This is a genomic window from Streptomyces sp. NPDC014907 (assembly GCF_055562975.1).
In genome coordinates this window covers 696,626-780,772 of sequence record NZ_JBVHEG010000002.1, presented here as the reverse complement: position 1 = coordinate 780,772, position 84,147 = coordinate 696,626, and the positions used below count along the sequence as shown (strand labels likewise).

Annotated in this window: 84 protein-coding genes, 4 tRNA genes and 2 riboswitches (1 of these 90 running past the window's edge); of the genes, 57 read left to right on the top strand and 31 right to left on the bottom strand. The window is 72.7% G+C overall.

Going from position 1 to position 84,147, the window contains the following annotated elements:
• Positions 1–131 precede the first annotated feature (131 nt).
• Both ACZ3IL_RS08940 and ACZ3IL_RS08935 read right to left on the bottom strand, forming a co-directional pair.
• Complete coding sequence (locus tag ACZ3IL_RS08940; protein WP_467388077.1) at positions 132–449, bottom strand: hypothetical protein; 318 nt, start codon at positions 447–449, stop codon at positions 132–134.
• A 137-nt stretch (positions 450–586) separates the two neighbouring features.
• Positions 587–658: transfer RNA gene (locus tag ACZ3IL_RS08935), tRNA-Cys, on the bottom strand.
• Positions 659–849: 191 nt separating this feature from the next.
• Between ACZ3IL_RS08935 and ACZ3IL_RS08930 the strand changes: the two genes are divergently transcribed.
• The 6 genes from ACZ3IL_RS08930 to ACZ3IL_RS08905 all read left to right on the top strand — a co-directional run bounded on the left by ACZ3IL_RS08930 (position 850) and on the right by ACZ3IL_RS08905 (position 7,064).
• The gene (locus ACZ3IL_RS08930; protein WP_467388075.1) at positions 850–2,358 is read left to right on the top strand and encodes an MFS transporter; all 1,509 of its coding nucleotides are present in this window, start codon (positions 850–852) and stop codon (positions 2,356–2,358) included.
• A 32-nt stretch (positions 2,359–2,390) separates the two neighbouring features.
• Positions 2,391–2,588, top strand: coding sequence for an Arc family DNA-binding protein (locus tag ACZ3IL_RS08925; RefSeq protein ID WP_467388073.1), 198 nt, complete (start codon positions 2,391–2,393; stop codon positions 2,586–2,588).
• Positions 2,585–2,974 carry a type II toxin-antitoxin system death-on-curing family toxin gene (locus tag ACZ3IL_RS08920; RefSeq protein ID WP_467388071.1) on the top strand — a complete coding sequence of 130 codons (390 nt, stop codon included), beginning with the start codon at positions 2,585–2,587 and terminating at the stop codon, positions 2,972–2,974. The genes ACZ3IL_RS08925 and ACZ3IL_RS08920 overlap by 4 nt, the downstream gene beginning before the upstream one ends.
• Before the next feature lie 112 nt (positions 2,975–3,086).
• Positions 3,087–4,883, top strand: a complete 1,797-nt coding sequence (locus tag ACZ3IL_RS08915; RefSeq protein WP_467388228.1) for a DEAD/DEAH box helicase — start codon at positions 3,087–3,089, stop codon at positions 4,881–4,883.
• Positions 4,884–5,455: 572 nt separating this feature from the next.
• Positions 5,456–6,097 (top strand): IclR family transcriptional regulator, encoded by a 642-nt coding sequence (locus ACZ3IL_RS08910; protein ID WP_053648453.1) that lies wholly within the window; start codon positions 5,456–5,458, stop codon positions 6,095–6,097.
• A gap of 172 nt (positions 6,098–6,269) precedes the next feature.
• Positions 6,270–7,064, top strand: a complete 795-nt coding sequence (locus tag ACZ3IL_RS08905; RefSeq protein WP_467388068.1) for a S16 family serine protease — start codon at positions 6,270–6,272, stop codon at positions 7,062–7,064.
• Between the two features lie 82 nt (positions 7,065–7,146).
• On the opposite strand, the gene ACZ3IL_RS08900 is transcribed toward ACZ3IL_RS08905, so the two are convergent.
• Complete coding sequence (locus ACZ3IL_RS08900) at positions 7,147–7,626, bottom strand: Lrp/AsnC family transcriptional regulator (protein WP_467388066.1); 480 nt, start codon at positions 7,624–7,626, stop codon at positions 7,147–7,149.
• 121 nt (positions 7,627–7,747) lie between these two features.
• On the opposite strand from ACZ3IL_RS08900, the gene hppD reads away from it, so the two are divergent.
• Positions 7,748–8,893: a 4-hydroxyphenylpyruvate dioxygenase gene (gene hppD / locus ACZ3IL_RS08895; protein ID WP_467388064.1), complete on the top strand. Its 1,146-nt coding sequence runs from the start codon at positions 7,748–7,750 to the stop codon at positions 8,891–8,893.
• Between the two features lie 221 nt (positions 8,894–9,114).
• Here the strand turns inward: hppD and ACZ3IL_RS08890 are convergent, their stop codons facing one another.
• The gene (locus ACZ3IL_RS08890; protein WP_467388062.1) at positions 9,115–10,485 is read right to left on the bottom strand and encodes a tetratricopeptide repeat protein; all 1,371 of its coding nucleotides are present in this window, start codon (positions 10,483–10,485) and stop codon (positions 9,115–9,117) included.
• Positions 10,486–10,598: 113 nt separating this feature from the next.
• On the opposite strand from ACZ3IL_RS08890, the gene ACZ3IL_RS08885 reads away from it, so the two are divergent.
• A complete protein-coding gene (locus tag ACZ3IL_RS08885; RefSeq protein WP_467388060.1) occupies positions 10,599–12,002 on the top strand; it encodes an FAD-binding oxidoreductase in 1,404 nt (467 codons plus the stop codon).
• 71 nt (positions 12,003–12,073) lie between these two features.
• On the opposite strand, the gene ACZ3IL_RS08880 is transcribed toward ACZ3IL_RS08885, so the two are convergent.
• Complete coding sequence (locus ACZ3IL_RS08880; RefSeq protein WP_467388058.1) at positions 12,074–12,565, bottom strand: SsgA family sporulation/cell division regulator; 492 nt, start codon at positions 12,563–12,565, stop codon at positions 12,074–12,076.
• A gap of 343 nt (positions 12,566–12,908) precedes the next feature.
• On the opposite strand from ACZ3IL_RS08880, the gene ACZ3IL_RS08875 reads away from it, so the two are divergent.
• A complete protein-coding gene (locus ACZ3IL_RS08875; RefSeq protein WP_467388056.1) occupies positions 12,909–14,270 on the top strand; it encodes an RDD family protein in 1,362 nt (453 codons plus the stop codon).
• A 116-nt stretch (positions 14,271–14,386) separates the two neighbouring features.
• Positions 14,387–15,148: an RDD family protein gene (locus tag ACZ3IL_RS08870; protein ID WP_467388054.1), complete on the top strand. Its 762-nt coding sequence runs from the start codon at positions 14,387–14,389 to the stop codon at positions 15,146–15,148.
• Positions 15,149–15,184: 36 nt separating this feature from the next.
• Here the strand turns inward: ACZ3IL_RS08870 and ACZ3IL_RS08865 are convergent, their stop codons facing one another.
• Positions 15,185–15,463: a hypothetical protein gene (locus ACZ3IL_RS08865; RefSeq protein ID WP_467388052.1), complete on the bottom strand. Its 279-nt coding sequence runs from the start codon at positions 15,461–15,463 to the stop codon at positions 15,185–15,187.
• Positions 15,464–15,795: 332 nt separating this feature from the next.
• On the opposite strand from ACZ3IL_RS08865, the gene ACZ3IL_RS08860 reads away from it, so the two are divergent.
• Complete coding sequence (locus ACZ3IL_RS08860) at positions 15,796–18,225, top strand: immune inhibitor A domain-containing protein (protein WP_467388050.1); 2,430 nt, start codon at positions 15,796–15,798, stop codon at positions 18,223–18,225.
• Between the two features lie 121 nt (positions 18,226–18,346).
• The gene (locus ACZ3IL_RS08855; protein ID WP_467388048.1) at positions 18,347–18,658 is read left to right on the top strand and encodes a hypothetical protein; all 312 of its coding nucleotides are present in this window, start codon (positions 18,347–18,349) and stop codon (positions 18,656–18,658) included.
• 150 nt (positions 18,659–18,808) lie between these two features.
• Here the strand turns inward: ACZ3IL_RS08855 and ACZ3IL_RS08850 are convergent, their stop codons facing one another.
• Positions 18,809–19,405: an isochorismatase family protein gene (locus ACZ3IL_RS08850; RefSeq protein WP_467388046.1), complete on the bottom strand. Its 597-nt coding sequence runs from the start codon at positions 19,403–19,405 to the stop codon at positions 18,809–18,811.
• A 283-nt stretch (positions 19,406–19,688) separates the two neighbouring features.
• Positions 19,689–21,017: a nicotinate phosphoribosyltransferase gene (locus ACZ3IL_RS08845; protein WP_467388044.1), complete on the bottom strand. Its 1,329-nt coding sequence runs from the start codon at positions 21,015–21,017 to the stop codon at positions 19,689–19,691.
• A 101-nt stretch (positions 21,018–21,118) separates the two neighbouring features.
• Between ACZ3IL_RS08845 and clpS the strand changes: the two genes are divergently transcribed.
• The 10 genes from clpS (at position 21,119) to ACZ3IL_RS08795 (ending at position 28,810) form a co-directional block, all read left to right on the top strand.
• A complete protein-coding gene (clpS, locus tag ACZ3IL_RS08840; RefSeq protein ID WP_388690395.1) occupies positions 21,119–21,424 on the top strand; it encodes an ATP-dependent Clp protease adapter ClpS in 306 nt (101 codons plus the stop codon).
• Complete coding sequence (locus tag ACZ3IL_RS08835; RefSeq protein WP_467388041.1) at positions 21,424–22,011, top strand: DUF2017 domain-containing protein; 588 nt, start codon at positions 21,424–21,426, stop codon at positions 22,009–22,011. Before clpS ends, ACZ3IL_RS08835 begins: the two co-directional genes overlap by 1 nt.
• Positions 22,012–22,339: 328 nt before the next feature.
• On the top strand, positions 22,340–23,767 hold the full coding sequence (locus ACZ3IL_RS08830; protein ID WP_467388039.1) for an amino acid permease: 1,428 nt from the start codon (positions 22,340–22,342) through the stop codon (positions 23,765–23,767).
• Positions 23,768–23,843: 76 nt separating this feature from the next.
• Positions 23,844–24,275: a M67 family metallopeptidase gene (locus ACZ3IL_RS08825; RefSeq protein ID WP_467388037.1), complete on the top strand. Its 432-nt coding sequence runs from the start codon at positions 23,844–23,846 to the stop codon at positions 24,273–24,275.
• A 22-nt stretch (positions 24,276–24,297) separates the two neighbouring features.
• A riboswitch (cobalamin riboswitch) is annotated at positions 24,298–24,412 on the top strand.
• A 40-nt stretch (positions 24,413–24,452) separates the two neighbouring features.
• Positions 24,453–25,427 (top strand): ABC transporter substrate-binding protein, encoded by a 975-nt coding sequence (locus ACZ3IL_RS08820; RefSeq protein WP_467388035.1) that lies wholly within the window; start codon positions 24,453–24,455, stop codon positions 25,425–25,427.
• Between the two features lie 86 nt (positions 25,428–25,513).
• Positions 25,514–26,521, top strand: coding sequence for a FecCD family ABC transporter permease (locus tag ACZ3IL_RS08815; RefSeq protein WP_467388226.1), 1,008 nt, complete (start codon positions 25,514–25,516; stop codon positions 26,519–26,521).
• Positions 26,518–27,303 (top strand): ABC transporter ATP-binding protein, encoded by a 786-nt coding sequence (locus ACZ3IL_RS08810; RefSeq protein WP_467388033.1) that lies wholly within the window; start codon positions 26,518–26,520, stop codon positions 27,301–27,303. The genes ACZ3IL_RS08815 and ACZ3IL_RS08810 overlap by 4 nt, the downstream gene beginning before the upstream one ends.
• A gap of 44 nt (positions 27,304–27,347) precedes the next feature.
• Positions 27,348–27,485, top strand: a complete 138-nt coding sequence (locus tag ACZ3IL_RS08805; protein ID WP_467388031.1) for a putative leader peptide — start codon at positions 27,348–27,350, stop codon at positions 27,483–27,485.
• A 90-nt stretch (positions 27,486–27,575) separates the two neighbouring features.
• On the top strand, positions 27,576–27,854 hold the full coding sequence (locus ACZ3IL_RS08800) for a MoaD/ThiS family protein (protein ID WP_467388029.1): 279 nt from the start codon (positions 27,576–27,578) through the stop codon (positions 27,852–27,854).
• 5 nt (positions 27,855–27,859) lie between these two features.
• Positions 27,860–28,810, top strand: a complete 951-nt coding sequence (locus tag ACZ3IL_RS08795; RefSeq protein ID WP_467388027.1) for a PLP-dependent cysteine synthase family protein — start codon at positions 27,860–27,862, stop codon at positions 28,808–28,810.
• 25 nt (positions 28,811–28,835) lie between these two features.
• On the opposite strand, the gene ACZ3IL_RS08790 is transcribed toward ACZ3IL_RS08795, so the two are convergent.
• Positions 28,836–29,324 (bottom strand): type II toxin-antitoxin system PemK/MazF family toxin, encoded by a 489-nt coding sequence (locus ACZ3IL_RS08790; protein ID WP_467388025.1) that lies wholly within the window; start codon positions 29,322–29,324, stop codon positions 28,836–28,838.
• Positions 29,325–29,527: 203 nt separating this feature from the next.
• On the opposite strand from ACZ3IL_RS08790, the gene ACZ3IL_RS08785 reads away from it, so the two are divergent.
• Complete coding sequence (locus tag ACZ3IL_RS08785; RefSeq protein ID WP_467388023.1) at positions 29,528–30,280, top strand: MBL fold metallo-hydrolase; 753 nt, start codon at positions 29,528–29,530, stop codon at positions 30,278–30,280.
• Positions 30,281–30,358: 78 nt separating this feature from the next.
• On the opposite strand, the gene ACZ3IL_RS08780 is transcribed toward ACZ3IL_RS08785, so the two are convergent.
• Positions 30,359–31,612 (bottom strand): PTS transporter subunit EIIC, encoded by a 1,254-nt coding sequence (locus ACZ3IL_RS08780; protein WP_467388021.1) that lies wholly within the window; start codon positions 31,610–31,612, stop codon positions 30,359–30,361.
• 278 nt (positions 31,613–31,890) lie between these two features.
• Entirely contained in the window at positions 31,891–33,189 is a 1,299-nt protein-coding gene (locus ACZ3IL_RS08775) for a PTS transporter subunit EIIC (protein ID WP_467388019.1), read from the bottom strand.
• Between the two features lie 235 nt (positions 33,190–33,424).
• Here ACZ3IL_RS08775 and ACZ3IL_RS08770 point away from each other — a divergent pair, with 235 nt between their 5' ends.
• From ACZ3IL_RS08770 to rdgB, 4 genes are all read left to right on the top strand, one after another.
• Positions 33,425–33,658, top strand: coding sequence for a PTS sugar transporter subunit IIB (locus ACZ3IL_RS08770; RefSeq protein WP_467388017.1), 234 nt, complete (start codon positions 33,425–33,427; stop codon positions 33,656–33,658).
• 87 nt (positions 33,659–33,745) lie between these two features.
• Positions 33,746–34,477, top strand: coding sequence for a ribonuclease PH (gene rph, locus ACZ3IL_RS08765; RefSeq protein WP_467388015.1), 732 nt, complete (start codon positions 33,746–33,748; stop codon positions 34,475–34,477).
• A 99-nt stretch (positions 34,478–34,576) separates the two neighbouring features.
• The gene (locus ACZ3IL_RS08760; protein WP_467388013.1) at positions 34,577–34,957 is read left to right on the top strand and encodes a hypothetical protein; all 381 of its coding nucleotides are present in this window, start codon (positions 34,577–34,579) and stop codon (positions 34,955–34,957) included.
• A 171-nt stretch (positions 34,958–35,128) separates the two neighbouring features.
• Complete coding sequence (gene rdgB / locus ACZ3IL_RS08755; RefSeq protein WP_467388011.1) at positions 35,129–35,731, top strand: RdgB/HAM1 family non-canonical purine NTP pyrophosphatase; 603 nt, start codon at positions 35,129–35,131, stop codon at positions 35,729–35,731.
• Between the two features lie 46 nt (positions 35,732–35,777).
• On the opposite strand, the gene ACZ3IL_RS08750 is transcribed toward rdgB, so the two are convergent.
• From ACZ3IL_RS08750 to bcp, 5 genes are all read right to left on the bottom strand, one after another.
• A tRNA-Leu gene (locus tag ACZ3IL_RS08750) sits at positions 35,778–35,853 on the bottom strand.
• A gap of 9 nt (positions 35,854–35,862) precedes the next feature.
• Complete coding sequence (locus tag ACZ3IL_RS08745; RefSeq protein ID WP_467388009.1) at positions 35,863–36,531, bottom strand: HNH endonuclease signature motif containing protein; 669 nt, start codon at positions 36,529–36,531, stop codon at positions 35,863–35,865.
• Entirely contained in the window at positions 36,528–37,178 is a 651-nt protein-coding gene (locus ACZ3IL_RS08740) for an HNH endonuclease signature motif containing protein (RefSeq protein WP_467388007.1), read from the bottom strand. The genes ACZ3IL_RS08745 and ACZ3IL_RS08740 overlap by 4 nt, the downstream gene beginning before the upstream one ends.
• A gap of 165 nt (positions 37,179–37,343) precedes the next feature.
• The gene (gene proP, locus ACZ3IL_RS08735; protein WP_467388005.1) at positions 37,344–38,840 is read right to left on the bottom strand and encodes a glycine betaine/L-proline transporter ProP; all 1,497 of its coding nucleotides are present in this window, start codon (positions 38,838–38,840) and stop codon (positions 37,344–37,346) included.
• A gap of 114 nt (positions 38,841–38,954) precedes the next feature.
• Positions 38,955–39,428: a thioredoxin-dependent thiol peroxidase gene (gene bcp / locus ACZ3IL_RS08730; protein ID WP_467388003.1), complete on the bottom strand. Its 474-nt coding sequence runs from the start codon at positions 39,426–39,428 to the stop codon at positions 38,955–38,957.
• A 123-nt stretch (positions 39,429–39,551) separates the two neighbouring features.
• Here bcp and ACZ3IL_RS08725 point away from each other — a divergent pair, with 123 nt between their 5' ends.
• From ACZ3IL_RS08725 to ACZ3IL_RS08715, 3 genes are all read left to right on the top strand, one after another.
• Positions 39,552–39,869, top strand: coding sequence for a DUF3618 domain-containing protein (locus ACZ3IL_RS08725; RefSeq protein WP_467388001.1), 318 nt, complete (start codon positions 39,552–39,554; stop codon positions 39,867–39,869).
• A 46-nt stretch (positions 39,870–39,915) separates the two neighbouring features.
• On the top strand, positions 39,916–40,254 hold the full coding sequence (locus ACZ3IL_RS08720) for a GroES family chaperonin (RefSeq protein WP_030222196.1): 339 nt from the start codon (positions 39,916–39,918) through the stop codon (positions 40,252–40,254).
• A 52-nt stretch (positions 40,255–40,306) separates the two neighbouring features.
• Positions 40,307–40,372, top strand: a riboswitch (guanidine-III (ykkC-III) riboswitch).
• A 33-nt stretch (positions 40,373–40,405) separates the two neighbouring features.
• On the top strand, positions 40,406–40,726 hold the full coding sequence (locus ACZ3IL_RS08715; RefSeq protein WP_467387999.1) for a DMT family transporter: 321 nt from the start codon (positions 40,406–40,408) through the stop codon (positions 40,724–40,726).
• On the opposite strand, the gene ACZ3IL_RS08710 is transcribed toward ACZ3IL_RS08715, so the two are convergent.
• Complete coding sequence (locus tag ACZ3IL_RS08710) at positions 40,720–43,125, bottom strand: transglycosylase domain-containing protein (RefSeq protein WP_467387997.1); 2,406 nt, start codon at positions 43,123–43,125, stop codon at positions 40,720–40,722. The two genes, ACZ3IL_RS08715 and ACZ3IL_RS08710, sit on opposite strands and share 7 nt — an antisense overlap.
• A gap of 157 nt (positions 43,126–43,282) precedes the next feature.
• Here ACZ3IL_RS08710 and ACZ3IL_RS08705 point away from each other — a divergent pair, with 157 nt between their 5' ends.
• The 4 genes from ACZ3IL_RS08705 to ACZ3IL_RS08690 are packed head-to-tail and all read left to right on the top strand — an operon-like array spanning position 43,283 to position 47,236.
• Positions 43,283–44,083, top strand: coding sequence for an ABC transporter permease (locus ACZ3IL_RS08705; RefSeq protein WP_467388224.1), 801 nt, complete (start codon positions 43,283–43,285; stop codon positions 44,081–44,083).
• Positions 44,076–44,963: an ABC transporter permease gene (locus tag ACZ3IL_RS08700; protein WP_467387995.1), complete on the top strand. Its 888-nt coding sequence runs from the start codon at positions 44,076–44,078 to the stop codon at positions 44,961–44,963. Before ACZ3IL_RS08705 ends, ACZ3IL_RS08700 begins: the two co-directional genes overlap by 8 nt.
• 4 nt (positions 44,964–44,967) lie before the next feature.
• Positions 44,968–45,957 (top strand): ABC transporter ATP-binding protein, encoded by a 990-nt coding sequence (locus ACZ3IL_RS08695; RefSeq protein ID WP_467387993.1) that lies wholly within the window; start codon positions 44,968–44,970, stop codon positions 45,955–45,957.
• Between the two features lie 10 nt (positions 45,958–45,967).
• Positions 45,968–47,236, top strand: a complete 1,269-nt coding sequence (locus ACZ3IL_RS08690) for a DUF445 domain-containing protein (RefSeq protein WP_467387991.1) — start codon at positions 45,968–45,970, stop codon at positions 47,234–47,236.
• A 69-nt stretch (positions 47,237–47,305) separates the two neighbouring features.
• Here ACZ3IL_RS08690 and ACZ3IL_RS08685 read toward each other — a convergent pair whose 3' ends face one another.
• From ACZ3IL_RS08685 to ACZ3IL_RS08655, 7 genes are all read right to left on the bottom strand, one after another.
• Positions 47,306–47,608 carry a hypothetical protein gene (locus ACZ3IL_RS08685; RefSeq protein ID WP_467387989.1) on the bottom strand — a complete coding sequence of 101 codons (303 nt, stop codon included), beginning with the start codon at positions 47,606–47,608 and terminating at the stop codon, positions 47,306–47,308.
• A gap of 85 nt (positions 47,609–47,693) precedes the next feature.
• Entirely contained in the window at positions 47,694–48,920 is a 1,227-nt protein-coding gene (locus ACZ3IL_RS08680; RefSeq protein WP_467387987.1) for a hypothetical protein, read from the bottom strand.
• 213 nt (positions 48,921–49,133) lie between these two features.
• Positions 49,134–49,598 carry a TrmO family methyltransferase domain-containing protein gene (locus tag ACZ3IL_RS08675; RefSeq protein ID WP_467387985.1) on the bottom strand — a complete coding sequence of 155 codons (465 nt, stop codon included), beginning with the start codon at positions 49,596–49,598 and terminating at the stop codon, positions 49,134–49,136.
• A complete protein-coding gene (locus ACZ3IL_RS08670) occupies positions 49,595–50,152 on the bottom strand; it encodes a class IV adenylate cyclase (protein WP_467387983.1) in 558 nt (185 codons plus the stop codon). The genes ACZ3IL_RS08675 and ACZ3IL_RS08670 overlap by 4 nt, the downstream gene beginning before the upstream one ends.
• A 24-nt stretch (positions 50,153–50,176) precedes the next feature.
• A complete protein-coding gene (locus ACZ3IL_RS08665; RefSeq protein ID WP_467387982.1) occupies positions 50,177–50,824 on the bottom strand; it encodes a class I SAM-dependent methyltransferase in 648 nt (215 codons plus the stop codon).
• Positions 50,742–51,380 carry a P-loop nucleotide/nucleoside kinase family protein gene (locus tag ACZ3IL_RS08660; protein WP_467387980.1) on the bottom strand — a complete coding sequence of 213 codons (639 nt, stop codon included), beginning with the start codon at positions 51,378–51,380 and terminating at the stop codon, positions 50,742–50,744. Before ACZ3IL_RS08660 ends, ACZ3IL_RS08665 begins: the two co-directional genes overlap by 83 nt.
• A complete protein-coding gene (locus tag ACZ3IL_RS08655) occupies positions 51,373–52,275 on the bottom strand; it encodes a radical SAM protein (RefSeq protein WP_467387978.1) in 903 nt (300 codons plus the stop codon). Before ACZ3IL_RS08655 ends, ACZ3IL_RS08660 begins: the two co-directional genes overlap by 8 nt.
• A gap of 479 nt (positions 52,276–52,754) precedes the next feature.
• Here ACZ3IL_RS08655 and ACZ3IL_RS08650 point away from each other — a divergent pair, with 479 nt between their 5' ends.
• Entirely contained in the window at positions 52,755–53,531 is a 777-nt protein-coding gene (locus tag ACZ3IL_RS08650; protein ID WP_467387976.1) for an XRE family transcriptional regulator, read from the top strand.
• Positions 53,518–53,985 carry an NUDIX hydrolase gene (locus ACZ3IL_RS08645; protein WP_467387974.1) on the top strand — a complete coding sequence of 156 codons (468 nt, stop codon included), beginning with the start codon at positions 53,518–53,520 and terminating at the stop codon, positions 53,983–53,985. The genes ACZ3IL_RS08650 and ACZ3IL_RS08645 overlap by 14 nt, the downstream gene beginning before the upstream one ends.
• Here the strand turns inward: ACZ3IL_RS08645 and ACZ3IL_RS08640 are convergent.
• The 3 genes from ACZ3IL_RS08640 to ACZ3IL_RS08630 all read right to left on the bottom strand — a co-directional run bounded on the left by ACZ3IL_RS08640 (position 53,973) and on the right by ACZ3IL_RS08630 (position 58,789).
• A complete protein-coding gene (locus ACZ3IL_RS08640) occupies positions 53,973–54,524 on the bottom strand; it encodes an HD domain-containing protein (protein ID WP_467388222.1) in 552 nt (183 codons plus the stop codon). The two genes, ACZ3IL_RS08645 and ACZ3IL_RS08640, sit on opposite strands and share 13 nt — an antisense overlap.
• Positions 54,525–54,575: 51 nt before the next feature.
• On the bottom strand, positions 54,576–57,713 hold the full coding sequence (locus ACZ3IL_RS08635) for a DEAD/DEAH box helicase (protein WP_467387972.1): 3,138 nt from the start codon (positions 57,711–57,713) through the stop codon (positions 54,576–54,578).
• 77 nt (positions 57,714–57,790) lie between these two features.
• Complete coding sequence (locus ACZ3IL_RS08630; protein WP_467387970.1) at positions 57,791–58,789, bottom strand: SEC-C domain-containing protein; 999 nt, start codon at positions 58,787–58,789, stop codon at positions 57,791–57,793.
• A gap of 228 nt (positions 58,790–59,017) precedes the next feature.
• On the opposite strand from ACZ3IL_RS08630, the gene ACZ3IL_RS08625 reads away from it, so the two are divergent.
• The 3 genes from ACZ3IL_RS08625 (at position 59,018) to ACZ3IL_RS08615 (ending at position 61,197) form a co-directional block, all read left to right on the top strand.
• A complete protein-coding gene (locus ACZ3IL_RS08625; protein ID WP_467387968.1) occupies positions 59,018–59,332 on the top strand; it encodes a DUF6412 domain-containing protein in 315 nt (104 codons plus the stop codon).
• A 138-nt stretch (positions 59,333–59,470) separates the two neighbouring features.
• Complete coding sequence (locus ACZ3IL_RS08620; protein ID WP_467387966.1) at positions 59,471–60,202, top strand: YidC/Oxa1 family membrane protein insertase; 732 nt, start codon at positions 59,471–59,473, stop codon at positions 60,200–60,202.
• A gap of 137 nt (positions 60,203–60,339) precedes the next feature.
• The gene (locus ACZ3IL_RS08615; protein ID WP_467387964.1) at positions 60,340–61,197 is read left to right on the top strand and encodes a fumarylacetoacetate hydrolase family protein; all 858 of its coding nucleotides are present in this window, start codon (positions 60,340–60,342) and stop codon (positions 61,195–61,197) included.
• Positions 61,198–61,224: 27 nt separating this feature from the next.
• Here the strand turns inward: ACZ3IL_RS08615 and ACZ3IL_RS08610 are convergent, their stop codons facing one another.
• Complete coding sequence (locus ACZ3IL_RS08610) at positions 61,225–62,349, bottom strand: Gfo/Idh/MocA family protein (protein WP_467387962.1); 1,125 nt, start codon at positions 62,347–62,349, stop codon at positions 61,225–61,227.
• 56 nt (positions 62,350–62,405) lie between these two features.
• On the opposite strand from ACZ3IL_RS08610, the gene ACZ3IL_RS08605 reads away from it, so the two are divergent.
• From ACZ3IL_RS08605 to ACZ3IL_RS08545, 13 genes are all read left to right on the top strand, one after another.
• Positions 62,406–63,641: an ROK family transcriptional regulator gene (locus tag ACZ3IL_RS08605; RefSeq protein WP_467387960.1), complete on the top strand. Its 1,236-nt coding sequence runs from the start codon at positions 62,406–62,408 to the stop codon at positions 63,639–63,641.
• 440 nt (positions 63,642–64,081) lie between these two features.
• Complete coding sequence (locus tag ACZ3IL_RS08600; protein ID WP_467387958.1) at positions 64,082–65,260, top strand: hypothetical protein; 1,179 nt, start codon at positions 64,082–64,084, stop codon at positions 65,258–65,260.
• Between the two features lie 333 nt (positions 65,261–65,593).
• The gene (locus tag ACZ3IL_RS08595; protein ID WP_467387956.1) at positions 65,594–66,352 is read left to right on the top strand and encodes a GntR family transcriptional regulator; all 759 of its coding nucleotides are present in this window, start codon (positions 65,594–65,596) and stop codon (positions 66,350–66,352) included.
• Between the two features lie 131 nt (positions 66,353–66,483).
• Positions 66,484–67,605, top strand: a complete 1,122-nt coding sequence (locus ACZ3IL_RS08590) for a TIGR03364 family FAD-dependent oxidoreductase (RefSeq protein WP_467387954.1) — start codon at positions 66,484–66,486, stop codon at positions 67,603–67,605.
• A 5-nt stretch (positions 67,606–67,610) separates the two neighbouring features.
• Entirely contained in the window at positions 67,611–68,357 is a 747-nt protein-coding gene (locus ACZ3IL_RS08585) for a phosphonatase-like hydrolase (RefSeq protein WP_467388220.1), read from the top strand.
• Entirely contained in the window at positions 68,354–69,460 is a 1,107-nt protein-coding gene (locus ACZ3IL_RS08580) for an ABC transporter ATP-binding protein (protein ID WP_467387952.1), read from the top strand. Before ACZ3IL_RS08585 ends, ACZ3IL_RS08580 begins: the two co-directional genes overlap by 4 nt.
• Positions 69,453–70,310, top strand: a complete 858-nt coding sequence (locus ACZ3IL_RS08575; protein ID WP_467387950.1) for a 2-aminoethylphosphonate ABC transporter permease subunit — start codon at positions 69,453–69,455, stop codon at positions 70,308–70,310. Before ACZ3IL_RS08580 ends, ACZ3IL_RS08575 begins: the two co-directional genes overlap by 8 nt.
• Positions 70,297–71,094, top strand: coding sequence for an ABC transporter permease (locus ACZ3IL_RS08570; RefSeq protein WP_467387948.1), 798 nt, complete (start codon positions 70,297–70,299; stop codon positions 71,092–71,094). Before ACZ3IL_RS08575 ends, ACZ3IL_RS08570 begins: the two co-directional genes overlap by 14 nt.
• A 29-nt stretch (positions 71,095–71,123) precedes the next feature.
• Positions 71,124–72,191: a 2-aminoethylphosphonate ABC transporter substrate-binding protein gene (locus ACZ3IL_RS08565; protein WP_467387946.1), complete on the top strand. Its 1,068-nt coding sequence runs from the start codon at positions 71,124–71,126 to the stop codon at positions 72,189–72,191.
• Between the two features lie 133 nt (positions 72,192–72,324).
• Entirely contained in the window at positions 72,325–73,866 is a 1,542-nt protein-coding gene (locus tag ACZ3IL_RS08560; protein WP_467387944.1) for an alkaline phosphatase family protein, read from the top strand.
• A 136-nt stretch (positions 73,867–74,002) separates the two neighbouring features.
• Positions 74,003–74,380, top strand: a complete 378-nt coding sequence (locus ACZ3IL_RS08555; protein WP_467387942.1) for a nuclear transport factor 2 family protein — start codon at positions 74,003–74,005, stop codon at positions 74,378–74,380.
• A gap of 154 nt (positions 74,381–74,534) precedes the next feature.
• Positions 74,535–75,314 carry an HAD-IIA family hydrolase gene (locus ACZ3IL_RS08550; protein ID WP_467387940.1) on the top strand — a complete coding sequence of 260 codons (780 nt, stop codon included), beginning with the start codon at positions 74,535–74,537 and terminating at the stop codon, positions 75,312–75,314.
• Between the two features lie 141 nt (positions 75,315–75,455).
• Positions 75,456–76,013 (top strand): hypothetical protein, encoded by a 558-nt coding sequence (locus tag ACZ3IL_RS08545; RefSeq protein WP_467387939.1) that lies wholly within the window; start codon positions 75,456–75,458, stop codon positions 76,011–76,013.
• 59 nt (positions 76,014–76,072) lie between these two features.
• Here the strand turns inward: ACZ3IL_RS08545 and ACZ3IL_RS08540 are convergent.
• A tRNA-Lys gene (locus ACZ3IL_RS08540) sits at positions 76,073–76,146 on the bottom strand.
• Between the two features lie 181 nt (positions 76,147–76,327).
• Between ACZ3IL_RS08540 and ACZ3IL_RS08535 the strand changes: the two genes are divergently transcribed.
• The 5 genes from ACZ3IL_RS08535 to ACZ3IL_RS08515 all read left to right on the top strand — a co-directional run bounded on the left by ACZ3IL_RS08535 (position 76,328) and on the right by ACZ3IL_RS08515 (position 83,635).
• Positions 76,328–77,755 carry a peptidoglycan-binding protein gene (locus ACZ3IL_RS08535; protein WP_467387937.1) on the top strand — a complete coding sequence of 476 codons (1,428 nt, stop codon included), beginning with the start codon at positions 76,328–76,330 and terminating at the stop codon, positions 77,753–77,755.
• A gap of 1,265 nt (positions 77,756–79,020) precedes the next feature.
• Positions 79,021–80,520, top strand: coding sequence for an SPFH domain-containing protein (locus ACZ3IL_RS08530; RefSeq protein ID WP_467387935.1), 1,500 nt, complete (start codon positions 79,021–79,023; stop codon positions 80,518–80,520).
• Positions 80,521–80,693: 173 nt separating this feature from the next.
• Positions 80,694–81,287 (top strand): lytic polysaccharide monooxygenase auxiliary activity family 9 protein, encoded by a 594-nt coding sequence (locus tag ACZ3IL_RS08525; RefSeq protein ID WP_467387932.1) that lies wholly within the window; start codon positions 80,694–80,696, stop codon positions 81,285–81,287.
• 306 nt (positions 81,288–81,593) lie between these two features.
• Entirely contained in the window at positions 81,594–83,042 is a 1,449-nt protein-coding gene (locus tag ACZ3IL_RS08520; RefSeq protein WP_467387930.1) for a sensor histidine kinase, read from the top strand.
• A complete protein-coding gene (locus ACZ3IL_RS08515) occupies positions 83,039–83,635 on the top strand; it encodes a LuxR C-terminal-related transcriptional regulator (protein WP_467388218.1) in 597 nt (198 codons plus the stop codon). The genes ACZ3IL_RS08520 and ACZ3IL_RS08515 overlap by 4 nt, the downstream gene beginning before the upstream one ends.
• A 75-nt stretch (positions 83,636–83,710) precedes the next feature.
• On the opposite strand, the gene ACZ3IL_RS08510 is transcribed toward ACZ3IL_RS08515, so the two are convergent.
• Positions 83,711–83,784: transfer RNA gene (locus tag ACZ3IL_RS08510), tRNA-Lys, on the bottom strand.
• Positions 83,785–83,848: 64 nt separating this feature from the next.
• Positions 83,849–84,147: the 3' end of an IclR family transcriptional regulator gene (locus ACZ3IL_RS08505; protein ID WP_467387929.1), read on the bottom strand. Its footprint extends 460 nt past the window's final position; 299 of the gene's 759 nt are visible here — the last part of the coding sequence; the start codon falls outside the window, past its right edge — the gene reads right to left on this strand; the stop codon is at positions 83,849–83,851.

Below are 84,147 nucleotides of genomic sequence, written 5' to 3'. Positions count from 1 at the left end.
CGCCCGCCTTCTCTCTATTTTTTGTTGTTCTCGTGGTGGGTTCTGTTGTCCGTGGCCGGGGCGGGGGGGGGGGGGCCCCCCCCCGCGCGCCGGCGCCCCCCCCCCCCCCCCACCGCGTCCCGGGAACGGCGTCACTCCACGGTGCGGGTGTGCGCCGGTCCCGAGTCGTAGCGGTCGAGGAACTCGTCCGGCGGGACGTCGAGCGCGTGCAGTCGGGAGAACACCTCCGTGCCCGCGCCCACCTCCTCGTCGCCGTCGGAGATCCGGTAGACCTGCACCATGTCCAGGACGTCGAAGCCGCCCTCCCCGGCGTACCCGGCCGACTCCCGCTCGGCCAGTCCGACGGCCTCGTCGAGGGACCGCGCCCGGAACAGCACGACGCGTTCCTCGTAGGGCCGGCCCTCCGGGCCCGGCCACCGGTAGAAGGTCCTGGCGCCGTACCACGCCATCGGTTCTCCCCTCGTCGCCGGCCCGCCGCGTCCCCTCGGGCGAACCGCGATCATCGTCCGGAGGGGCCGCTTTCGCAAGGGGCCGGACACGACGACGGCCCCGGGCCGGGAGGGCCGGGGCCGTCGAGGGGACGTCGAGACCGTGGCGGGGATCGAACCCGCGTAACCCGCTTTGCAGGCGAGTCCCTGAGCCACTCGGGCACACGGTCGTGAGGTGATGCGGTGGTGCGCTGGTACGACCGTAGGCGGGCGGTCCGCGGGGGCTCAAGGGTTCGCCGGACCGTGCCACGCGACCGCCACACGCCCGCAACACCCCGTTCGCGGTCGTACGTCGGAGGACCGAGCGCGCACCGGTCCTCCGACAGGGGTCATTCCGGTCTACACCTCTTACCCTGGGGTGATGAGCGCCCTCGAACCCCGCGACGCCGACACCGGCGCCGCCCCCGCCGGAAGCCCCCGAACCGGCCCCCGTGCCGACCGCCCCGACGCCCAGGGGTCCGTCCTCGACCCGGCCCACCGGGCGCTCAGCATCGGCGTCGTCTCCGTCGTCCTGCTCATCGCCTTCGAGGCGACCGCCGTCGGCACGGCCATGCCCGTCGCCGCCCGCGAGCTGAACGGCGTGTCCGTCTACGCCTTCGCCTTCTCCGCGTACTTCACCACCAGCCTCTTCGCCATGGTCCTGGCCGGCCAGTGGTCCGACCGGAGCGGGCCGCTGGCGCCCCTCACCGCCGGCATCTCCGCCTTCGCCGCCGGACTGCTCCTCTCCGGGACCGCCGGCTCCATGTGGCTGTTCATCCTCGGGCGGGCCGTGCAGGGCCTCGGCGGCGGCCTGGTCATCGTCGCCCTGTACGTGGTCGTCAGCCGCGCCTACGCCGAACACCTCAGGCCCGCGATCATGGCCGCCTTCGCCGCGAGCTGGGTCGTCCCCTCCGTCGTCGGCCCGCTCGCCTCCGGCACGATCACCGAGCACCTGGGCTGGCGCTGGGTCTTCACCGGCATCCCCGTCCTCGTCGTCCTGCCGCTCGCCCTCGCGCTCCCCGCGATACGCCGGACCGCCTCGGGGCCCGCCGACCCGTCCGCGCCGCCCGTCCCCTGGGACCGGCGCCGCGTCCGGCTCGCGCTCGGCATCTCCGCGGGCGCCGGGCTCCTCCAGTACGCCGGGCAGGAACTGCGCTGGCTCTCCCTGCTCCCCGCCGCCGCGGGCGTCGCGCTCCTCGTGCCCGCCGTGCGCGGTCTGCTCCCGCACGGCACCTACCGGGCCGCCCGGGGACTGCCCTCGGTCGTCCTGCTGCGCGGGGTCGCCGCCGGGTCCTTCATCGCCGCCGAGTCCTTCGTGCCCCTGATGCTGGTCACCCAGCGGGGCCTGAGCCCCACCCTCGCCGGCTTCTCCCTGGCCGTCGGCGGCCTCACCTGGGCGCTGGGCTCCTGGATCCAGTCCCGGCCGTGGACGGAGCCGTACCGGGAGCGCCTCGTCGTCCTCGGCATGGTCCTGGTCGCGCTCGCGATCCTGGCGGCGCCGAGCGTCCTGATCACCGCCGTCCCGGTGTGGACCGTCGCGGTCGCCTGGGCCTTCGGCTGCCTCGGCATGGGCGCCGTGATCTCCTCCACGAGCGTGCTCCTCCTGAAGCTCTCCGCGCCCGAGGAGGCGGGCACGAACTCCGCCGCCCTCCAGATCTCCGACGGCCTCTCCAACGTCCTGCTGCTCGCGATCGGCGGCGCGGCCTTCGCGGCCCTCGGCGGCGGCGCGGTGGGCCACGCCGTGACCTCCTCCACGGCGGCCACCGGCTCCCACCCGGGCGCCTTCGCGGCGGTCTTCCTGCCGATGGCCGCGGTGGCGGCGGCGGGCGCGTGGGTGGCGACGCGGCTGCACGGGGACCCGGGACGGCCCGGGGACCCGAAAGCTCCCTGACACCATGTGGTACCGCGCGGTACCATGGCGTCATGGCTGGTCTCAACGTCAGATTCACCGAGGAAGAGCTGGACGCCCTGCGCGAGCGGGCCGAGGCGGAGGGGCGCAGTATGCAGTCCTTCGCGCACGATGCCGTGATCCGGGCCATAAACGAGCATGCGCGCCTCTTCAACGAGGCGGCCGAACACGTGCTGAAGGTCAGTGAGGAGCTGAACCGGAGGCTCGCGTGACGTACTACCTCACGCTTCCCGAGCTCCTGAACCTCGCGCGGCGGCTCGGTGCGGACGACGTGCGGGACTACGGTCTCCTCGACTCCGCCCTGGCGCGTCCGCAGTCGAGCGTGTTCGGCCAGGACGCCTACCCGGACGTCTGGCAGAAGGCGGCGGCGCTCATGGAATCGCTCGCCCGAAACCACGGGCTGGTGGACGGGAACAAGCGCATCGCCTGGTACGCGACCTGGGTCTTCCTCCACGTGAACGGACATCCCCTGGACTCGGCCTTCGACGTCGACGAGGCGGAGACGTTCGTCCTGGACGTCTGCCAAGGCGCCCTCGACGTCTCCAGGATCGCCGCACAACTGCCCCGGTTCGCGCGCCGAACCGGGACCGCGACGTGAAATGTGACGCTTGCCGCACCCGGGTGGGAGACCTCCCGCCGGGTACGAGGACCGGGGCCGGCCGCCGGTAAGGTGGCCCGGTTGTCATATCTGGACGAGCGCCGAACCGGAGATCGTGACTACCACCGCCACCTCCTCACACCACCTCTCTCCCGCCTTCCCCGGGCGCGCCCCCTGGGGCACCGCCGGCAAGCTGCGAGCCTGGCAGCAGGGAGCGATGGAGAAGTACATCCAGGAGCAGCCGCGCGACTTCCTCGCGGTCGCCACCCCCGGGGCCGGCAAGACCACCTTCGCGCTGACCCTCGCCTCGTGGCTGCTGCACCACCACGTCGTGCAGCAGATCACCGTGATCGCGCCCACCGAGCACCTCAAGAAGCAGTGGGCCGCGGCCGCCGCGCGCATAGGGATCAAGCTGGACCCGGAGTACAGCGCCGGGCCGCTCAGCAAGGAGTACGACGGCGTCGCCCTCACCTACGCGGGCGTCGGCGTCCGGCCCATGCTCCACCGCAACCGCTGCGAGCAGCGCAAGACCCTCGTCATCCTCGACGAGATCCACCACGCCGGGGACTCCAAGTCCTGGGGCGAGGCCTGCCTGGAGGCCTTCGAGCCCGCCACGCGCCGCCTCGCGCTCACCGGCACCCCCTTCCGCTCCGACACCAACCCCATCCCCTTCGTCACGTACGAGGAGGGGAACGACGGCATCCGCCGGTCGTCCGCGGACTACACCTACGGCTACGGCAACGCCCTCGGCGACGGGGTCGTGCGGCCGGTCATCTTCCTCTCCTACAGCGGCAACATGCGCTGGCGGACCAAGGCGGGCGACGAGATCGCCGCCCGCCTCGGCGAGCCGATGACCAAGGACGCCGTCTCGCAGGCCTGGCGCACCGCCCTGGACCCGCGCGGCGACTGGATGCCGAACGTGCTGCGCGCCGCCGACCGGCGCCTCGCCGAGGTCCGCAAGTCCATCCCCGACGCGGGCGGCCTCGTGATCGCCTCCGACCAGGAGTCGGCCCGCGCGTACGCCAAGCTGATCCGCGAGATCACCGGCCACCGCGCCACCCTGGTCCTCTCCGACGACGCGGGCGCCTCCGGCCGCATCGACGAGTTCAGCGAGAGCGACGACCGCTGGATGGTCGCCGTCCGCATGGTCTCCGAGGGCGTCGACGTCCCCCGCCTCGCGGTCGGCGTGTACGCGACGACGATCTCGACCCCGCTCTTCTTCGCCCAGGCCGTGGGCCGCTTCGTGCGTTCCCGCAGGCGCGGCGAGACCGCCTCGGTGTTCCTCCCCACGATCCCCAGCCTCCTCGGCTTCGCCAACGAGATGGAGGTCGAGCGCGACCACGTGCTCGACCGGCCGAAGAAGGCGGGCGAGGACGAGGACCCGTACGCCGAGTCCGAGAAGGAGATGGCGGAGGCCGAGAAGCAGCAGGACGAGGACACCGGCGAACAGGACATGCTGCCGTTCGAGGCACTGGAGTCCGACGCCGTCTTCGACCGGGTCCTCTACAACAGCGCCGAGTTCGGCATGCAGGCCCACCCCGGGAGCGAGGAGGAGCAGGACTACCTCGGCATCCCCGGCCTCCTCGAACCCGACCAGGTCCAGCTCCTCCTCCAGAAGCGGCAGGCCCGGCAGATCGCGCACAGCCGCAAGAAGCCGGACACCGAGGCGGACCTCCTGGAACTGCCCGCCGAGCGGCGGCCCGTCGTCTCCCACAAGGAACTGCTCGAACTGCGCAAGCAGCTCAACACGATGGTCGGCGCCTACGTCCACCAGAGCGGCAAGCCGCACGGCGTCATCCACACCGAGCTGCGCCGGGTGTGCGGCGGCCCGCCGAGCGCGGAGGCCACCGCCGGACAGATCCGTGAGCGGATCAAGAAGGTGCAGGAGTGGGCCACCCGCATGCGGTGACCCTTCTGTGGCCGGCCGGGGCCCGTGCGCGGAGACGTGTACGGGCCCCGGCCGCGTTCCGGCCCATCAGGACCGGAGCGGGCCCATCAGGACCGGAGCCGGTCGGCGGTCCTCGCGCGGGCCCGGAGCGGGCCCGGAGCGGAGAGCCGGCCCGGCGCCCCCGCGCGGGGCCCTGAGCGGAGCCGGCCGCAGGCCCCTGAAACGGCCCTCGTGAGGCTTTCGCGAAGCATTGGCGAGGCCTTCGCGAACACCCCCGCGCACGCCCTCCGGGCCGTCCCCCGGCCCCGCGCGACAAAGCCGATCTTGTCCGCCGAAGTCCCTCGTCGGACCGGTAAAAGTCCCGAACCGCCTTCATCCGGTCGCCCGTGACCGGATTCTGGACGAGGTCTTCCGCTGAGCGGAGCGGGTCGCTACTGTCCCGGCTCAAAAGCAATCGCCCCGTGGCAGCGCCGCCGCGGAGCGCAGCCGGTGTACCCCTTCCTGCCGGCGGCCTCTGACGTGCGTCGCCGCGGGACCGGCGAGGCAACCCCCGTGAGAGTCCCGCCTCCACTCACTCCGAAGGAGAGGGCGTCGTGACCGCGGAGACCTCCCAGACGCTCGACCGGGGACTCAGAGTCCTCAAGCTGCTCGCCGACACCGACCACGGCCTGACCGTCACCGAGTTGTCCAACAAACTCGGCGTCAACCGGACCGTCGTCTACCGCCTCCTCGCCACACTCGAACAGCACGCCCTCGTCCGGCGCGACCTCGGCGGGCGCGCCCGCGTCGGCCTCGGAGTGCTGCGGCTCGGGCGCCAGGTCCACCCCCTGGTGCGCGAGGCGGCGCTGCCCGCGCTGCGCTCGCTCGCCGAGGACATAGGGGCGACGGCCCACCTCACCCTGGTCGACGGGGCCGAGGCGCTGGCGGTCGCGGTCGTCGAACCGACCTGGACGGACTACCACGTCGCCTACCGGGCCGGCTTCCGCCACCCCCTCGACCGGGGCGCGGCCGGCCGCGCGATCCTGGCCGCCCGCCAGGGCGGACTGACCGAGCCCGGCTACACCCTCACCCACGGCGAACTGGAGGCCGGCGCGAGCGGCGCCGCCGCCCCGCTGGTCGGCGTCACCGGCGTCGAGGGCAGCGTCGGCGTCGTCATGCTCGCGGACGCGGTGCCGGAACGGGTGGGCCCCCGCGTGGTGGACGCGGCCCGGGAGGTCGCTGACGCGCTGCGCTGACGCGCGGAACGGTGCCGTCAGCCCGACGTCCTCTTCCGCCGGCGGGAGTAGGGCCGGGCGACGGCGCGTACGGGCCCGGAACGCGGTGGTGGCGAGGACCGGTCCGCGCCCGGCCCCGCCCCGGCGTCCGCCCCCGCCCCCGCCCCGGTGCGCGCCCCAGTAGATTGGGGGCGTGTTCTCCAGCCTCTCCCGTCCCCGCGCCCTCGCGCTCTGCGCGCTGCCCGTCGTCGCGCTCTTCGCCGCCGTCGGGCTCGCGCCGCTGCCGTACGCGATCGCGCAGCCCGGCTCGACCGCCGACGTGCTCGGCGCGGACAAGGGGCAGGAGGTCATCACGATCACCGGCGCCCCGGTCCGGAAGACCGTCGGGCAGCTGAGGATGACGACGATCCTCGCGACCGGGCCGTCCGCGGACATCCGCTTCGCGGACGTGGCCGACGCCTGGTTCCGCACCGACCGGGCCGTCCTGCCGAAGGGCTCCGTCTACCCCTCGGGGAAGTCGGACGCGGAGGTCGAGGAGCACAACCTCGGCCAGATGAGGGAGTCGCAGGACGCCGCCGCGCTCGCCGCCCTCGGCCACCTGAGGAAGGACCCCGCGAAGGTGAGGGTCACCCTGCACCTGGCCGACATCGGCGGCCCCAGCGCCGGTCTCCTCTTCTCCCTCGGCATCGTCGACAAGCTCGACGGGAACGGCGCCGGCGGCGACCTCACCGGCGGCCGGACCGTCGCGGGTACGGGCACGATCGCCCCGGACGGGAAGGTCGGCGCCGTCGGCGGGGTCTCCCTCAAGACGCAGGCCGCCGCCCGGGACGGCGCCACCGTCTTCCTGGTGCCGAAGGCGGAGTGCTCGGACGCGGAGGCCGAACTGCCGAAGGGGATGCGGCTCGTCCCCGTCACGGCGCTCGACGACGCGGTGGCGTCCCTCAGGGCCCTGGGGCAGGGGCAGGAGTCGAAGGTCCCGTCCTGCTGAACCCGGCGGGAGCGGGCGGGGCCGGGGGCGCCGGCCCGGCGCTGGCGGCGCTCCCCGGCCGTTCCGCGGAGCGGTGTCCCGGTTACGGCGGCGGCTCCCCGCCCGCCGCCTGCTCCACCAGCGGGATGATCCGCAGCGGCACCGGGTTCTCCATCACGATCGCCGTGGACGCCCGCACGATCCCCCCGAAGGCCACCACCTTGTCGATCACCCGCTGGAGGTCGGCGTTGGAGCGGGCCACCAGGCGGCAGAGCATGTCGCCGCGGCCCGTGGTCGTGTGCAGCTCCAGGACCTCCGGCACCGTCGCCAGGTGCCCCCGCACGTCCGCGCCCTGCCCCTGCTTGATCTCCAGGGTCGCGAAGGCCGTCACCGGATAGCCCAGCGCCGCCGGGTCCACCTGCGGGCCGAACCCCCTGATCACCCCGGTCGACCGGAGCCGGTCCAGCCGCGCCTGCACCGTCCCGCGCGCCACCCCCAGCCGCCGGGAGGCCTCCAGGACGCCGATGCGCGGCTCGCGCGCGAGGAGCGCGATCAGCCGGCCGTCCAGATGATCGATCGCCACGGTGACCTCCCCATGGTCAGGATGTACAAGTCGCACGGCCACCCTGACGCATCGCTGTACACATTGACCAGAGGATCAGCAAACTATTGCGCACCTTGCGAACCGGCGGGACGCTTCTCCCATGACTGAGACCATCGATCACACCCCCTCCACGGCGCGGCAGGCCGATCCCTTCCCCGTGAAGGGAATGGACGCGGTCGTCTTCGCCGTCGGCAACGCCAAGCAGGCCGCCCACTACTACTCCACCGCCTTCGGCATGAAGCTGGTCGCCTACTCCGGACCGGAGAACGGCAGCCGCGAGACCGCGAGCTACGTCCTCACCAACGGCGCCGCGCGCTTCGTGTTCACCTCCGTCATCAAGGCCTCCACGGACTGGGGCCGCTTCCTCGCCGAGCACGTCGCCGAGCACGGCGACGGCGTCGTGGACCTGGCGATCGAGGTCCCGGACGCCCGCGCCGCCTACGCGTACGCCGTCGAGCACGGCGCCACCGGCATCACCGAGCCGCACGAGGTGAAGGACGAGCACGGCACCGTCGTCCTCGCCGCCATCGCCACCTACGGCAAGACCCGCCACACCCTGGTCGAGCGCTCCGGCTACGACGGCCCCTACCTGCCGGGCTTCGTCTCCGCGAACCCGATCGTGGAGCCCCCGGCCAAGCGCACCTTCCAGGCGATCGACCACTGCGTCGGCAACGTCGAGCTCGGCCGGATGAACGAGTGGGTCGGCTTCTACAACGAGGTCATGGGCTTCACGAACATGAAGGAGTTCGTGGGCGACGACATCGCGACCGAGTACTCGGCGCTGATGTCCAAGGTCGTCGCGGACGGCACCCTCAAGGTGAAGTTCCCCATCAACGAGCCCGCGATCGCGAAGAAGAAGTCGCAGATCGACGAGTACCTGGAGTTCTACGGCGGCGCGGGCGTCCAGCACATCGCGCTCGCCACGAACGACATCGTCGCCACCGTCCGCACCATGCGGGCCGCCGGCGTCCAGTTCCTCGACACCCCCGACTCGTACTACGACACCCTCGGCGAGTGGGCCGGCGAGACCCGCGTCCCGGTCGAGACCCTGCGCGAGCTGAAGATCCTGGTGGACCGCGACGAGGACGGCTACCTGCTCCAGATCTTCACCAAGCCGGTCCAGGACCGCCCGACCGTCTTCTTCGAGATGATCGAGCGCCACGGCTCCATGGGCTTCGGCAAGGGCAACTTCAAGGCCCTGTTCGAGGCGATCGAGCGCGAGCAGGAGAAGCGCGGCAACCTCTGAGGCCCGCCCACCGCGCGGCGCGGGGGCCCGGGGCAGCACCCCGGACCCCCGCGCTCCCTCACGCGCGCGTGCCCGTCGCCGGCCGGGGTCGCGGAAGACGACGGGGCTTCCGCGCCTCCTCGCGCGTCGGGCCCCCGCGCGCGTGCCCGCCGGCCGGGGTCACGGGAGGCGAGGGGCCCCGCGCCTCCTCGCCCGCCCCGCGCGCGTGCCCGCCCCTCCGGTCACACCCCTTCCGGCGACCCGTCCGGCGACCTCTCCGGCGGCGGCCCGTCCGGCGGTTCGCCCAGCGCCGCCAGCGCCTCCGCCGCCCTCGGCGCGTGCAGGGGCGAGAAGACCGGGCTGATCCGCAGGGCCTCCGCCAGCCGGCGGCGGGCCGGGCCGCGCATCCCCAGGGCCCGCTCGATCTCGCCCCGGTGGTACGAGAAGAGCGCGCTGCGCCGCCCCTCGTCCGTGGCCCGCTTCGCGTACCCCAGGGCCTCCTCCGCCCGCCCCGACCGGAACAGCGCCCATCCGAGCGCGTCCGCCACGTCCACCGAGCGGTGCCCGCGCGCCCACTCCGCCCTCAGCCGGGCCACCGCGCCCGCCGGGTCGCCGTGGTCCGCGCCGAGCAGCCCCAGGACCACCTCCGCCCGCGCCCACGTCCCCGTCCGCAGCCGCTCGTACAGGGCCCGCGCCTCCTCCTCCCGGCCCAGCGACTCGTACAGCTCGCCCGCCTCCAGGAGGTACTCCGGCAGCGGCAGCCGGGCCAGGGCCGCCCGCCAGTCCCGCACCGCCTGGTCCGCGCGTCCCAGGGCGGCGAGGGCCCGCGCCCGGCCCGCGAGCGAGGGCCCGTGGTCCCGGACGAGCCGCAGCGCCGCCCCGTACCGGCCGAGGGCCTCCTCCGGCTCCCCCCGCTCCCACGCCAGGTCCCCGAGCCGCGCCGCGGCGGCCGCCCCCTCGGCGTCCGTCTCCGCGAGGGCCGCCGCGTCGAGGGCCGCCGCGTCGGCGTCCTCGCGCCAGCCCCGGTCGCGGTAGGTCCGGGCGGCCCGCGCGCGCACCACCGCGCCCGCGTGCAGCTCCTCCAGCCTCTCCATCGCCTTCCGGGCGTCCCCGTACCGCCCGAGGCCGTTGTACGCGTCGATCAGGAGCGGGTACACCGGCCAGTGCCCCGGCTCCGCCTTCCGCACCCGCTCGCCCCACTCCCCGGCCGTCCGCCAGTCGCCCCGCGCCCCGGCGAGCACCCCGAGGCCCAGCCGCGCCGCCGTGCCGGCGCGCTCGGCGGGCCGCCCGCCGAGGGAACGGCGCAGCGCCTCCTCGGCGCGCGCGTAGTCCCGTACGTCCCCCAGGCGCGTCCCGCGCTCCGTGTACGCCGTGCCCAGCTCCGCCCAGGACGCCGCGTCGTCCGGACGGGAGCGCAGCCGCTCCTCCCGGTCCGCGATCAGCGCGGCCAGGTCCGGGAGCGCCGCCTGCGCGCCCGCGCGGGCCGCGGTCTCCGCCCGCTCCACCGGCCCCGGCGGGGGCGGCGGGTCCTGGCCGGTGAACTCCGTGACGCACAGCAGCGTCCCCGCCGCGAGCGCCGCGCCCGCTCCGGCCACCAGCACCGTCCTCGTCACGCCGCGGTTCCTCATGGCGCCCACTGTGCGCCCGCGCCCGCCTCCGCGAGGAGCGCGCGAAGCGCTCCCTCCGGCGGGTTCACACCGATGGCCCCGGGTGCCACGCTGGACGCATGGACGATCTCCGGGCACGGCAGAAGGACGACCTCCGGTCACGGCTCCACGAGCGCCTGCGCGCCGGGCTGCCCCCCGGGGCACTGCTCACCGATCCGGACGTGACGGCCTCCTACGCCCACGACATGGCGGGCTTCTGCACGGCCGGCACCCCCGCGGCCGTCGTGCTCCCGCGCACCGTGGAACAGGTCCGGCACGTCATGCGCACCGCGACCGAACTCCGCGTCCCCGTCGTCCCGCAGGGCGCCCGCACCGGCCTGTCCGGCGGCGCCAACGCCTCCGACGGCTGCGTCGTGCTCTCCCTGATCAAGATGGACCGCATCCTGGAGATCGACCCGGTCGACCGGATCGCCGTCGTCGAACCGGGCGTGGTCAACGCCGTCCTGTCCCGCGCCGTCGCCGAGCGGGGCCTGTACTACCCGCCGGACCCGTCCAGCTGGGAGACGTGCACCATCGGCGGGAACATCGGCACCGCCTCCGGCGGCCTGTGCTGCGTGAAGTACGGGGTCACCGCCGAGTACGTCCTCGGCCTCGACGTCGTCCTCGCCGACGGCCGGCTCCTGCGCACCGGCCGGCGCACCGCCAAGGGCGTCGCCGGATACGACCTGACCCGGCTCTTCGTCGGCTCGGAGGGCAGCCTCGGCATCGTCGTGAAGGCCGTCCTCGCGCTGAAGCCGCGGCCCCCGGCCCAGCTCGCGCTCGCCGCCGAGTTCCCCTCGGCCGCCGCCGCCTGCGCAGCCGTCTGCGCGGTCATGGAACGCGGCCACACCCCCTCGCTCCTCGAACTGATGGACCGTACGACCGTCCGGGCCGTCAACAGGATGGCGCGCATGGGTCTGCCCGACACCACGGAGGCGCTGCTCCTGTGCGCCTTCGACACCCCGGACCCGGCCGTCGACCTGGCCGCCGTGGGGGAGCTGTGCGCGGCGGCGGGCGCCACCGAGGTCGTCCCGGCCGCCGACGCCGCCGAGTCCGAACTCCTCCTCCAGGCCCGCCGGCTCTCCCTCACCGCCCTGGAGACGATCAAGCCCGCGACGATGATCGACGACGTGTGCGTGCCCCGGACCCGGCTCGCCGAGATGCTCGACGGCACGGCGGCCGTCGCCGAGCGGTACGGCCTGACCATCGGCGTCTGCGCCCACGCGGGCGACGGCAACACCCATCCCGTGGTCTGCTTCGACCCCGCCGACGAGGACGAGTCGCGGCGGGCCCGCGAGTCCTTCGACGAGATCATGGCGCTCGGGCTCGCCCTCGGCGGCACGATCACCGGCGAACACGGCGTGGGCGTCCTCAAGAAGGAGTGGCTGGCCCGGGAGCTGGGCCCGGTCGGCCTGGAGCTCCAGCGCGGGATCAAGGCGGCCTTCGACCCGCTCGGCCTCCTCAATCCCGGCAAGCTCTTCTAGGGCGCGTGCCGGAGGTCCCGCCCGTCCGGCGGCGCCCGGCACGCGTCCCGGGGCGCGTCCGCGCGCGGGCGTCACAGCTCGCCGTCCTGCGACTCGTCCGACGGCCACGGGTCGCGCAGCCACAGGTCGTCGGCGGCCACGGTGGCCGCCAGGAGTTCGGCGAGCCCGTCGTCGATGCCGAGCCGCTCGGACTCGGTGCCCGGCGGGACGGCGCGCAGGGTCCGCTCCAGCCAGGCGGACACCTGCGCGGACGGGGCTTCGAGCAGGGCGTCGCCGTCGGGGGAGGAGAGCGCCATCAGGACGACGCCGCGGCCGTCCACCTTGGTGGGCCAGACGCGGACGTCCCCGTGGCCGCACGCCCGGAAGACGCCCTCCACGAGCAGTTCGCGCGCGAAGGTCCAGTGGACCGGGTGGTCCGTGCCGATGTGGAAGGTGATGTGGACGGCGTACGGGTCGCCGGTGCGGTAGGCGAGCCGGGCGGGCACGGGGACGGCACGCTCGGGGGAGATCACCAACTTCAGTTCCAGCTCCCGCTCGACGGTGGTGTTGTCGGTGTTCTGCATGGTCGTACTCCTTCTCGCGGACGGGCCCGGGCGGGCCTTCACCAGGAGAGAGCGGGGTGCCCGTGACTCATTACGCGACTTCGGGAAGTTTTTTCGGGAAGTTTTTCCGCCCCCGTGTGCCCGGCCGGGTTCCGGGCATGCTCCCCGGGCCGGACGGACCGAAGGCATCGGCCCGAGCGTGACCGTGAGTGACCGATTCCGGGGCCCGTCGCCCGAAGGCGGCCTTTCTCGCGGGCTCTTTCTCCCCTCGGCGGCGTTCTTCGTTACTGTCATCCCTGGGCGCGGCACGCCCGGCGCGCTGCCGTGCGGATCAAAGGCGTTGTGACTGAACGGAGTCGGGGCAGTGGCTACTCCTCCTGGAGGCGGCGGAGAGGTACCGCAGGCGGGGTACTACCCGGACCCGTCCATTCCCGGATACATCCGGTACTGGAACGGGAACGCGTGGGTTCCCGGCACGAGCCGGCCGGCCCCGCAGGAGGACGGAGCCCCGGCCCGCCCGTCCGCCCCGGAGGCCCCGGCCGCCGGAGCCGCCGCCGTCGTTCCCGCGCAGGCCTCCGCCCCGGCGGAACCGTCCGCCCCGGCACCGGCGCGGGAACCGGCGCAGGCACCGGCCCGGACCCCCGCGCACGTACCCGACCAGGGGCGGGCGCCTTCCCCGGCGCCGGTCCCGGTCCCCGGCCCCGCCGCCGTCCCCCCGGTCGAGGAGACCGGGCCCGTCTTCCTCGACGAGGAGCCGGCCGCACCGGAGCCCGCGCCGGCGTGGCAGGCGGACGCCTCCCGGCAGACCGGGTTCGGCGGCGACCTGGACCGGAAGGTCTCCTGGGGCGGGCCCCCCGCCGCCGATCCGCGCACTCCGGCGGAGTGGCCGGTCGCGGGCGCGGGCGAACCCGCCGGGACGCCGGCCGACGCCCCGGCGCGCCCGGCGGACGCCCGCGCGCCCGGCGGAGCGGCACGCCTCGGCGGCATGCCCGTCACCCCGGCGCCGGCGCCGCAGCCCGCCCCCGCGCCCGCTCCGGCCCCCGTCCGGGCGTCCGCTCCCGCGCCCGCCCCCACCGCGCCCGCCTGGACGCAGCAGCCACAGCCGCAGCCGCAGCAACAACAGCAGCAACAGCCGCAGCAGGCACGGTTCCAGCCCCGGTCCTCCGCCCAGGAGCAGCAGCCGGTCGTGCCCTGGAAGCCGCCGGTCGAGGACCCCTTCCTCCGGGCGGCCCGCGCGCAGGCCGCCGCGCGTCCGGCCGGGCTCGGCAGGCGCCTGCTCGCGCGGCTGATCGACTCCGTCGTCCTGGGCGGGCTCGTCGGCGCGGCCGCCTTCCCGCTCGTGACCGCTGCCCTCGACCACATCGAGGGCAAGATCGAGGCGGCCAGGCGGTCCGGCACCACCGTCCAGGTGTGGCTGGTGGACTCGACGACCTCGGTCCAGTTCGGTCTGGCGCTGGCCGCGCTGTTCGTCATCGGCGCCCTGTACGAGGCGCTGCCCACCGCCAAGTGGGGCCGCACCCTGGGCAAGAAGCTCTGCGGGATCGCGGTGCGGGACATCGAGGCGCACGAGCCGCCGACGTTCGGCGCGGCTCTGCGGCGCTGGCTCGTCTACAGCGTCCTGGGCCTCCTGGCCGTCGGTTTCCTCAACGTCCTGTGGTGCCTCTTCGACCGCCCGTGGCGCCAGTGCTGGCACGACAAGGCCGCCCACACCTTCGTGGCCCGCTGAGGGAGGGGCCGGGAGCGGACGGGACCGGGAGCGGACGGGCCGGCCGACGGAAGGCCGGTCCCCCGAACGGCCGGTGATTCCTTGCGGGGCCGTTCCGCCCGGGATGCACTGCCCCCATGAGCACCGACCAGCCGCCGTCCGGCCAGCCGCCCGAGGAGGACCCGTTCCTCAAGAGGCCGCAGGAGCCTCCGCCGCCCTCCGGGGGCCAGCCCCCTCCCGGGGGTCAGCCCCCTCCCGGGGGTCAGCCCCCTCCCGGCGGCCCCCCGCCGGGGGACCCCTACGGGAGCCCGTACGGGACCCCGCCCGGTGGCTCCTACGGCTCCCCGTACGACAACGCGCCCCCGCCCCCGCCTCCGTACGGAGGCGGTTACGGCGGTGGTTACGGCGGGACCGACCCGCTCTCCGGGATGCCGCCGCTCGCCGACTCCGGCCGGCGCGTCCTCGCCCGTCTGATCGACTGGCTGATCGTCGCGGTGCCGCTCGCGCTCATCGGCATCCCGTTCAAGATCTACGACCGGGTGACGTCCGACGACGGCTTCGGGGACGCGGTCAGCGGCTTCGACGGCGGCGGCCAGCTCGTCTTCCAGCTCATCACGATCGTCGCGTACGTCGCCTACGACACGGTCCTGACGGCCAGGAACGGGCAGACCGTCGGCAAGAAGCTGATGAAGCTGCGCGTCGCGATGCTCAACGACGGTGCGACGCCCCCGATGAACCAGTCGCTGCTGCGCGCCGTCGTGCTGTGGCTGCCCGCGCTGATCTGCTGCGCCTGTCTGTGGCCGCTGCTCCTGCTGATCCTGATCCTGGTCGACAAGCCCTACAAGCAGGGCCTGCACGACAAGGCGGCGAAGACCGTGGTGGTCACCGTCCCGGGGTGAGCGAACCCCGCCGGAACGGGCGGAACGGACGGAACGTCACGAACCGGTCCGGGTCTCGGCCCCCGCGCCCACGCGCGGGGCCGGGGCCCGGATCTCGTCGTTCCCGGAGGCCGGCGGAACGGCTCCGGGGGTCTTGACGCGTTCCGCGCGCACCGGCATCGTCACCGCCACGAGAACGCCGAGCAGCAGGCCCGCGACGCAGGCCGCCGCGATGCCGGGGGTGTCCGCCGTGCCGGAGAGCAGCAGCAGGGCGGCGGTCGCGAGGACGACGGTGACCGCGCCCCGGGTGAGTCGCGCGGTGTCCGGACGCTGCATGACGAGTACCGCCCCTCAAGCCCTCAAGACGTCGGTCCGACCCTACGACGGTGGATGCCCGGGCGGGGCACTGGCCATGCGCGGTCCCGCCCGGTGCCGGTGCACGGGGGGCGCACGGGGTCACGCGATCGTCAAGTTTTCTTCACGGTGCGCCCGCTTGGTGTTCGATTATCGGAAAATCGCTCCTGCATAGTGCAGTTGGTATGTCCAAGTCAAGATCTGTCTTTTCTCTCCTCACTCCGGTCGAATGTCGTCACTTGTGACGCGTGACCCGCCGACGGACACCCCACCTTCGGTCCGTCGGCGCGGTCGCCGGGGAGGACATACTTCAAGTGACCAACAGACGACGGGCGATCAGAGCGTCCGCAGTTGTCGTGGCGCTCGCGGCCACCGCCGCCACCGCCTCGACGTTCACCACCGCCTGGGCCGACAACCACGGAAACGTGACGTCCGCCGACGTGCGTCACGACCCGGCGCCCGGCGCCGGCGTGGACAAGACGACGGTCGACCACGACCTCGCGGGCCCCTACAGCGAGCAGCAGGAGCAGCAGCGCAAGGCCGCCCTGGAGCGGGTGCTGAGCGGTGACGCCAAGGTCGAGAGCCGTGCCGGCTCCAAGGTGGTCAAGCTCGACAGCAAGAAGTACGTCGAGCTCGGCCGCGAGAAGACCGACAAGATCTTCACGATCCTCGTCGAGTTCGGCGACCAGGTGGACAACACCACCCTGGTCGACCGCAAGGACGACGACACCCCGGACCTGAAGCCGAAGTACGGCGGCACGCCCGGCCCGCTGCACAACTCCATAGCCAAGCCCGACCGTGCGAACGACAACTCCACGGCCTGGCAGGCGGACTACAACCAGCAGCACTTCCAGGACCTGTACTTCGGCACCGGCAAGGACGCCAAGGGACAGCCCAAGCAGTCGCTGAAGACCTACTACGAGAAGACCTCCTCCGGCCGGTACTCGGTCGACGGCGAGGTCTCCGACTGGGTCAAGGTCCCGTACAACGAGGCCCGTTACGGCTCGAACTACTGCGGCCAGACCAACTGCTCCAACGTCTGGGACACCGTCCGCGACGGCCTCACCGCGTGGGTCGCCGACCAGAAGGCCAAGGGCAAGACCGACGCCCAGATCAAGGCCGACCTGGCGCAGTACGACCAGTGGGACCGCTACGACTTCGACGGCGACGGCAACTTCAACGAGGCCGACGGCTACATCGACCACTTCCAGATCGTCCACGCGGGCGAGGACGAGTCGGCCGGCGGCGGCGCCGAGGGCACCAACGCGCTGTGGGCCCACCGCTGGTACGCGTACGGCACCAACGCGGGCAAGACCGGCCCCGCGAACAACAAGGCCGGCGGCACCCCGATCGGTGACACCGGCATCTGGGTCGGCGACTACACGATGCAGCCGGAGAACGGCGGCCTCGGCGTCTTCGCCCACGAGTACGGCCACGACCTCGGTCTGCCGGACCACTACGACACCGCGGGCGGCGAGAACTCCACCGGGTTCTGGACCCTCATGTCGTCCGGTTCCTGGCTCGGCCAGGGCAAGGACGCCATCGGCGACCTGCCCGGCGACATGACCGCCTGGGACAAGCTCTACCTCGGCTGGCTGAACTACGCCAAGGTCAGCGACTGGCAGCGCTCCACCAAGACCACCCACAAGCTGGGCGTCTCGGAGTACAACACCAAGAACCCGCAGGCGCTCCTCGTCGAGCTGCCGAAGAAGCAGGTCACCACCGACATCGTGGCTCCCGCCGAGGGCACCACGCAGTGGTGGAGCGGCATGGGCGACGACCTCAAGAACACCCTGACCCGCCCGGTCGACCTCACCGGCAAGACGTCCGCCTCCCTGGAGCTCCAGGGCTGGTACGACATCGAGCTCGACTACGACTACCTGTACGCCGAGGTCTCGACCGACGGCGGTTCCAACTGGACCGCCCTGGACGGCACCGCCGACGGCAAGCAGATCCCGCGCGACGCCAGCGGCGCCCCGGCGCTGACCGACGTCTCCGGCACCCACAAGAAGCTCGTCTACGACCTGGGCGCCTACGCGGGGAAGAAGTTCGACCTCCGCTTCCGCTACCAGACGGACGGCGGCGCGGGCGGCAAGGGCTTCACGGCCGACGCCATCACCCTGACCGCCGACGGTGCCCCCGTCTTCTCCGACAACGTCGAGAACGGCGACAACGGCTGGGCCGCCAAGGGCTTCTCCCGCGTCGGCAAGGGCTTCACGAAGGAGTACGAGCAGTACTACATCGCGGAGAACCGCCAGTACGTCTCGTACGACAAGACCCTCAAGGTCGGCCCGTACAACTTCGGGTTCACCGGTGACAAGTCGAGCTGGGTCGAGCACTACCCGTACCAGAACGGCCTGCTCATCTGGAAGTGGGACCTGTCCCAGAAGGACAACAACACCTCCCAGCACCCGGGCGCCGGTCTGGTCCTCCCGATCGACGCGCACCCGAGCCCGCTGAAGTGGTCCGACGGCACCCTGATGCGCAACCGCGTCCAGGCGTACGACTCGCCGTTCAGCATCTCCCGCACGGACGGCTTCCAGCTGCACAACAAGGGCGTCGCCACCTGGGTCCCGTCGCAGGCCGGCAACCCGACCTTCGACGACCGCAAGGGCGTCTACTGGTTCCCCGAGACCCCGCGCGCCGGCGTCAAGGTAACTGACACCAACACCAAGATCCAGGTCGTCAAGGAGCCGAAGGATGGCCAGACGATCACGGTTCAGGTCGGCCCCTCGACCAAGTAATCGGTAAAATCGCAGGTCAAACCATGATCGGCCGTCGCCCTCTAGCGGGCGGCGGCCGATCGTGTTTAGGTGCGTCTGGCACATCTCTTATTGACACAGACCCACGGGGGAGTGGTTCCGCATGCCCAGTGGAGGGTTCTGCAAGCTGCCGGGAGGCAGCGTGGTCGTCGCCATAGGGCTGCCCAGCCCGGCCGGCGACGGCGCCATGGTCCGCTTCCTGGTCCACGCGGCGAACCGGGCCCGCGCCCTGACCCGGCTGCGGAACCTGGGGCTGCGCGCGGTCTACCTCCGGGGGAACACCGAACCGCCCACGCCGGACGAGGTCACCGCCGTCCTGCACCATCCGGACGGCCTGCTGTGGAAGTCCGCGCCGGGCGCCGCCCAGGAGCTCTGGCACCCGGCGCGGTCGCTGCCGAGGGCGCCGGCGGCATAGGCCCGGCGCGCGAGCGCGCCCCGGGGCGCCCGGAGACGGCCCGGAGGGGCCCCCGTGGTCACCTGGCCACCGGCCCGCCGGGGCCCGCACCACCGCCCCGCCGTGGCCCGGACCGCCGCCCGCCGGGCCCGGACCGCAGTCCGCCGGGGTTCAGACCACCGGCCTGCCGGTCAGCTCCACGCCCGCCGCCCGCAGCTCCTCCAGGGCCCGCTCCGTGGTCGCCTCCGCCACGCCCGCCGTCAGGGCGAGCAGCACATGGGTCCGGAAACCCTCCCGGGCCGCGTCCAGGGCGGTCGCCCGGACGCAGTGGTCGGTGGCGATCCCCACCACGTCCACCTCGGTGACGTCCCGCGCGCGCAGCCACTCCGCGAGCGTCGCCCCGTTCTCGTCCCGCCCCTCGAAGCCGCTGTACGCGGCGTCGTACGCGCCCTTGTCGAAGACGGCGTCGATCGCCCCGCTGGCGACGGCGGGCGCGAAGTTCGGGTGGAAGCCGACGCCCTCCGTCCCGGCCACGCAGTGCACCGGCCAGGAGGTGACGTAGTCCGGCTCCTCGCCGGGCGCGGCGAAGTGCGCGCCCGGGTCCACGTGGTGGTCACGGGTGGCGACGACGTGCCGGTAGGAGGTGCCCGCCGTCTGGCCGATCAGGTCGGTGATGGCGGCGGCGACGTCCGCGCCGCCCGCCACCGCGAGGCTGCCGCCCTCGCAGAAGTCGTTCTGAACGTCCACAACGATCAATGCGCGGTGCATGGGGGGTGTCCTTAGCGCGTCGGATGGGGGAGGGGAAAAGGGGACGGGGCCGAGCCTAGAGACTTCCCCACCCCTTCGGGAGGGGGGCGGACCCGGCGAGCCGGGGCGGTCACCGGGGTGCCGGGACGCGCGGGCCGTCACGCGGGACCGCCGCGCGCGTCCTCACGCGCACGCGGCCGGTCCCCCGCGTACCCGCCCGTCCCGTACGTACGCGGCCCGTCTCACGGCCGGGCGACCGGTCTCCCGCGCACGCGGTCGGCCGGGCACGCGCACGCGGCCGGTCTCACACGTACTCGGTCGGCAGGACGGCCTCGCCCCGCGACAGCTGCATCGCCGACATGGGCAGCCCGGCGCGGGACGCGATGTGCCGGGCCCTGGCGGCCTCCAGCGGCTCGCGGCCCACCACCTCGCCGCCCCTGACCAGCTCGACCAGGAGCTGGTGGCCGGCCAGCGCCGGGGGGACGGGTCCGGTGCCCACGACCTCGGCCTCGGCGACCCCGTCCGCGTCGGGCCGGCGGGCCGCCCACTTGCGCCCGCCGACCGAGGCCTTGCCGCCCAGGGACTTCTTGGCCACCGGCACGAGGGGCGCCTTCGGGTCCGCCGACGCGGCCCGCGCCACCAGCTTGTAGACCATGGAGCAGGTCGGGTGGCCGCTGCCGGTGACCAGCTGCGTGCCCACCCCGTACGCGTCGACCGGGGCCGCCGCGAGCGAGGCGATGGCGTACTCGTCGAGGTCCGAGGTGACGACGATCCGGGTGTCCCGGGCGCCCAGCTCGTCCAGCTGCGCCCGCACCCGGTGGGCGACGAGCAGCAGGTCGCCGGAGTCGATCCGGACCGCGCCCAGCTCGGGCCCGGCCACCTCGACGGCGATCCGCACGGCCTCGGTCACGTCGTAGGTGTCCACGAGCAGGGTCGTGCCGCGCCCCAGGGTCTCGACCTGCGCCCGGAAGGCGTCCCGCTCGCTGTCGTGGAGCAGGGTGAAGGCGTGGGCGGAGGTGCCGACGGTCGGGATGCCGTAGCGGAAGCCCGCCGCCAGGTCCGAGGTGGAGTCGAAGCCTCCGACGTACGCGGCACGGGAGGCGGCGACGGCCGCCAGCTCGTGGGTGCGCCGGGCGCCCATCTCGATCAGGCTCCGTCCGCCGGCCGCGGCCGACATGCGGGAGGCGGCGGCCGCGATGGCCGAGTCGTGGTTGAGGATCGAGAGGATCACGGTCTCCAGGAGCACGCACTCCGCGAAGGAGCCCTCGACGCGCAGGACGGGGGAGCCCGGGAAGTACGTCTCGCCCTCGGGGTAGCCCCAGATGTCGCCGGAGAAGCGGTAGCGGGCGAGCCATTCCAGGGTCGGCTCGTCCACGACGGCGTGCTCGCGCAGGAAGTCCAGGACGGCGGGGTCGAAGCGGAAGTTCTCGACGGCGTCCAGGACCCGTCCGACGCCCGCGAGGACTCCGTAGCGCCGCCCCTCGGGCAGCCGCCGGGTGAAGACCTCGAAGACGGAGTGCCGGTCGGCGGTGCCGCCCCTCAGGGCCGCCTGGAGCATGGTCAGCTCGTACTGATCGGTGAAGAGCGCGGTGGAGGGAACGTCCACCGGCAGCCCAAGGTCCGCAGCGTTCATGCCGGCGATGCTAACCCAGAAATCGTCAGAGTGACGATTTCTGTGCCGGAGGCCGTGGCCCGTTTGTGCGAGGGACCCCCGGGAGTGGCAGCATGGGGTGAGTGAGCGTCGCGCCTATTGAGATCGAACGTACGGAACCGGCCGAAGGGGTCACCGCGGTCGTCGAACCGGACGTGCCCTGGGTGACCCTCGTGCACAACGATCCGGTCAACCTGATGAGCTATGTGTCCTACGTCTTCCAGTCGTACTTCGGATACTCCAAGGACAAGGCGCACAAGCTGATGCTCGACGTGCACAACAAGGGCCGCGCGGTGGTCTCCAGCGGCACCCGCGAGGAGATGGAACGGGACGTGCAGGCGATGCACGGCTACGGCCTCTGGGCGACCCTCACCCAGGACCGCGGCTGATGGCCGGCCGCTTCGAGGCGCTGCCCGGCGGCGGCGCGGCCGTCGCCCTCGACGACGTCGAGATCTCCATCCTCCGCTCCCTCGCCGTCCAGCTCATGGAGCTGATCGGCCCCGGCGACGAGCCCGCGGCCGACGCGGACCCGCTGGCCGCGCTCTTCTCCGAGGGGCCCGGCGAACCGCCGTCCGACCCCGCCCTGCGGCGCCTCTTCCCCGACGCGTACGGGGACGACACCGAGGAGCTGCGGGAGGCCGCCTCGGACTTCCGCCGCTACACCGAGAACGACCTGCGGGCCCGCAAGCGCGAGGACGCCCTCGCGACGGTGCGCGCCCTGGACTCCCTCGCCGCCGGCGCGGACGAGGAGGGCGGCGGGGTCCTGAAGCTCACCCCGGACGGGTCGCGGGCCTGGCTCGGCACCCTCAACGACCTCCGGCTGGCCATCGCGACCCGCCTGGAGATCGCGGACGACGAGGAGAGCGAGCGGCTGTACCGGCTGCCGGACTCCGACCCGCGCAAGCCGATGGTGATGGCCTACCTCTGGCTGGGGGCGCTCCAGGAGTCCCTGGTGGAGACCCTGATGCCCTCCTGAGGCACCTTCCGGAAGGGAGTGCCGGGGTTGTTCGCTCAGCGGACGCTCAAATCCGGATAACGAATGCGTTATCGGAGCGTCCGCTTTGTCGTCTTGTATGCGCCGGATTCCCGTTTTCGTGTGGCACGCGCCACGTGCCTCTCCGCCGACCGCCCCGGGACGCGTGATACACCTTCACGACCGCTCGGGGACGCCACCCCTGTTCCCGAGGGCGCTTCGGCCGGCTGACCGCCGGCGGCACTCCATCCACATCCGGGGGGATCAGGATCTGATCCGTGACCGACACACGCGTGGTCGCACGGATCAGCATGGAGAAAGGCGCACCACCATGACCTCTGTGCAGGTCGACAAGCAGCACGACGGCACCGACGGGGCCGTGGGCGGCGGCGAGGGCTACCAGCGCGGCCTCGGCGCCCGGCAGATCCAGATGATCGCGATCGGCGGCGCCATCGGCACCGGCCTCTTCCTCGGCGCGGGCAAGGCCATCCACAAGGCCGGCCCCAGCCTCATCCTCGCGTACGCCGTCGCGGGCCTGGTGATCTTCTTCATCATGCGGGCCCTGGGCGAGCTCCTCATGTACCGCCCGGTGTCCGGCTCCTTCTCGGAGTACGCCCGGGAGTTCGTCGGCCCCTTCGCGGGCTTCGTGACCGGCTGGACGTACTGGCTCTTCTGGGTCGTCACCGGCATCACCGAGGTCACCGCCGCCGCCACCTACATGACGTACTGGTGGGACATCCCCCAGTGGGTCTCCGCGCTCGTGTTCACCGTGGTCCTCTACGGCGCCAACCTGATCTCCGTGAAGCTCTTCGGCGAGCTGGAGTTCTGGTTCTCGATGGTCAAGGTCACCGCCATCATCGGCATGATCCTGATCTGCGCCGGCATCCTCACCGTCGGCTTCTCCGACGCCGGGGACACCGCCACCGTGGCCCACCTGTGGAACCAGGGCGGCTTCTTCCCGAACGGCGTCGGCAGCACCCTGATGACGCTCCAGATCGTGATGTTCGCCTTCCTCGCCGTCGAGCTGGTCGGCGTCACCGCCGGCGAGTCCAAGGACCCGAAGACCGTCCTGCCCAAGGCCATCAACACCGTGCCGTGGCGCATCGCCGTCTTCTACGTCGGCGCCCTGATCATGATCCTGTCGGTCGTCCCGTGGACCGAGTTCCAGCCGGGCGTCTCCCCGTTCGTCGCCGCCTTCGAGAAGATGGGGCTCGGCGTCGGCGCCGCCGTCGTCAACTTCGTCGTGCTCACCGCGGCCCTGTCCTCCTGCAACTCGGGCATGTACTCCACCGGCCGCATGCTGCGCGACCTCGCGCTCAACGGCCAGGGCCCCAAGGTCTTCACCCGGCTCACGAAGAGCGGCATCCCGCTGCTCGGCACCACCTTCTCCGCCGCGCTCATGCTGGTCGGCGTCTGGATCAACTACGTCGCCCCCGGCAAGGCCTTCGAGTACGTGGTCTCCTTCGCCACCATCTCCGGCATGTGGGCCTGGATCATGATCCTGGTCTGCCAGATCCGCTACCGCCGCAAGGCGGACCGCGGCGAGCTGCCCCCGTCCTCCTTCAAGGCCCCGGGAGCCCCGTACACGAGCTGGTTCGCGCTCCTCTTCATCGGCATGGTCGTCGTGATGATGGGCATCGACGAGGGCGCCCGCGTCTCCCTCTACTGCGCGCCGGTCTGGGCCCTGCTCCTGGGCGTCTCCTACCTGGTCCTGAAGTCCCGCGACCCCGGGGGCGCCGCCTTCGCCAAGCGTTCCTGACCGGACCCGTCCCACCCCTCGGACCGTCCCGTACCATCCCTCGGTACGGGACGGTCCTTCTGTCTATCCTGTCGCCATGCTGACCATCACCCGGGCCCTGTACGACCAGATCGTGGAACACGCCCGCGCGGACCACCCGGACGAGGCCTGCGGCGTGGTCGCGGGTCCGGCCGGCAGCGGCCGCCCCGAGCGGTTCGTCCCCATGCTGAACGCGGCCCGCTCGCCCACCTTCTACGAGTTCGACTCCGCGGACCTGCTCAAGCTCTACCGCGAGATGGACGACCGGGACGAGGAGCCCGTGATCGTCTACCACTCGCACACCGCCACCGAGGCCTACCCGTCCCGCACGGACATCACGTACGCCAACGAGCCGCACGCCCACTACGTCCTCGTCTCCACCGCCGACACCGACGGCGCCGGCCCCTTCCAGTTCCGCTCCTTCACCATCGTGGACGGCGTGGTGACCGAGGAGGACGTGAAGATCGTCGAGAGCCACGACCACGCGTGACGCGGCCGATGAGACACTGACGGAAACCCAACGGGCGGCAGGACCCAGGAAGCCGGTGCGAATCCGGCACGGTCCCGCCACTGTGACCGCCTCCCCGGGGGCGGAAGCCAGGAACTGACCTGCCGCCCGCACCACCGGACGGGGACGTGGAAATCCCCGGAGGAGGAACGTTCCGTCATGTCCTGGCGCCGCCCGCTCGCCCTCGCCGCCGCCCTGCTCCCGCTCCTCGCCGCCTGCTCGGCCGCCCCCGCACCTGCGGGTCCGCCCGCGAAGGCCGCGCCGGGATTCCCGTACACCGTCACCAACTGCGGCGTGACGCACACCTTCCCGGCCCCGCCGAAGCGCGCGGTCACCATGAACCAGCACGCCACCGAGACCATGCTCGCCCTCGGCCTGGAGAAGTCCCTCGTCGGCACCGCCTACCTGGACGACGCCGTCCTGCCCGCCTACGAGAAGGCCTACGCGTCCGTCCCCGTCCTCGCGAAGGAGTACCCCTCCAAGGAGGCCCTGCTCGCCGCGAACCCCGACTTCGTCTACGGCGGCTACGGCTCCGCCTTCGACGCCAAGGACGGCCGCGGCCGCGACGACCTCGCGCGCTCCGGCATCGCCACCCGCCTCAACACCGAGTACTGCCCCTCCGGCAGGACCTCCGTGGACGACCTCTACCGCGAGGTCCGCGAGGTCGGCAGGACCTTCGGCGTCCCCGACCGCGCCGAGAAGTGGATCGCCGGGGCCCGCGCCGCCCTCGCCGCCGACGAGAAGCGCCTCCGGGGCGTCGAGCCCGTCCCCGTCTTCGTCTACGACAGCGGCGACAAGACCGCCTTCACCGCCGGCGGCAAGGGCATCGGCAACGAGATGATCACCCGCGCCGGCGGCCGCAACGTCTTCGCCGACCTCGACAAGGCCTTCGGCGACGCCACCTGGGAACAGGTCGTCGCCCGCCGGCCCGAGGTCGTCGTCCTCTACGACTACGGCTCCGTCACCGTCGAACAGAAGAAGAAGCGGCTCCTCGACGACCCCGCCCTCAAGGACGTCCCCGCGATCAGGAACCGCCGGTTCGCCGTCCTGCCCCTCTCCGACACGGTCCTCGGCGTCCGCGTCCCCGCCGCCGTCGGCAAGCTGGCCGGCCAGCTCCACCCGGCCGCCCGGTGAGCGCCGGAACCCGCGCCGCGGACACGGCGGAGAAACCGGCCGCCCCGGAACGGGCCCCCCGCCCCGGCCCCCCGGCCCCCGGACGGCTGCGCCTCCCGGCCGTCGTCACCGGCCTCCTGCTCGCCCTGGCCGCCGCCTGCCTCGCCTCCCTGGCCCTCGGCTCCGTCAGCGTCCCGCCCGGACGGGTCCTCGACGCCCTGACCGGGCGCTCCGGCCCCTCCCCGTACCGGACGATCGTCCTCGACGTACGGCTGCCCCGGGTCCTGCTCGGCGTGGTCGTCGGCGCCGGCCTCGCCGTCGCCGGCGCCGTCCTCCAGGCCCTCGTCCGCAACCGGCTCGCCGACCCCTTCCTCCTCGGCATCTCCTCCGGCGCCTCCGCCGGAGCCGTCCTGGTCCTCGTCGTCGGCGTCGGGGGAGGGATCACCACCACCCTCGCCCTGCCCGCCGGCGCCTTCGCCGGCGCCCTGGCCGCCCTCGTCCTCGTCTACGGACTCGCCCGGCGCGGCGGCACCATGACCGGCCCCCGGCTCGTCCTCGCCGGAGTCGCCGTCTCCTACGTCCTGTCCGCCCTCACCACCCTGATCCTGGCCGCCGCGGGCCGCCCCGAACACTTCCGCGAGGCGCTGTACTGGTCCCTCGGCGGCCTCGGCGGCGCCCGCTGGGACACCCTCCTCCTGCCCGCCGCCGTCCTGGTCCTCGGCACCGGCGCCCTGCTCGCCCTCGCCCGCCCGCTCGACCTGCTCCTCGTCGGCGAGGAGGACGCCACCGTCCTCGGCCTCGACACCGCCCGCTTCCGCGCCGCCGTCTTCGTGCTCGTCTCCCTGCTCACCGCCGTCATGGTCGCCGCCAGCGGAGCCGTCGGCTTCATCGGCCTCATGGCCCCGCACGCCGCCCGGCTCGCCGTCGGCGCCCCGCACCGCCGCCTCCTGCCCGTCGCCGCGCTCGGCGGCGCCCTCGCCCTGGTCGTCGCCGACCTCGGCGCCCGGACCGTCACCGCGCCCCAGGACCTCCCCGTCGGCGTCCTCACCGCGCTCACCGGCGGCCCGTTCTTCCTCTGGCTGATGCGCCGCCGCCCGGAAGGAGCGCTCCTGTGACCGGACTGCGCCTGGAGGGCCTCTCCTACGGGGACCGCCTCCGCTCCGCCGACCTCACCGTCCGCCCCGGCGAGACCGTCGGTCTCATCGGCCCCAACGGCAGCGGCAAGACCACCCTCCTGCGCTGCGTCTACGGCACCCTCGTCCCCACCGCCGGACGCGCCCTCCTCGACGGCGACGACCTGCGCGCCCTCGGGGCCGGGGCCCGTGCCCGCCGCGTCGCCGCCGTCCCCCAGGACAGCGCCGCCGAGTTCGAGCTGACCGTCCGCGAACTGGTCGCCCTGGGCCGCTCCCCGCACAAGCGCTTCTGGGAGGGCGACACGGCCGCCGACCACGGGCGCACCGCCGCCGCCCTCGCCCGCGTCGGCCTCGCGGACCTCGCCGACCGCCCGTACCCCACCCTCTCCGGCGGCGAGCGCCAGCGCGCCCTCGTCGCCCGCGCCCTCGTCCAGGACCCGGCCCTGCTCGTCCTCGACGAACCCACCAACCACCTGGACATCCGCCACCAGCTCGACGTCCTCGCCCTCGTCCGCGGCCTGGGCACCACCAACCTGCTCGCCCTCCACGACCTCAACCTGGCGGGGGCGTACTGCGACCGGATCTACGTCCTGGAGCGGGGGAGGGTCGTCACCGGCGGCACCCCCGCCGAAGTCCTCACCCCCGCCCTCCTGGACGCCGTCTACGGGGTCCGGGCGGACGTGATCCCGCACCCCGGGACCGGCAGCCCGACCGTCGTCTACCTGCACGGTCCGGCAGGCGGTCAGCAACCTTCCATCATGTGAGATCACATTCCGGAACCCGGACCGGGAATCGATACGATGAGCCCATGGTTTCCCACGACGTGAGCGAAGAGACTCCGGGCACCCCCCTGCTCGTGGCCCGCCTGCACGTCGACCTGGGCCGCCTCGCCAGCGCGATCTGTCCGGGCGGAACAGCGTCCCGCCCGGACCGCGCCGCGTCCTGACCGGCCGGCCGAGCGCCCCACCGCACCACCCCCTCCGCGCGGGGCCCCAGCAGCGCGCCCACCACGCCACTTCCGACAGGAGCCCACGCCATGGCCATCGAGGTCCGCATCCCGACCATCCTCCGCACCTACACCGACGGCGCCAAGGCGGTCGAGGGCGACGGCGGCACCCTCGCCGAACTCTTCGCCGACCTGGAGACCCGCCACACCGGGATCGAGGCCCGCATCGTGGACGGCGGCAAGCTCCGCCGCTTCGTCAACGTCTACCTGAACGACGAGGACGTGCGCTTCCTCGACGGCATCGACACCAAGCTCTCCGACGGCGACAGCGTCACGATCCTGCCGGCCGTCGCCGGCGGCGCGGTCTGATCCACATGCGTTACGACTCCCCGCTCGCGGCGGTCGGCAACACGCCCCTGGTCCGCCTCCCCCGGCTCTCGCCCTCGGACTCCGTCCGCGTCTGGGCGAAGCTGGAGGACCGCAACCCCACCGGCTCGGTCAAGGACCGCCCCGCGCTCCACATGATCGAACGGGCGGAGAAGGACGGCCGGCTCACCCCCGGCTGCACCATCCTGGAACCGACCAGCGGCAACACCGGCATCTCCCTCGCCATGGCCGCCAGGCTCAAGGGCTACCGCATCGTCTGCGTCATGCCCGAGAACACCAGCGAGGAACGGCGCCGGCTGCTCACCATGTGGGGCGCGGAGATCGTCTCCTCCCCGGCCGCGGGCGGCTCCAACACCGCGGTCCGCATCGCCAAGGAACTCGCCGCCGAGAACCCCTCCTGGGTGATGCTGTACCAGTACGGCAACCCCGACAACGCCGGTGCGCACTACGCCGGCACGGGCCCCGAGATCCTCGCCGACCTGCCCTCGATCACCCACTTCGTGGCCGGACTCGGCACCACCGGAACCCTGATGGGCGTCGGCCGCTACCTGCGCGAGCACAAGCCGGACGTGAAGATCGTGGCCGCCGAGCCGCGCTACGACGACCTCGTCTACGGCCTGCGCAACCTCGACGAGGGCTTCGTGCCGGAGCTGTACGACGCCTCCGTCCTCACCACCCGCTTCTCCGTCGGCTCCGCCGACGCGGTCACCCGCACCCGCGAACTCCTCCAGGAGGAGGGCATCTTCGCGGGCGTGTCCACCGGCGCGGCCCTGCACGCCGCCATCGGCGTCGGCAACAAGGCCGTCAGGGCGGGGGAGAGCGCCGACATCGTCTTCGTCGTCGCCGACGGCGGCTGGAAGTACCTGTCCACCGGCCTCTACACGGCCGCGACGACCGAAGAGGCCATCAAGACGGTCCAGGGACAGCTCTGGGCGTGAGCCGCCGCCCCGGAGGGCGTCGGCCTCAGCGCGCCAGATGGCGGACCCGGTCCCACAGGGCCGGGTCCGCCTTTCCGATCCTCCGCCGGAAGTCCGCCACCGGCACCTCCCGCAGCTCGTCCGTCTCCAGGAAGCTCGGCCGCCCCCGCGCGTCGCCCACCGTCCCCGGCGGCAGCGCGATCACCCCCGGCCGCTCCTCGTGGTGCCTGCTGGTGATCTTCGCGACGAGCGCGCTCTCCCCCCGCACCGAGAGCACCAGACAGGGCCGGTCCTTCGAGCCGGGCCCGTCCTCGAAGGGCACGTCGGCCCACCAGATCTCGGCCGGCTCCGGCCCGCGCCCCTCCCGGGGCCGGGGCTCCGCCGCCCGCCCGGGCGGCCGGGTCCGCCCCGGAGGGCGGCGGGAGGCGGGCCGGGAGGGAGGACGGCGCGGAGAACGCTTCCGTCCGTCGACGACCGCCACCACCAGGGCGAGCACCACCACCGCGGCCAGCGCGGGCCACCACGACGTGTCCATACCGCACGACGTTACCGGTGCGCGGTTCCCCCCGCCGTGACGCCCCGCCATCCATCCGAACCGGTGACAGAGCCCGTGAGTTCGCCCACAACGGGCCGTCGCGGAGGAGCGACGGGCCCGGACGCGCCTTACGCTCGACGGACCGCACAGCCTCCCTTCCCCCAGCGCGCTTCCCCGCACCCGTCCACGGAGGTTCACGCTCCATGAAGCTCACCGTCGTCGGCTGCTCCGGGTCGTTCCCGTCCGCGGAATCGGCCTGTTCGAGCTACCTCGTCGAGGCCGACGGCTTCCGGCTGCTCCTCGACATGGGCAACGGCGCCCTGGGCGAGCTGCAGCGTCACATCGGTCTGTACGACCTCGACGCGATCTTCCTCAGCCATCTGCACGCGGACCACTGCATCGACATGTGCGGGTACTTCGTGGCCCGTTACTACCGGCACGAGGGCGGGCGCTGCGACGCGATCCCCGTCTACGCGCCGGAGGGCGCCGAGCAGCGGCTGACCACGGCGTACGCGGACACGCCCTCGCCCACCTCGATGAGCGAGGTCTTCGACTTCCGCACGCTGAAGCCGGGCGCCTTCGAGCTCGGCCCGTTCTCCGTCCGCACGGAGAAGGTGTGCCACCCGGTCGAGGCGTACGGCATCCGGGTCGAGCACGGCGGCCGTTCGCTCGCCTACTCCGGGGACACCGGGGCCTGCGAGGCGCTGCACGAGCTGGCCGCCGGCACCGACCTCTTCCTCTGCGAGGCCTCCTTCACCCACGGCAAGGAGGACGTCCCGGACCTCCACCTCAACGGCCGCGAGGCCGGCCTCCAGGCGGCCCGGGCCGGGGTGGGCCGCCTCGTCCTCACGCACATCCCGCCGTGGACGGACGCCGGGCGGAACCTGGCGGACGCGCGCGCGGTGTACGCGGGACCGGCGGAGCTGGCGAGACCGGGCGCGGTGTACGAGGTCTGAGGACGGGCAGCTCCCGCGTACGGGGAAGGGCCCCGGAACCGTGACGGTTCCGGGGCCCTTCGGCATGCGGGGCGGGGCTCACGCCTTGGTGAGGTCCTCGACCTCCTCCTCGGGCTCGCGGCCCGGGGTGGAGAGGTTGAACCGGACGATCGCGAAGCGGAAGACCGCGTAGTAGACCGCCGCGAAGACGAGGCCGATCGGGATGATCATCCAGGGCTTGGTCGCCAGGTTCCAGTTGAGCAGGTAGTCGATCAGGCCGGCCGAGAAGTTGAAGCCGGCGTGCACGCCGAGCGCCCAGGTGACGGCCAGGGAGACGGCCGTCAGGACCGCGTGGAGCACGTACAGCAGCGGCGCGATGAACATGAAGGAGAACTCGATCGGCTCGGTCACGCCGGTGACGAACGAGGTCAGCGCCAGGGAGACCATCATGCCGGTCACGGCCGCGCGGCGCTCCGGACGGGCGGTGTGCGCGATGGCCAGGGCGGCGGCCGGCAGACCGAACATCATGATCGGGAAGAAGCCGGACTGGAACATGCCGGCGGACGGGTCACCGGCCAGGTAGCGGCTGATGTCGCCGTGCACGACCTCGCCGGCGGCGTTGGTGAAGTCACCGATCTGGAACCAGGCGACGGTGTTGACGAACTGGTGCATGCCGACGGGGATCAGCGCGCGGTTGATGCCGCCGAAGATGCCCGCGCCGGCGGCGCCCAGGCCGGTCATCCACTCGCCGAAGTCGGTGATGACCTCACCGATCGGCTCCCACACCAGGCCGAAGAAGACGCCCATGGCCAGGCCGACGAAGGCCATGATGATCGGGACGAGGCGGCGGCCGTTGAAGAAGCCGAGCCAGTCCACCAGCTTGGTGCGGTAGAACCGCTGCCACAGCACGGCGGCGAGCAGGCCCATGATGATGCCGCCGAGCACGCCGGGGTTGTTGTACTTCGCCGGGTCGTCCTTGCCGGCCTTGACGACCGCCTCGGCGACCGGGAAGGCCTCCAGGACCTTGGAGTAGACCAGGAAGCCGACCAGTGCGGCGAGCGCCGTCGAGCCGTCGGCCTTCTTCGCGAAGCCGATGGCCACGCCTATGCAGAACAGCAGGGGGAGCTGGCCCAGGATGGCGTCACCGGCGTGCGCGAAGACCGAGGCGACCTTGTCCCAGCCGAGCCCGTCCTTGCCGAAGACGTCGTCGGCGCCGAGGCGGACCATGATGCCGGCGGCGGGCAGGACGGCGACGGGGAGCTGCAGGCTGCGACCGACCTTCTGCAGGCCCTGGAACAGGCCGGACCCGCGCTTCTTGGCGGGAGCGGCGGCCGGGGCGGTGGCCGTACTCATCAACTTCCTCCAGTAAGGCAAGGCGCCGCCAGAGGACAGGGAAAGGAGTGACGGCGGCGTCTCGTGGAACGCGGTGGTCTGGACCGCGTGGTCTACACCAATGAGTGGTGTAGACCAGTTGTAGCACGTGTGACTTAGATAAGGAACCTGCGAATTCTCACGCGCCCGGACACGCTCCGTAGCGGACGCGGAAAGGCCCCCGGACACGGGGGTCCGGGGGCCTCGGAAGAGGGGACGCGCGGGGCTTCAGCCGGGGAGGACGGCCGGCCGGCGCGCGATCACTTGATGTTGTCCCGCTCCATCTCCGCCTCCACCTCCTCCGGCTCGCGGCCGGGGGTCGGCAGGTCGAACTTCGTGATCGCGAACCGGAAGACCGCGTAGTACACGACCGCGAAGACCAGACCGATCGGGATGATCAGCCACGGCTTCGTCGCCAGGTTCCAGTTGATCACGTAGTCGATCAGGCCGGCCGAGAAGCTGAAACCGTCCTTCACCCCGAACGCCCAGGTCACCGCCATGGAGACACCGGTGAGCACCGCGTGGATCGCGTACAGGACCGGGGCGATGAAGAGGAACGAGTACTCCAGCGGCTCCGTGATGCCGGTGACGAACGAGGTCAGCGCCACCGACAGCATCAGACCGCCGACCTCCTTGCGCCGGTGCGGCCGGGCGCAGTGGGTGATCGCCAGCGCGGCGGCCGGCAGCGCGAACATCATGATCGGGAAGAAGCCCGTGGTGAACTGCCCGGCCTCCGGGTCGCCCGCCAGGAACATGCTGATGTCACCGTGGACCACCGTGCCGTCCGGCTTGGTGTACGAACCGAACTGGAACCAGACGGGCACGTTCAGGAACTGGTGCAGACCGATCACCAGCAGGGCGCGGTTCGCGACCCCGAAGATACCCGAACCCCAGGCCCCGAGCCCGACCAGCCAGTCGCTGAAGCTCTCCAGGGCGTCACCGATCGGCGGCCAGACCCACAGACAGAGCGCGGCGAAGAGGATGCCGACGAACGCCATGATGATCGGCACGAGCCGGCGCCCGTTGAAGAACCCCAGCCAGTCCACCAGCTTCGTCCGGTGGAACCGCTGCCACAGATAGGCGGCGAACAGGCCCATCAGGATGCCGCCGAAGACGCCGGGATTCTGGTACGTGTACCCCGCGAAGGAGTCGTCCGCGCCCAGGCAGCCCCCGCCGATGTCCCTCGTGCCCGTCGGACAGTCCTTCGGGAACTGCCGCAGCACCGTGTAGTACACGAGGAAGCCGACCACCGCCGCGAGCGCGGTCGACCCGTCGGACTTCTTCGCCATGCCGATGGCGACGCCGATGCAGAACAGCAGCGGCAGACCCAGACTGCCGTCGAGCAGGGCGCCGCCCGCGCCCGCCATCACCTTGGCGACGTCGTCCCAGCCCAGCCCCTCGGAACCGAAGACGTCCGGCTGCCCGAGCCGGTTGATGATGCCCGCCGCCGGAAGGACCGCGATCGGGAGCTGGAGGCTGCGCCCCATCTTCTGGAGGCCCTGGAAGAGGCCGCTTCCCCAGGACCTCTTCGGCGCGGCCGCGGCTCTGTCGGTACTCATCGGCGTCCTCCCTGCCCGGAACGACCCGGGTCCGCGTCTCGGCGCATACTGGTGTAGACCAGTTGCGGTAGGCTCCGAAAGCCCGCTGAGGACAGGCCGCCGGTGATCGTCATCATTCGGCAGAACGGGGCCACTCGCTCGCGAAGGTGGGCCAACCGTGGGTTACCGTGACCAAACGGACCGCAAGTGCGCCGAGAATCGCGTTCCCGCGAACGGAACGGACAGGGAGAAACACATGGCCACCAAGGCTGAGAAGATCGTCGCCGGGCTCGGCGGCATCGAGAACATCGAAGAGGTCGAGGGCTGCATCACCCGCCTGCGCACCGAGGTCCGCGACCCGGCCCTGGTCGACGAGGCCGCCCTCAAGGCCGCCGGCGCCCACGGCGTCGTGAAGATGGGCACCGCCATCCAGGTCGTCATCGGCACCGACGCGGACCCGATCGCCGCCGACATCGAAGACATGATGTGAGCGACTGACGCGCCGGCCCCGCGCCGGCCGCAGGGCCCGTTCCGGCAGGGGAACGGGCCCTTCGCCGTCTCCCGCTAGGCTCGACCCATGTCTCGCATCGACGGCCGTACCCCCGAACAGCTCCGCCCCGTCACCATCGAACGCGGATGGAGCAAGCACGCCGAGGGCTCCGTCCTCATCTCCTTCGGCGACACCAAGGTCTTCTGCACCGCCTCCGTCACCGAAGGCGTCCCGCGCTGGCGCAAGGGCAGCGGCGAGGGCTGGGTCACCGGGGAGTACTCCATGCTGCCCCGCGCCACCAACACCCGCGGCGACCGCGAATCCGTCCGCGGCAAGATCGGCGGCCGCACCCACGAGATCTCCCGCCTCATCGGACGCTCCCTGCGCGCCGTCATCGACTACAAGGCGCTCGGCGAGAACACCGTCGTCCTCGACTGCGACGTCCTCCAGGCCGACGGCGGCACCCGCACCGCCGCCATCACCGGCGCCTACGTCGCCCTCGCCGACGCCGTGGCCTGGGCCCAGGGCAAGAAGCTCGTCAAGGCCGGCCGCAAGCCCCTGACCGGCACCGTCGCCGCCGTCTCCGTCGGCATCGTCGACGGCGTCCCCCTCCTCGACCTCTGCTACGAGGAGGACGTCCGCGCCGACACCGACATGAACGTCGTCTGCACCGGCGACGGACGCTTCGTGGAGGTCCAGGGCACCGCCGAGGCCGAGCCCTTCGACCGCAAGGAACTGAACGCCCTGCTCGACCTGGCCTCCGGCGGCTGCGCCGACCTCGCCGAGATCCAGCGCGAGGCCCTCGAAGGAACCCTCTGACCGCAACCCCCGGACGCCGCACGGCGTCCTGACGGACAACGGGCGCACGGACCGTGTCCGCGCGCCCGCGCCACCGTCGTGTACAGGGGAGGACCCGTCTTGAAGCGCCGTCTCGCACTCGCCGTCGCCGCGGCCGCCACGCTCACCACCGTCCTGAGCGGCTGCGGAGCCCTCGACACGGCCATGGACTGCGTCAAGACCGCCGACGCGATCGCCACGTCCGTACAGAAGCTCCAGCAGGCCGTCTCCAACGCCTCCAACGACGTCACGCAGATCGAGGAATCGCTGAACTCGATCTCCACCGAACTCGGCAACCTCAAGAACACGACGGACAACGCCGACCTCTCGAAGGCGGTCGACGACCTCACCAAGGGCGTGGACTCGGTCCGCACCGCTGTGAAGAACGGCGACACGACCCCCGACATCACGCCCATCACGAACGCGGCGGGCGAGGTGGCGAAGGTCTGCACCCCGGGGTGACCGGCTCCGGGACGACCGCTCCGGAGCGAACGGCTCCGAGGTGACCGGCTCCGGGGCGAACGGCTCCGGGGTGACCACTCCGGGGCGAACGGCTCCGGGACGGCCGCTCCTCGGGGCGACCGTCCCCGGGCGGTCGCCCCGAGGGACGACCGCCCCGGGATAATCACCGGCATGACCCGTCTGATCCTCGCCACCCGCAACGCGGGCAAGATCACCGAACTCCGCGCGATCCTCGCCGACGCGGGCCTCGACCACGAACTCGTCGGCGCGGACGCCTACCCGGAGGTGCCCGACGTCAAGGAGACCGGCGTCACCTTCGCGGAGAACGCCCTCCTCAAGGCCCACGCCCTCGCCCGCGCCACCGGCCTGCCCGCCGTCGCCGACGACTCCGGCCTCTGCGTCGACGTCCTCAACGGAGCCCCCGGCATCTTCTCCGCCCGCTGGTCCGGCACCCACGGCGACGACCGCGCCAACCTGGACCTGCTCCTGGCGCAGCTCTCCGACATCGCGGACGAACACCGCGGCGCCTCCTTCGCCTGCGCCGCGGCCCTGGCCCTCCCGGACGGCACGGAACGCGTCGTGGAGGGCTGGATGCCGGGCGTCCTGCGCCACGCCCCCGTCGGCACGAACGGCTTCGGCTACGACCCGATCCTCCAGCCGGAGGGCTACGACGTCACCTGCGCGGAACTGACCCCGGCGCAGAAGAACGCGATCAGCCACCGGGGCAAGGCGTTCCGGGCGCTGGTGCCGGTGGTGAGGGAGCTGCTGGGCTGAGGACGGCGCGAGGGCGCGGCACCCTGTGGGTGACGCGCCCTCGCGGTGGGCCCGGTGGGACTCGAACCCACGACACACCGGACCTAAACCGGCGCCCTCTTGGCCAGCTGGGGTACGGGCCCAGACGTCGACTACTTTACTGCCCCGCCGGAGGAGGGCCGGCTCCTCCCTCCTCGACACCACGTGTCGGTAACCGCACGGCAGTTGGGGCACAGGAGCCGCAGGTTCTCACGCCTGTCATCGCTCCAGTCACCGTTGACGTGATCGACCTCCAGGGTCATGGGCCTGCCGAGCCACTCGGGCCCGACGCCGCAGCGAGCGCACAGTTCGGGAACGCCGATCCCGGCCAGTGCGCGGCGCAGTCTTGCCGTCGTCGTCCGGTACCCCTTGTCGTGCTTCACCAGTACGTCCTCCGGCGCCGCGGCGGTGGGGCTCGGTTTGCCCCGCCGATGGGCCTGGCCCAGAAAATGCGTGGTCGAGAGGCAGTCGTCGGCGATCCATTTCCGGAGGTTCGCCCGCTGTGCGCCGTTGTCGGCCCGCCCGAGCCGGCGGAGTGCTTCCCTGACGGAGGAGGACAGGGCGACAACGGCTTTCAGTTCATCGGCGCCGGGCCGATGACGCCTGCCCGTGGGCGGAAAATGCGTCACGTCGATGCCGAAGTGAGCGAAGCGTTTCATCAAGTAGCGGGAGAGGTTGCGGTGGGGGTCGCTCCCCAGAAAAGCGATGACTTCCTCGATGCTGGAGCACTGCGCCGCTGCCTCGGCCAGCCGTTCGCGCGTGTACCGCATGCCGCTTGTCATCGGGCACGTCCTTTGCCGCGCCCCCGATAGCCGTCCGTCGTCGAGTGGCAGTTGGGGCAGAGCAGCCGCAGGTTCGTGATCCGGTTGTTCCGCCAGTTGCCGTCGATGTGGTCGACCTCCAGAGAGAGGGGCAGCCCCAGCCACGCGCCCTCGTTCCCGCATTCCGCGCACCGGTTCTCGACGCCGACCTCCAGCATCGCGCTTTTGAGGCGGTCGCTCCGTTTGCGCCGGGCGTACGGCGACTCGTCTTCGACCAGCACTTCCGCTGGTGTTCGGCGTCGCTGGTTGAACCGCATGTTCTCCGTGCGAACCGAAGGCGTGAAGTGTGACGTATCGATGCCGTGAGCCTTGATGCGCCGGCTGATGTGGGTGTGCTGCCCGCCCACGAGTTCCACTCCGAGATGACGCAGGACGTCGTACAGGTTCGTGGAGGCCTTCACGGCTTCCGTCAGGATCTCCCGTGTCCACCGCGCTCCCTCCTGCTCGAAGTGGGACGTGTCCACGCCCAGCTTCTTCATCCGGTCGTGGATGTACCGACGGGACCCGCTCCGGGGGTCCGCCCCCAGCTTCCCCAACGCCTCCGACAGCGTCCGCGACGATCGCGCCGCTTCGGCGAGACGCTCTCGCGTGTATGGACTCTTCGGCATCTCGTGCCCCCTCCCCTTCGGCCGTCCGTTCGTGGCCTCGCACGGATCAACGAGCCGAATATCGGACGGTTACGTCATATCGCGTACGCATGTCGCGACCGCCGGGAAAGGCGAACGGCCCGTGCCGGAAGCAACCGGTGCGGGCCGTTCGTGGAAGGGGGAGGGTCAGAACTTCGGTTCCGGGGCCTGGGCCATCACCATCTCCGCCGCCTCCTCCGGGGTCTCCACCGACGGGGGCGAGCCCTCCAGGGGCCGGCGGGCCGTCTCCTTCATGCAGGCCACGGCGATCACGCCGACGAGCGCCGCGCCCATCGCGTAGTACGCCGGCATCAGGTCGTTGCCGGTCGCGCCGATCAGGGCGGTGATGACCAGCGGGGTCGTCCCGCCGAAGAGGGACGCGGAGAGGTTGTAGCCGACGGACAGCGAGCCGTAGCGGACGTCCGTGGGGAAGAGGGCGGGGAGCGCCGCCGACATGGTGCCGAGCATGCACACCAGCGACAGGCCGAGCATCAGCATGCCCGCCGTGATCGCGGGGACGCCGCCCCGGCCGATGAGGAGGAACGCGGGGAGCGAGAGGAGGAGGAAGCCCAGCATGCCCGTCATGAGGACGGGTTTGCGGCCGAAGCGGTCGCTTAGGCGGCCGACTCCGGTGAGGAGGGTCATCAGCAGGACCATCACCAGGAGCAGGATCAGCAGGCCGTGCGTCTCGCTGTAGCCGAGTTCGTCCGAGAGGTACGTCGGCATGTACGACAGCAGCATGTAGTCGGTGATGTTGTACGCGCCGACCAGGGCGACGCACAGGATCAGTGCCGGCCACTGGCGGCGGAAGATCTTGGCGAGGTCGGCCTTGGTGGTGGTCTCGGGCGCGTCCGCCGTGTCGGGCGCGTGGGCCGTGCCGGACTCCAGGCGCTGGAAGGCCGGTGTCTCGTCGAGGCGCAGCCGCAGGTAGAGGCCGACGAGTCCGAGGGGGCCGGCCACCAGGAACGGTACGCGCCAGCCCCAGTCCTGCATGGTGTCGTGGCCGAGCCAGGCGGTGAGCGCGGTGACGAGGCCCGCCGCGCCGACGTATCCGGCCAGGGTGCCGAATTCGAGGAAGCTGCCGAAGTAGCCCCGGCGCCGGTCGGGCGCGTATTCCGCGATGAAGGTGGAGGCCCCGCCGTATTCGCCGCCGGTGGAGAAGCCCTGGAGCATCCGGAAGGAGATGAGCAGCACCGGCGCCCAGAAGCCGATGGAGGCGTACGAGGGGATGAGGCCGATGGCGAAGGTGCCGGCGGCCATCAGGACCATGGTGAGGGCGAGGACCTTCTTGCGGCCCAGGCGGTCGCCCATGGGGCCGAAGAACATGCCGCCGAGGGGGCGGACGAGGAAGGCGACGGCGAAGGTCGCGAACGAGGAGAGGAGCTGGACGGTGTCGTTGCCGGACGGGAAGAAGACGTGGCCGAGGGTGGCGGCGAGGTAGGCGTAGACGCCGAAGTCGAACCATTCCATGGCGTTGCCGAGGGAGGCCGCCTTCACGGCCCGCCTGACGGCGGCCTCGTCCGTCACCGTGATGTCGGTCCGCCGCAGCCGGGGGTGCTTGCGCCGGCTGACGGCCCTGAAGAGGCGGGGGTGGCGTCTCAGGGCTCCGGGGTCGGGCGCGGGGGCGCGGTCTGTGGCCGGCATGACCGTACGTCCTCTCTGGGGAAGGCGAACACAAGAGGCTCTTCTTGCACGGTCATGCCGTTCGCAAACGAAAATCACACGAAAGTGCGATCTCCGTCACGCGCCCGCGGGGGGTCAGGCCTCGACGCCCAGGTCCCGGATGATCTTGGCGACGTGGCCGGTGGCCTTCACGTTGTAGAGGGCCCGTTCCACCTTGCCCTCCTCGTCCACGACCACGGTGGAGCGGATCACGCCGGTCACCGTCTTGCCGTACAGCTTCTTCTCGCCGAAGGCGCCGTACGCCTCCAGGACCTTCTTCTCCGGGTCTCCGAGGAGGGTGACCTTCAGGTCCTCCTTCTCGCGGAACTTCGCCAGTTTCTCCGGCTTGTCCGGGGACACGCCGATGACGTCGTAGCCCGCGCCCGCGAGCAGTTCGAGGTTGTCGGTGAAGTCGCAGGCCTGCTTGGTGCAGCCGGGGGTGAGGGCGGCGGGGTAGAAGTAGACGATGACCTTGCGGCCCTTGTGGTCCGCGAGGGAGACCTCGTTGCCGTCCGCGTCGGGCAGGGTGAAGGCGGGGGCGGTGTCGCCGGGCTGCAGTCGCTCGCTCATGGGTCTCCTCGGGAAACGTTCGCTTACGCGTGCAGAGCCTAATGGGGGTCTGGGGCGCCCCTCCGGCGGCGGAACTGACAGACTGTCCATCAACGACCGGATCACGACTACGGAGGCAGCGCGGTGTCGGAGGCCAGGACCCCTGCGCAGATCGAGGCGGACATCGTCCGCCGGCGCGAGCAGCTCGCCGTCACTCTCGACGAGATCGGCATTCGAGTGCACCCGAAGACGATCATCGGAGACGCGAAGGCCAAGGTGGCGTCGACGGTCGACCAGACCGCCGGGCGTGCCTTCGTCGCCGTCAACCGGGTGGTCTCGGATGTGAAGGCACGTTTCACCCACGCGGACGGCACGCCCCGTCTGGAGCGCGTGGTGCCGGCGGCGCTCGCGGTGGTGGCGGTGATCGGGCTGGTCGCCGCCACCACCCGCAAGGACAAGTGACGGCTCCCGTTCACGGGGGCCGCGCCCGGGCGGGTAGGTTCACCCCGTGAGCGAGAACACGCACGACAAGCTGCCCATCCGGATGCTTCACGACCGGGTCCTGGTCCGTACCGACTCCCCGGAGGGGGAGCGGCGTTCCGGTGGCGGCATCCTGATTCCGGCGACCGCCGCGGTCGGCCGTCGCCTCGCCTGGGCCGAGGTGGTGGCGGTCGGCCAGAACGTCCGTACGGTCGAGACCGGTGACCGGGTCCTGTACGACCCCGAGGACCGTGCCGAGGTCGAGGTGCGGGGGGTCGCGTACGTCCTGATGCGGGAGCGCGACCTGCACGCGGTGGCCGCGGACCGGTTCCAGGGGACGTCCGACTCGACCGGGCTGTATCTGTGACGACGGGTGCGCGAAGGCCCCGGTGACCGCGGTCACCGGGGCCTTCGGCCGTTCTTTGCTAGCCTGGTCGTCCCCCGACGAGACGCGCCGTACCGGGTACACGACAAGACGACGCACCCCTGTCGTTCCGTCTCACGGAGGTGTCGTCGTCATGGCGTGGGTCCTGCTCGTCGTCGCGGGTCTGCTGGAAGTCGCCTGGTCGGTCGGGATGAAGTACACCGACGGGTTCACCCGTCTCTGGCCCAGTGTGTTCACCGGTGCGGGGATCGTGGCCTCGATGCTGCTGCTCTCGCAGGCCGCCAGGACGCTGCCGATCGGTACGGCGTACGGGGTGTGGGTCGGCATCGGCGCGGCCGGGGCGGCGGTGTTCGGCATGGTGGTGCTGGGGGAGCCGGCGACCGCCGCCCGCATTTTCTTCGTCTGTCTGCTGCTCGTCGCGGTGGTGGGACTGAAGGCGACGTCGGGTCACTGACCCCGTTCGGCGGTACGGGAGGGGCCGGGCTCCGGGGCGGCGGTGCGGGGCCGTCCGGTCGCCGGGGCGGTGTCCGGGGGGCCGTCCGCCGCCGGTGCCCGTTCCGCCGGGGCCGGTGTGGCCGCCGTTCCCCGTTCCGCCGCCGGGGCCGGTGTGGCCGCCGCCGGTCCGGCCTCTCCGGTCGCCTCCGGCACGTACTCCCCGGCCACGTCCCCCTCCGACGGGGGCGACGGGTCCGGCGGGTTCGGCGGGCCGGAAGGGTTCGCGGAGTTCGCGGGGTTCGGGGAGGGGGACGGCGGGGCCGGCGGGGTGGACGCGTCCGCCGTCACCGGCACGGCCGCCGGTCCCTCGGCCCCCGGCATCGGCCGGAGGTCGAACTCCTTCGGGGCCGTTCCCGCGAGGGCTTCGCGGGCGAAGGCGCCCCAGATCTCGGCGGGTGGCCCGCCCCCGCCGACCCGGGGTTGTCCGAGGGCCCCGTACAGCGGCTTCTGGTGTCCCGTCTCCGGGTCCTGGCCCATCAGCGCGACGACCGCCGCCAGGTCCGGGGTGTAGCCCGCGAACCAGGCGGCCTTGTCGTCCTCCGCCGTTCCCGTCTTGCCCGCCGCCGGGCGTCCGACGGTCCGCGCGGCCGTCCCCGTGCCCGTGGCGATGACGCCCCGCAGGACCGAGGTGGTCGTGTCGGCGGCCTCCCGGGAGACCGCCTGCCGGAACCGGGGGGCCGGGAGCGGGAGCGCCGTGCCGTCCTTGGAGACGCCCTCGACCAGGGAGTACCCGCCGTGCCTGCCGTGGGCGGCGAGCGCCGCGTACGCGGTGGCCATGTCCAGGACGCTGGCCGTGGCCGGGCCGAGCGCGATGGAGGGGGAGGCGGTGAGGTCGGGGGTGGAGCCGGGCACGCCGAGGGCGACGGCGGTCCGGCGCACGCGGGCGGGGCCGACGTCGACCGCCATCTGGGCGTACACGGCGTTCACCGACAGGTCGGTGGCGGTGTCGACGGGGATCTCGCCGTAGTTCGCGTCGTCCTCGTTGGCCGGGTCGTAGGGGGCGCCGTTCCAGCCCTCCACCGGGCGCCGGTTGGTCCCGTCGTACAGGGTGTGCGGGGTGATCGGCAGGCCCTGCTGGGTCTGCGCGCCGCTCTGCACGGCCGCCGTGAGGACGAAGGGCTTGAAGGTGGAGCCCACCTGGTAGTCGCGGCGGGTGGCGTTGTTGACGTACTGGCGGGTGTAGTCGATCCCGCCGTACATCGCGAGGACCTTGCCGGTCGCCGGGTCGACGGCCGCCGCCCCGACGCGCACGTACCGGTCGGCGGGGCGGCGCGCCGGGTCGAGCCGGGACACGACCCGGTCCTCCACGGCGCGGACGAGGGCGTCCTGCCTGGCGGGTTCCAGGGTGGTCGTGATCCGGAAGCCGCCGGCGGCGAGGGTCTTCTCGTCGATGATCCCGCGTCCGGTCAGGTGGTCCTCGACGGCCCGGACGAGGTAGCCGCGCTGCCCGGACAGGGTGGCGGCGCGCCGGGCGGGCTGCGGGGCGGGGAAGCGGAGGGCGGCGCGTTCCGCGCGGCCCAGCCAGCCTTCGCCGACCATGCCGTCGAGGACGTAGTGCCATCGGGCGACGGCCTTGGCGCGGTTCTCGGGGTGGGTGGTGACGTCGTAGGCGCTGGGGGCCTTGAGGAGGGAGGCGAGGTACGCGCCCTCGGCGGTGTCCAGGTGTGCGACGTCCTTGCCGTAGTAGGCGCGGGCGGCGGCCTGCGCGCCGTAGGCGTTGCGGCCGAAGTAGCTGGTGTTCAGGTAGCCCTGGAGGATCTCGTCCTTGCTCTTCTCGCGGCCGAGCCTGATCGCGATGAAGAACTCCTTCACCTTGCGGGTGAGGGTCTGTTCCTGGCCGAGGTAGTAGTTCTTGACGTACTGCTGGGTGAGGGTGGAGCCGGACTGGCGGCCCTTGCCGGTGACGGTGTTCCAGGCGGCGCGGACCATCGCCTTGGGGTCGACGGCGCGCGAGGTGGTGAAGTCGCGTTCCTCGGCGGCGAGGACGGCCCGCCGGAAGGAGAGCGGGACCCGGTCGAGCCGGACGTTCTCGCGGTTGACCTCGCCGTCGCGGGCGAGGGGGGTGCCGTCCCGGTAGAGGTAGACGTTCGTCTGGGCGACGGCGGCGGCGTTGGCCGGGGGGACGTCCACCAGGAGGTAGCCGGCGACGAGGGCGCCGGCGAGGAGCAGCGTGCCGAGCAGGAGGAGCCCGAGGAGGCGCCGCAGGAGGCGGCGGAGGGGGCCGCGGCGGGGCGGGCGGGGTTTTCCGTCCGTCCGGGCGGTCTTCGGCGCGGGAAGGGTGGGGTCCCTCGGCTCCCAGCCCGGGCGGGACGCCCGGGGGGTGCCGATCGGGCCGCTCGTACCGGATGAAGAGGACATGAAGAGCATATTGCCCTTAAAGCGACACAACATCTGAACGCGACCCGGACCTGACGCGAAAACGGGTCGCGACGGCGGCCGTGCTCCCGCTAGGGTCGTGCGCTTCGCCGTTCTCCGGAGGGGCCCCCGCTCTCCGCCCAGGGAAGGAATCCCCATGCTGCGGCTGTACGCGACGGTGGCCGCGGGCGGGTTCCGGCGCCACGCCACCTACCGGGTGGCGACGGCGGCGGGCGTCTTCACCAACAGCGTCTTCGGTCTCGTCCTCTCCTGCACGTACCTCGCCCTGTGGGACGAACGGCCGCACCTGGGCGGCTACTCCGCGGACGACGCCCTCGCCTACGTGTGGATCGGGCAGGCCCTGATCACCGTCTGCGGCCTCATGGGCGGCGGCTTCGAGGACGAGCTGATCGAGCGGATCAGGACCGGCGACATCGCCGTCGACCTCTACCGCCCCGCCGACCTCCAGGCCTGGTGGTTCTCGGCCAACGCGGGCCGGGCCGCCTTCCAGCTCCTGGGCCGGGGCGTCGCCCCGATGACGCTCGGCGCCCTCGTCTTCGGCTTCACCCTGCCGTCGGGGCCGGGCGGCTGGGCGGCGTTCCTGCTGGCCGTGGCGCTGGGCTCGGTGGTCGGCTTCGCCCTCTGGTACCTGGTGGCGATGAGCGCGTTCTGGCTGCTCGACGGCCAGGGGGTGGTCCAGGTGGCCTGGCTGGGCGGCCTCTTCTTCTCGGGGATGCTGCTCCCGCTGAACGTCTTCCCGGGGGCCCTGGGCGAGGTGGCCCGGCTGCTGCCCTGGGCCTCGCTCCTCCAGGTCCCGGCCGACGTGTACCTGGGCAGGTACGAGGGCTGGGACCTGGCGGGGGCGTACGGCTTCCAGGGCTGCTGGGCCCTGGTCCTGCTCGGCGCGGGCCGGGCGGCGCAGGCGGCGGCGACGCGGAAGGTGGTGGTGCAGGGTGGCTGAGACGACCGGCCTCCCGGACGGGGCCCGCTCCCGTACGCACGGCGGGGCGGACGGCCCGCACCGCACCCGCGACGGCCTCGGCGACTCCCTCCGCACCTACCGGATGGTGGCGGCCATGTGGATCCGGTCCACGATGACGTACCGCGCCTCCTTCGCCCTCACCCTCTTCACCAGCTTCTGCGTGACCTTCTTCGACTTCGTCGTCATCCTCCTGATGTTCGGCCGGGTGGAGGGGCTCGGCGGCTTCTCCTTCGCGGAGGTCGCCCTCCTGTACGGGACGGCCGGCACGTCCTTCGGGATCGCGGACCTGACGACGGGTTCGCTCCAGCGGATGGGCGGCCGGGTCAGGGACGGTTCGCTCGACGTCTTCCTGACGCGCCCGGCGCCGCTGCTCGCCCAGGTCGCGGCGGACAAGTTCGCGCTGCGCCGCTTCGGCCGGGTCGCGCAGGCGCTGTTCGTCCTGGTCTGGAGCCTGCTCCTGCTCGACGTGGACTGGACGCCGGCGAAGGCGGTGCTGCTGCCGGTGACGGTGGTCTGCGGGGCGGTGATCTTCGCCGCCGTGATGGTGATCGGCGCGTCCGCCCTCTTCTGGGTCCAGGACGCGGCGGAGGTCACGAACTCCTTCACGTACGGCGGGAACACCCTCCTGCAGTACCCGCCGACGATCTTCGCGCAGGAGCTGGTGCGGGGGGTCGTGTACGTCGTGCCGCTGGCGTTCGTGAGCTGGCTGCCCGCCCTGTACGTACTCGGCCGGCCGGCCCCGGCCGGGGTGCCGGAGTGGGCGGCGTTCGCGTCGCCCGCGGTGGCGCTCCTGTGTTGCGGGGCGGCCGGCCTCGCCTGGCGGGCGGGAATCCGTTCGTACCGATCGACGGGAAGCTGAGGCCATGACTCCGACCGAACCCTTCATCCATCTGGACGGGGTCGAGAAGACCTTCACGGTCCGCCGCCGGGCGGCCCTGTTCCGCCGGGAGAAGCGCGAGGTCCGGGCGGTCGACGGGATCTCGTTCGGCGTGGAGCGCGGCGAGATGGTCGGGTACATCGGGCCCAACGGCGCCGGGAAGTCCACCACCGTCAAGATGCTGACCGGCATCCTCACCCCCAGCGGCGGCCGGCTGAGGGTCGCCGGCATCGACCCGGCGCGGGAACGCACCCGCCTGGCCCGGCGGATGGGAGTGGTGTTCGGGCAGCGGACCACGCTCTGGTGGGACCTGCCGCTGAAGGACTCGTACCGGCTGGTCCACCGCATGTACCGCGTCCCGGACGCCCGCTACCGGGAGAACCTGGCCCGGTGCGTGGAACTCCTGGACCTCGGGGACCTGCTCGACGTGCCCGTGCGGCAGCTCTCGCTCGGCCAGCGGATGCGCGGCGACATCGCGGCGGCCCTGCTGCACGACCCCGAGGTGCTGTACCTGGACGAGCCGACGATCGGCCTGGACGTGGTCTCCAGGGCGAGGGTGCGGGAGTTCCTGAGGGACCTGAACCGCGAGCGCGGCACCACGGTCCTCCTGACCACGCACGACCTGACCGACATCGAACAGCTCTGCTCCCGGGTGATGGTCATCGACCACGGGCGCCTGGTGTACGACGGCGGTCTGGCCGGCCTGCACGCGGCGGGCGGGAGCGAACGGCTCCTCGTGGTGGACCTGGAGCGCGAACGGCCCCCGATCGAGGTGCCCGGCGCCCGCTTCGTACGGGCGGAGGGCCCCCGCCAGTGGCTCGCGTTCCCGGCGACGGCGTCGGCGGCCCCGCTGGTCGCCGCGGTGGCGGCGGCACATCCCCTGGTGGACCTCTCGGTGCGGGAACCGGACATCGAGGCGGTGATCGCGAAGATGTACGGGGGAACTCGGGACGAGCGCCGGGAGTCCCTGAGGTAGGAGGTCGACCATGGTGGGTTTCTCGTACACGGCGGCGGACGAGGAGAAGAGCAGGGGCGTCCGGCGGATGAAGACGCTGGCGACGTCCCTGCTGCTCCTCGTCGCCGTGATCTACGCCCTGGCGACGTGGGCGCGGAACGCGGGGGCGGGGGCCTGGGCCGGATACGTCGCCGCGGCGGCGGAGGCGGGCATGGTCGGCGCGCTCGCGGACTGGTTCGCGGTGACCGCCCTCTTCCGGCACCCGCTGGGCCTGCCGATCCCGCACACCGCGATCATCCCGAAGAAGAAGGACCAGCTGGGCGCGTCCCTGGGCACCTTCGTGGGCGAGAACTTCCTGTCGGCGGACGTCGTGCGCGGCAGGCTCACCGCCCTGGGCATCGGGGGCCGGCTGGGCGCCTGGCTGGCGGACCCGGCCCACGCGGACCGGGTGGTGGCGGAGCTCTCCACGGCCCTGCGGGGCGCGCTGACGGTGCTGCGCGACTCGGACGTGCAGGCGGTCGTGGGGGAGGCGGTCACCCGGAGGGCGGAGGCGATGGAGATCGCGCCGCCCCTGGGCAAGACGCTGGAGAAGGTGGTCGACGACGGGGCGCACCGCCGGGGGGTGGACCTGATCTGCTCCCGGGCCCACGACTGGCTCGTCACCCACGGGGACTCGGTGATGGACGCCGTCCAGGGCGGCGCGCCGGGCTGGACCCCGCGCTTCGTGGACAAGCGCATCGGGGAGCGCGTCTACAAGGAGCTGCTGCGCTTCGTCACCGAGATGCGGGACATGCCGGGGCATCCGGCGCGGGGCGCGATCGACCGCTTCCTCGCGGACTTCGCGGCCGAACTCCAGGCGGACACGGACACCCGGGCCCGCGTCGAGCGCCTGAAGTCGGACCTGCTGGCCCGGCCCGAGGTCCAGGACGTCATCGCCTCGGCCTGGGCGTCGGTCCGGGCCCTGATCATCGCGGCGGCCGAGGACGACCACAGCCAGCTCCGCCTGCGCGCCCGCGCCTCCCTGATCTCCCTGGGCCGGCGCCTCTCGTCGGACGCCCGCCTCCAGGCGAAGGTCGACGGCTGGGCGGAGGACGCGGCGGCCTACCTCGTCACCACGTACCGCACCGAGATCACGTCCCTGATCACGGACACGGTCGCGGGCTGGGACGCCACCCAGACGTCGAGGAAGATCGAGGCGAACATCGGCCGCGACCTCCAGTTCATCCGCATCAACGGCACGGTGGTGGGCGCGCTCGCGGGGCTGCTGATCTACACGGTGAGCCACGGGCTGGGAGGCTGAGCCCCCTCGGTCCGTGGTGCCGGTTCGGCCCTTGTCGCGGGCGACGGCCAGGTGCGGGTGCGGGTGCTTTCAGCCCTTGTCGCGGGTGACGGCCCAGGAGGCGGCGGCGACGGCCCCGGCCACGGAGAACACGGCGGGCCAGGCCCCGATCCTCTTCGCGAGCGGGTGCGACCCGGCGAACGCGGCGACGTAGGCGGTGGTCAGCCCGACGGAGGCCCTGGTCCCGCCGGTCCGCTGCCACTCCCGTGCGGCCACCCCGCCCGCCACGGCGAGCACGGCACCGCCGAGCGGCCGCTTCTTGGTCCAGCGGGCGACGGCGTACCCGCCGACGAGTCCGGCGGCGGCTACGGCGGGGGAGGGGATGCGGGGCATGGCGGGGCCTCTCGGGTCGACGGGTCGTCCTCCGAGCGTACGAGGTGCGTACGGGGCCGTTGCGCGGGGCCTCTACGGGGTGCCCTCATACGGAGCCCTCATGCGGAGCTCTCATGCGGAGTGCTCGCGCGGGGCCGGGGGCGACGGGGGCACGGGTGCCGCCGTGGGCTTCCGGGGCGGGCGACGGCGGGGGCCCGTCCGGGGCGGGGGAGGCGCACCGGGCGCACAGCGTCTCGTCCCCGACGGGCCGGAACAGCATCGGCTGGACGTGGTCGCCGGAGCACTCGCGGGTGCCTTCGAGCCGGGGGGACAGCCGGGGCGCGGACGGCGACGGCATCGACGGCGACGGCACGGACGGCGGCAGGGTGCGGGGCGGTACCTCCCGCAGCAGGTACCGGACCAGCCCTCCGGGCCGGTGGACGGGCGTCCCGGCACCGGGCAGGCCGCGCAGGACGTGCTCGTGGACGTCGGCGGAGGTGTGCCCGGCGTCGAGCCAGCGGGCGGCGAGGCGGGCGAGTTCGTCGCGCATGCCGGGCGGGATGCTCCGGAGGACGGGGGAGAGGAGCGGCAGCGCGCCGACGAGGGCACGGGCCTCTTCCCACCGGGAGCCGGAAGGAGCTTCGCCGGAAGGAGCCTCGTCGGAGGGCGCCTCGCTGGAGGAGCCGGTGGCGGCGCGTGCGGTCTCGTGGCCGGGCTGGCCGGTGTGGTCGGGCTGATCGGTGTGGTCGGGCTGGTCGGTGTGGTGGCCGGACCGGGCGGTCTCGTCGGGACCGCTGGGGCCGCCGACCGTCCCGGTGACCGGCTCGGTGACCGGGACGGCGGGGGCCGGGGGAAGGTCGGAGGTGTCTTCTCCCAGGTGTTTCTTTGGATGACCGCCGGTCGACGGAGCCTCCGGAGCACCGGCGGCCGGAACACCGGCGACTCGCTTCCGGGGACTCGGTACGACCTGCGGGGACACCTCGTCCCGGCAGCCGGGGAGGGGCGTCCGCGCGAGGATCTTGGCGGCCTCACCGGCGGTCAGGGGGGAGCTGGAGACGAGCTGTTGGGTGATCCAGAGCCCACCGGCGCTCTGGACCCGCCGCTCGTGCACGAACCCCTCCTCCTTGAGCTGCCGCTTGGCGCGGGTGAACGCGCATGCCCCGATCCGGGCACGTTCGGCACTTCGGGAGAGCGATTCGCGGGCGCCCTGGGGGAGGGAGAGCTGCCAGGTCAGGAGGCGCACGGCGTCGGAGTTGAGACGCGGGTGCCGGATGATCTCGTGCGAGAACTGCGTGAAGGCACGCGAGGGCGCGTTAAAGTGCCGGTAGATCACGGTGGACCCTTATTCCACTAGTGGTTCAGGCCCTCGCCGATGGTTGCACCCATCGGCGAGGGCCGTTTTGCGCGACCGTATCGCACGCAGCGTGTCAAGAGGGCCACGGTGGGTGAACAGCACTCGTGCGGGTGATCTTCAAGGCCTTGTCTCGGCCTCCGGCAGCGCGGTGGCGTCCCTGCGCCCCTCGGCTCAGCGCTCGGAGGCGTCCCGTCAGTAGTCCGCCAGCATCTCGCCCGGCCATGCCGGCTGGGTGACGGGCCCACGGGGAAGCATCTCCCGGAACACGGCCACGAGATCGACGACTTGGGTCCCCTCGTCGGCATCGAGGTCCGTGACGTGCAGGTCGAGCCCGTCGACCTTGAGGAGCCTGGGGAAAGAGGTCGCGAGCCGGGCCGGACGCCGGTGGTTGTGGTGCACGAAGGTCCCGGTCGCCGGCCAGGCGGGGTTGTCGCGGGGACTGCGCGCGTGAAGGGCGACGTCGTCCGGGGAACCGAGGTTGAAGAACCACGTGACCTGGAGGTGGGAGAACTCCTCGATGCCCCGCAGCGTTTCGGCGGGGAACTCCGGCCGCAGACGGATGACCGACTCCACCCCGCCCTTGAAGTCGTCGCGCTTCCCGGTATGCCCCCCGACGACGTCGGCGATGACCGGCACCCGAACGAACTCTGCGGTCACGACCGGCCCTTCTCGGAGAACAGCAGAGTGGGCTCGGCGAGGATGTCGCGGCCGGTCTCGCTCTTGTAGATCTCGTCGACGCTGCCGAATCGGGCTTCGGTGTAGTCGAGATCGAGAAGATCGGCGGCCTGACGGACGGACGCCTCGTCCGGGGCTTCGATCTCGACGAACGTGGGGAGGTCCGGCCAGGTGTCGAAGTCGAAGGCGACCTCGCCCAGGCGCCACTCCTCGCGGTAGTTCTCCTGGTAGCGGACCTCGGTGAGGCCCAGGCGGCGGAGGATGTCGGCCATGGCGTGGAGATCGGTGACCTCGGTCTCGATCTCGGTAGTACCGTCGATGGTCGTCGCGTCGGTGACCTGCTTGAGGGTGAGGGTGGAGCGGTTCCCCTCGTCCCGCAGGCGGAGCCACGCGCCGCCGTCGAGGGCGTCGTTCTCGAAGATCTTGCGGGTGAGGAGGGTGCGGGGGAACGCCCGCGTGGCGCCCAGAGCGGTGAGCTTGCTCTGGAGGGCGGTGACGTCGATGTTCAGGAACTTGGCCTCGTACTCGTGCTTCATGGTCGTCTTCCTTGCCGTGTGCGATCAGCTGGAGGTGCGGGCTGCGATGAGCAGGCCCATGCGGTGCGTGTGGTCGTGGGGTTGGCCGAGGTGCGGGCGCTCGATGAACTGGTTGGTGCGCACCGTGAGCAGTACATCCCAACCAGGGGTGAAGTGGCGGGAGAGCCTCTCGGGCGAGATGTAGTGCTCGATGTGCTGGTGGCGCTCTTCGATGGGCATCATGAACTCCGCGCCGAACAAGCCTCCTTCGCGAACAAGGGACTGCATGCGCTGGACGAAGTCGGCAAGAGGGCTGTGGTGGTTGGCACTGTAGTGCCACGAACAGCTCGTCCAGACGGCGTCGCAGCGGTTCTCGGGAAGCTCGGCCGTGAGGAAGTCCTCGCCGATGACCTGGACCCGGTCGTGGAGTTCTTCGGCCTTGAGGCGGTCGATGAGGCCGGGGGCCTGAGCCTGGGTGTCACCCGGAAGGCTGACCTCCCCTCCGTGGAGAGCGAAGGGGTCACGCTCGATGGCGATGACACGGTGACCGGCGGCGGCGAGCGGCAGCACGAACTTGCCGTCACTCGCGCCGACGACCGCGACCGTGGCGTCAGGAGACGTGCGCTCCTTCAGAGCGGCGAGGAACTGGGGGAAGAACGTGAGGGTGTGCTCCCACAGGCTCCGTGTCTGCACGAGGATGTCCTTCCTGAGTGATGGTGAGGATCGTCTGGACGACCTGCTCCGGGGCCCTGTCGGTGGTGTCGATTCGATGCATCGGGAACTGGGCGTAGGCGGTTGAGATCCGGTCCGAGGTTTCTTCGCTCAGGGCGTCCCACCAGGAGACGGGCTTGATCCTTCGGGCGAGGCGCCGTTGCCGTTCTTCTTCCGCACACAGCAGGTGGTACGTGGTGGGCTGGGGCAGGTCGGGCGGGAGGGTGACGCCGAGGCGGGCCCCGAAGGCGTGGTGGTTCGCGAGGCACCGGGCGAAGTAGCTCTCGACGACAACGGGGGTGCCAGCGGCGAGGTGCCCTCGGATCTCCTCGACAGCCGTGAACAGAGCCGAGAGGTAGAAGCACAAGCGGGCGTCGACGCTCTCTTGTAGATCCACCTGACGCCGCAGCGGCTGGTAGAAGAGCGGCACGGTGGGGACCAGGACCGCGCCCCTGGCTGCCGCGAGCAATGGCGCCACGGTGGACTTCCCGCTGCCCCGTAAGCCTTCGAGCGCCTCGAAGAACGGCCGGTCAGGCACGGGTGTACACCACGTCCGGGACGGCGAGGGTGAGCTCGTCGGTGGCGGAGGGCCGGTGGACGATGTGGTGGGCGGCCTTCTCGTACCAGAAGGCGTGCGAGTCCTTGCCCACAGCCTTGCAGGACATGGTGAGCGCGCCGCGCGGGTCGGCCTCGATCCGTTCGATTTCGCGAGGGCCGCCGACCGGCGTGCAGATCTCCGGAGCCCCGCCCTCGGCGAGGTCTTCGTCGAGGATCACCTCGATGGAGAGCCCAGCCGTCCGGAGGTCTTCACGGAGACGGGTGTACGCAGTCGGGTCACCGACCAGGAGCTCGGGATGGTGGGCGGCGTTGCCGACCGGGCGGAGGCAGTGCAGCTTGAGCTGACGGGCACCGAACCGTTGCATGACCCGTGCCAGAGGCAGCACCTCGTTGATGTTCTGCGAGGTCACAGTCATGGTCGCGGCCGTCGTGACGCCGAGCTCCCGAGCGAGGTTCAGCGTGCTGAGCGCGGCGTGGTAGCTGCCCTGCCTGCGGATGTCGTCGTTGGTGCCGGCGACACCCTCCAACGAGACCCGGAGCAGGTCCACGTAGGGGGCGATCTCGGTGAGACGACGCTCGATCCGGTAGCCGTTGGTGCAGATCTCCACCCGCATCCCCAGCTCCTGCCGGGTGTAGCGGACGACCTGCGCGAGCTCCTTGTAGAGGAAGGGCTCACCGCCGAGCAGGGTCACCGCCTCGGTGCCGTAGTCCTCGCGCATGAGCCGGATGAGCCCGACCGCCTCCTCGGCAGTGAAGGCATCGGCCTGCTTCAGACGCTCACCGTGGAAGCAGTGCAGACAGGAGAAGTTGCAGCGGTACAGCAGCTGCAAGTACAGCATCCGGATTCTGTAGATACCGATGACATCACGGATCACGTGGGCCTCCTGGGCCGGTTGGCTGGCGGGGAGGAATCGATCGTGACCGAGTGGGTGTGGACGGCGTCACCGCGTAGACGGACACTCCGAGGACGTCCTGGGACGTTTTCAGCGCGTAGTGATGTCCTCGAAGTGGCTCATCAGCCCCGCTGTGTTCGAAAGCATGGCAGGACGGCCGTCGCGAGAGGAGGACTCCGTCGGTCCCGCAGGCGCTGACGGAGGAATCGGGCAGAGAGTCGAGGTCGAAGGCGGCGAGCTGGACCTCAGCATGTGCCGCGATGTTCTCCGTGAGCACGGAGAACGCCTCGCCCCTTCCTGGAAACGCACTTGGGTACGCTCCTTGTGCCCGACAGAGCCGTACCGCGCACCCGCAGCTCCGCGAACCGCCAGCGTACGCAGGGGCTCGATGCCGTCCGGTGTCGCGGAACGGCGTAAGACGTCCTTGCTCTTCCTCCCACGACTCGGCTTGTATTACGTCCGTGAACGAGCGACTTCACTCCGTACTCGCCCAGCGCGGTGTATCTCCCGAATCGCTCGCCGAAGCCTGCGAAGTGGACCCCAAGACCGTCGGCCGCTGGCTCGGCGGACGCGTGCCCCATCCACGGCACCGCTTCAGCGTTGCGCAGCACCTGCGTGTCGAGGAGACCTTTCTCTGGCCCGCACCGCTGTCGCGCAGCGGCCGGCCTGGCACCGGTTTAGGCAGTGGCGAGATCATCGGCACCTACCAGAACCGGGCCAGCGTCCCCCGTGACACATGGCTGGCCCTCCTCCAGGGCGCCCAGCGGCAGATCGATGTCCTGATCTTCTCCGGCACCTTCTTCGCCCAGACCAACCCGCACGTCGCCAAGATGCTCGCCGAACGCGCGGCCACTGGGGCACGCGTGCGCCTCTGCTTCGGCGACCCGAGCGGCGACGCAGCCATCACCCGTGGTCGCGAAGAGGGCATCGGCGACACCCTCGCCGCGAAGATCCGCGCCTCCCTCACCTACTACCGTCCGCTGTTGTCCGAAGCAGGATGCGAGGTGCGGCTCCATGACACCACGCTCTACAACTCCCTCTTCCGGTACGACGACGACCTGCTGGTCAACCCGCACGTCTGGGGTCAGCCGGCGAGTGCCAACCCTCTGTTCCACCTGCGAAGAGTGAATGCCATGGGCTGGTTCGACAACTACGCTCAGAGCTTCGAAGCCGTCTGGGCAGGCGCACGGCCGTGGACACCCGACCAGGAGGGGACCGCCGCACATGGGCAGGACTGAGTACTACAACGACCCCGACGCCCCCAAGGCCAACACCCTCATCCCCGCCAGCAACCTCCTGGTCGTCGACGACAGCGGCGCCATCCTGCTTCAGCGCCGCCGTGACACCGGCCAATGGGCCCTGCCCGGCGGCGCCCAGGACATCGGCGAGACCGCCGCCGAGTGCGCGGTGCGCGAGTGCCTGGAGGAGACGGGAATCGTCGCCGAGATCACCGGCTTCCTCGGTGTCTACACCAACCCGAACCACATCGTGGCGTACACCGACGGCGAGATCCGCCAGCAGTACGAGAACACCTACATCGGCCGTCCCATCAGTGGTGAGCCGACGGTCAACGACGAGGCCGACGGCGTTCGCTTCGTCCAGCCGGCCGACCTCGACCAGTACGACATCCACCCCAGCATGCGCCAGCAGATCGGCGACTATCTCGCCGGCACCTACCCCTACCTCGGCTGAGCCGCCAGCGCGGCCTCCACCCGCCCCACGGCGCCAAAGATCTCCGGCGCCGCCCGACGGATGAACCGCCCGACCACGCTGTCGTCCCCGTAGCGGCCAAGGATCTCCGCGACCCGCTCCTCGGCGGTGGTCCGGCCGCCGTCGGGCGTGGTCGTCATGTCGCAGTACACGAGCGCGTCCACCAACAGCGGCTCCTCCAGCAAGGGAAACTCGCTCGCGAGCTCCTCCCGCAGCCCCCGCTCCTCGGCTTCCAGGAGCGCGAACGAGTGATTCGCGACCAGTCGCGTCAGCCGCTCGTCGGCCCCGTGCTCGTCGCGAAGGAACCGGGCCCCGTCCAGCGGATGGAACCCCGTCGTGGCCAGGCGTGGCGCGTAGCCGATGTCGTGCAGCGTGGCAGCCGCAGTCAATAAGTCGGCCCTCGCGCCGAGAAGCTGAGCGAGCCCGGATGCCCGCTGAGCAACTCCCTGACTATGGGCCCACCGCCGAGGAAGAACACCGTCGAGCTCAACCCTTGCGATCTCCCAAGCCCAGCTCGGCATTACATTCTTTATGGCTTCCATCCTTTGGGTAGAGGAAACGATGAACGAGGGTTACCTCGTGACGGTCGTGGAATACGCCCAGACATCAGCGGGAATTTTATGCTGAAGTTCCCACCTGATCTCCATCGGCTTACTTCCCTTATGCTCGACATAGTTGGCTGGGCCCAAAAGTATCCAGGGCTGCGGGCCGCCGATATCGGTCTTCTTGTAGCGGCGCACGAAGAGGAGAACGCGGGAGCCTTCTGCCTTGTGATTCTGGTATCGACGGCCCGTTGGTGAGGTGTCCGAAATTCGGTTCTGGGATTCCCAGTGGAAGAGGAGCTCGCTCACGGCGTAGTCGTGGTAACGAGTTTGGGGCGAGAAGTCCTTCTCATCCTTTTCAAGGGTGATGAATAGGGCGTCCGTCTTGATGCTGTCGCACCACTTCACCCCTTCGCGGAAGTGGCCAGGGGCGTCGCGGTTCACGAAGGCCTGCCCCAGCGCAGGGAGGATTTCCTCGCGGCTGTAGGAGGCGTGGACGGTCAACGGAATGGTGGCTAGGGAGCCGCTCAGGCTGACAGGGACGTGTTCGAGTCGGTCCAGGGCGTAAGCCAACACCTGGCGGATCTCACTTCGCACGGCTTGATGGGGACGGAGAGACTCCAGTCCCTCCTCGTAGCTCGTGAACCCGCTGAGCGGCCAGAGCGAGAAGTAGAGCATGCGGGCGAAAGCCTGGTCCCGGTCGCTCAACTCGCTGTAGCGCGGAGAGTCGTCCTCAAGGATCTTCGAGTAGGCGGCGATCCGTTCAGGGTCATCGGTATGGTGGAAGGCTGAAACACGCTTGAGGAGCCCCTCTTCTCCTTGTGGGGATTCCTTCGGCAGCAACCCGGACCGACGGAGCAACCCCGTCCACGAGTTGCCGTTGCCGCGGTAGAGCTCTTTCAGTTCGCGGCCGCTTTCGTGGAGGTATGCCGCGAGTTTTGGTGTGCCGTACCGTTTGACCTCCTGGGCGAGCTGCGTGATGTTGACGCTGATCTGGCTTCGGATGTTGTCGATGATCAGCTGCTTGGCCTTCGACTCAAGGATGATTTGGCAGCCGGACGGCAACTGGGGAAAGTCGTGCTCGATGTTGGTGAGGAGGCGGTTGCGCGTCAGATTGGTCAGGGCGCGGAACTGCTCCTCGAAGCGGAACTCCTTGCGGTGCTGACCGATGAAGTCGAGCACGGTGAGGACTGCCTTGTCCTGTGTACGACGCAGGCCGCGCCCCAACTGCTGGAGGAAGACCGTGGCGCTGGAGGTCGGACGCAGCAGGAGCAGGGTGTCGACATCCGGGATGTCCAGCCCCTCGTTGAAGAGGTCCACTGAGAAGATGACTTGGATCTCGCCGGCGCGCAGGTCGTTCAACGCTGCCTTGCGTTCTTGCTGGGGAGTTTCACCCGACAGTGCGACCGCCTTGAGACCGGCCTGCCGGAAGAAGTCGGCCATGAAGACGGCATGGGCGACAGAGACGCAGAAGCCGAGGGCTCGCATGGTCCCGGGGTCCGCGACCTTCTCCTGGACGGCCTGCACGATGAGACGCGCCCTGGCTTCGTTCCCGGTGAACAGGTTGCTGAGTGCTGAGGAGTCGTAGGCTCCTCGCTTCCAGGTGACAGCGCTCATGTCCGTGCTGTCGGTGATCCCGAAGTAGTGGAACGGGCTCAGGAGATCGTTCTCCAACGCTTCCCACAGCCGCATCTCCGCCGCGATGCGACCGTCGAAGAACTCGTCTTGGACATTCAGGCCGTCCATGCGCTCTGGAGTGGCTGTGAGCCCCAGGAACTCCAGGGGCTGGAAGTGCTCGATGATTTTCCGGTAGGTGGATGAGACGCCGTGATGGAACTCATCGATGACGATGACGTCGAAGTGATCGGGAGACAGCTGCTCCAGCCGCTGCCCCTTCAGGGACTGCACACTGGCAAAAACGTGCTTCCAGCCCTCGGGTACGAAGCCGCTGTGGAGCTCTTCTCCGAAGTTGGCGTCCACCAGGACGTCCTGGTAGGTGCGCAACGACTGGCGCAGGATTTCCTGCCGATGGGCGATGAACAACAAGCGCAGGTCGCGGCCGTGCTGCTGTCGAAGGTGCTTGTAGTCCAAGGCGGCCATGACGGTCTTGCCCGTGCCGGTCGCTGCCACGAGGAGGTTACGGTGCCGGTCGTGGACCTCACGCTCCACCTGGAGGCGTTCCAGCATGTCCCGCTGGTGAGGGTACGGGCGTACTTCCAGTCCGGACAGGGTGATCCGTTGGTCCGAAGAATTGCCTTTTCCGTGCCCTGCTATCTGGAGTGCTTCGCTGAGTCGTTCGGCGTCACGTTCCGGGTCGTACGACTCGAAAGCGGGGTCGTTCCAGTAAGAGTCAAAGGTGGCCTCGAACTTGCGGATGACATCAGGTGTCGCAATGGACGAGAGGCGAACGTTCCACTCCAGCCCGTCAAGGAGTGCGGCCTTCGACAGGTTCGAGCTCCCGACGTACGCGGTGTCATAGCCGCTGTGCCGCCGGAAGAGCCACGCCTTGGCGTGCAGACGGGTCGAACGGATCTCGTAGTTGACCTTGACTTCCGCATTGAACTGACGAACGAGACGATCAAGTGCCTGCCGTTCGGTGGCTCCGATGTACGTCGTCGTGATGACCCGGATGGGGACGCCTCGTGCGTGAGCCGATTCAAGCGACTGCTCGATGACACGCAGACCGTGCCATTTCACAAAAGCGCACAAAAGGTCTACCCGGTCAGCTGTGGCGAGCTCGGCCCGCAGCTCGAAACCCAGGCTGGGATCTTCTGGGGCGTTGGTGAGGAGGGCCGTTTCCGCGAGGGGAGTCACAGGGCGGATGCGGTACGCGCCCTGAGCCTCCTGCTCCGCTATTGCGAGGAGCTGCCGCGGGCCATCGGCAACGAGCTCGACCCATTCACGTGCGCCCTCGATGGTGTTCATCGATTCGAGGATTTGGTTGGCCGCATGCACGTGCTCTGCCGCAGGCAGCCCCTCCAAGATGCGGCGCACCGTGACGGCCACGTGCTGTGCCAGAACCCGCGGAGACGACGCAGGACCGACCACTTCATCGATCGCATGCCAACCACGATCCGAGAGAGCCTTGAGCTGCGCTTCGAGCCGCAGGGTCACCAACTGCTCATAGAGTCCCGAAACCGGCCCGCTGGAGCTCGACAGCTCGCTCATCGTGTTCCCCTCCCTGATTCAGCCCCTATTGGTATCAGGCGTCGGAGAGGGGGGCGCGATGAGGCGTCGGTCGGGCGTCAATCCGCCCCGTGGCACTTCCCGTACGTCTCCCCCGACCCGCACCAGCACGCCTCTCCCCGGGCCGGCGGCCAGGCCGTCGCGCGGCCGCGGGCCGCGAGGGTGGTGGCGTACTGGGGGAGGAGGTCCGCGTTCGACGGGTGGGTGGACTCCGAGGCGGCGAAGGCCTCGTAGGAGGGGACCGTGGCGCGGACGACGCCCAGGTTGGGGGTGCCGGCCTGGGCGAGTTCGCGGAGGGAGGCCTCCAGGTCGGTGAGGTGCGCCGCGTACGTGGGGTACTCGGCCTCCAGTTCCGGGTACGCGGCGAGCAGCTCGTCCAGTTCCGGCTCCGGCCAGTGGAGGACCGCGACCGGGAAGGGGCGGGAGAGGGCCGTGCGGTAGGTGCCCAGTTCGGAGCGGAGGCGGGCGATCTCCGCCCGGAGCTCCGCCGGGTCCTCCGAGCCGAGGGACCAGAGGCGCTTCGGGTCGTGGAGTTCGTCCAGGGGGACCGCCGCCGTGTGGAGCCGGTCCGCCCGGTCGTCCCAGTCGTCGTGCGGCAGCGCCAGCATCCTGCGCACCCGGTGCCGGGTCGTGATCAGGGACCGGGTCGCGTGGGGAAGCTCCTCCGCGGAGGCGGCCAGGAGCCTCGCCGCCTCCGTCAGGGTCGCCTCCGCCGCCTCCAGCTCGTCGTGGGCCTCCAGCGTCTCCGCCGCGATCTCCCACGGTGCCGCGTCCGCGGGCCGGACCTCGCGGAGTCCGTCGATGATGGCGCGGGCCTCGGCCTCGTGCCCGTACTCCCAGAGGTTCGCCGCCTTCAGCGCCCTGATCAGGTGCGGGTTCGCGGGCTCGGACGACAGGAGGGCGTCGTAGAGGGCCGTCGCCCCGGGGCGGTCGCCCGCCAGTTCCAGGTGGGCCGCGGCCCGGAGGGACAAGGGCTCCCGGTCACCCGGGTACTGCGCGGCGGTGCGCAGCAGACGCTCGGCTTCGGTGGTGTGTGCGGCAGGCGTGTCGGGGCGCATGTGTCCCACCGTACTGCTGTGCGGGCCCGGAGAGTTGGCGTGTCGGCGCTTGTCGTCCCCCGGGGGGTGGAGGGGAGCGGCCGGGGCGGGAACTTCCGTCCCCGGCCGTGCGTCTTCCCGGTGGACGCCCCGGACACCGGACACGGGACACGGGGCACGGGGCACGGATGCATGGAGACACTGCGGTGCGCCGCTGCGGCGGCGCCGGGACGGGGAGGGAGTGACGCGATGACGGCCGGGAGTCCGTTCCCGCGGTTCGCCGCGCCCCTGCTCTTCCTGTTCGCCCTCGCCGGGCTGCTCCTCTCCGACGGTGTCGGCGCCGCCGCCGGAGCCGGTGTCTCCGCCGCCGTCGCCCTCGCCGCGGCCAGCGTCGTCCGCGCCCTCTCCGGCGCCCGCACGGCCCCGGCCGTGCCGCCCACCGCCGTCCGCACCGCCATCCGCGACCGCGAGCGGCGCACCGCCTTCCTGCCGCAGCGCGACCCCGACGCGGCCGGCCGCCGCAGACCCCGGGCTCCCGGCCGTCCCCTCCCGACGGCCGCGTAGGGAGCCCCGCGCACCGGCCCGGACGCCAGTCCGGGCGCACGACCCGGACACCGTTCCGTGAACCCCCTCCCGCACGCGAGTCCGTCCTGCCGAGAACCCCGTCTCCCCGGCACGACGAGACCCCACGGAGGGCTCCCCATGTCCGCGTTCACGTCCCTTTTCGCCACCCTGGTCGAACGGCTCGCCGAGCTGCTCCAGCCGCTCTTCGCCGGCACCGCCACCGCCGCCGCGATCGTCCTCTTCACCGCGCTCGTACGGCTCGCGGTCCACCCCCTCTCCCGGGCCGCCGCGCGCGGCCAGAAGGCCCGCGCCCGGCTCGCCCCGCGGCTCGCCGCGCTCCGCCGGGAGCACGCCGAGGACCCCGAGCGGCTCAGGAAGGCGATCCTGGACCTGCACGCGGAGGAGAAGGTCTCGCCCTTCGCCGGCATCCTGCCCGCCCTGTTCCAGGCGCCCGCCTTCCTCCTCATGTACCACCTGTTCTCCGGCGACCGGATGGCCGGGCACGACCTCTTCGCCGCCCCGCTCGGCGACCGCTGGGCCGACGCCCTCTCCCACGGCGGGGCGTTCGGGCCGGCCGGGCAGGTCTACCTGGCCCTGTTCGCGTGCGTCGCCGTCGTCGCCGCCTTCGGCTACCGCCACACCAGGCGGCAGCTCGCCGCCCAGCCCCTCGCCTCCGGGGAGCCCGTTCCCGGCGCGGGCGCGATCACCGGGCTGATGCCGCTGCTCTCCTTCGCCACCCTGATCACGGCCGCCGTCGTGCCGCTCGCCGCCGCCCTCTACGTCGTCACCAGCGCGGCCTGGACCGTCGCCGAACGCGCCCTCCTCTTCCGTACGGAGGAGTCGCCCGACGCCCTTGCTACTCGCGCGTAAGGGTCCACACCGTGAACGGGGTCTTGCAGCGGACCCCGTTCTCTTGGAGGATCGACCAATCCTCCGATGGCCGCACTCCATCGGCCGGGGCACCGCGGGGCCCTTCCCGGCCCCACCTCGACCACAGGGAGAAGACCATGAGACTGCTGCGTGTCGGACCGCCCGGAGCCGAGCGTCCCGCCCTCCTCGACCAGGGCGGAACGCTCCGCGACCTGTCCGCCCTCGTCGACGACGTCGACGGCGGCCTGCTCTCCGACGCCCCGGCCCTCGACCGCATCCGCGCCGCCGCCGGCGCCGGGGTGCTGCCCGCGCTCGACGCCACCGGGCTGCGCGTCGGCCCGCCCGTCGGCCGGATCGGCAAGGTCGTGTGCGTCGGGCTCAACTACCACGCCCACGCCGCCGAGACCGGCGCGGCCGCCCCCGCCGAACCCGTCGTCTTCCTCAAGGCCGCCGACACCGTCGTCGGGCCCGACGACACCGTGCTCGTACCGCGCGGCTCGGTGAAGACCGACTGGGAGGTGGAGCTGGCCGTCGTCATCGGCCGCACCGCCCGCTACCTGGAGACCGACGAGCAGGCGCTCGCGCACGTCGCCGGGTACGCCGTCGCCCACGACGTCTCCGAGCGCGAGTTCCAGATCGAGCGCGGCGGCACCTGGGACAAGGGCAAGAACTGCGAGACCTTCAACCCGCTCGGCCCCTGGCTGGTCACCGCCGACGAGGTGCCCGACCCGCAGGCGCTCTCCCTCCGGCTCTGGGTCAACGGCGAACTGCGGCAGGACGGCCACACCTCGGACCAGATCTTCCCGGTCGCGGAGGTCGTGCGGTACGTCAGCCGGTTCATGACCCTGTACCCGGGCGACGTCATCAACACCGGTACGCCCGCCGGCGTCGCCCTGGGGCAGCCGGAGCCCAAGCCGTACCTGCGCCCCGGCGACGTGGTCGAGCTGGAGATCGAGGGGCTCGGGCGGCAGCGCCAGGAACTCAAGGGCGCCTGACCGGGCGGCGGCCCGGCGGGCGGCGCCTCACAGGGACACGGTGATCCCCTCGCGGGCCGACCGCCGGGCCGCCTCCAGGACGTCGAGGGCGGCGGCCGCCTCGTGCGCGGTGACCGGGTTCCGGCCGGCACCGCGCAGGGCGGCGGCGACGGCCGCGTAGTACGCCGGGTAGTCGCCGGGCAGCGACTCGACCGGGGTGCCGCCGCCGGTCACCGGGGACTCCCCGGCGCCGACCCGGCCCCACAGCTCCTCCGGCTCCACGCCCCAGGGCGTGCCGGGGGAGGGCCGCTTCCCCTCGCGCAGGGCGGCCTCCTGGGGGTCGAGCCCGTACTTCACGAAGCCCGCGCGCTGCCCGAGGACCCGGAAGCGGGGCCCGAGCTGGGCGGCGGTGGCGCTCATGTACAGGTGGGAGCGGACGCCGTTCGCGTGCGTGAGCGCGAGGAAGGTGTCGTCGTCGGCCCCGGCCCCCGGCCGGCGCACGTCCGACTCGGCGTACACCGAGACCACCGGCCCGAAGAGGACGAGGGCCTGGTCGACCACGTGACTGCCCAGGTCGTACAGGAGCCCGCCGATCTCCTCCGGCGCGCCGGACTCGCGCCAGCCGCCCTTGGGCTTCGGGCGCCACCGCTCGAAACGGGACTCGAAGCGCTGGACCCCGCCGAGGGCGTCCTCGTCGAGGAGCCGGCGGAGGGTGAGGAAGTCGTTGTCCCAGCGGCGGTTCTGGAAGACCGAGAGGAGCAGCCCCCGCTCCTCGGCGAGGGCGGCGAGCCCGCGCGCCTCGGCCGCGGTCCCGGCGAGCGGCTTGTCCACGACGACGGGGAGACCCGCCTCCAGGGCGGCCGTGACGACCTCGACGTGCGTCTTGTTGGGGGAGGCGACGACCACCAGGTCCAGCTCCTCCGCCCCGGGCGCCCACAGCTCCCCGGGCGTGGCGGCCACCCGCACGCCCGGGTGGGCGGCGCGGGCCTCGGCGGCCCGCTCCGGGTTCCCGGTGGTCACGGCGGAGAGGACGAGGTCCCCGGAGGCGGCGATCAGCGGCGCGTGGAAGACGGAGCCCGCGAGGCCGTAGCCGACGAGCCCGACGCGGAGGGGGGTGCGGGGGGCGGTGTCCGTGCCGCCCCCGGCGGCGGTCGTCGAGTCGGTGCCAGTCATGCTCCTCACTTAAGCAACGCTGTTGCCGAAGTGCAAGCGACGGCGACAATGGGGGCGTGAAGAACGACCTGGGCGGAGTGAACGTACCGGCGCTGCGCAGCCACAACGCCGCGCTCGTGCTCGACCTGCTGCGCACGGCCGGGGAAGCGGGGATCAGCCGTCTGGAACTGGCCGGGCGGACCGGGCTCACCCCGCAGGCCGTCAGCAAGATCACCGCACGCCTCCGGGCCGGGGGCCTGGCGGCGGAGGCGGGCCGGCGCGCCTCGACCGGCGGCAAGCCCCCCACGGTCCTGCGCCTGGTGCCCTCCGCCGCGTACGCCGTCGGCGTCCACCTCGACCGCGACGAGCTGACGACCCTCCTGACCGACCTCACGGGCACGGTCGTGACCCTGCGCCGCCGCCCGCTGGACCTCGGGGCGGGCACGGGGCCGGTCCTGGACGCGGTGACGGAAGAGGTGCGGGCCCTCCTGGAGGACGGCCCGGCGGGCGGGCCGGGGGCCGCTCCCGGGGGCGGGGACGGGGACGGGACCGGGGGCGGGGACGTGAGCGGGAGTGGGGCCGGGAGCGAGGGTGGGGGCGGAAACGGAAGCGGGAGCGGGAGCGGTACGGGGCCGGGTCCGGCCGTCGGGAGCGGTACGGCGGCCGGGGCCGGGGCGGGGGCCGTTCTGGGGATCGGGGTCGCGATGCCCGGACCGCTGGACCACCGGGCCGGGGTGCCCGGCCGGGTGACGGGCTTTCCCCAGTGGGCCGGCCACCCGGTACGCGAGGAGCTGGCCCGGCGCCTCGGACTGCCCGTCGTCCTCGACAAGGACACCAACGCCGCCGCCCTCGGCCTCGCCCTGCGGCCCGGCGCCCCCGGCTCGTTCGCCTACGTCCACCTCGGTACGGGGCTCGGCGCCGGCCTCGTCCTCGGCGGCGCGCCGCTGCGCGGGGACAGGACGGGGGCGGGCGAACTGGGCCACCAGACCGTCCAGCTCGACGGGCCGCCCTGCGCCTGCGGCGGGCGCGGCTGCCTGGAGGTCCTGTGCCTGGCGGCGGTCGCGCGCGGCGAACCGGTCGGGGCCGCGCGGATTCTGGGCGCGGGCGCCGCCAACCTCGTACGGCTCCTCGACATCGACCAGGTCCTCCTGGGCGGCCGGGTGGTGCTCGCCGCGCCGGAGACGTTCGCGGACGGGGTCCGGCGGGTCCTCTCCGGACTCGGCCTGACGACCCGGGTGGGGGTCGCGCCGGGACGGGACGTGGTGGCGGAGGGGGCGGCGTGGCTGACCCTGGCGCCGGTCTTCGGGAAGTAGGTCGCTCCCCGGGCCCGGGCCCGGGGCCGGCGTCGATTCCGGTGCCGGGCCCGGCACCGGCCCCGGTTTCGGCGCGAGTCCCGGTCCCGGTGTCGGCCCCGGTCCTGGCCCCGGTTCCGGTCCCGTGCCGGTTCCGGTTCCGGTCCCGGTTCCGGTTCCGGTCCCGGTTCCGGTTCCGGTCCCGGTTCCGGCGCGGGACCGGAATCGGCGGACGGAGGGCGGGCGGGGCGGCGGACGGAGGGGCAGGCGGCGGGAGGGCGGTCCCACCCGGTGACGGGCTCGTCGGCCGCGTACGCCCGGCGATCCGGAGGTGGGCTGATCGGGCGCATCTTGCGGTCCTTCCGGAGGGGCCCCCGGTCCCCCCGCTCGCCCCGCCCGCCCCCGGGTGGCAGTGTCACGACCGACGACCCCTGCCCGCGAGCAGCAAAGGCACCGGCCCCATGGCATCCGCCCCCCTGCGACTGCGCAGCGTCCGTGCCGTGACCGTGGCGACCGCCGTGGCGACGGTCCCCCTGGTCCTCACGGCCCCCGCCCCGGCGGCGGCCCCCGCCCCGGTCACGGCGACGGCTCCGGGCTTCGGCGGCGCGGCCCCGGAGCGGGGCGATACGGCCCCGGGCCCGGGAGCGACGGCCCCCGCGCTCGCCCCGGAAGCCCCGGCCGCCCCGGAAGCCCCGGCCGCCCCGGAAGGGCCGGCGGTTCCGGCCGCCCCCGCTATCCCCGCCCCCGATCCGTCCACCCCCGCCTGCGGCACTCCGGGCGATGCCGGCTTCCCGCTCGACACCCGGATTCAGGACGGCCCGGCCACCTACCCGGCGGGCGGCCCCTTCCGGGAGTGGAAGCTCGTGCTGACGAACACCACCGGGGCCCCCTGCTCGGGCGTCCACCCGGTGCTCGTCCTCGCCGACCGGGACCGGGTCCTCCGGCCGGAGCGGATTCGCTTCGAGTTCTACGACGCCGGGGCCGCGCGCTGGCATCCCGTGGCCTTCGAGGCGACCGACGAGGCGGAGAACGTGGGCGTGTTCACCGACTTCGGCGGTTTCGCCGTGCCCGCCGGCCGAACCGTCACCGTCCCCGTGCGGCTGGCCTTCGCGGCGGGGACGGCCCCCGGCGAGATCGTGGTCAACGCGGCGATCGTCCAGCGCCAGGGCGCGGACGGGGACTGGATCGGCGAGTCCGGCGACTACCGCCTGACCGTCGGCCCTCCCGCCCCGGCCGAGCCCCCGGACGCCCCGGCCGAACCGTCCGGGCCCGCCGAACCCCCGGGGGCGGCCGAACCGTCCGGGGCTGCCCATCCCCCGGGACCCGCCGAGCCCCCGGCCCCCACGAGGCCGTCGGGGTCCGTGGGCCCGGTGGGACCCACCGCCTCGGCCGGACCGGCGGCCCCCGCCGAGCCGTCCGGGCCCGTCCCGCCTTCCGCGTCCGCCACCCCCGCCCGGCCGTCCCCGCCGGCGGAGACGCCCACCGCGCCACCTTCCGAAGTCCCCGCCCCCGTCCCCGAACTCGCCCGCACCGGAAGCGCGCCGGACGACCGGGCCCGCGCCCTCGCGGTCCTCGCCGCCGCCCTGCTCCTGCTCGGAGCCGCCCTCGTCCGCGCGGGCCGCCGCCACCGGCGCCCCTGAACCCCGCCCGAACCGCGACCTTCCGGCCGGCCGCCGCCACCGGCGCTCCCGCACCGCGCCCCGAACCGCCCCCCGGCCGGCTGCCACCACCGGCACCCTGACGCGCCTCCCCGGCCCGCAACCGTCACCGGCGCCCCGAACCGCGCCTCCCCGGCCCGCAACCGTCACCGGCGCCCCCGAACCCGCGCCTCGAACCACGGCCCCCCGGCCGGCCACCACCAGCGCCCCCGAGCCACCGCCACCCCCGCCCCACCCCCCAACGGCAGGCGCCCCGCATCCCCGGGACACCCGCCGTACACCTCCCCGTTCACCCCCGTCTGCGACCATCCCCCGGTGAACTACCAGAGCACTCCCGGCGCCCCCGTCCGCTCCGGCGTCCCCGAGCACGGCCGCGTCCCCAAGTACTACGCCGTCAAGGCGAAGCTCACCGAGACGGTCGACGCGCTGGGGGAGGGCGGGCCGCTGCCCACCGAGCGCGACCTCGCCGTCCGGTACGGGGTGTCCCGGGAGACCGTCCGGCAGGCGATCCGCGAACTCCTCCTGGAGGGGCGGCTGCGTCGCCGGGGCCGGAGCACGGTCGTCGCGGGCCCCAAGCTCGAACAGCCCCTCTCGCTCGCCAGCTACACGGAGGGCGTGCGCCGCCAGGGCCGCCGCCCCGGCCGCGGCCTGATCTCGCTCGACCGCTTCCCCTGCCCGGAGGCGCTCGCCCCCGAGGTCGGCGCCGCACGCGGCGAACCCGTCTGGCACATGGAGCGGGTGCTGCTCGCGGACGACGAGCGGGTCGGCCTGGAGAGCACCTACGTCTCCGAGGCCCGCGTCCCGCGCCTGGACACCGACTTCGACCCGGACTCGTCCTTCTACGCCTACCTCCACGACCGGCTCGGCATCTCGTTCGGCGACGCCGACGAGCGCATCGAGACCGTGCTCGCGACGCCGCGCGAGGCCCTGCTCATCGGCACGCCGCCCGCCCTCCCGATGCTGCTCCTCCACCGCGTCTCCCGGGACACCGCCGGACGGCCCCTGGAACGGGTCCGCACCCTCTACCGGGGCGACCGCTTCAGCTTCACCGCGCACCTGGGGCGCCAGGACTGACGGCGGGAGCCCGTCGCGGGACCCGTTCATCACGGAACGGTAACGGGTCTGGTCCAAGTTTGGCGGCCCGTTCACCGCCCCGTCGACCACCGGCCCCGTCCGGGCCATCCGTCCCCGCGACCGTCGTCGGCATGAAGGTGATCGTCGTAGGAGCCGGCGTGGTGGGAACCATGCACGCCTGGCACGCAGTGGAACGCGGCCACGAGGTCGTACACATCGAGCGCGAGGCGGAGGCGCGCGGCGCCTCCCTCCGCAACTTCGGCCAGATCTGGGTGAGCGGCCGCGCCGGCGGGGAGGAGCTGGACACCGCCCTGCGCGCCCGCGAACTCTGGGAGGGCATCGGCGCCCGCGTCCCCGGCCTCGGCTTCCGGGCCATCGGCTCCCTCACCCCCGTGCGGAACGAGCTCGAACGCGCCGTCGCCGAGGCCGCCGCGGCCCGCCCCGACGCCGCCGCGCGCGGCTACGAGCTGCTCACGGCCGACGAGGCCCGCGCGGTCAACCCGGCCCTGCGCGGGGAGTTCGAGGCGGCGCTCTGGTGCGAGCGGGACGCCGCCGTCGAGCCCCGCACCGCGCAGCTCGCCCTCCGCGAGGCGCTGCTCGCCACCGGCAGGTACACCTTCCTGCCGCACCGCGAGGTCCGCGAGGTCGTCGGGGAGCACGCCGTCCGCGACGACCGGGGCGAGGTCCACGGCGGCGACGCCGTCGTCCTCTGCACCGGCGCCTGGCTCTCCGGTCTGGTCCGCGAGGTCGCCGGCGAGATCCCGGTCCGCCGGGTCCGCCTCCAGATGATGCAGACCGACCCGCTGGGCGAACCGCTCACCACCTCCGTCGCGGACGCCGACTCCTTCCGCTACTACCCGGCCTACGCCTCCGGCGCCCTCGACGCGCTGAACGCGGGCCAGGCGCAGGACCCCGTCGCCGCCGCCCACCGGATGCAGCTCCTCATGGTCCAGCGGCTCGACGGCGGACTGACCATCGGCGACACCCACGAGTACGAGCACCCCTTCGCCTTCGACACCCTCGAAGACCCCTACGAACACCTCACCCGCGTCGTCGAGTCCTTCCTCGGCCGCCCGCTGCCGAAGATCCGGCGCCGCTGGGCCGGGGTGTACGCGCAGTGCACCGACACCACCCGGGTCGTCCACCGCCAGCGGGTCCGCGACGGCGTGTGGCTGGTGACCGGGCCCGGCGGCCGGGGCATGACCTGCTCGCCCGCCATCGCCGAGACGACCGCGAACGAACTGGGCTGGTGAACACCATGAACTCCGTGAACCCCACGAACACGGCCACGACCGCGACCACGGCGGCGACCGCCGCCACGGCCGCGAAGAACACGTACGGCCTCGTCGTCCTCGACATGGCCGGCACCACCGTCGCCGACGACGGCCTCGTCGAACGGGCCTTCACCGTCGCCGCCGAACGCCTCGGCGAGGACCCGGCCGCGATGATCGGCCACGTCCGCGCCACCATGGGCGAGTCGAAGATCTCCGTCTTCCGCCACCTCCTCGGCGGCGACGAGCAGCGCGCGCAGCGGGCCAACCTCGCCTTCGAGGAGGCGTACGGGGAACTCGTCGCCGACGGCATGATCGCCCCGGTCCCCGGCGCCGCCGAGACGATCGCCGCCCTCCGGGAGCAGGGCAGGACCGTCGTCCTCACCACCGGCTTCGCCCGGGTCACCCAGGACGCCATCCTCGACGCCCTCGGCTGGCGCGACCTCGTCGGCCTCACCCTCTGCCCGGCCGACACCGGCGGCCGGGGCCGCCCGTACCCCGACATGGTCCTCGGCGCGCTCCTCCGCACCGGCGCCGTCGACGACGTGCGCCGGATCGCGGTCGCCGGCGACACCGCGTACGACATGCTCTCCGGCGTCCGCGCCGGGGCCGGGATCGTGGCGGGCGTCCTGACCGGGGCCCACGGCGAGGCCGCGCTGAAGGAGCACGGCGCCACCCGCGTCCTCGCCTCCGTCGCCGAACTGCCCGGGCTGATACGGGAGTACGAGGCATGACCAGCGGCATCCGCTTCGACGCCGTCTCCGTCGCCTACGGCTCCACCACCGTCCTGGACTCCCTGGACCTGACGGTGGAGCCCGGCGAGGTCATGGCCCTCCTCGGACCCTCCGGCTCCGGCAAGACGACCGCCCTGCGGGCCGTCGCCGGATTCGTCCGGCCGTCCTCCGGGCGGGTGTTCATCGGGGACCGGGACGTCACCGGCCTGCCGCCGTACCGGCGCGGGATCGGCATGGTCGTCCAGCAGTACGCCCTCTTCCCCCACCTCCGGGTGGACGCCAACGTCGCCTTCGGCCTCAAGGCCCGCAAGGTCCCCAGGGCCGAGATCCCCGGCCGGGTCGCGGAGGCCCTGGAGATGACCGGCATGGCGGACTACGCCCGCCGCCACCCCCGGGAGCTCTCCGGCGGCCAGCAGCAGCGCGTCGCCATCGCCCGCGCCCTCGCCGTACGGCCCGACGTGCTCCTCCTGGACGAGCCGCTGTCGGCGCTCGACGCGCAGCTGCGCTCCGGGATGCTGGCCGAACTGGCCCGGCTCCACCGCGAACTGCCCGACGTGTCGATCCTGTACGTCACCCACGACCAGGTCGAGGCGCTGACCCTGGCCGACCGGATCGCCGTCATGGACCGGGCCAGGCTCCGGGACTGCGGCACCCCGCAGGACCTGTACCGCAGGCCCCGCACCGAGTTCACGGCCTCCTTCGTCGGCAACGCCAACCTGCTGCCGGTGACGGTGGGCACGGACGGGGTGGCCCTCGGGAGGACGGAGCTGAAGGTGGAGACCGGGGGAGCGGCACCGGGCGCCGGGGCCACCCTCTGCGTCCGCCCCCACCTCGTCGGCCTCGGGGACGGCCCGAACGCCCTCCGGGGCCGGATCGCCGAGGTCCAGTGGCGCGGCTCCACCCACCGGCTGTACGTGGAGGTGGACGGCCATCGGGTGAAGGCGGACGTCCGCGAGCTGCGGGAGACGCCCCCGCTGGGAACCGAGGTCACCCTGCACTTCGCCCCCGACGACGCGGTGCTCCTGACGGCGGGGGTGACCGGCGGCCCCGTGGCGACCGGCGGCCCCCGGACGACCGGTGGTCAGGGGGTGTCCGGTGGCTAGCGCCGTCACCACGGCCGTCCCGGCCCCGGCGGACACCGCGAAGGCCCCCCGCACGACCCCCGCCTGGGTCTGGGCCCTGCCGCCCGTCGCCGTCCTCGGCCTCGTCTTCCTCTACCCGCTCGCCCTCGTCGTCCGGGAGTCCCTGGCCCCCGGCGCGTACGCCCAGGTCCTCGGCTCCGCGTCCTTCCGCGAGGCCCTGGTCACCACCGTGTGGATCGCCGTCGCGGCCACCGCCGGCTGCCTCGTCCTGGGCTTCGCCCTCGCGCTCGTGATCGCGTTCGTGCCCTTCCCCGGCGCGAAGGCGGTGGCGCGGTTCATCGACGTCTTCCTCTCCTTCCCGTCCTTCCTGATCACGCTCGCCCTGCTGTTCCTCTACGGCACGGTCGGCATGGCCAACGGGATCTGGACCGACGTCACCGGCGCCGCCACCGGGCCCTTCCGGTTCCTGACCACGCCGTGGGGCGTGCTCCTCGCCGAGATCACGTACTTCACCCCGTTCGTGATGCGCCCGCTGCTCGCCGCCTTCTCGCAGATGGAGACGGCCCAGCTGGAGGCGGCGTCCTCGCTCGGCGCCCGGGCCCCGCGGATCGTCCGGCAGGTGATCCTGCCCGAGGCGCTGCCCGCGCTCGCCGCCGGCGGCAGCCTCGTCCTCGTCCTGTGCCTCAACGAGTTCGGGATCGTCCTCTTCACCGGCGCCAAGGGCGTCACGACCCTCCCGACGCTCGTCTACGGCAAGGCGATCCTCGAGTCCGACTACGCCGCCGCCTGCGTCGTCGCCGTCGTCAACGTCGCGCTCTCCACCGGCCTCTACGCCCTCTACCGGGGGGTGAGCCGCCGTGCTGGTGCATAGCCGTACCGGCCGCTGGACGGTCTGGGTCCTGTTCGCCGTCCTCTTCGTGCCGCTCTTCGCCCTGCCCCTCCTCGTCGTCCTCGCCGCCTCCTTCTCCACCCACTGGTCCGGCGCCCTCCCCTCCGGGCCGACCACCGCCCACTACGCGGCGGCCGTGCGCGGCGAGTCCCTGCGGGCCCTGACCACCAGCCTGGTCACGGCCGTCACCGCCAGCCTGGTCGCGCTGACCGCCGGCACCTGGGCCGCGCTCGCCTCGGCGGCCCTGGGGAAGCGGGGCCGGCGGATCGTGGACGCGCTCTTCATGCTGCCGGTCGCCGTGCCGTCCGTGGTGGTCGGCCTCGCCGTCCTCGTCGCCTTCTCGCGGCCTCCGGTGCTCCTCAACGGCACCCGCTGGATCGTGGTCCTCGCCCACACCGTGCTCGTCACCGCCTTCGCCCACCAGTCGGTCTCGGCCGCGATCCGGCGCCTGGACCCGGTGTACGAGCAGGCGGCGGCCGGTCTCGGCGCCCGACCCTCGTACGTCCTCTTCCGGGTGAAGCTCCCGCTCCTGCTGCCGTCCCTGAACGCCGCCGCCGGACTCTGCTTCGCCCTTTCCATGGGCGAACTGAGCGCCACGATGATGCTCTACCCGCCGGACTGGACGCCGCTGCCGGTGCTCGTCTTCACCGCCACCGACCGCGGCTCCCTCTTCACCGGCTCGGCGCTCGCCGTGGTCCTCATGGCCACGACCCTGCTCGTCCTCCTCGCCGTCTCCCGCGTCCGCACCCGAGCCTCGTACCGCTGAGGCTCCGTCCCACCAGGAGAGAACCCGACATGCGCACCGCGTCCACGTTCGCCCGGCCGGCCGCCGCCGTCACCGGCGCCCTCGTCCTCGCCGCCACCCTCACCGCCTGCGGCGGCTCCTCCGCCGCCTCCGACGAGAAGGTCGTCACCGTCTACAGCGCCGACGGCCTCAAGGGCGAGGCGGGCGACGGCTGGTACGACAAGGTCTTCGCGGACTTCGAGAAGAAGACCGGCATCAAGGTCGAGTACGTCGAGGGCGGCTCCGGCGAGATGGTGCAGCGCGCCCTCCGCGAGAAGAGCAACACCCAGGCCGACGTCCTCGTCACCCTGCCGCCCTTCATCCAGCAGGCCGGCTCCAGGGGGCTGCTCCAGCCGTACGCGCCGCAGGGCTCCGACCGGGTCGACGGCGCCGACAAGGCGGCCGACGGCACCTGGACCTCCGTCGTCAACAACTACTTCGGCTTCGTCCACAACAAGAAGGAGCTGCCGGCCGCCCCGAAGACCTGGGAGGAACTGCTCGACAAGAAGTACGAGAACCGGGTCCAGTACTCCACCCCCGGCGTCGCGGGCGACGGCACCGCCGTCCTCATCAAGGCCGTGCACGACTTCGGGGGCCGCGAACCGGCCATGGAGTACCTGAAGAAGCTCCAGGCCAACAACGTCGGCCCGTCCTCCTCCACCTCCAAGCTCGCCCCCAAGGTGGACAAGGGCGAACTCCTCGTCGCCAACGGCGACGTCCAGATGAACTTCGCCCAGGCGAAGTCCATGCCGAACCTCGGGATCTGGTTCCCGGCCAAGGGCGGCGGGAAGCCCACCACCTTCGCGCTGCCGTACGCCGCCGGCCTGGTGAACAAGGCCCCGCACGCCGGGAACGGCAGGAAGCTCCTCGACTTCCTCCTGAGCGAGGCCGCCCAGCGCCAGGTCAGCGCCGTCGGCGGCGGCTTCCCGGCCCGCAAGGACGTCAAGCCCACCGACGCCAACGCCGTCGCCCTCACCAAGCTCCTGGAGGGCGTCGAGGTCTTCGAACCCGACTGGACCGACATCGGCGAGAACCTGACGGCGTACGTCGACGCGTGGAAGTCCGCCACCGGAAGCTGAGAGTTCACCGCACGGCTCTGGAACACTCCCGCAGATCGCGGAAGGATAACGGGTACGGACCCAACGCCCCTGAGCCCTCAGGGGTGTTGGGCTGCGCCCGGACACCTTCCCCCCTTCCACGGAGGACTCCGACATGCCGCTCACCGGCATCTCCCGCCGCACCGTGCTCGCCGCCGCGGGCGCCACCGCGGCCGCCGCCGCCACCGGGCTCGCCGCCCCCGCCGCCCTCGCGGCCGGCACCGCCGCCCCGACGCTCCCCGACGGCACCAGCAAGGACAAGGTGCTCGTCGTCGGCATGGACGGCCTGCGGTACGACCGGATCGACGCCGCCAAGGCCCCCGTGCTCAAGTCCCTGATGGCCAACGGCACCTACGGCCGCTCCCTCCTCTACGCCAACCCGATGGCCGCCACCTCCTCCGGCCCCGGCTGGTCCACGATCTCCACCGGCGTCTGGCCCGACAAGCACGGCGTCAGGGACAACACCTTCACCGGCAAGAACTACGGCCGCTACCCCGGCTTCCTCGCCCGCCTGAACCAGGTCCGCCCCGGCCTCTCCCTCTTCGCCGCCGTCGACTGGCCCGAACTCGACACCCACGGCACCGTCACCCCCGGCGCCGACGCCAAGCTGGTCTACGACAACGACTACGTCGTCAACGACAAGGTGATCACCGACATCACCGAGTCCGTCCTGCGCGACCAGAACCCCGACGTCCTCTTCGTCTACTTCGGCGAGACCGACGAGATCGGCCACACCTACGGCGCCGCGCACGCCAAGTACCTCGAAGCCATCGACGTCCAGGACGCCCACCTCGGCCGGCTCCTGGCCGCGATCGAGGCCCGCCCGTCCCGCGCCTCGGAGCGCTGGACCGTCATCGTCACCACCGACCACGGCCACACCGACGCCGGCGGCCACGGCGGTTCCGGCATCGAGGAGCGGCGCACCTTCGTCCTCGCCCAGGGCCCCGGCATCGCCGCCGGCGCCCGCCCGATCGACACCCGCCTGGTCGACGTCGCCGCCACCGTCTTCCACCAGCTCGGCATCGTCCCCGACCCGTCCTGGGGCCTGGACGGCAAGCCGGTCCAGGAGCGCTCCACCGACCCCTTCGACACCCTGTACGGGTCGCTGTCCGGCCGCGTCGACGAGACCGCCGTCCCCGCCGGGGTCCTGGGCTTCACCCGCACCCCGCCCAGCGGCTGGTCCGTCGTCAACAACGCGATGGGCACCGGCGGCGTGACCGAGTGGCGCGGCTGGTCCTTCGCCACCGACGAGTTCTGGACCCGCGCCCAGCGCGACCAGTCCCGCGAGCTGAACGTGCGTGCCCGGGGCGTCTTCGCCGTCGCCGACTCCGACGAGTGGGCCGACAAGAGCTTCTCGGGCACGTTCGACTCCACCCTGGTCACGCCCGCGCACCCCGTCTCCGGCGCGTCCTCGGTCACCCTCGGCTTCACCACCCTCTACCGGCAGGAGGGCGCCCAGACCGCCCAGGTCCTGGTGAGCTTCAACGGCGGCACCCCGACCGTGGTCAAGAGCTACACCGCCGACGTCCTCTCCCAGCCCCAGTCCCTCACGGTCCCCGTCCCGGCCGGCGCCTCCACCGTCAACTTCCGCTTCCGCTACACCGGCGACAACAACTGGTACTGGACGGTCGACGGGGTCGGCATCACCACCTCCTGACCCCCGGGGCGCCGCCCCGGCGCGGGCGCGGCGCCCCCGGCACCCCGCGCGGTCACGGGACCGGCGCCCGCGCCGTGGCCGGGGGAGGTCCACGGGACGCGTGTGCGCCCCCCGGAGCGGCTGGTATGACTGACGCATGCAGGAAGAGACAGCCCGGTCCGCGATCGACACGTTCCTCTCCGCCTTCAACGCATCGGACGACAGATACGTACCCGGGCTGCTCTCCCAGGCCCTGACCACGGACGTGGTCTTCTGGGGGCCGCTGGGCCGCAGCGAGGGCATCGGGGCGGTCGAGCAGTTCGTGCTGGACATCCGGCACCACCCGGCGGGGACCGGGACGATGGTGCGCTGCTCGGCGGTGGACATGCCCGACGAGTGGGCCCGGTACCGGTGGGCCTTCACCACGCCGGACGGAGGCCCCCGCCTGGCGGGAACGGACGTCGTCCACCTGCGGCGGAGCCTCATCGACCAGGTGATCGTCTTCGCCGGGGAGATCGAGCCGTCCGGTTCCTGAACGGTCCCTCCCGGGCCGTGCGGCCGCGCGCGCCGGAACCCCGCTCCGGCCCGGCCCGGTGCGGGCGGCCAGGCCCTACCCTGGGGGCGTCGCCACAGCGCAGTCGCGGCGCCCCCAGCACCCCGCACACATGTACGGCAGGAGTCCCGCACCCATGGCAGAGCGCAAGCCGATCGAATCCTGGCTCACCGACATGGACGGCGTCCTCATCCACGAGGGCGTGCCGATCCCCGGCGCCGACGCGTTCATCAAGAAGCTGCGGGAGACCGGGAAGCCCTTCCTGGTCCTCACCAACAACTCGATCTACACCGCCCGCGACCTGCACGCCCGGCTCGCCCGGATGGGCCTCGACGTCCCCGTCGAGAACATCTGGACCTCCGCCCTCGCCACCGCCAAGTTCCTCGACGACCAGCGCCCCGGCGGCACCGCGTACGTCATCGGCGAGGCCGGACTCACCACCGCCCTGCACGACATCGGCTACGTCCTCACCGACCACGACCCGGACTACGTGGTCCTCGGCGAGACCCGCACGTACTCCTTCGAGGCGATGACCAAGGCCGTCCGGCTGATCAACGCCGGCGCCCGCTTCATCTGCACCAACCCCGACGAGACCGGACCCTCCCTGGAGGGCCCGCTCCCCGCCACGGGCTCGGTCGCCGCGCTGATCACCAAGGCCACCGGCAAGGAGCCGTACTTCGCGGGCAAGCCCAACCCGCTCATGATGCGCACCGGCCTCAACGCGATCGGCGCCCACTCCGAGACCAGCGCCATGATCGGCGACCGGATGGACACCGACATCCTGGCCGGTCTGGAGGCGGGGATGCAGACCTTCCTGGTCCTGACGGGGCTGACGAGCCGGGCCGAGGTGGACCGCTACCCGTTCCGCCCGTCCAAGACCGTCGACTCGATCGCGGACATCGTCGACCGCGTCTGACCCCGGCGGGAGGGGCCCGGCCCGGACACCCGGCCGGGTCCCCCGGGATGCGGAAAGAGCCGGAACGGGTGACCCTGCCAGTACCAGGAGGTCACGATGCGTTCAGGCTCCATTGCTCTCCGCGCCGCTGGGGCGGCCTTGGTGCTCGTACTGGCACCCTCGGCCGGCGGCGCGCACGCCCACGACGGGGTGGGGGTCACCGTCACCCCCTCGACCGCCTCGCCCGGCGACGACCTGGACGTGCGCGTCCGGGGGTGCGAGGGCACGACCGGCGTCGCCACGTCCCGGGCGTTCACCACCGGGGTGGAACTCACCGGCCGGGACGGCGGGCACTCCCCGCTGTACGGCGACACCGGGGTGAGGGCCGGACTGGAGAGCGGTGCCTACCCGGTCGACGTGGTCTGCGACGGCCACCGGCACCGGGACGCCGGCGTCGTACGGATCGGGCCCCGCGAGCCGGTCCGGCCCGCCCACCACCCGAGCGCGGCCGCCCCGGCCGAGCCGGTCGGCGCGGGTGGCGGCGCCGTCGCCTTCGCGGCCCCGGCCGCCCCCGGCGTCGCGCAGGCCGCGGGCGAGAACGGCCTCGGCACCCCGTACACCGTGCTCGGCCTCGGCATGGCCGCCGTCGCCGCCGTGGCGGTCGCCTTCCGCAGCTCGCGCCGCCGCGACGACGGCTCCGGCGCGGAAACGGCGGACTGAGACCGGGGACGGAACGGCCAAGGCCCCCTCACCGATGGTGAGGGGGCCTTGGTTTCGCGTGCGCCGCCAGGGACTCGAACCCCGGACCCGCTGATTAAGAGTCAGCTGCTCTAACCAACTGAGCTAGCGGCGCCTGCTGACAGAGAGAACTCTACCCGACGTGGAGACGTGCTCCTGACCAATAACGGCCCCTCCGGCCTGTCGGATGGTCGTATCAGTCCTCCGATCGGTCAAAATGCGACTTGTCCGGACAGTTAAGACAGGTCCGCCCCCGGGCGGCCGAAGAGATCTTGACGAGTGTGGAGGGGAATCGCATGAGCGTGCTGGTCTTCGAGGAGTTCGAACCGGCGGCCGACTGCGGCTGTCCCGGCTGTGCCCGGCAGCGGCGCGACCTCGCCCTCGGCCTGCCGGTCCGGTCGGGCGGCCACCCGGCCGCCCGGGGCGCCCGCCGCGCCCTGGTCCTGATGACGGCGGCGGGCGTGGTCCTGGGCGGCGGCGGTGCCGCGACCGCGACCGCCTTCTCCCGCGCGCCGGGCCCGTTCGCCCCGGCGGACCCGGCACCGGGCGGCCTGCCCGACGACCCGGTGGACCCGGGACCGGACGACGGGCCTGCCGGGACGGTGTCCGGCACGCCGCAGGGCGGACCGGAACCGCTGTACGGCGGGGCGGGTTCCGGCCCCCGGCCCGCCCCCGGCGCCACCCCGACGACCGGACAGACCCCGGCGACCGGGCAGACCCCGGCCGCCCCGACCCCGGCGGGAACGCCGCGCCCGACGACCCGCACCGAGATCATCAACCGCGCCCAGCGGTGGGTCGCCGCGCAGGTCCCCTACTCCATGACCGCGTACGCGGCGGACGGATACCGCCAGGACTGCTCCGGCTACGTCTCCATGGCCTGGAACCTGGGCGGCAACGAGTGGACGGGCAGCCTCGGCGGCTTCGGCGAACGGATCGACCGGTCCGAACTCCAGCCCGGCGACATCCTGCTCTTCCACAACCCGGCCGACCCGTCCCGGGGCTCCCACGTCACGATCTTCGGCGGCTGGACCGACTACACGCACACCTCCTACCTCGCCTACGAGCAGACCAGGCCGCACACGCGGAAACAGGCCACGCCGATGGCGTACTGGGAGAACAGCGACCGGTACGTGGCCTACCGGTACAAGGGCCTGGAGAGCGCCGGAGGCACCGGGAGCGGGGCGGAACCCGAGGCGACGCCGTTCCCCGGCGCGGCGAAGTTCGGACCCGGCGCGGACAACGCGTACGTCACCCGGCTCGGGAACCTGCTCGTCGCACGCGGCGGCAAGAGGTTCTACAGCCGGGGACCCGGCCCGAAGTGGGGGGAGGCGGACCGGCGGGCGACCGAGGCGTTCCAGCTGGCGCAGGGCTGGCGGGGCAAGGAGGCGGACGGCCTGCCCGGCCCCGACACGTGGCGGCTCCTCGTGACCGGCGGCGGCAGGGACATCGGCGGTTCGAGTGGTTCGGGCGCCCCGGGCGCGCACGCGCCGGCGTTCCCCGGGCGTGGCTCCTTCCGTCCGGGACAGTCCAACGCGTATGTGAAGAAACTGGGCGAACAACTGGTGAAGCGGGGCTTCGGCAAGCACTACCTGTCGGGACCCGGTCCGCGCTGGACGGAGGCGGACCGCCGCAACGTCGAGGCGTTCCAGCGGGCACAGGGCTGGCGCGGCGGAGCGGCCGACGGCTACCCGGGCCCGGAGACCTGGCGGCGCTTGTTCCGATGAACCGAGAGCATGAGGTGGACCACCGAATGACGGCACCGACCCCGAACCCCGCGGACTCCGGAGCGGCGGCCTCGCGCGACGCGGCCCGCACGGCCAGACGCCTGACGGACGGCACCCTCCCGCGCACGTCCCCACCCCCGGCCGCCCGGCCGGAGACGACTCGGCCCGAGGCGGTCCGGCCGGAGACGGCCCGACCCGAGCCGATCGGGCCGGAGCCGGTCCGACCGGAGCCGGTTCGGCCGGAGCCGGTTCGGCCGGGGGCGGCCCGGTCCGAGGCGGCCGAAGTTGTGACGGCCGCGTCCGCGACGGCTCGTCCCGAGCCCGCCGGGACCGAGCCGACCGGGACCATGACGGTCCAGCCCGTGACGGTCCGGTCCGAGTCGGCCGGGTCCGCGACGGCCGGGCCGGTGACGACCTTCACCGAGGCGCCCCGGGCCGAGACATCCCGCGCTGAGGCGGCCCGGCCCGAGACGCCCCGCGCTGAGGCGGCTCGGCCTGAGGTGGCCCGCACTGAGACGATCCACACCGGGACAGCCGGGTCCGGGGTGTCCCGTGCCGAGGCGTCCCGCACCGAGATGTCCCGGGCTGAGACGACCCGCACCGAAGCGGCCGGGGCCGCGACGGTCCGGCCCGTGACGGCCGGGTCGGTGACGACCCTCACCGAGGCGCCCCGGGCCGAGACATCCCGCGCCGAGACGGCCCGATCCGAGATGACCCGGGCGGAGACGGCCAGGTCTGGGGAGGTCGGGTCCGAGGCGGTCGGGTCCGAGGCGGTCGGGTCCGAGGCGGTCGGGTCCGAGGCGGCCCGGTCCGAGGCGGCCCGGTCCGAAACGGCCGGGGCCGTGGAGGCCGGGCCCGGGAAGGCGGCCGGGGCTCCGGCATCCCGGCCCCTGTCGGACCGAGCCCCGGCGGCTCCCCTCCGTGCGCCGTCCGGCGACCGTCCGGCGGTGGCCCCCGGCGGGGATGAGCAGACCGCCGCCGTCGGAGACCCGGCACCGGCACCGGTTCCTGATTCCGGTGCGCGACCCGCCCCGGCTTCCGGTGCGGCACCGGCTCCGGTCTCCCGTACGGCACCGGTTCCGGTCTCCGGTGCCGCGCCCGCTCCGGGACCGGGTGCGGCGTCGACGGCCGTCCTGTCGGAGACTCCCCGTACCGAAGCCGCCCCCGCCCCCTCACCGGAGGCGACCGGCACCCCGCGCCCCGGCGGCGCGCCGGAAGCGGAGCAGGCGGAGACGAAGGCGGTTGCGGAGACGAAGGCGAAGGCGGTGGCGGAGGCGGCGGCGTCCCCGGCCGTGGCGGGAGTCCCGGCGGCTCCGGACTCCGGGAAGGCTCCGTCCCCGGCGGCGTCCCCGGCTCCCGCGTCCGCCGCCGAGGAGCGCCCCGCTCCGGCCGGGAAGCCCGGTGTTCCGGCGGCCCCGGAGGGCGAGCGCGTCCCCGGGTCCCCCGCCCCCGGTGGGGGCGCCCCGGCTCCCCGGCCTCCCGGGGCCCCGGACTTCGGCCGGATCAAGGGGGCGAAGGTCGCCTCCGTCGCCGTGCCCGTGGCCGGTGTGGTGCGGGTGGCACGGCGGAAGAACGTGATCGGGACCGACACCACCGGCTCCATCCCGGTGCACCTGCTCTTCCGGGACGAGCCGGGGGCCGCCGCCCGTACCGCGACGGACGACGGGGGTCCCGACACCGTCGCCATGGCCGCGCCCGCCCCGGCGCGGAAGGACCGCGAGCCCGCCTCCCCGGGCCCGTCGGGGCCCCGGGCCCCGGGGCGGGCCGAGCAGGCGTCCGACCCCCGGCCCCGTACGAAGGCCAGGTCCAGGGCCCGGCACGCGGCGCCCCTCGTCTCCACCCGTCCGGCGCCCACCGCCGACCCCGCGCTCGTCGAGCGCCCCGGGGCGGTGCTGCCCGGCTGGGTCGGGGTGACCGCCGGGGCCCTGGCGCTGTTCTGGTGCGCGGCGGTCGTGTGGTGGACGGGCGCGGTGCCCACCGGGGCGGCGCGGGCGCTGGGGCTGCCGGACCGTCCGTACCACGGGGTCCGTCTCGGCCACTGGGTCTTCCTCGCCCTGGGGCTGGCGGCCGCCCTCTTCGCGTTCGGCGGCCTCGGCCGGGGCCGGGTCGGGCACGCCTGGGTGCTGACCCTGTTCGGCGACTACCGGGGCACGGTCCGCCGCACCGGTCTGGTCTGGGTCAGCCCGCTCCTGCTGCGCCGCCGGGTGGACGTACGGCTCCGGCACTGGCGCAGTGAGCCGTTGCCGGCGGTGGACGCCAAGGGCACCGCGCTCGACGTGGTGGTCCTGGTGGTCTGGCGGGTGCGGGACACGGCCCGGGCGGCCCTCGGGGTGGACGGGCACGAGCAGTACCTGCGGGAGCAGGTGGAGGCGGCGATGGCCCGGGTGCTCTCACAGCTCCCGGCGGACGCGTTCCACGAGGACGCGCCGACGCTCCGCGACGCGGAGGCGGTCGGCGAGGCCCTGACGCGGATGCTGTCGGCGGAGTGCGCCCCGGTCGGGCTCGACGTCTTCTCGGCGCAGCCGACGCGGATCGAGTACGCCCCCGAACTCGCGGCGGCGATGCGGCGGCGGCGGATCGCGGTGCTCGACGCGAAGCACCGGGACAGCATCCTCACGTCGGTCGTGGACGCGGTGGACGACGTGGTCCACCGGCTGACCAGTCGTGGTCTGGTGGAGCTGGACGACTACGAGCGCAAGGTGCTGGTCAAGGACCTGACGGTGGCGTTCTACACGGGCAGGACCGCTCCCGTCGAGGGGGCGTGAAGGGATGGACAGGTTCAACTTCTCTCCCTACCTTGGTACTTGGTCCAGACCAAAGTGAGCCATCCGTGGTGCGTCACCGTCCGCGACAGCGGCGGTGGCGCACCACGGCCGGCCGTACCCGCACGCGTGCGCAAGGCCCGACGGAACTCCCCCACGTTCTCTGGAGCGACAGCATGCGCAAAAAGTCAGTCGGAGCGACGGTGGTGGCGCTCGGCGTCGCCGGCGTCACCCTCCTCGGCACCGGCACCGCCGGCAGCCACGGCTACACCGACTCGCCGATCAGCCGCCAGAAGCTCTGTGCCAACGGCACCGTGTCCAACTGCGGCAGCATCCAGTGGGAGCCTCAGTCGGTCGAGGGGCTCAAGGGCTTCCCGGCCGCCGGACCCGCCGACGGGAAGATCTGCTCGGGCGGGAACGCCCCGTTCGCCGAGCTCGACGACCCGCGCGGCGGCACCTGGCCGGCGACGAGCGTCACGGCGGGGCAGAGCTACACCTTCCGCTGGCAGTTCACGGCCCGCCACCGCACCACCGACTTCAAGTACTTCATCACCAGGAACGGCTGGGACCCGACCCAGAAGCTCACCCGGGCCGCGCTCGACCCCCAGCCGTTCCTGACCGTCCCCTACAACAACCAGCAGCCGCCGTCGACCCTCTCGCACTCCGGGACCCTCCCGGCGGGCAAGACGGGCCGTCACCTCATCCTGGCGGTGTGGACGGTCGCGGACACCGCGAACGCCTTCTACGCCTGTTCGGACGTCAAGTTCTGACGGTCCGCCACCACCCCGGCCGGGGCGCGAGCCGCGCCCCGGCCCCCGGGCCACGGGCGTCCGTGGCAGGGGTCTCCGGACCGCGGGCCTCCGTAACGGGGGCCCCGGGCCACGGGCGTCCGGGCCACGGACGTCCGGAAGGAACGCGCCTCCGGTGAACGGGCCGCCCGGCCCCGGGGCAGTCCCGGCCCCGGGGCAGTCCCGACCCCGGGGTACTCCCGGCCCCGGGGTAGTCCCAGCCCCACCCCCGCCCGGCCCCCCAGACCCATGGCCCCGCCCCCGGCGCCGGGCCTACCGTGGGCGTCCATGGAACCCCGTAGGCCCGCAGAGGCCGTGGAACCGCGCACCCCGGTGGAATCCCGTCTCCCCGCCGGGCCGCGCGCGCCCGTGGCACCCCGTCCCCCGGAGGAGCCGCGCACGCCCTGGCAGGCGCTCGCCCGGCCCCGCTTCCTCCTCGGCCCGTGGCCGTGGCGGGCCGTCGCGTACCTCGCCACCGGAGCCCTCACCGGGGCCGCGGCCTGTCTGGTGCTCCTGCTCCTCGGCGTGTTCTCGCTGTTCCTCGTGGGGCTGCCGCCGCTCCTGCTCTCCGGGCCCGCCGTCGGTGCGCTGGAACGGCTCCGCCTCCGGCTCGTGGACCGGGACCCGGCCCCGGACCCGCACCGCGTCCCCACCGAGCCCGGTCTCGCCGCCTGGCTCCGGCTGCGGGCGGGCGAGCAGGCGACCTGGCGGGAACTGGCGTACGCCCTGCTGCTCGCCGCCGTCCTGTGGCCGCTGGACCTGATCGTCCTCGCCGTCGGCGCCGGCCTGCCCCTCGCCCTCCTCAGCGCCCCCGTCCAGCTGGCCGCCGACGGCCGGGAGGCCAAGGTCGTCAAGGCGTACCTGGTCACCACCTGGCCGGAGGCCTTCGCCACCGCACTCCTCGGCGCCGCCCTCCTCGTGCTCCTCTCCTATCCCCTCACCGCCCTCGCCGGCGCGCGCGCCGCCCTCGCCCGCGCCCTGCTCGCCCCGCGCGACGCCGACGCCCCGCCGGGCGCGATCGGTGAGGTGATCGCCTCCCGCGCCCGGCTCGTCGACGCCTTCGAGGCCGAGCGGCGCCGCATCGAGCGCGACCTCCACGACGGGGCCCAGCAGCGCCTGGTCGCCCTCACCATGACCCTCGGCCTCGCCCGCCTCGACGCCCCGCCGGGGCCGCTCGCGGACCAGCTGGCCAAGGCCCACGCGGAGGCCGGGCAGGTCCTGACCGAGCTGCGCGAGCTGATCCACGGCATCCACCCCCAGGTCCTCGCCGACTACGGCCTCGGTCCCGCCCTCGCCGACGCCGCCGACCGCTCCGCCGTCCCCGTGGACACCGACGTCGAGCTGCCCCGGCTGCCCGGGGCCGTGGAGAGCGCCGGCTACTTCGCGGGCTACGAGGCGCTGGCCAACGTCGGCAGGCACAGCGGTGCCCGCCGCGCCCGGCTCACCGCGCGGCACGAACGCGGCGTCCTGCGCCTCGACGTCGAGGACGACGGGCGGGGCGGGGCGGACCCGGCCCGGGGGAGCGGCCTCACCGGTCTGGCCGACCGGCTCGCCGTCCTCGATGGCACACTGACGATCATGAGCCCGCCGGGCGGGCCGACCCTGCTCCGAGTGGAGATCCCGTGCCCCACACCGACCGAACCGACACCGACCGCGCCGGCACCGGCCGGCCCGACGCGGGCCGCGCGCTCCGCGTCGTCCTCGCCGAGGACGGCGTCCTCCTCCGGGAGGGCCTGATCGGGCTCCTGGCCCGCTTCGGCCACGAGGTCGTCGCCGCCGTGGGGGACGCCGACGCCCTGCGCGAGGCGGTCGCCGCCCACGACCCGGACATCGTCGTGACCGACGTGCGGATGCCGCCCGGCTTCCAGGACGAGGGGCTGCGCGCCGCGGTCGCGCTCCGTGCCGAACGGCCCGCCCTGCCGGTCCTCGTCCTCAGCCAGTACGTGCAGCGCAGCTACGCCGCCGACCTCCTCGACGCGGGGGACGGCACCGGCGTCGGCTACCTCCTGAAGGACCGGGTCGGACAGGTCGAGGAGTTCCGGGACGCGCTGGCCCGGGTCGCGGACGGCGGCACGGTCGTCGACCCCGAGGTCGTACGGCAGCTCCTGCGCCGCCACCGGGACCCGCTGGAGGCGCTGACCCCGCGCGAGCGCGAGGTCCTGGGCCTGGTCGCGGAGGGGCACTCCAACGGCGCGATCGCCCGCCGCCTGGTCGTCACCGAGGCCGCCGTCGGCAAGCACATCGGCAACATCCTGGCGAAGCTGGACCTGCCCCCGGCCGAGGACACCCACCGGCGCGTGCTCGCCGTCCTCACCTACCTCAGGGCGTGACGTACTTCGGGGCGTGACGTACCTCGGGGCACGACGAGAAGGACCCCCGCTTCCGCGGGGGTCCTTCTCCGTCCGTGCGCCGCCAGGGACTCGAACCCCGGACCCGCTGATTAAGAGTCAGCTGCTCTAACCAACTGAGCTAGCGGCGCCTGCTGACAGAGAAAATACTACCCGGTCCCGCGGGGTGCTCCGGACCACCCCGCGGGGCGGGCCTCAGATCGCCAGGGAGAGCACCACCGGGGCCGCCCTGCGGTTGAGCGTGTCCGCCGCCGCGCGCAGCCGGTGGGCGTGCTCGATCGGGAGGGAGAGCGCCAGGCAGCCCACGGCGGCGCCCGCCGTCAGCGGCACGGCGGCGCAGACGGTGCCCACCGCGTACTCCTGGAGGTCGAGCACGGGGACGGTGGCCGGCTGGCTGTCCAGCTTGGAGAAGAGGACGCGCTCGCTGGTGATGGTCCGGGAGGTCAGCCGGGCGATCTTGTGCCGGGAGAGGTGGTCCCGCCGTCCGTTCTGGT

Excerpts from the sequence above, each read along its gene's own strand:
- ACZ3IL_RS08670 (WP_467387983.1), bottom strand. The coding sequence starts at position 50,152 with ATGAAGCACGAGTACGAGGCCAAGTTCCTGAACATCGACGTCACCGCC.
- ACZ3IL_RS08825 (WP_467388037.1), top strand. The coding sequence starts at position 23,844 with ATGCTGACCATCACCCGGGCCCTGTACGACCAGATCGTGGAACACGCC.
- ACZ3IL_RS08785 (WP_467388023.1), top strand. The coding sequence starts at position 29,528 with ATGAAGCTCACCGTCGTCGGCTGCTCCGGGTCGTTCCCGTCCGCGGAA.
- ACZ3IL_RS08615 (WP_467387964.1), top strand. The coding sequence starts at position 60,340 with ATGAGACTGCTGCGTGTCGGACCGCCCGGAGCCGAGCGTCCCGCCCTC.
- ACZ3IL_RS08805 (WP_467388031.1), top strand. The coding sequence starts at position 27,348 with ATGGTTTCCCACGACGTGAGCGAAGAGACTCCGGGCACCCCCCTGCTC.
- ACZ3IL_RS08555 (WP_467387942.1), top strand. The coding sequence starts at position 74,003 with ATGCAGGAAGAGACAGCCCGGTCCGCGATCGACACGTTCCTCTCCGCC.
- ACZ3IL_RS08855 (WP_467388048.1), top strand. The coding sequence starts at position 18,347 with ATGCCCAGTGGAGGGTTCTGCAAGCTGCCGGGAGGCAGCGTGGTCGTC.
- ACZ3IL_RS08520 (WP_467387930.1), top strand. The coding sequence starts at position 81,594 with ATGGAACCCCGTAGGCCCGCAGAGGCCGTGGAACCGCGCACCCCGGTG.
- ACZ3IL_RS08590 (WP_467387954.1), top strand. The coding sequence starts at position 66,484 with ATGAAGGTGATCGTCGTAGGAGCCGGCGTGGTGGGAACCATGCACGCC.
- ACZ3IL_RS08880 (WP_467388058.1), bottom strand. The coding sequence starts at position 12,565 with ATGCAGAACACCGACAACACCACCGTCGAGCGGGAGCTGGAACTGAAG.
- ACZ3IL_RS08845 (WP_467388044.1), bottom strand. The coding sequence starts at position 21,017 with ATGAACGCTGCGGACCTTGGGCTGCCGGTGGACGTTCCCTCCACCGCG.
- bcp (WP_467388003.1), bottom strand. The coding sequence starts at position 39,428 with ATGAGCGAGCGACTGCAGCCCGGCGACACCGCCCCCGCCTTCACCCTG.
- ACZ3IL_RS08535 (WP_467387937.1), top strand. The coding sequence starts at position 76,328 with ATGAGCGTGCTGGTCTTCGAGGAGTTCGAACCGGCGGCCGACTGCGGC.
- ACZ3IL_RS08600 (WP_467387958.1), top strand. The coding sequence starts at position 64,082 with ATGGCATCCGCCCCCCTGCGACTGCGCAGCGTCCGTGCCGTGACCGTG.
- ACZ3IL_RS08625 (WP_467387968.1), top strand. The coding sequence starts at position 59,018 with ATGACGGCCGGGAGTCCGTTCCCGCGGTTCGCCGCGCCCCTGCTCTTC.
- ACZ3IL_RS08790 (WP_467388025.1), bottom strand. The coding sequence starts at position 29,324 with ATGGACACGTCGTGGTGGCCCGCGCTGGCCGCGGTGGTGGTGCTCGCC.
- ACZ3IL_RS08580 (WP_467387952.1), top strand. The coding sequence starts at position 68,354 with ATGACCAGCGGCATCCGCTTCGACGCCGTCTCCGTCGCCTACGGCTCC.
- ACZ3IL_RS08885 (WP_467388060.1), top strand. The coding sequence starts at position 10,599 with ATGGACGATCTCCGGGCACGGCAGAAGGACGACCTCCGGTCACGGCTC.
- ACZ3IL_RS08865 (WP_467388052.1), bottom strand. The coding sequence starts at position 15,463 with ATGCAGCGTCCGGACACCGCGCGACTCACCCGGGGCGCGGTCACCGTC.
- ACZ3IL_RS08565 (WP_467387946.1), top strand. The coding sequence starts at position 71,124 with ATGCGCACCGCGTCCACGTTCGCCCGGCCGGCCGCCGCCGTCACCGGC.
- ACZ3IL_RS08930 (WP_467388075.1), top strand. The coding sequence starts at position 850 with ATGAGCGCCCTCGAACCCCGCGACGCCGACACCGGCGCCGCCCCCGCC.
- ACZ3IL_RS08830 (WP_467388039.1), top strand. The coding sequence starts at position 22,340 with ATGACCTCTGTGCAGGTCGACAAGCAGCACGACGGCACCGACGGGGCC.
- ACZ3IL_RS08775 (WP_467388019.1), bottom strand. The coding sequence starts at position 33,189 with ATGAGTACCGACAGAGCCGCGGCCGCGCCGAAGAGGTCCTGGGGAAGC.
- ACZ3IL_RS08610 (WP_467387962.1), bottom strand. The coding sequence starts at position 62,349 with ATGACTGGCACCGACTCGACGACCGCCGCCGGGGGCGGCACGGACACC.
- ACZ3IL_RS08630 (WP_467387970.1), bottom strand. The coding sequence starts at position 58,789 with ATGCGCCCCGACACGCCTGCCGCACACACCACCGAAGCCGAGCGTCTG.
- ACZ3IL_RS08820 (WP_467388035.1), top strand. The coding sequence starts at position 24,453 with ATGTCCTGGCGCCGCCCGCTCGCCCTCGCCGCCGCCCTGCTCCCGCTC.
- ACZ3IL_RS08795 (WP_467388027.1), top strand. The coding sequence starts at position 27,860 with ATGCGTTACGACTCCCCGCTCGCGGCGGTCGGCAACACGCCCCTGGTC.
- ACZ3IL_RS08770 (WP_467388017.1), top strand. The coding sequence starts at position 33,425 with ATGGCCACCAAGGCTGAGAAGATCGTCGCCGGGCTCGGCGGCATCGAG.
- ACZ3IL_RS08640 (WP_467388222.1), bottom strand. The coding sequence starts at position 54,524 with ATGCCGAGCTGGGCTTGGGAGATCGCAAGGGTTGAGCTCGACGGTGTT.
- ACZ3IL_RS08635 (WP_467387972.1), bottom strand. The coding sequence starts at position 57,713 with ATGAGCGAGCTGTCGAGCTCCAGCGGGCCGGTTTCGGGACTCTATGAG.
- ACZ3IL_RS08745 (WP_467388009.1), bottom strand. The coding sequence starts at position 36,531 with ATGACAAGCGGCATGCGGTACACGCGCGAACGGCTGGCCGAGGCAGCG.
- ACZ3IL_RS08685 (WP_467387989.1), bottom strand. The coding sequence starts at position 47,608 with ATGCCCCGCATCCCCTCCCCCGCCGTAGCCGCCGCCGGACTCGTCGGC.
- ACZ3IL_RS08560 (WP_467387944.1), top strand. The coding sequence starts at position 72,325 with ATGCCGCTCACCGGCATCTCCCGCCGCACCGTGCTCGCCGCCGCGGGC.
- ACZ3IL_RS08620 (WP_467387966.1), top strand. The coding sequence starts at position 59,471 with ATGTCCGCGTTCACGTCCCTTTTCGCCACCCTGGTCGAACGGCTCGCC.
- ACZ3IL_RS08585 (WP_467388220.1), top strand. The coding sequence starts at position 67,611 with ATGAACTCCGTGAACCCCACGAACACGGCCACGACCGCGACCACGGCG.
- ACZ3IL_RS08525 (WP_467387932.1), top strand. The coding sequence starts at position 80,694 with ATGCGCAAAAAGTCAGTCGGAGCGACGGTGGTGGCGCTCGGCGTCGCC.
- hppD (WP_467388064.1), top strand. The coding sequence starts at position 7,748 with ATGACTGAGACCATCGATCACACCCCCTCCACGGCGCGGCAGGCCGAT.
- ACZ3IL_RS08740 (WP_467388007.1), bottom strand. The coding sequence starts at position 37,178 with ATGCCGAAGAGTCCATACACGCGAGAGCGTCTCGCCGAAGCGGCGCGA.
- rph (WP_467388015.1), top strand. The coding sequence starts at position 33,746 with ATGTCTCGCATCGACGGCCGTACCCCCGAACAGCTCCGCCCCGTCACC.
- ACZ3IL_RS08695 (WP_467387993.1), top strand. The coding sequence starts at position 44,968 with ATGACTCCGACCGAACCCTTCATCCATCTGGACGGGGTCGAGAAGACC.
- ACZ3IL_RS08800 (WP_467388029.1), top strand. The coding sequence starts at position 27,576 with ATGGCCATCGAGGTCCGCATCCCGACCATCCTCCGCACCTACACCGAC.
- ACZ3IL_RS08710 (WP_467387997.1), bottom strand. The coding sequence starts at position 43,125 with ATGTCCTCTTCATCCGGTACGAGCGGCCCGATCGGCACCCCCCGGGCG.
- ACZ3IL_RS08835 (WP_467388041.1), top strand. The coding sequence starts at position 21,424 with ATGGCCGGCCGCTTCGAGGCGCTGCCCGGCGGCGGCGCGGCCGTCGCC.
- ACZ3IL_RS08780 (WP_467388021.1), bottom strand. The coding sequence starts at position 31,612 with ATGAGTACGGCCACCGCCCCGGCCGCCGCTCCCGCCAAGAAGCGCGGG.
- ACZ3IL_RS08690 (WP_467387991.1), top strand. The coding sequence starts at position 45,968 with ATGGTGGGTTTCTCGTACACGGCGGCGGACGAGGAGAAGAGCAGGGGC.
- ACZ3IL_RS08870 (WP_467388054.1), top strand. The coding sequence starts at position 14,387 with ATGAGCACCGACCAGCCGCCGTCCGGCCAGCCGCCCGAGGAGGACCCG.
- ACZ3IL_RS08850 (WP_467388046.1), bottom strand. The coding sequence starts at position 19,405 with ATGCACCGCGCATTGATCGTTGTGGACGTTCAGAACGACTTCTGCGAG.
- ACZ3IL_RS08645 (WP_467387974.1), top strand. The coding sequence starts at position 53,518 with ATGGGCAGGACTGAGTACTACAACGACCCCGACGCCCCCAAGGCCAAC.
- ACZ3IL_RS08715 (WP_467387999.1), top strand. The coding sequence starts at position 40,406 with ATGGCGTGGGTCCTGCTCGTCGTCGCGGGTCTGCTGGAAGTCGCCTGG.
- rdgB (WP_467388011.1), top strand. The coding sequence starts at position 35,129 with ATGACCCGTCTGATCCTCGCCACCCGCAACGCGGGCAAGATCACCGAA.
- ACZ3IL_RS08940 (WP_467388077.1), bottom strand. The coding sequence starts at position 449 with ATGGCGTGGTACGGCGCCAGGACCTTCTACCGGTGGCCGGGCCCGGAG.
- ACZ3IL_RS08550 (WP_467387940.1), top strand. The coding sequence starts at position 74,535 with ATGGCAGAGCGCAAGCCGATCGAATCCTGGCTCACCGACATGGACGGC.
- proP (WP_467388005.1), bottom strand. The coding sequence starts at position 38,840 with ATGCCGGCCACAGACCGCGCCCCCGCGCCCGACCCCGGAGCCCTGAGA.
- ACZ3IL_RS08925 (WP_467388073.1), top strand. The coding sequence starts at position 2,391 with ATGGCTGGTCTCAACGTCAGATTCACCGAGGAAGAGCTGGACGCCCTG.